Below are 115,343 nucleotides of genomic sequence, written 5' to 3' on the forward strand. Positions count from 1 at the left end.
GTAGTCGATCATGATCAGGCCGATCTCGCCGTGCTCGCGCACCAGACGGCGCGTGCGCGCACGCATTTCCGAAGGGCTGATGCCCGCCGTGTCGTCGATGAACAGCTTGCGATCGTTGAGCAGGTTGACCGCCGAGGTCAGCCGGGGCCAGTCGTCATCGTCCAGACGGCCCGAGCGCACCTTGGTCTGGTCGATACGCCCCAGCGAAGAAAGCATACGCATGATCAGCGAATCGCCTGGCATTTCCAGCGAGTACACCAGAACGGCTTTCTCGCTGCGCAACACCGCGTTTTCCACCAGGTTCATGGCGAAGGTGGTCTTGCCCATGGACGGACGGCCGGCAACGATGATCAGGTCGGCTGGCTGCAGGCCGCTGGTCTTCTCGTCGAGGTCGGTGTAGCCGGTGGACAGGCCGGTGATCGCCGCATCGGTATTGAACAGCGTGTCGATGCGATCGATGGCCTTGGTCAGCAGGTCGTTGACGCTGACAGGGCCGCCGGTCTTGGGCCGCGCCTCGGCGATCTGGAAGATCTGCCGCTCGGCCTCGTCGAGAATCTCGGCGGCGTTGCGACCTTGGGGATTGAACGCACTGTCGGCAATCTCGCTGCTGATGCTGATCAGCTGGCGCAACGTGGCCCGCTCGCGCACGATCTGCGCATAGGCCTTGATGTTGGCCACCGACGGCGTGTTCTTCGCCAGCTCGCCCAGATAGCCCAGGCCACCGACTTGAGTACCCTGCCCTTCCTTGTCCAACTGCTCGTGCAGGGTCACCACGTCGAACGGCGTGTTCTGATCGGCCAGCTTGGCGATGGCACGAAAGATCAGACGGTGGTCATGACGATAGAAATCGCCGTCCGAAACCTGATCCAGCACACGCTCCCAGGCATCGTTGTCCAGCATCAAGCCACCGAGCACGGCCTGTTCGGCCTCGATGGAATGCGGCGGCACCTTGAGGGCAGCGGTTTGCAGATCGTATTGCTCGGGAGCGGATATCTCGTTCATGGCCACTTGAAATTCGGGTTGCAAAAAACAGCTTCTCTACAAAAACAAAGGGCACGGCCTGTAAACAGGTCGTGCCCGATGTTAAACCGCCCGGCACCCGAGGTGCCAGCCGACTTATGCAGCTACTACGACAACACGTACGGTAGCTTCAACGTCGCTGTGCAGGTGCACGGCTACGTCGTATTCGCCAACGTTACGGATGGTGCCGTTCGGCAGACGCACTTCAGCCTTGGCCACTTCAACGCCGGAGGCGGTCAGGGCGTCAGCGATGTCGTGGGTGCCGATCGAACCGAACAGCTTGCCTTCGTCGCCAGCGGTGGCAGTGATGGTCACTTCCAGCTCGGCCAGTTGGGCAGCACGGGTTTCGGCCGAAGCCTTCTTGTCGGCAGCTGCTTTTTCCAGCTCGGCGCGACGCTCTTCGAACGCAGCCAGGTTGGCAGCGGTCGCAGCGGTAGCCTTGCCGAATGGCAGCAGGAAGTTACGACCGTAACCGGCCTTAACATTTACCTTATCGCCCAGGTTGCCCAGGTTGGCGACTTTTTCCAGCAGGATCAGTTCCATTTGGTATAAACCTCTTAACTTTTAACCTTCACCGTTCGCGGAATCGCTATCGGTGCCTTTCGGCCCGATTCGGCCGCGAAAATCAATCAGGCTGTCGACAATGGCCAAGACCACGAGCAACGGATAGATCAGCTGCATGAACAGCACGAGCGTGACGTACATCCCCACGAGCCAGAACCTGCCCAGCTTGCCCGCCTTGACCAGCCCATGCATCAGGGCCAGCCCGGCGAACACCAACGGTACGCTGCACAGCGGCGTTAGCATGGCCATCTGAGGTCCGAAGTTCGGACCGATGAGCATGCACGCCAGCAGCAGTACCGCTGGCCAGAGTGGAATGCGAATGGCGCGAAACTCGCTGCCGAAACCACCCGGGTTGTACAACGCCGCCTGCCAGTAACGCCCCAGCATCAGGGCCGCCACGCTGACGACTTGCAACAAGGCCGCTATCAGGCCATTGAGTACCGGTGCAATGAGGTTGCCAAGGTTTGCCCGCTCTTCTACCGACATCTGCAGGTAGAGACCACCGAGCATCTGCGGCAGGCGTTCGTTCAACGCCTGCGCCAACGCTTCGATGGGTTCGCGAAACACCACACCCAACAACACTCCGTACACCAGCCCCAGCGCTATGCTGGCCAGCAGCACGCGATTCCAGGCCCACCCCGCGCGCAACAGCGCCGCGAGCCCCAGCGCGCCCAGCAACACCATCAAGGTGCGCGGTTCGCCGAAATACCACCAGGCCAAAGCCGGCAGCAGGGCCCAGACGAGGACGCCAAAGGCGTCACTCATGCCGCGCCGCAGGTACACCAGGCACGCTGCGGCAGCACTCAACCAGAACAACAGCGGCAATGCCGCGCATCCGACCACTACCAGAGTGGCCTGCATGCGACCGCGCATGATGAAATCAGCCAGGGCACGCATGCGTATCTATCCTTTTACTACTTGTCGACAACCCGGTCTCAGCGGCCGTGGCTGTCGGTGTAGGCCAGCAGGGCCAGGAAGCGGGCGCGCTTGATAGCGACGGCCAGCTGACGCTGATAACGAGCCTTGGTACCGGTGATACGGCTTGGAACGATCTTGCCGGTTTCGGATACGTAGGCTTTCAGAGTGTTGAGATCCTTGTAATCGATCTCCTTCACATCTTCAGCGGTGAAGCGGCAAAATTTACGACGACGGAAGAAACGTGCCATGTAATAGGCTCCTCAAAAGGTCCGTGGATTACTCGTCAGCGTTATCGCTGTTGTCGCTGTTGTCACTGTCATCGCCATCGGCGCTGTCAGAGTGCTCAGGACGGTCACGACGCTCACGGCGCTCGCTGCGGTTTTCTTCTGCCTTGAGCATCTCGGACTGGTCGGTGACGGCTTCGTCGCGACGGATGACAAGGTTACGGATCACGGCATCGTTGTAGCGGAAGTTGTCTTCCAGCTCGGCCAGGGCCTTGCCGGTGCACTCAACGTTCAGCATCACGTAGTGAGCCTTGTGAACGTTGTTGATGGCGTAGGCCAGTTGACGACGGCCCCAATCTTCCAGACGGTGGATCTTGCCGCCGTCTTCTTCGATCAGCTTGGTGTAACGCTCAACCATGCCGCCGACTTGCTCGCTCTGATCCGGGTGGACCAGAAAGATGATTTCGTAATGACGCATGAATGCTCCTTACGGGTTGTAGCCTGCCGCCAGAGCGGTCAGACAAGGAGTGAATGACACTGTGGGTCTTGCCATGTGAGGTCGATAGATGCGCACGGGTGCGCCAGCCATCACGGCAAGGGGCGCAATTGTAGAGAAGGGGGTGGGGGGAAGCAAGGGGATTGGTGAATATTTGAACAGCGGTGGTGGCGACACCGGCTCGTAGGAACGGTCATCGGCCGCGAAGCTTCCACCGTGACCTTCAAGGTAAACCTGGGTGGGCTCTTCGCGGCCGAGGACCGCTCCTACGAGACATCACATCAGGCTTTTTTGCCGCTCGCCTTCAAGCCACGCTGCCGAACAGCCTCGAACAGACACACCCCGGTCGCCACCGACACGTTCAGGCTGCTCACACTGCCGGCCATCGGCAGTTTCACCAGGTAGTCGCAGTGCTCGCGGGTCAGGCGGCGCATGCCCTTGCCCTCGGCGCCCATGATCAGGATGGTCGGTCCGGTCAGGTCCTGCTGGTAGATCTCGATTTCCGCCTCGCCAGCGGTCCCCACCACCCACAGCCCGCGCTGCTGCAGCTTTTCCAGCGTACGCGCCAAGTTGGTCACGGCCACCAGCGGAATCACTTCCGCCGCGCCGCAAGCCACCTTGCGCACGGCCGGGGTCAGGGTGGCCGACTTGTCCTTGGGCACGATCACCGCCAGCGCACCGGCCGCATCGGCGGTCCGCAGGCAAGCCCCCAGGTTGTGCGGGTCGGTCACGCCGTCCAGGACCAGCAACAGCGGTGGACCTTCGGTGCGATCGAGCAACTCGTCGAGCATCGCTTCGCCCCACACCTGGCTCGGGCTGACCTCGGCCACGACGCCCTGATGCACCCCTTCGACCCAGGCATCCAGCTCACGCCGCTCGGCCTGCCCAACGGCTACGCGGTTCTGCGTGGCCAGCTCGACCAACGTCTGTACCCGTGGCTCGCTGCGGCCATCGGACAACCAGATCTGCTTGACCCGTTTCGGGTGATGGCGCAACAACGCTTCGACGGCGTGTACGCCATAGATCTTTTCCAACTGACTCATGACTTGGCCTTGGGTTTGCGGCTACCCGATTTCGACGGGCCCTTGCGATGCTTGCTCGTCTTGGCGTCGCCGCCGGCAGCACCGCCGCCAGCGCTGCTGCGGTTGTTGCTGGCCTTGGCCGAACCGCCCTTGGACGCATCGGCCAGCAAGGCCTTCTTCATTTCACGGCTCTTGCGCACCTCGGCATTCTTGGCCGCAGCATCGGAGGCGCGATAGACCTCGTCACTTTCGGCCTTGCGCTTGCTCGGAGCAGAGCTGCGCTTGGGCGCGGCAGCGGAGGTCTTGTCGGACGCGGTCTTTTCAACGGCAGGCGTGGTCGGATAGCTCTTGGGCTTGCCGGCCGGTGCGTCGGCCTTGCGGTTCTTGCGACCGATCGGCTGGTTGAGCGTCGCCTCGCCAATGCCGAAATCGATTTTGCGCTCGTCCAGGTCGACACGCATGACCTGCACCTCGACCGTGTCACCGAGACGGAAATTGCGCCCGGTGCGCTCGCCGGCCAGACGGTGGTGGATCGGATCGAAATGGTAGTAGTCGCCCGGCAGCGCGGTGACGTGCACCAGGCCTTCGACGAAGATATCAGTCAGCTCGACGAACAGGCCGAAGCCGGTCACGGCAGTGATCACGCCCGGGAAGGTTTCGCCCACGCGGTCCTTCATGAACTCGCACTTGAGCCAGTTGACCACGTCACGGGTGGCTTCGTCGGCACGGCGCTCGCTCATCGAGCACTCTTCGCCCAACTGTTCCAGCGCGGCTTCGTCGTACGGATAGATCCGCGCCTTGGGAATGGTCGGGGCGCCGGCACGCTTGACGTGCGGGGTGTCCTGCTTGGAGTGGATCACGCTGCGAATCGCCCGGTGCGTGAGCAGGTCGGGGTAGCGGCGGATCGGCGAGGTGAAGTGGGTGTACGCCTCGTAGTTCAGACCGAAGTGGCCATGGTTGTCGGCGCTGTACACCGCCTGGCTCAGGGAGCGCAGCATCACGGTCTGGATCACGTGGAAATCCGGGCGACCCTGGATGGTTTCCAGCAATGCGCGGTAATCCTTGGGCGACGGACCGTCCTTGCCCTTGTTCAACGACAGGCCGAGCTCGCCGAGGAAGGCACGCAGCTTCTCCAGACGCTCAGGCGGCGGACCGTCGTGGACGCGATACAGGGCCGGAATCTCGTGCTTCTTGAGGAATTCGGCGGTGGCCACGTTGGCCGCCAGCATGCATTCCTCGATCAGCTTGTGGGCATCGTTGCGGATCGTCGGCTTGATCTCGGCGATCTTGCGTTCGGAGCCGAAGACGATGCGGGTTTCCTGGGTCTCGAAATCGATGGCGCCACGCACGTGACGGGCCGACAGCAACACCTTGTACAGCGCATACAGCTGCTTGAGATGGGGCAGTACGTCGCCGAACTCGCCACGCAGGGCCTTGGCCTCGCTGGTGCGCGAGTGCTCGAGCATGGTGCTGACCTTGTTGTAGGTCAGGCGCGCGTGGGAATGGATCACCGCTTCATAGAAGCTGTAGTCGGTCATCTCGCCGGTCTTGGAAATGGTCATCTCGCAGACCATGGCCAGGCGGTCGACTTTCGGGTTCAGCGAGCACAGGCCGTTGGACAGCTGCTCGGGCAGCATCGGGATCACGCGCTCGGGGAAATACACCGAGTTGCCGCGCACCTGTGCTTCCACGTCCAGTGCCGAACCCAGTTTCACGTAGCTGGAAACGTCGGCGATGGCCACGTACAGGGTCCAGCCACCATTGAACAGGCGCAGCTTGCTCTTGGCTTCGCAGTAGACCGCATCGTCGAAGTCGCGCGCATCTTCACCGTCGATGGTAACGAACGGCAGATGGCGCAGGTCGATGCGCTTTTCCTTGTCCTTGTCTTCCACCTGGGGCTTGAGCTTGGCGGCTTCCTTGAGCACGGCTTCGGGCCATACGTGAGGAATGTCGTAGGTGCGCAGGGCCACGTCGATTTCCATGCCCGGGGCCATGTAGTTGCCCAGCACTTCGACGATGTCACCCTGGGGCTGGAAGCGCGCGGTAGGCCAGTGGGTGATCTTCACCCCGACGAACTGGCCGATCTTCGCGGCGCCGTGGCGACCAGGGGTGATCAGCACTTCCTGCTGCACCTTGGGGTTGTCCGGGGTCACGAAACCAATGCCGCCTTCTTCGAAGTAACGGCCAACGATGGTTTCATGGGCGCGCGACACCACTTCGACGATCACGCCTTCGCGACGACCGCGACGGTCCAGGCCGGAAACCCGGGCCAGGGCACGGTCGCCGTCGAATACCAGGCGCATCTGCGCCGGGCTCATGAACAGGTCGTCGCTGCCGTCGTCGGGAATCAGGAAGCCGAAACCGTCGCGGTGACCGCTGATGCGACCGGCGATCAGGTCGAGCTTGTCCACCGGGGCATAGGTGCCGCGACGGGTGTATATCAGTTGCGCATCGCGCTCCATGGCTCGCAGGCGGCGGCGCAAGGCTTCCAGCTGGTCCTCGGTGGTGAGGCCGAACTCGTCCACCAGCTCCTCGCGGCTGGCGGGAGAGCCGCGCTCGTCGAGGTGCTTGAGGATCAGCTCACGGCTGGGAATGGGGTTTTCATATTTTTCCGCTTCACGAGCGGCCTCGGGATCGAGGGTCTGCCAATCGGCCATTAGAGAGAATTCACCTTGTCTATATAGGCGTTAGTTTGGCATACGCGTATTGAAACGGGAAATTTCAGGCGCAGCCGACCACTTATAAGCCCTGCCCAGAGGTGGAAAACAGTGTCCGGGACGCCACTGAGGAATTTTAATCGATTTTTCTCACTACAGGGGTTTACAGCGCAAAGAGCGCTCCGTATAGTGCGCGCCATCGACAACGCACAGCGTTGCAGATGTTGCCCAGATGGTGAAATTGGTAGACACGCCAGCTTCAGGTGCTGGTGACCTTACGGTCGTGGAAGTTCGAGTCTTCTTCTGGGCACCAATTCAGGACATGAGATTACATCAATCTTGTGCCACTCACAAAAACCCGCGAAAGCGGGTTTTTGCGTTTTAGGCATCCGTCAGCCCGGTCGATGTTTTGAATTATCAAAATCAAAACAGGGGTTTACAGATCAAAAGGTCCGCCGTATAGTGCGCCCCATCAACGGCGTACAACGCTGCTGATGCTGCCCAGATGGTGAAATTGGTAGACACGCCAGCTTCAGGTGCTGGTGACCTTACGGTCGTGGAAGTTCGAGTCTTCTTCTGGGCACCAATTCTTCACAAGAACCCGCGAAAGCGGGTTTTTGCGTTTCTGGGATTCGTAAATTCGTCCTCTCTCACCGTGGGAGCGGTCCGTGGCCGCGAAACAGGCGACTTGGTGCCGCAGATACTCCACGGCGCACCCTTCGCGGCCGATGACCGCTCCTACGGTGGGCTCGAACGGCGCACGAGCACCTGAGAACCCATATCGTTTACAATTGTTTCAAGATTCCGCTGCCCTGCCGTAAGGAAGTAGTCCATGACGATACTCAATTTCCATTCCCTGCTGCGCGCGCTCGGGGCATGCCTGCTGGGCATCGTCCTGGCGACCCCGCTGGCCCAGGCTGCCGACAAGGTCGAGCTGACGCTCTACAACGGTCAGCACAAGGAAATCGGTGAGGCCATCGCACAGGCCTACGAGGCCAAGACCGGGATTCACATCAACGTCCGCAAGGGCAGCAGCAATCAACTGGCCAGCCAGGTGATGGAGGAAGGCGACCGCTCGCCTGCCGATGTCATCTATACCGAAGAGTCTCCACCGCTCTACAGCCTGGGGCAAAAAGGCTTCCTGGCCAAGATCGACGACACCACCCTGGCCATGCTCCCCAAGGAATACGTTGCCAAGGACGGTACCTGGATGGGCGTCACCGCGCGGGTTCGCGTAGTGGCCTACAACCCCAAGCTGATCGACGAAAAAGACCTGCCCAATGACATCCTCGAATTCGCCCAGCCGCAATGGCAGGGCAAAATCGGTTTCGTACCCACCAGCGGCGCATTTCAGGAGCAAGCCGTGGCTATCATCCAGGTTCATGGCCGGGACGTTGCCGAGGAATGGCTGACCGGGCTGCGCGCCTTCGGCAAGACCTACTCCAACAACATGGTGGCGCTCAAGGCCGTGGAGAACGGAGAAATCGCCGCCGTACTGGTCAACAATTACTACTGGTTCGCATTGCAACGGGAGAAAGGCACCCTGGAATCCCGCCTGCGCTATGCCCAGGAAGGTGATGTCGGGGGCCTGATCACCGTGTCGTCGGCAGCCGCCTTGAAGTCCAGCAAGCACCCTCGGGAAGCGCAGGCGCTGCTGGCCTATATGGCCAGCGAAGAAGGTCAGCGCGTCATCACCCAGGCTACCGCCGAATACCCTTTGCACAAGGGCATGGTCTCGGACCGCGGCTTGAAGCCTTTCCAAGAGTTGCGCGCACCCAACGTGACGCCTGCCGATATCGGCGCCGCCGACGAGGCACTGGACCTGGAACGGGACGTTGGCCTGAATTGATCACCCCCTCCGTCATCCCGGCGGTGCGACGCAAGCGCCCCTCGATCTGGGTGCTCGCACCGGTCCTGCTGCTGGTCGGGCTGAGCCTGCTGCCCTTGCTCTACGTGGGTCTAAAGGCGTGGCAGGCCGGGCTGCACGAAGCGATCAGGCTGCTGTGGCGACCCTACGTCCTGCGCTTGCTGGGCAACACCCTGATGTTGATGGCCGGGGTAACGGCTGCGTGCGTGGTCATTGGCCTGAGCCTGGCCTGGCTGCTCGAGCGCACCGATCTGGCGGGCCGACGCCTGTGGGGCGTGATCCTGTGTTTGCCGTTCGCGGTGCCCGCCTTCGTCAGCAGCTTCACCTGGGTTTCGCTGAGTTCCGGATTCGAAGGGCTGGGCGGCGCCATCCTGGTCATGACGCTGTCGAAATACCCGTTGGTGTTACTTCCGGTCGCGGCTACCTTGCGCCATCTGGATACCTCGCTGGAAGAGTCGGCGCGCACGCTGGGGCTGAACCGCACCGGGGTGTTCTTCAAGGTCACGCTGCCGCTGCTGTGGCCCGCCGTGCTGGGCGGGGCACTGTTGATCGCGCTGCACATGCTGGTGGAGTTCGGTGCGCTGTCGATCCTGGGTTTGCAGACCTTTACCACGGCGATCTACCAACAGTTCGAGCTGGAGTTCAGCAACACCAATGCAGCGATGCTTTCGGCGCTGCTGTTGGTGCTGTGCCTGTTGCTGTTGTGGCTGGAGCTGAAAGTCCGCGGTACCGCGCGCCATGTTCGTACCGGTCAGGGCGCGGCCCGCCGTGCGACGCCGTTGCAGCTGGGTGGCTGGCGCATAGTGGCGCAGTTGTATTGCCTGCTGCTGGTGGTCATCGGCAGCGGTGTACCGCTGGCCATGCTCGGCTATTGGCTGGTGAAGGGCTCGTCGGCCGCTTTCCCCGTGGCGGCCATTGGCGAGGCATTGCTGACCTCGCTGTCATTGGCGTTGGGTGGGGCGGCCCTGTGCCTGGCGCTGGCATTGCCCGTCGGCCTGCTGGTAGTGCGCCATCGCGGTCGCCTGGCGATCTGGGCAGAGCGCTTGCCTTACCTGCTGCATGCCCTGCCAGGGCTGGTGATCGCACTGACCCTGGTGTACTTCGCCCTGCACTATGTGCCGGCGATGTACCAGACCACCGGCTTGCTGTTGCTGGCCTACGCGCTGCTGTTCCTGCCCCTGGCGCAGGCGCCGGTGCGCACCGCTCTGAACAAGGCCGCGCCGCAACTGGAAGAAGCGGCGCGCACCCTGGGTGCTACGCCCTTTTCCGCTTTCTGCCGGGTGACGTTGCCCATCATCTTCCCGGCCATGGCCGCAGCCTTCGCGCTGGTGTTCCTGGACGGCATGAAGGAGCTCACTGCCACTCTGGTTCTGGCCCCTACCGGCATGACCACCCTGGCAACCGAGGTGTGGTCGCACACCTCGAACATGGAATTCGCTGCCGCAGCGCCCTATGCGGCCCTGCTGATTCTGATTTCAGGTGTGCCGGTGTACCTGCTCACGACCCGGATGTATCTGAACCAAACACGTTAGGCCCTCCTGTAGGAGCGGTCCGTGGCCGCGAAAAGGGCAACGCGGTTCGTCAGGTAGACCGCAGTGCGCCTTTCGCGGCCTATGACCGCTCCTACAGGCGGGCATCTAGGCACGGAATTGGCCCAGGCTGGCTTTCAGCTGGGCCGCGAGCTTGTCGAGTTCCCTGCTGCTGGCGGTGGTTTGCTGCACGGCGAACGCCGCTTTCTCCGCCTGCGCATGAATCACCTCCACCCTGCCCTTCACGGCTTGCGCGCCGCGCGCTTGCTGCTCGGCGGCCTGCGTGGCCAGGCCGATCGCCGAATGCACCTGCTCCACAGAGGTCTGCACGGCCTGCTGCAACCGCGCACTGTCGCGCAGCACCGCCAAGCCTTCGTCCGCCTGACGTCCGGCCTGGCCGATGGCAGCCACCGCCTCGCGCGCGCCAGCCTGCAACGCGCCGATGTGCGCCTGGATGTCGCCGGTCGAGCTCTGCGTCTTGCTCGCCAGCGCCCGCACCTCGTCGGCGACCACGGCAAAACCACGTCCGGTTTCTCCGGCCCGCGCGGCTTCGATGGCGGCATTGAGCGCCAGCAGATTGGTCTGCTCGGCGATCCCATGGATCACCGTCAACACCACTTCGATCTGCTGACTCTGCTCGGCCAAGCGTTCGATCACCTTGGAGCCGTTCTGCACCTGCCCAGCCAACGCCTCGATCAAGCCACCGACCTGCTGCGAGGCACGGGTGTTGTCATCCGTGGCCCGACGGATCTGCGCCACCTGCTGCAAGGCCGACTGCATCGCCTGGCTCTCGGCCTGAGCCTCGTCGGCCATCTGCGACAGGTCGTGCAGGCTCTGCGCCACTTCATCGCGCTGCAAGCGGGCAGCGTCGTCGGCACCGGCGTTGCGCTGGGCCATGCTGCCGATCTCGACCCCGGTCTTGTGCGCCACCTCGCCTGCTTCGCGTACGATGGGCTGCAGCTTGTCGACGAAACGGTTGACCGCCGCCGCCATGTCGCCAATCTCGTCGCGGCTGTGGATAGCGACCCGCTTGGTCAGGTCCCCCTCACCCGCCGCCAGGTCGTCCAGCGCACCGACCAGCAAACGCAGCCGGTGCACCACACGCCGCCCCAGGACTGCGGCCAGCACCACCAGCATCACCAGCCCCACCAGGGCCAGGCACAGCCCGATGCGCCAGCGCAACTGCGCCGCAGCGGCCTGCACCGTGCTGTGGGTATTGGCCTGCATGGTCGTCGCCGCCGATTCCGCCGACTGCAGACGCGCTTGCAGGGCCTTGGCACTTTCGGCCGAGGCGCCTTGCAGGCTTTCGCCCACCAATTGCCCGGCATTGGCGATCAGTGCGGCAAAACGCTTGTCCAGCTCAGTCACTTCGGCCTCGACGCCTGCACGCGACACGGCCATCAACACGCGACCGATCTCCACGCCATTGGGGCTGATCGAAGCCTCGACATAGATCACCGACGGATCCGTCTTGGCCGCATCAAGCACCTTGTCCAAGGCTCGCTCGCCTGCACCCTTGGCCAGCAGCGCCTGGTTGATCGGGTTGTCGCGGTTCAGGTAACGGGTCAGGTGCTCGCCCTGAGCATCGTTGTAGATCACGAACAGCACATTGGGATTGCGCTGGGCGCGGCGGGCGAACTCGGAAAGCGTCGGCACATCGTTGTCCCACATCGCCCGCGGCGCGACCGAAGCCAGCAGCTCGGCCATATCGGTGGCCGATTCCTGCAGGTCCTTGTCCAGGGTCGCTCGAATCTGCGCCTGCTCCTGGGTCAGTCGCGCCGACAAACCGGCACTCAGGCGCTGGCGGGTATTACCGGAAAGACTCTCCAGACCGGAGGACACCTCCGCGCTGGCGCTTTGCAGCTCGCCCGTCAGCCGTTGGCTGTCCTGGGCCATGCGCTGGTCCAGATCCGCCTCGAGCGCGGTCACCGTGCTTCGCGTGAGCGCAATGGCCGCCAGTACCTGCACCAAAAGAGCGATACCCAAGGCGATGAAAACCGGACGCAGCAAACGGCTGCGCAGAAGAGAAAGGACAGCGGACATGTGAATCCCCTTTTTATTGACGCCATCGTAATACTGGCACCTGATTCGGAATCACACAGCAAACGCCGTGCCGGACGGATGACCTGTCCCTGAAACGACAAAAGGCCCCGAAGGGCCTTTTGCTGTGATGCACGAACCGCTATCAGCCGAACGGGTGACGCAGCACGATGGTTTCGTTGCGATCCGGACCGGTCGATACGATGTCGATCGGTGCGCCGATCAGCGCTTCGACACGCTTGATGTAGGCGCGAGCGTTGGCGGGCAGCTCTTCCAGGGTCTTGGCGCCCACGGTCGATTCGGTCCAGCCCGGCACTTCTTCGTACACAGGCTGCAGGCCTACGTAGCTGTCGGCGTCGGTGGGGGCAACGTCGTTGCCGTTTGCATCTTTGTAGCCGGTGCAGATGTTGATGGTTTCCAGGCCATCGAGTACGTCCAGCTTGGTCAGGCAGATGCCCGAGATGCTGTTCACATCGATAGCGCGACGCAGGATGACGGCGTCGAACCAGCCACAACGGCGAGCACGGCCGGTGGTCGCGCCAAATTCGTGGCCTTGTTTGGCCAGGTGCGCACCGACTTCGTCGAACAGTTCGGTCGGGAACGGACCCGAACCTACACGGGTGGTATACGCCTTGGTGATGCCCAGGATGTAGTCCAGGAACATCGGGCCGACGCCCGAGCCGGTCGCAACGCCACCTGCGGTGGTGTTGGAACTGGTCACGTAGGGGTAGGTGCCGTGGTCGATGTCCAGCAACGAACCCTGGGCGCCTTCGAACATGATGTCCTTGCCGGCGCGACGCAGGTCGTGCAGCTCGGCAGTCACGTCCAGCATCAGCGGCTTGAGCAGCTCGGCGTATTCCTTGCACTCGGCCAGGGTCTTTTCGAACTCGATGGCCGGCTCTTTGTAGTAGCCCACCAGCATGAAGTTGTGGTAATCCACCAACTCACGCAGCTTTTCTTCGAAGCGCGGCATGTTCAGCAGGTCGCCAACACGCAGGCCGCGACGTGCGACCTTGTCTTCGTACGCCGGGCCGATGCCACGACCGGTGGTACCGATCTTAAGCTCGCCACGGGCTTTTTCGCGGGCCTGATCCAGCGCCACGTGGAAGGACAGGATCAGCGGGCAGGACGGGCTGATACGCAGGCGCTCGCGCACCGGTACGCCTTTCTCTTCCAGCTTGGTGATCTCGCGCAGCAGGGCGTCAGGTGCAACTACCACACCGTTGCCGATCAGGCACTGCACGCCTTCGCGCAGTACGCCCGAGGGGATCAGGTGTAGGACGGTTTTCTCGCCGTCGATCACCAGGGTGTGGCCGGCGTTGTGGCCGCCTTGATAGCGCACTACCGCGGCAGCATGTTCGGTCAGCAGATCAACGATCTTGCCTTTGCCCTCATCACCCCATTGGGTGCCCAGGACTACGACATTCTTACCCATAACACTTGTCCTCATTCGCGCAAACTTGGTGCCGGCAGCGGCCGGCAGGAAAACTCAAGAGGCCAGTGGCAGTACTTGCCATTGTCCGTTCTGCTGAATCAATTGACGGTCGCAATCTGCCTCGCCAGCAGCCTCGATCGTCTGGCCCGGCAGGGCCTGGACCACGCGCTGGCCCTCGCGGCGCAGCTGGCAGACCGCCTGCCACAATGCTGCATCGGTGCTGTCAGGCATCCACACGCCGCCGGACGGCAATTCGATCCGGGCTTGGCCCAAGGTAACCAGGGACTTGAGGTCCGTGGAAAACCCCGTGGCCGGGCGGGCGCGACCGAAGTCCGCACCAATGTCGTCGTAGCGGCCGCCCTGGGCGATGGACTGGCCCATGCCTGGAACGAACACGGCAAACACCACGCCGGTGTGGTAGTGATAACCGCGCAGTTCGCCCAGGTCGAAGTACAGCGGCAATTCTGGAAAACGCAACGACAAGCGCTCGGCGATTGCCAGCAGGTCATCCAGCGCCGTCAGCACTGCCGTCGGTGCATTGGCCAGACGTACCTTGGCCTGGGCCAGCACTTCACGCCCGCCACACAGTCCGACCAGGGCGCGCAGCATCTCGGCCAGGTCGGCTGGCAGCCCTTGGGTAAGGGCAATCACTTCGTCGATGGCCTTGCGCTGCAAGGCATCGAACAACTGTTGCTCGACGTCGCCCGACAGGCCCGCCGCGCGGGCCAGGCCGCGGTAGATACCGACATGCCCCAGATCCATGTGCACGTCTGGTACGTCGGCCATCTCGAGCATGGTCAGCATCAGGCTGATGACTTCCACGTCGCTGCTCGGGCTGGCATCGCCATACAGCTCCGCGCCCAGCTGGATGGGGCTGCGCGAGCTGGACAATGCTCGCGGCTGCGCATGCAGCACGCTGCCGGCATAGCACAGACGATTCGGCCCTTCGCGGCGCAGGGTGTGCGCATCGATACGCGCCACCTGAGGCGTGATGTCGGCACGGAAACCCATCTGCCGGCCCGATTGCGGGTCGATCACCTTGAAGGTGCGCAGATCAAGGTCCTGGCCGGCGCCGGTCAGCAGCGACTCGAGGTATTCGATGTGCGGGGTCACGACGAACTCGTAACCCCAGCTCTGGAACAGGTCCAACACCTGGCGCCGCGCGACTTCGATGCGCGCAGCCTCAGGCGGCAGTACTTCTTCGATGCCATCTGGCAGCAGCCAGCGGTCTACCGTTGCCATTACGCCTTTCCCCTATGATCCGGGTGGCCTGCCGTCGGGCTAGCCTTGAGTGAAGCAGAAATCGCCCACCGCAAGCATGTCGCGGGGCAATGTCCTCATGAACCGGGCCTATGAATCGGCCAATCGATCTTGCAGACGCAAAAAAGCCGGGAATTTCCCGGCTGCCGCATCATACACACGTTTCGCCGATCGTTCACCCCGCCGAACGGTTAAACCGCCCGGCGGGGAAAGCCGATCAGGGCTTGTACTTCTCCATGAAGCGGAAGAAATCGCTCTTGGAGTCCAGCACCATCACGTCGCTCTTGTTGGCGAAGCTCTGGCGGTACGCCTGCAGGCTGCGGAAGAAGGAATAGAATTCCTGATCCTGGCCATAAGCCTGGGCGTAGATGGACGCCGCTTGCGCATCACCGTCACCGCGCGCTTCCTCGGACTCACGATAGGCTTCGGCGAGCAGAACACGACGCTGGCGATCGGCATCGGCACGGATGCCTTCGGCCAGTTCGTTACCCTTGGCACGGTGCTCGCGCGCCTCGCGCTCACGCTCGGTGCTCATGCGCTCGAACACGCTGCGGTTGACTTCCTTGGGCAGGTCGATGGCCTTGACGCGCACGTCGATGACTTCGATCCCCAGCTCCTTGTCTGCCATGCGGTTGAGCGACGTGGTGATGTCGGACATCAACGCGTCACGCTCACCCGATACCACCTCGTGCAGGGTGCGCTTGCCGAACTGGTCGCGCAGGCCCGATTCCAGACGACGCGACAGACGCTCGTCGGCGATCTGCTTCATGCCGGAAGTGGCCGTGTAGTAGCGCTCGGCATCCTTCACGCGCCATTTGGCGTAGGCGTCGACCATCACCGCTTTCTTCTCCAGGGTCAGGAACCGCTGGGTCGGGGCGTCGAGGGTCATCAGCCGTGCGTCGAACTTGCGCACCTGGTTGACGTACGGCAGCTTCACATGCAGGCCAGGCTGGACATCGGCCTGGACCACGCGACCGAATTGCAGCAGGACCGCACGTTCGGTTTGCGCCACGATGTAGAAGCAGTTCCATGCTGCCACCGCCAGGACGACGGCGACGATCAGGGCGATCACAGATTTATTGCCCATCAGCGACTCTCCCTTGAACGCATTTCACGCTGTTGCTGCTGCAGGTCGGCTGCGGCGCGTGCGCCGGCGGCGTCGCTCGCCGATGAAGGCGTGGCAGCGGCGGGCGTGGTGCTGTTGTTGCGGTCACCACCGACCATCTTGTCCAGCGGCAGGTAGATCAGGTTGTTCTGACCTTCCTTGCTGGCCACCAGCACCTTGCTGGTGTTGCTGTAGACGTCCTGCATGGTTTCCAGGTACAGGCGCTGGCGGGTCACGTCGGGCGCCTTGCGGTACTCGGTGACCAGCTTGGTGAAGCGATCGGCCTCACCCTTGGCGCGCGATACGACTTCGTCACGGTAACCGTTGGCATCCTCGATAATGCGCTGGGCCTGACCACGAGCCTCGGGAATCACGCCGTTGGCATAGCCTTCAGCCTGGTTGCGCGAGCGCTGTTCGTCTTCACGGGCACGAATCACGTCGTCGAAGGCTTCCTGCACTTCACGCGGGGCCGCCGCGCTCTGTACGTTGACCTGGGTGACGGTGATACCGGTCTGGTAGGTGTCGAGGAAACGCTGCAGGCGCTCCTTGATCTCGCCGGCCATCTGCTCGCGGCCTTCGGTCAGCACCTGGTCCATGGCGGTGGAGCCCACCACATGGCGCAGCGCACTGTCGGTGGCATGCTGCAGGCTGATTTCAGGCTGGTCGACGCGCAGGACGAAGTCCTGCAGGTTGGTGATCTTGTACTGCACGGTCAGCGGCACCTCGACGATGTTCTCGTCTTCGGTGAGCATCTGGCCCTGCTTGGTATACGAACGCTCGCGCGTGACGTTTTCCAGGTACTTGCGATCGATCGGCGGGAAGTAGATGTTCAGGCCTGGACCCACGGTTTCGTAGTACTTGCCGAAGCGCAACACCACGGCCTGCTCCTGCTCGTCGACCACGTACACCGCGCTGTACAGCCAGATAGCGCCGAGCACGGCAAGGCCGATGCCCAACAGGCCGAGACCACCGCCCTTGGACGTGCCTCCCCCGTCGCCACCGCCACCTGTGCGTTTCTTTCCACCGCCGAACAAACCGTTCAGGCTGTCCTGCAGCTTGCGGAAGGCCTCGTCGAGATCCGGTGGCCCCTTGCGGTCGCCTCCACGGCGTTTACCACCCCAAGGATCTTGATTGTTCGAGTTGCCACCCGGCTCATTCCAAGCCATAGCGCTCTCCATCTGATAAAGCAAAGACGCACCCACGGCGCGCCGACCAATGCTACAGAATGCCCGACATGACAGCACAGCTGCCACGTCAGGCTTTTATTGCAAAGTGTGTTGCTCGATGAATTCAGCGGGCTCCATGCCTTCGCGACTGACCAGGCGATTGAGCTCCGCACGCGGCAGGCGGATTGCCAGCAGACTGCCACCTTGCTCATCATGCGCTTCGCTTTGCACCGCGCCCAGCGAAAACAGCTGGGCACGCAGACGGCCAAGGTTCTGGCCCAACTGCAGCGTCCCGACGAACAGGTCTTCGCCCAGCAATTCGGCGACCGCCTGCTTGATCAGCTCAAGACCGCGGCCATCGCGCGCCGACACCCAGACCCGTACGGGCTTGCCGTCCGCATCGCGCTGTATCTGCGGCTCGACGCCCTCGAGCAGATCGAGTTTGTTATACACCTCGAGGATCGGCAAGCCTTGCGCGCCGATCTCGGTAAGGACCGCCATGACCTGCTCGATCTGCGCCATGCGCTCGGGCTCATGGGCGTCGATCACATGCAGCAGCAGGTCGGAGTTGCTCGATTCCTCGAGGGTGGCACGGAACGCTTCGACCAGCTTGTGCGGCAGGTGCCGAATGAAGCCCACCGTGTCGGCCAGGATCACTGGCCCCAGGTCGTTCAACTCGAGCCGGCGCAAGGTCGGGTCGAGGGTGGCGAACAACTGGTCGGCCGCGTACACCTCGGAACGGGTGACGGCGTTGAACAGGGTCGATTTGCCGGCGTTGGTGTAGCCCACCAGGGACACCGATGGAATATCGGCACGCCGACGTCCGCGACGGGCCTGCTCGCGCTGACTGCGCACTTTTTCCAGGCGCTGCTTGATCTGGCGCAGGCGTACCCGCAGCAGGCGCCGGTCGGTTTCCAGCTGGGTTTCACCCGGACCGCGCAGGCCGATACCACCGCCCTGGCGCTCCAGGTGAGTCCAGCCGCGAACCAGCCGTGTACTCATGTGCTCGAGCTGGGCCAGTTCGACCTGCAGCTTGCCTTCATGGGTACGAGCGCGTTGCGCGAAGATATCCAGGATCAGACCGGTACGGTCCAGCACGCGGCACTCGAAGACCTTCTCGAGGTTGCGTTCCTGGCTGGGTGTGAGGGTGTGATTGAAGATCACCAGATCCGCGTGTTCGGTCTTGACCTGATCACGCAGTTCCTCGACCTTGCCACTGCCGATCAGAAATTTGGCACTGGGCCGATGACGGGCGACATTGACGAATGCAACAGTCTCGGCGCCGGCCGAAATGGCCAGCTCCTGAAACTCCTGCGGGTCTTCACGCGCCTCAGGGTCCTGACCGTCCAGATGAACGAGGATCGCTCGCTCACCACCACCGTGGCGCTCAAAGAACAAGGCAGACTCCTATCAAGCGTTACCTGGGTCGGTGTCGCCCTGCTCGGATTCGGTCGCGCTGGGCAGACGAATCGGACGCACCGGTACAACCGTGGAAATTGCATGTTTGTAGACCATCTGGCTGACAGTGTTCTTCAGCAGGATGACGAACTGGTCGAACGATTCGATCTGGCCCTGCAACTTGATACCGTTCACCAGATAGATCGAGACGCCGACCTTCTCTTTACGCAAGGTGTTCAAGTAAGGGTCTTGTAGCGAATGCCCTTTTGACATGTGCCGCACTCCTTTAAGGATCAATAGTGGAAAAGCTGTAAAAAGATAAAGGCTCTGACCGTCAGACCCCAAGGATAGACGGCAATTGCGGGACTCAGCTCAATATGGAGGCCGAGCCCAGGTATTTCAAGGCGCGAGACAGATTGTCGCCCGCCAGACTGTCGAGCCAGTGCAGATCGGCCCAACCGCGCAACCAGGTGAACTGCCGCTTGGCCAATTGGCGCGTGGCGATGATGCCGCGTTCGCGCATCTGCACCTCGGTCAGCTTGCCATCCAGATGATCCCAGACTTGCCGATAGCCTACCGCTCGTATAGACGCAAGCCCTGCATGCAAGTCACTTCGAGCACGCAAGGCAGTGACCTCATCAACGAAGCCTTGTTCCAGCATTTGTTCGAAACGCAGGGCAATTCGCTCATGCAGCACCGAACGGTCAGTAGGCGCGATGGCCAGGTTGGCCACAGTATAGGGCAATTGCCCGCTTGCCAATGCGCCTGGTTCGGTACTTTGCGCAGATTGTCGCGCACGCAGCTCGGTCATGCTCGACCCGCTCACGCGGTACACCTCGAGTGCCCGGACCAGCCGTTGCGGATCGTTGGGATGAATGCGCGCGGCGGATACCGGGTCGATCGCCGCGAGCTGGTCGTGCAACGCCTGCCAGCCGTCGCGAGCGGCCTGCGCTTCCAGGTCGGCGCGCACCTGCGCATCGGCGCCGGGCATGTCTGCCAGCCCTTCGAGCAGGGCCTTGAAATACAGCATGGTGCCGCCCACCAGCAGCGGAATGTTGCCGCGCGCGGTGATCTGCGCCATGGCCTGCAGCGCGTCGCGGCGAAAGTCGGCGGCGCTGTAGCTTTGCGCCGGGTCAAGGATATCGATCAGAGCATGTGGGTGGGCTTCCAGCACTGCGGGCGACGGCTTGGCCGTGCCGATGTCCATGCCGCGGTAGACCAGCGCCGAGTCGACGCTGATCAGCTCGCACGGCAACACCTTGCTCAGCTCGATAGCGAGATCGGTCTTGCCGGCGGCAGTAGGCCCCATGAGGAAGATCGCCGGAGGTAGGCCACTCATCGATCAACGTCCGCGCAGGAAAAGTTTGTCCAGGTCGTCCAGGCCCATCTGGGTCCAGGTCGGTCGACCATGGTTGCACTGGCCACTGCGCTCGGTGTTTTCCATATCGCGCAGCAGGCCGTTCATCTCCGGGATGGCCAGGCGGCGGTTGGCGCGAATGGCGCCGTGGCAGGCCATGGTGCCCAGCAGTTCGTTGAGGTGGGCCTGGATGCGGTCGCTGGTGCCGTACTCCATGAGGTCGGCCAGCACATCGCCCACCAGGCGATTGGCTTCGGCTTGCTTGAGCAGCGCCGGGATCTGGCGGATGGCCACGGTTTCCGGCCCGAGCCGCTGAAGCTCGAAGCCCAGGCGCTGGAACCAGGCCGCATGCTCTTCGGCACAGTCCGCTTCGCGTTGGCTCATGGCCAGGGACTCGGGCACCAGCAGTGGCTGCCCGCTCAGGCCCTCGTTGGCCATGGCGATCTTCAGGCGCTCGTACATGATGCGCTCGTGCGCTGCATGCATGTCCACCAGGACCAGCCCCTGGGCGTTTTCGGCCAGGATGTAGATGCCTTTGAGCTGCGCCAGCGCGTAGCCCAGCGGGGGAATGTCACCCTGGCTCTGCGGCAGGCTGGGGATCGGCGCAGTGCTGCTGCCTGCAGTGGGCAACGGCGCGAAGAATTCCCGATAGGCGCTTTGCGCCTCGGCCACCGGCAAGGCGGCGGTCGGCCGCGGCGTATACGAGTAACCGCCACCGGAACCACCGTTCGACTGCGGCGCAGCCATGGGCGGCTGCAGCAGGTTCGCCGACAGGCCCATTTCACCCTGAGGACCGAACTCGCCGGCCTGGGCGCCACTGGGTCGCGGCGCCTGCGATTGCGTCGGCGCGGTTGCCAACTGGTCTTCGGGACGCACGTCGGCCAGGGCACGGTGCAAGGTGCCATAGAGAAAGTCGTGCACCATGCGCCCGTCGCGAAAGCGCACTTCATGCTTGGTGGGGTGCACGTTGACGTCGACCACCGCTGGGTCGACTTCCAGGAACAGGACAAACGTCGGATGGCGACCGTTGAACAGCACGTCGCGGTAGGCCTGCCGTACGGCGTGGGCGACCAGCTTGTCGCGCACCGCTCGGCCGTTGACGAAGAAGTACTGCAAGTCGGCCTGGCTGCGGGAAAACGTCGGCAAGCCCACCCAGCCCCACAGGCGCAAGCCGTTGCGATCGACCTCGATCGGCATGGCCTGTTCGAGAAACGCCGGCCCGCAGACTGCGGCGACCCTGCGTGCGCGGGCGGTTTCGTCATGGGCTTCGTGCAGGCCGAGGATGCTCTTGCCATTGTGCCGCAGGTGAAAGCCGACATCGAAACGGGCCAGTGCCAGGCGCTTGATGACTTCCTGCAGATGATCGAACTCGGTCTTCTCGGTCTTGAGAAACTTGCGCCGTGCCGGGGTGTTGAAGAACAGGTCGCGAACCTCGACCGAGGTGCCCACCGGGTGCGCGGCAGGCTGCACGCGGGCATCCATGTCGCGGCCTTCGGTTTCGACCTGCCAGGCCTGGTCGGCCGCCGCGGTGCGGGAGGTCAGGGTCAGGCGCGCCACCGAACTGATCGAAGCCAGCGCTTCGCCGCGAAAGCCCAGGCTCATCACGCGCTCCAGATCTTCCAGGTCGCGAATCTTGCTGGTGGCATGACGCGCCAAAGCCAGCGGCAGATCGTCGGCCGAGATACCGCTGCCATCGTCGCGCACGCGCAGCAACTTGACGCCACCCTGCTCGACTTCGATGTCGATGCGGCGAGCGCCCGAATCCAGGCTGTTTTCCAGCAGTTCCTTGATCACCGAGGCCGGGCGTTCGACCACCTCGCCGGCAGCGATCTGGTTGGCGAGCCGCGGGCTGAGCAGCTCGATACGAGATGATTCAACCATTACTGGGACGCCAGGGCAGTGCTGGGGATGGTGACTTCCTGGCCAATTTTCAGTTCATCGGTTTTCAAGTCATTGGCGCTGCGCAAGGTAGCGATGCCCAGGTCGTAGCGGGCGGCCAGCATGGCCAGGGTTTCGCCGGGACGCACCACGTGGGTGCTGGGGCCGCGAGCGATCTTGCCGGTGTCACGCAGCCAGGCCATGTAGGTCCCTGGCGGCGGGTTCTGCTGGAAGAACTGCTTCACACCGGTGCGGATCGAGCGCGCCAGCGCTTGCTGGTGACCCGAGCTCTGCAGTTTGTTGGCTTCGTTGGAATTGGAAATGAACCCGGTTTCCACCAGAATCGAAGGAATGTCGGGGGATTTCAATACCATGAACCCGGCCTGCTCGACACGGCGCTTGTGCAGCGGCGTCACCTGGCCGATGTTGCTCAACACCTTCTGGCCCACGTTGAGGCTGGAGGTCAGCGAGGCGGTCATCGACAGGTCCAGCAGCACACCAGCGAGCATGCGGTCCTTGTCATCCAGGCTGACGTTGCCGGCGCCACCGATCAAGTCGGAACGGTTTTCGGTGTCGGCCAGCCAGCGCGCGGTTTCAGAGGTGGCGCCACGCTCGGACAAGGCGAACACCGACGCACCGAAAGCCGCCGAGGATGGCGCGGCATCGGCGTGGATGGAAACGAACAGGTCGGCGCCCTTCTTGCGGGCGATTTCAGTGCGCCCGCGCAGCGGAATGAAGTAGTCGCCGGTACGCGTCAGCTCGGCGCGGAAGCCTTGTTCGGCGTTGATCTGGCGTTGCAGCTCCTTGGCGATCTGCAACACCACGTCTTTTTCGTGTTGCCCGCGCGGGCCCGAGGCGCCCGGGTCTTCGCCGCCATGACCAGCATCGATGGCAATGACGATATCGCGCTTGCCATTGGGCACCGGGGTCAACTTGATGGCCGGGCGAGTCGGCGTGACCGGCACCGCCGGCGTGGTAGCGACGACCGGCTGGGACGGCGTAGGCTCGGCATCGGCTGCCGAGTCGAACAAGTCCACCACCAGACGGTTGCCGTATTGCTGGTTGGGCGCCAGGGTGAAGCTCTTGGGGGTAATGGCCTTTTTCAGGTCGACCACGACGCGCAGATCGGTAGGTGTGCGCTGCGCCGAGCGCACACTGGTGACGGGGGAATCGCCAGGGGCCACGCTCAATGGGCCCGCCGCGGTTGCGCCGTTGATGTCGATCACCAGTCGGTCGGGCGACGACAGCGTGAACACGCTGTGCTGGACCGGACCGGTGAGGTCGAAGACCAGCCGGGTGTTGTCCGGCGCTCGCCACAAGCGCACGCTCTTGACTTGTGTAGCGGCCACGGCATTGACGACAAAACCCGTCAACATCAGACCAACGACCGCGACCAGCGCGCGAATGCGCATACCTAACCCCATCAAATTATTTGGATTTCTGTGCCACAGCGGCACACCAGGACGCACCGCGTGGGCCCTGTGGCGATAACTTCAACAGCCTTCCGGCCGCTTGCGGGCTTATGGTAATGGTCAGGTCAGGCTTTGGCAAAAAGCCCGCGCCCTGTTGGGGCCACTCGATCAAGCACAAGGCGTCTTCTTCAAAGTAGTCGCGGATGCCCAGATACTCCAATTCTTCAGGATCAACAAGGCGATAGAGGTCGAAGTGAAAGGCTTTTATAGCCCCGATTTCGTAAGGTTCGACCAGGGTGAAGGTCGGGCTCTTGACCGCCCCTACGTGCCCGAGACCGCGGATCAGGCCCCGGGAAAAGGTGGTTTTGCCAGCGCCCAGATCGCCTTCCAGAAAGATCAGCCCATGGCCCTGGGTGACCTCTGCCATGCGCGCACCGAACGCGACCATCGCATCCTCGCCTTCGATGAAAAGTTCTACTTCAGACACGGATAGTGCTCCTCGAGCAACTGACGAATGGCAGGGATCAGATCGCTGGCCGCCAGGCCGCGGCCGCCCTCGCCCGACCGTTCTCCGGCGCAGGCGTGCAGCCACACGCCCAGGCAGGCCGCATCGTAGCCGTCCAGACCCTGGGCACGCAGCGCACCGATCAGCCCGGCGAGGACATCGCCCAGCCCGCCGGTGGCCATGGCCGGGTGACCGTGCTCGCAAATCGCCAGGCGACCGTCGGGCGCCGCGATCAGGCTGCCGGCGCCCTTGAGCACGCACACCGCCGCGTATTGCCGGGCCAGGCGCTGGGCTGCAGCGGGGCGGTCTTCCTGGACCTGCGCGGTGGAAATGCCGAGCAACCGCGCCGCTTCACCGGGGTGCGGGGTCAGCACCGCATCGGCGGGCAGCGTCACGGCGCCCTGGGCCAACTGGTTCAGCGCATCGGCGTCCCACACCTGGGGCTTGTCCTGGCTGGCTGCGACCGACAGCAGGCTGCGGCCCCAACCGGCCTGGCCCAGGCCGGGTCCGACCACCAGCACGGTAGCGGCCTCGGCCATTGGCAGGAGCTGATTGGCCGAGGCGATATCGGCCACCATCACTTCCGGCAGGCGCGCCAGCGCCGGCGCCACGTGCTCGCCGCGGGTGGCCAGCGAGACCATGCCGGCCCCGCTGCGCAGCGCGCTTTGGGCGCTGAGCAGTGCCGCGCCGCCGGTACCGTGGTCGCCGCCGATCACCAGCACACGGCCGTACATGCCCTTGTGCGCATCCATCGGCCGCGCCGACAGGACCGGCAAGGTGGCCGGGTTGAGGGCCACGGCGGCCGCTGGCTGGCTGTGCACTACGTCGGGTATTTGCGTGTCTGGCGGCATGCTTGAACCTTTGCTGTCGATGTCTGGCAGAATTATACCCACCTCCGCACCGGTTTCCTCGCTCGCATGTCTGCTCCCACCATCGACCTTCCCGCCCTGGCGCTCTCCATCAAGCAATGGGGGCGCGAACTGGGTTTCCAGCAAGTCGGCATCGCCGGCCTGGACCTGGCCGAGCATGAACAACACCTGGAGCGCTGGCTGGAGTCTGGCTACCATGGCGAAATGGACTACATGGCTGCCCATGGCAGCAAGCGTTCACATCCCGAACAGCTGGTGCCCGGCACTTTGCGCGTCGTTTCGCTGCGCATGGACTACCTGCCTGGCGACACGCACATGGCGCAACGCCTGGCCGAGCCGGAAAAAGCCTACGTCTCGCGCTATGCCTTGGGCCGCGACTACCACAAGCTGATCCGCAAGCGGGTGCAGCACCTGGCCGAGCGTATCCAGCAGGACATCGGCCCGTTCGGCTTCCGTGCCTTCGTCGACAGTGCGCCGGTGCTGGAGAAAGCCATCGCGCAGGAGGCGGGGCTAGGCTGGATCGGCAAGAACACGCTGGTCCTCAACCGCAAGGCCGGCAGCTACTTCTTCCTCGCCGAGCTGTTCGTCGACCTGCCGTTGCCGGTCGACGAAGCGCACGCCAGCGAACACTGCGGACGCTGCACGGCCTGCCTGGAGATCTGCCCCACTGCCGCCTTCGTCGGGCCCTATGTACTGGACGCCCGTCGCTGCATCTCCTACCTGACGATCGAGCTCAAGGGTTCCATTCCCACGGAGTTGCGGCCGTTGATCGGCAACCGCGTGTTCGGTTGTGACGATTGCCAGATCGTTTGCCCCTGGAACCGCTTCGCCCGCCCCTCGGGCGAAGGCGATTTCCAGCCGCGGCACCAGCTGGACAACGCCGAATTGGCCCAGCTGTTTCTGTGGGACGAAGCGCACTTCCTGAGCAGCACCGAAGGCTCGCCCCTGCGCCGCGCCGGTTACGAGCGCTTCCTGCGCAACCTGGCAGTCGGTTTGGGCAACGCGCCGTCGAGCATCCCGGTACTCGAAGCCCTGAAGACGCGCCGCGAACACCCCAGCGAGCTGGTCCGCGAACACGTCGAATGGGCCCTGGCGGCCCATGCTCAACGGTCGTCGTAGACGAACTTGGGCATTTCCCAGTGGAAGCGAATAGCCAACAGGCGCAGCAGGAAGCCACCGAACAAGGTGATCGACAGCGCCTGGATTGGCACCAGCTCCAGGTAGGTGCAGCCCAGAAAGCACCAGGCCGAGGCGAATGAAACGCTGGCATACAGCTCACGGCGGAACACCAGGGGAATGTCGTTGCAGAGGATGTCACGCAGAATGCCACCGAAGACCCCGGTAATCATGCCGCTGATGGACGCCACCAGATAATCGTGACCCAGCTCCAGGGCGGTCATGGTGCCGATCAGCGTGAACGCCACCAGCCCCAGCGCATCGAGCACCAGAAACAGCGAGCGCAAGCGGCGCATGAGCGGCGCGATGAAGATCGTGACCAACGCCGCAACACTGGTCAGCACCAGATATTCAGGGTGCTTGACCCACGTCAGCGGGTAGTGCCCCAGCAACACATCGCGCATCGAGCCGCCGCCCAATGCCGTCACACAGGCGATCAGCACCACGCCGAACCAGTCCATCCCGCGCCGTCCTGCAGACAAGGCGCCGGTCATGGCTTCAGCGGTGATGGCGATCAGGTAGAGGGTCAGTAGCATGGGAATCAAGGGCCAAAAGACGAGGGGTGTGATGGGAGCGGTATCGACTCGAGCACGTGCGCCGCGATGAGCTCCCATGATACCGGGCACGCTCTCGCGCTGTCCGCTTCACGATCTCTGGATGCACAGAGTGAGTTCATCGCCCATAGGATAACTGCAGCAGGCCAAAGCGTACCCAGCTGCGTGCTGCTGTGCACTCAAGGCAAAATCCGCCTCGCGACGACATTCCCCTTTCAGAACCTTGATCTTGCAGGCGCCACAGATTCCGGCACGACACTGACTGCGCACTTTCTGGCCTTGGGCTTCCAATTGCTCAAGCAGGGTCAATGAATGGACCGCGTCGAACTCGACCCCTGACGCGGGTATCTTCATGCGTACCGTGCCAGGGTTGCCCTGATCCGAGGGCAGCGGCGAATCGGGCGGGCCGAATGCTTCGATGAAGTAACGGGCAGCACCCTGTCGAACCGTCATGGCCTGGTGCATTTCGCGGACAAATGCCTGGCTACCGCAAATCACCACGCCCTGCGGCGTGTCCAGGGCATCCAGTACGGCTTGGCTTGGACGCCCCCTCCACACGCATCCTTTGTCTTGATACACCGACTGCCGGGTGACATGGATGCGCAAGGTGAACCATTGTTCGCAAAGCTCCAGGGCCATCAATTCGGCAAAGCAAGGCACGGTTTCCAGGGAGGGCGTGCACAACAGCAATGTAGTCCGTGGCACTTGGCGGCCTTGCCGCGCCCACTGCCTGAATTCGCGTATCAATGCCCAAGGCAAGGTAAAACCGATACCACCGGCCAACAGCGCCACGCTATCCAGGCCGGACATCCGTTGCGCCGTGATATCACCTGCAACACCCACGCAACGCACCAAGGCGCCGACCATCAAATGGCTGAACATCGCCTCTGACAACCCCATGGAAGGGACCCGCTGGACGATGATCTCGACTTGCCAGCGGGTAGGACATGCAACTATCGAATAGCAGGCCTTGCGAACTTGACCGGTAGCACCTGCGTATTCAAGTATCAGGTAGCGGCCTGGGACATATTCCTCTGCACGTTGCTCATCGAGTACCGTGAAGACAAACCTTTTAACGTTCTCTGCAACATCGCACACCCCATCACAGCGCAGAAAACCTGACGCGGCCGGTTCCACGGCAGATGAATCGCTGTTGGCCAAAAGTGCCATCTACTGCAGACCTATACGTGCGAGCAGACTGGAAACCGACTCGGTGTAGATTTCTACTTCGCTTGATCGGGAACATTCCAGAAGCATTGCCTCATGCCCCTGGAATCCTGCCAGAGGAAGCGCCTGAGCCCAGGCACCCAGTTCGTTGTCGGCAAACATCTCCACGGTCTTGGCAATGACAGCGTGCAAGTACGCCCGCTCACGAACGCTGAGCGTATGGACGATATCGCAGGCTACAAAGCTGAAAACACTTGAATGACTCCACTCATCTACTGCGTGAGTACGGGTGACCTCATGACACACGCGCTGGATGGCGTCATCTTCGGACAAGGTTTTGAGATAGTCAGTGATCAAGGTTTCACTGGCACAGGCAATACCGAAGCGTGTCAGCCGCCGCTGCCATTCAGCCGTACACGTAGACAGTATCTGCTCTCGCCAGCGGACGAGATTGAAGTCACTGAAATCGAGGTAGGGCAGCTTTCGGTTCAGATAGATGTAATTGCATGCCGTTATCGACATCTTGGTATGAAGCGCTTCGTCGAGCAGGGCTTCGGACATCACCCGCTGCAGGATTTCACGGTTGCGGGACTCGACAGGCGGCCTCTTGATGATGTCCTCACAGGCGGGTGTCACGATGTCGCATTCGATATAGATGGTTTTGAGGTTATAGATAATCCAGCCATAGGACAGGCATCTGGATTTCATTTCAGCTGACGCCGCTTGCCATGTGGGATGGTTTCTAAAAGGCACCAGCGACTCGCTGAAGTCCAACCTGCCTTGTTCGAAGAGCAGTTCACTATAAGGGGTCGCGTCGTTGTTGACTGCCGCCCTCACGTTCCACAACGAAGATAACTTCTCCAGCATGTTCCTGACGCCATCATGGCTTTCCGGACCCATTTCCATATTCACGTGCTGCGTACCTTTTTACCTATGATGTTCAACCAATGACGCCGTTGACGGCATTCAATTCTTTGCAAACATGCCCTGCGCATACAGCAACCGAATCCCGTCGGGTGTGGATTCCAGCAACCGGCGCTCACCCGTCTTGCGTTGCACATCCACGGTGTAGCCCGCGTCTTCAGGGAAGCGGCGGGTTACATCTGCCAATGCATGCTCGGCAGCCGCATGTTCGATATCGATCTGGCACCAATACGCCCGGTGCAAATGAACGGTGACGCGAAAGTGCTGCATGGTTTTCTATTCTCCTGAAGGTGGGCCCAGCACTCGGCTGGCCCAGTTTTCGACCTGACCCGTCGACAGGCGCCGCTCCACGAGCGCGCGCCAGGAAGGTACGAGCGGCAATTGCGCGAATTGGCTCAACTCATCGACGTTCGGCGAGCGCTGGTACAACAGCGCAATGACTCGGCGCAACGACCACTGGGGGATCGGGCGGTCCTGCAGCACGATGGGGTCGCCTGCTTGCAGGACACCGTCCTCCAGAACTCGGTAATACCAGCCCGTCATTGCACTGGCCTGCATGCGCAAGGCCATATCGCTCACTTCGAAGCGATCGTTGAGCTTCCAGCAGGGCTGGCGCGTCTGGCTGACTTCCAGCAGCACGCTGCCACATCGAAAGATGTCACCCAGGCACACCCGGCTTTCGTCCACACCGACAGTCGACAGGTTTTCGCCGAAAGCACCTGGCTGTGCGAGGCGCGGATGATTACCGATGAGCTGCAACCACGCTTGGTAGTGCTCGAACGGATAGTGGTGGATGGCTTTGTCGGGGCCTCCGTGGATGCGTCGATCCCCCTGCTCATCGCCCATGATACCCAGCGCTGCCACGTCAACCGGCCCGGAGACCGACACCTTGTCGATTCCGGTGAAACTGCCTGGGCGAGTGAAGGGGCGAGACGTACCGGCGAGCACCTGCCGCAACTCGATGACGGGCAGCTCTTCGCTCATCGCAGCCGCGCCAGCCAGTCGGTCAGGATCGCGTCGGCCATCTGTATACCTGCACCGCCCGCGGCCTGAGCCTGGGCGCGCAGTTCGCGGGGGTCGATACGCTGCTGATGCAGCTCGTTGGCATGGCCGACCAGCCAGGCTTCGAGCGCCTGGGGTGCCACTTCGAGATGAAATTGCAGTGCAAGGACCTGATCGCCCACGCTGAATGCCTGATGGGGGCAGGCGTCGGTGGCGGCGAGCCGCACGGCCTGGGCAGGAATGTCGAACTGATCGCCGTGCCAGTGCAACACGGGGGTTCCCCGTGCCAAGGGCGCGAGGACAGAGTTGCGTCCGGCGTCGGTCAACGTGATGGGGCCGAAACCGATTTCCTTGTGGCCCATGGCGGCGACGTTGGCGCCCAGGGCGCGGGCGATCAGCTGTGCGCCCAGGCAGATCCCCAACATGGGTTTGCCGCTGTCCAGGCGTTGGCGGATGAGTTCGAGTTCGTCCAGCAGGAAGGGGTACTGCGCCTCGTCGAAAGCACCGATAGGCCCGCCCAGAATGATCAACAGGTCTGCGGATGTCACATCGAGGGACGCCAGCGGGTGCAATGGCGCCTCTATCATTTTGATTTCATATCCTTCGGCTTCCAGCACCGGGGCCAGACTGCCCAGGTCTTCGAAGGCGATATGCCGCAATACCAACGCACTTTTCATTTATGTACCAATACAATAATATGAATGTATGAATACATTATTGACGAATGCGTCCACTGCCGTCGAGATCGCAAACGCTATCGAGCAGCAGATACGCCAAGGTGATTTGCTTCAAAACGCTTCGCTGCCGTCGGTGCGCGACCTGGCCAGGCAGCTTGCTGTCAGCCCCAATACCGTCGCGGGGGCCTACCGAATGCTGCGCGACAGCGGTCTGGTGACGACCGATGGGCGCCGCGGCACGCGAGTCAGCGAGCCTGCGTCGGCTATCGCCGAACACGGTTTCGTGCTTCCCGCGGGACTGGGCGACATGGCCAGCGGTAATCTGGATGCCGCGCTGCTGCCAACGCCCGATCTCGACTGGCTACGGCGCAACGTCAAACAGAATGGTTTCGACCAGTTCGGCGACGATCCGCAGCTGTTGGGCCTGGCAAGCGACTGGCTCGACAGCCAGCAACTGCCCAACGAGCACGTGGGCGTGTATTGCGGTGCGCTGGACGCTGTCGAGAGAGCGCTGCGCGCACGCTGCCGACCGGGCGCCACGGTGCTGATCGAAGATCCGTGCTGGCCGCCGTTGCGCGACCTGCTGGCCGGGCTGCAGCTCAAGCCAGGGGTACTGGGCATGGACGAGCACGGCGCGCTGGTCCCGGCGGCGGAGGTGCTGCGTGGCGCGGCTGCCGTGGTACTGACGCCCCGCGCGCAGAACCCAACCGGCTGCTCGTTCGATACCCCGCGCTGGCAGCAATGGTCGGCAGCGCTGCAGAACGCTCCGCACACTCTGCTGGTGATCGACGATCACTGGGGGCCGTTGAGCCAGGCGCCGACCATCGAGTTGCAACCGCTTCCACAACATTGGCTCTATGTGCTGTCGACCAGCAAGTTCATCGGGCCCGACCTGCGCGTCTCGATTACGGGCGCCAGTGTTTCACTGCACCGCGAGATGCAACGCCAGCAACGAGTCGGCCCGCGCTGGGTCAGCCTGCTGCTGCAGCGGCTGACTGCTCATCTGTGGAGCACGATGTTGCAAGCGGGCCGCTTGACGGAAGTGGGTGCAGCCTATCGAAGCCGTCGACAATCGCTGGTCGAAGCACTCGAACTCATGGGTGTGAGCCTGTCCAGTTCAGGCGAAGGCCTGCACCTGTGGCTGCCGGTCATTGACGAAACATCGACAGTGCAGGCCCTGGCCTCCACTGGCTGGGCGGTCCAGGGTGGCAGTCCGTTCCGCTTGCAGAGTGGGCCGGCGGTGCGGGTCAGCGTTGGTAATCTGGCTCAAGCGGATATCGAGCGACTGGCCGCCGACATCGCCAGTGCCATGCAGGCACCGCGACGGCGGGTTTATTGAGGGGGCAGTCCGCGCTCAGAACTTGATGAAATGCTTGCGGTAGTGTTGCAGCTCGGCGATTGATTCGCGAATGTCGTCCAGGGCCAGGTGGGTACTGCCCTTCTTGAAGCTGTCCTTGACCTCGGGGGCCCAGCGTGCGGCCAGTTCCTTGAGGGTCGAGACGTCGAGGTTGCGGTAGTGGAAGTAGTTTTCCAGCTCACGCATGTGGCGGTAGAGAAAGCGGCGATCCTGGCAGATGCTGTTGCCGCAGATCGGCGACTTGCCCTTGGGCACCCACTGCTCCAGAAAGGCGATGGTCTGTGCTTCGGCCTGGGCCATGCTGACGGTGCTTTCGCGCACTCGCTGGGTCAGGCCCGAACTGCCGTGCTGACGGGTGTTCCACTCGTCCATGCCGGCCAGGATCTCGTCGCTCTGGTGGATGGCGATGACCGGGCCTTCGGCCAGGGTATTGAGGTCGCTGTCGGTGACGATGGTGGCCATTTCGATGATGACGTCGTGGTCCGGGTCCAGACCGGTCATTTCCAGGTCGATCCAGATCAGGTTCTGTGGGTTCTGCATGGGGGTCTCCTCGGCGTAGCTGCACAGTCTAGCGTAGCCGACCGTGCTAGTATCCCGCCTTTGTTCACGCCTGCAATCATCTACACGGAACACACATGGCCAAACGCCAACTGAACCGCCGCCAGAACTGGCGTATCGAAAAAATCCAGGGCGAGCGCGCTGCACGCGCCGCCAAGCGCGAGTCCCAGGCTCTGGAGACCCTCGAAGGCGGCGACCTGGGCCCCGAGCAAACGGGGCTGGTCATCGCCCACTTCGGTGTTCAGGTGGAAGTCGAGGCGCTGGAAGGCGAGCACGCCGGTCAGGTCTGCCGTTGCTATCTGCGAGCCAACCTGCCGGCGCTGGTCACCGGCGACAAGGTAGTCTGGCGGGCCGGCAACCAGGGCATCGGTGTCATCGTTGCGCAGCTGCCGCGCAGCACCGAACTGTGCCGTCCCGACAGCCGCGGGCAGCTCAAGCCGGTCGCGGCCAACGTCGACCTGATCGTCATCGTCTTCGCGCCCATGCCCGAACCCCATGCCAACCTGATCGACCGCTACCTGGTAGCCGCCGAACATGCGGGCATCCATCCCTTGCTGCTGCTCAACAAGGCCGACCTGATCGACGAGCAGAACGCACCTGCGCTCAACGCCCTGCTGGCGGTCTATCGGCAGTTGGGTTATCCGTTGCTGGAAGTGTCGGCGCATCAAGGCGATGGCATGCAGCAGCTGCAGGCACGCCTGGACGGCCACATCAGCGTGTTCGTCGGCCAGTCGGGGGTGGGCAAGTCGTCGCTGGTCAACAGCCTGCTACCCGAAGTGCAGGCGCGAGTCGGTGCGCTATCGGAATGGTCCGGCCAGGGCACGCACACCACGACCACCGCGCGCCTGTTCCACTTCCCGGGCGGCGGTGAGCTGATCGACTCACCGGGCATCCGTGAATTCGGCCTGGGCCACGTCAGTCGGGCAGATGTCGAAGCCGGTTTCATCGAGTTCGCGGACCTGCTCGGCACGTGTCGCTTCCGCGACTGCAAGCATGACCGTGAACCAGGCTGCGCCCTGCTCGGGGCACTGGAAGACGGCCGCGTGCAGCAACAGCGCATGAACAGCTACCGCTCGATCATCGCCAGCCTGACCCAGGACACCTACTGACCGGTCGTATCCTGCGGCCCCAGCGCCTGCACGATGTAGTCCACGAAGGCACGCAGCTTCGGCGAGCGGTAGCGGGCCTGTGGATAAAGCAGGTGCATGGGCCTGCCGGGTAGCGCATAGCGGGCCAGCACCTGGACCAGCTTGCCCCCCTCCAGGTCGCGTCGCACCAATACGTCGGGGAGCATCACCAGGCCCATGCCCGCCAAGGCGGCCTGACGCAACCCGGCGCTGCTGTTGGTCACTAGCCGTCCTCGCACCTCGACGCCGATCGACCCTTGCGGCCCCTGCATGGACCAGCGTTTCTGTGTACCGCGCCATTCGTCGCCCGGGTTGTACATAAACTGTAGGCATTGGTGCGCAGCCAGCTCTTCAGGGTGGCGGGGCGTGCCGTGGCGACGCAAGTAGTGCGGGGAGGCACAGATGCTCAATCGATAATCGTCCAGGGGGCGCGCGATCAAGGTCGAGGGCTCGAGATTGCCCAGGCGCAGGGCCGCGTCGAACTGACCGTCGAGCATGTCGTGCACCTGGTCACTGAGGCTGAGACTGACGCTGATCTGTGGATAACGCTCAAGAAACGCCGCCAATGCAGGGGCCAGGCACTCGGCGCCGAAGGTGGGCGGAGCCGTGATGCGCAACAGACCTTGAGGAGCCCCCTGGGTATGTTCGGCCCAGCGCTCCGAGTCGGCGACCAGGCCCAGTACTTCCAGGCAACGCTGGTAGTAGGCATGGCCTGCGTCGGTCACCTGCTGACGGCGCGTGGTGCGCAGCAACAAGGTCACGCCCAGGCGCTGCTCCAGCGCCTGCAGATGGTTGCTGACCATGGTCGTGGACAAGTCACACGCCTTGGCGGCCGCTGTCATGGTGCCCAGTTCCACCACTTTCACGTACACCTGCATCGCTTGAAACAGATCCATTATCCACCCCAGGTAAAAAGTGCATCCAGCTTAACGCCATTTATCCAGCCATGGTTGAAGCGAATACTGTCAGCTCATTCCTCGCCGAGATGCCCCTGATGAGCGCACATCACCTGATGCCCACCTATCAACCCTTGCCCCTGATGTTCAGCCATGGGCGCGGCACTCGTCTGTGGGATACGGCTGGCCGGGAATACCTGGATGCGCTGGCCGGTGTGGCAGTGACCAGCGTGGGCCACAGCCACCCCGACGTGGTGGCCGCCATCGCCGAGCAGGCCGGGCTGCTGCTGCACACCTCCAACCTGTACGCCATCGACTGGCAACAACGGCTGGGAGCGAAGCTGGCCGAGAAGTCGGGGCTGGCGCTGGCGTTCTTCAACAATTCCGGCGCGGAGGCGAACGAGACTGCGCTGAAACTGGCCCGTTTACATGGCCATAGCCGCGGTATCGCCAAGCCCTTGGTAGTGGTCATGGACAACGCGTTTCACGGGCGCACCCTGGCCACCCTGGCGGCCAGTGACGGCGCACACCTGAGCGCCGGGCTGGGCCAACTGCCGGGCGACTGCATAAAGATTCGCTTCGGCGACCTGGACGCGCTGGCCAATGTCACTCAGGCGTTCGGCCAGCGTATCGCGGCGGTGCTGCTCGAGCCGATCCAGGGCGAAAGCGGCGTGCACGTCGCCTCCACGGCTTACCTGCGCGCCCTACGGGAACACTGCGACAATCATGGCTGGTTGCTAATGCTCGACGAGATCCAGACCGGCATCGGCCGCACCGGCCAGTGGTTCGCCTACCAGCATGCAGGCATCCAGCCCGACGTGGTCACCCTGGCCAAGGCCCTGGGCAACGGCATCCCGATCGGCGCTTGCCTGGCCAGCACGACGGTGGGCCGCCTGTTCACACCCGGCAGCCACGGCAGTACCTTCGGCGGCAATCCACTGGCCTGCCGGGTGGGCTGCACCGTGCTGGACATCATCGAGCGCGAGCAACTGTTGGAGAACGCCACGCGCCAGGGCCATGCGCTGCTCGGGCGCTTGCGCAGCGAGGTCGGCAGCTTGCCTGCGGTCAAGGCCGTACGGGGCATGGGTTTGATGATCGGCGTGGAGCTGGATCGGCCGTGCCGCGAGCTGATGCAGCGAGCGGCACAGGAGCATGGCCTGCTGATCAACGTGACCCGCGGCACTACCATTCGGTTGCTGCCACCGTTGACCCTGGACGACGCGGAAGTGCAGCGCATCGTAGGCACAATACGCGCGCTGCTGCAGGCGCTATAGGCGTCGACTGTAAGAAAAATTACTTACAGAAGTAGGGATTGTCTCTTTTCAGTGACATCCCTTGCCGCTTAAACGGCATTGAACAATCTTTCAGCCTTCAGCACCCACGATGAAGGCTTTCCATGTCCGACTTGCCCGTCGCTTGCCTGCAACCCGCCCGACTCATCGCTGGCGGACGTCGGCAATGAGCGTGTTCATCGGCTACCAGCATGTCGACCATCCTCAGGCCTTGCGGATCAGGAAGCAGCTGCGCAGGGCCGGGATCGAAGTGCGCATGGACGTGATGGACTTCGAGTCGCTGACCACGCTGCACGTCACCGAGACGCTGACCGCGCACATCCGCGACTGTACCCACCTGATTCTGATGATGTCCCACAGCAGCGCACGACGCTGGTGGATACCGTTCTGCATCGGCGAGGCGACGTCATGGGACCGGCGCATCTGCCTGTATCGGCTGGGCGACCAGGCGCTGCCCGAATACCTGGCGCACTGGCCGACCCTGACCCGCACGCAGCAACTGGATTTCCTCATCGAGGCCTACCATCGCGAGGCGGCCATGCGCATGCTGGCAGGACGCTGCGAGACGTCGCTGCCGGTGCGCGCTCGAGATATCCACAGGGGCCTGCGCGAACGCATTGGCCGGGGGTTCTAGCAGGCTTCGTCGTCTCAGGGCGCAGGCTTGCCCGGCTCGACCAGCTTCGCCGAGCCGTCTTCGAACAGGTTCAGACGCTGGCGCAGCTCGCGTGGCTGCACCGGCGCGTTGGGATCGCCGATGGAGGCGCCCGGCGGATTGGCGGCCGGTGCCGCGTCTGGGGCGGAACTCCCAGGGGCCGGTTGGTCACCTTCGATGTCGCGCTGGGCCTTTTTGGTCAGCACCACGATGTCGATGCGACGGTTGATGGAGTTCAACGGATCCTTGCGATCGAACAGCGAGGACGAGCCATAGCCGACCACGCGGGCGACCTGGTCTTCCGGATAGCTGCCGGCCACCAGCGCGCGGCGCGCCGCGTTGGCGCGGTTGGACGACAGCTCCCAGTTGCCAAAGCCGCCCGCCGCGCTGCCGGCGTAGGGCTTGGCGTCGGTGTGGCCGCTGACGCTGATCTTGTTCGGCACCGCCTTGATGGTGTCCGCCATGGCCAGCAGGATGTCCTCGAAATACGGCTTGAGGCGCGCGCTGCCCACATCGAACATCGGCCGGTTCTCGGCATCGGTGATCTGGATGCGCAAGCCGTCCTGGGTGATTTCGAAGAGGATCTGGTCCTTGAATTTCTGCAGCTGTGGATTTTCGTCGACCTTGTTCTGCAGTTCCTGCAGCAACAGTTCGAGGCGTTCCTTTTCAACCTGCGCGGCCACTTGCTCAGCCTGTTCGGCCTGTTCGGCCGCGACCTGGGTCGAGGTCTCGGGCTTGGGCGGTGAGACTTCGACGTCCGGGTTCAGCGTGTGCTCGGGCGACAGCTGGGGCGAGCCTCCCAAGTCGATGACATAGGGCGTGCCGCTTTCGGAGAAGCCGATCGGGTCCTTGAAGTAGCCAGCGATGGCGATTTTCTGTTCGGGCGTGGCTTCGGACAAAAGCCACAATACCAGGAAGAACGCCATCATCGCGGTCGCGAAGTCGGCGAAGGCGATCTTCCAGGCGCCACCGTGGTGGCCGCCGCCAAAGCGCTTGACCCGCTTGACGATGATGGGCTGGTTGTTTTCCATGACTCAGCGACCGCGTACGGCTTGTTCGAGTTCGGCGAAGCTTGGGCGGTGCGCCGGGTACAGCACCTTGCGCCCGAACTCCACGGACAGCGACGGCGGCATGCCCGAAGCCGAAGCCACCAGCGAGGCCTTGATGGCCTCGTAGACGTTGAGTTCTTCCTTGGCATCGTGAGCCAGGCAGGTCGCCAGCGGGCCGAAGAAGCCGTAGGCCGCGAGGATACCCAGGAACGTACCGACCAGGGCCGCGCCGACGTGGGCACCGATAGCGGCCTTGTCGCCGTCGCCCAGGGACGCCATGGTCACCACGATGCCCAGCACTGCCGCGACGATACCGAAACCGGGCAACGCATCGGCGATGCCGGTGACCGCATGGGATGGATGCTCGAGCTCTTCCTTGAGGCTCAGCAGCTCCATGTCGAACAGGCCTTCGAGTTCGTGTGGCGCCATGTTGCCCGAGGACATGATGCGCAGGTAATCGCAGATGAACGCGATCATCTGCTCGTCCTTGAGGATGGTCGGGTACTTGGCGAAGATCGGGCTGGCGGCGACGTCTTCGATATCGGCCTCGATGGACATCATGCCCTCGCGACGACTCTTGTTGAGAATCTCGAACAACAGGCTCAGCACTTCCAGGTAGAAGGCGTGGCTGAAGCGCGACTTGAACATCTTCAGCGACTTCTTCAACACCTGCATGGTGGTGGGGCCGGGGTTGGCCTGCAGGAACGCGCCCAGGGCGGCACCGCCGATGATCAGCACCTCGAAGGGCTGCACCAGGGCCGCCAGTTGACCATGGGAAAGCACGTATCCGCCCAGCACGCTCGCGAACACGACAATGATGCCGATAATTTTAGCCATGGATAAAAAACACTTCAGAAGTCGGGTTCAAGGACGAAAAAGGTGATGTTGAATCTGTTGTTCTCCTTATCGGCAGAACTGCGCCAGACTATAGGCAGCGGTTTTCAAAAGCCAGTTTGGTCCGTTCGTGTAGTCGGCCTGCATTCAGGCATGCATCAGGATAAGCATAGTGTCCAACGCCAAGCCTCAAACCCTCGACACCTGGCTCGCATTGCTCGACGGCGTGCGCCTGCCGATCCCCAGGCTCTACCATGACAAGGTTCGCGCGGCGATCAAGGACAGGCGCCGCTCGCTGCGCGACATTGCCGACCTGATGCAGCACAGTCCGGCGCTGGTGCTGAGCGTGATGCGCGAGGCCAACCGGCATGCCGGCAGCAGTCTGGTGGAACCGGCGGAAAGCCTCGAAGTGGCGCTGAATCGGCTGGGCCTGGCACGCACCGAAGAGCTGTTGATGCGCCTGCCCGCCCAGGAGCCGCAGCAGATGCCCCTGACCCTGCGCCAATTGCAGATGATCAGCCAGCATGCCAGCCAGCAGGCTAACGGCCTGTTCGCGGCACGACTGGCTCGGCTGTGGCAGGAGATCCACTGGGGCAGCCTGCTGTTCCTGTCGCCGCTCTGGCCATTGGCAGCCACCCACCCCGAGCTGCTCGATGAATGGGAGCGCCGCGTCATCGTTCAGGGCGAGGCTGCGGCCAAGGTCGAGCAGGACCTGTTCGGCGTACCGCTGCTGGTGCTGTGCGAGGCCCTGGCACAGAAATGGCGCCTGCCGGCCTGGGTGCTGCACGGCTATCGACTGCTGCTCAAGGAGCGCCGAGCACTGGTGCAGGCGCTGCACATCGCCCGTGACAATCAGCACCGCCTGCGTCAGCAGCAGCAGCTGGACGACGAGCCGGCGTTGCGGCGCTGGCTGAACCAGCCTGCCAATACCATTCTGATGGCCAACGGTCTGGCCCTGGCCGCCCAGCATGGCTGGTTCACCCCCCACCTGCAGCGTTGGGAATACCTGAGCTGCCTGTACCTGCAGGTGCCGCTGGAACAGGTCCAGCAACAGGTTCATCAACAGGCGGTACACAGTGCCCGCGTGCACTGCGCTGCCGACCTGTGGCATCCGGCACGCAGCCTGCTGTGGCCACCGCAGCACAAGGGTCCGGCACACGACAGCGAGCCGGCGCCGGCACCGAGCGAAGAGGCACTGGCGAGCTGGCGGCGACTGTGCACGCAGCTGCTGGCCACGCCAACGCCTTTCAACAATGCCCTGCACCTGACCACTTGCGCCCGCGATGCGCTGCTGGCGTGCGGCATGCAGCGCGTGCTGTTGCTGATGGTCGACCGCAACCATGGCAGCCTGCGCGTGCACCAGAGCGCCGGGCTGCCCAAGGAGGTGGCGGCGCTGAGCCTGGGCATCGAGCACAGCAGCCTGCTGCAGCGGCTGCTCGCGCAGCCGACGCCGTTGCGCATGGGCACCGCCAACAGCGAGCAGTTGCAGGCGCTGTTGCCGGCCACCCTGCGTACGCTGTTCCGCGGCGAGCACCTGCTGCTGCGCTCCCTGGGCGTCGAAGGACGCGTGCATACGTTGCTGGTCGCCGACCAGGGCGGGCGGCCTTTCTCCGAGATCAGCGTGCAGGGCTTCGGCAAGACTGCGCAGTGCATCGAGCGCGCCCTGGACACCTTTACCAACCGCAGCCGTTGAGCCTTGCGCTACAATCGCCGTTCCGTTTCGTCTGGAGACCTGAATGCCTGACTTCTCTGGCCTGCCCCTGGTGATCGAGCCCGATGCGCTGAACGCCCGGCTCGATGCCGCCAACCTGATCGTGGTCGACCTGACCAGTGCCGCGCGCTACGCCGCCGGGCACATCCACGGGGCGCATTTCGTCGATCCCAAGCGTACCCAGCTGGGCCAACTGCCGGCACCCGGGCTGCTGCCCGGTCTGGCGGCACTGGAGCAGCTGTTCGGCGAGCTGGGTCACAACTCCCAGGCGACCTACGTGGTCTACGACGACGAAGGCGGCGGCTGGGCCGGGCGCTTCATCTGGATGCTCGACGTCATCGGTCATTCCCGCTATCACTACCTCGACGGCGGCATCCTGGCGTGGGAAGCCGCCGGCCTGCCGCTGAGCCAGGACACCCCGGCACGGGCCGGCGGCCCGGTGTCGCTCACCCTGCACGACGAGCCGACCGCCACCCGCGAATACTTGCAAAGCCGCCTGGGCGCCGCCGACCTGGCCATCTGGGATGCCCGCGGTCCGCTGGAATACACCGGTGAAAAGGTATTGGCGGCCAAGGCGGGGCACATTCCCGGCGCGATCAACCTGGAATGGACGGCGGCCATGGACCCGGCGCGACAGCTGCGCATCCGCAGCGATGCCGCGCAGCTGCTCGAGGGCCTGGGCATTACCGCCGACAAGGAAATCATCACGCACTGCCAGACGCATCACCGCTCTGGTTTCACCTATCTGGTGGCCAAGGCGCTGGGCTATCCACGCGTCAAGGGCTATGCCGGTTCCTGGGGCGAATGGGGCAACCACCCCGACACCCCCACCGAAGTTTAAGGACACACAATGAAAGATCGCCTGTTCATCATCAGCCAGTACCTGCTGCCCCATCACCTGCTCTCGCGCCTGGCCGGCTGTGTCGCCGAGTGTCGCTCGCGCTGGTTCAAGGATGCGTTCACCCGCTGGTTCGCCAAGCGCTACAACGTCGACATGTCACTGGCCCAGGTCGAGGACCTGAGCGCCTACGAGAACTTCAACGCATTCTTCACCCGTGCTCTGAAGCCCGATGCGCGCCCGCTCGACCCCACGCCCGGCGCAGTGCTGTGCCCGGCCGACGGCGCTATCAGCCAGCTGGGCACCATCGAGCACGGTCGCATCTTCCAGGCCAAGGGCCACAGTTTCAGCGTGCTCGAACTGCTCGGCGGCGACCCTGACAACGCGGCGCCGTTCATGGGCGGCGAGTTCGCCACCATCTATCTGTCGCCGCGTGACTACCACCGGGTTCACATGCCGCTGGCAGGCACGCTGCGCGAAATGATCTACGTGCCGGGACGCATCTTTTCGGTCAACCAGACCACCGCCGAGAACGTGCCCGAACTGTTCGCGCGCAACGAGCGTGTGGTGTGCATCTTCGACACCGAGCGCGGGCCGATGGCCATGGTGCTGGTGGGCGCGATGATCGTCGCCTCGATCGAAACCGTCTGGGCGGGCCTGGTGACACCGCCCAAGCGCGAACTCAAGACCTTTCGCTACGACGCAGCGGCACGTGCGCCGATCCATCTGGAAAAAGGCGCCGAAATGGGCCGTTTCAAGCTGGGCTCGACCGTGGTCATGCTGTTTGGCCCGGAACAGGTCAAGTGGGCTCACCACCTGGCCAACCTGTCGCCGGTGAACATGGGCCAGGGCCTGGGCCGTGCGGCAAGCTCCAGCGACGTGGCACCCGCCACGCCTTCTCCGGTCGTCTGAGCCACTCGCGGCGAGCACGGCGCAGCCTCGGCGACATCAAGGCTGCGACCGTTATCCAATGCTGTTAGAGTCTTTGCATACGGCCAAATGAATGGCCTGTCTTTTTTCATCGCTCAAGCCCTCGAGCGATGACCTGAGTTGAACCAGGAAACGACCGATGTCGCCACGCCCCCATCTGTTGTTGCGCGCCCCGACGCCATCGCAGTTGAGCCTGACCTTCTGCGAAGCGACCCCGCGCGACCTCAAACGCTGGATTGCCACGCTGCCCAAGGCCAATCTGGGGGAAACCGCCCGGTTGCTGTACCAAGGCCTGGGCGAGCTCAACCAGCTGCTCACGCCCAGCGACAATCGCCTGCAGTTGCTCGAACTGCTCAGGCCCGAGGTGTATTTCGTCTGCAAGCACCTGGAACGACACTTCCTCAACCAGTCGATCGTGCTCGATGAACGTTCGCGCAAGGTTGCCAACCTGTGCCAGGCACTGCAGAACCACCTGGCGATCGGCTACAAGCAGATCGTGTTGCGCATTTCCAGTACCTATTCGAAGGATCGTGCTTCAAAGGATCGCGCCAACCTGTTGGCGACCGCGGCGCAGCGTGCCCTGCATTGCCTGAATGGGCCAGTGATGCGCGCCAGCTTGCTGTACTGCCCGGTGCCCGATGGGGTATGGCTGGAGTTGCACCAGCTGTATCAAGCCGCTTCGGCGCATCAGTTGCAGAACGTTGCGATCAACGACCCGCTGGGCGCACCGGGCAGCACCTCGACGGTTCAGCAAAGCTATGCAGCCGCCTTGCTGCTGGGCAGTTCTCGCTGCAACCAGATGCGCCAGCAGGCGATCCTGCGCCTGGCCGAAGTGCTCGAGGCCTGGAGCCCCCTGGTCCGAGTGCAACCTGCCACCTTGGCTTCGAGCCTGTTCGCCATGGCGCCCGATGAAGACAGCCCGCCGCGCTACAAAACCCTGTATGGCGATGATCAGTTGCCGCAGCTGGTCGGCCTGGACCCGGCCGATCTGGTCCAGGCGATCAAGGCGTACCTGGACATGCCGATGGAGCAGCGCGCGCAGTCGCGCCTGATCCCCAGCAACTTCAGTATCGACCTGCTTCAGCATGTGGCGGCCGCGTGGGGCGACGTGGCCGAACGGACCTTCACCCGAACCCCGGGCCAAGGCAACCTGACGGTGTGCATCGGCATGAGCGCGCTGCATTACTACATCGGCGGCGAGCGCTCCTTCAGCGAGATCCTCAAACGCCCGGTGCTTTCGCAGAGCGCGCAATTCGTGCCAGGCGCGGCAACGCAATCATGGAGCAGGCCGACCGAAGGCGACCGGCACGGCGACTACGAGGAAATCCAGTACGACCTGCCCCGGGGCGAAGGCAGCAGCGCCAGTAGTGCATCCAACCACGATCAGCACTTCCCCACCTATGCCCTGCAAATCGTCAACCACAGCCCAGGCGGCTACTGCCTGGCATGGCCGCGGGAGGTTCCGCCGCAATTGCAGGCCGGTGAAATGATCGGCATCCAGGACAGCCAGGCCCAGGGCTGGAGCGTGGCCGTGGTGCGCTGGATCCGCCAGGTGCGCAGTGGCGGCACGCAGATGGGCATCGAGCTGGTGGCGCCCCATGCACAACCCTGCGGCTTGCAGCTGGTGCGCGTCAGCGAACAGAACAGCCAGTTCCTGCGTGGCCTGCTGCTGCCGGAGATCCGCGCCATCGACATTCCCGCCTCCCTGCTGGCCCCGCGCATGCCTTTCCAGGAGGGCAACAAGGTGATCATCAACAACCAGGGTGAAGAACAGCCGGCGGGCCTGGGGGCGCGGATGACGGGCACCGGCAGCTTCAACCAGTTCGAGTACCACTTGCTGGAGGTCGCCAAACCGGCAACGGCCACCGACGATGCTGCGCCGGAAGAAGACTTCGACTCGCTGTGGAAAGACCTCTGAGCAACCCTGTGCTCAGTCGCGACGACCGAGCAGGTACAGCACCGCGTCCAGACCCAATACGCTGATGGCCTGACGTGCCGACTGCCGCACCAGCGGCTTGGCGCGGAAGGCCACGCCCAGACCTGCAATCGCCAGCATGGCCAGGTCATTGGCGCCATCACCCACCGCGATGGTTTCGCTCAACTGGATATCGTGCTCGCGGGCCAGTTGCTGCAGCAGATCAGCCTTGCGCTGGGCGTCGACGATCGGCTCGACCGCCACACCCGTGCATTTGCCATCGACCACCTGCAGTTCGTTGGCGAACACGTAGGTGATGCCCAGGCGCTCCTGCAACTGTTTGGCGAAATACGTGAAGCCGCCAGAAAGAATGGCGGTTTTCACACCCATTCGGTTGAGTTCGGCAAACAGGCGCTCGGTGCCTTCGCTCAGGCGCAGTTGCGCACCGATGTCGTCGAGCACCGCAACGTCGAGGCCGTCGAGCAGTGCCAGGCGGGCCTTGAAGCTGGCGCGAAAGTCGATTTCACCGCGCATGGCCTGCTCGGTGATCGCCGCGACACGCTCGCCGATACCCGCCGCCTTGGCCAGCTCATCGATCACCTCGGCCTCGATCAGCGTCGAATCCATGTCGAACACGGCCAGGCGGGGCTGTCGGCGCTGCACCGACTCGGGCTGGTAGACGATGTCCAGATTCAGCGCGGTGCTGAGCTCGAGCACCTGCGTACGCAACTGCAGTGGCTGCTCCAGCGCACCCAGTAGGCCGAGCTCGAAACAGGCGTTGCCGCCCGCCGCCGCAGACAGACGCTCCAGGCTCGACAGTGCCAGGCCATGCTCGGCCAGCAAACTGACCACCTGCTGCAGGTCCGGGTCGCTGACCTGGCGGCCCATCATGCTGACCACATGGTCCGACGGCTCGGTGCCATCAGCGGTGCTGAAGCGGGTGTCGGCGGCCAGGGCCCCGCGCAGGGCGTCGACAATGCTCGGCTGCTCTTGAGCTGTGATGTTGATCAGGACGATTTCGCGCAAGAGGCACCCCGTTTCATGAAAAAAAACGCATTCTAACCACTTTCAGTGACCATCGGGCACAGGCAGCGCTTTGCCGCTCGGGGGGCGGTCGTTATACTGCGCGCCAACTTCACGGACAAAGAGCCGCGCTCAGTGAACCGGCCTACGCCAGTCAAAACCGACAACTTCTTCCTGCTGATCTTCCGAGCCGTGCGCCACCGTCGAGTGCCCCTGGCTTTGCGCATCGCATTCACCAACATCGTGCTGGTTGCCATTGCCCTGGTGATCTACGCCTGCGTGATGGGTCTGCAGTTCAAGCAGGCCATGCACGAGCAAGCCGATGCGGTAGGCCAGAGCCTGACCACGCAGACGGCCACGTCCGCCACCGAGCTGCTGGTGTCCAACGACATCCTCAGCCTCAATGTGCTGCTCAACAATCTGGCGAAAAACCCGCTGGTGGCGCACGCGGCGATTTTCAGTCCGGACAATCGCATCCTCGCCGAAGCCGGCCAGCGCCCCAAAGGTGGGCTGTTGGGACAAAGCCAGGGGTTGTACGAGACCAAGATCAATTTCCAGGATGCGCTGGCCGGACAGCTGCGCATCAGCCTGGACATGGACCAGTTCCAGCAGCCGCTGACCATCAGCCTGCAAAGCATGGGCGTGCTGGCCGGCATCCTGCTGGTGCTCGCCCTGGCCCTGAGCTTGCGCCTGGGTCGCTACATTTCCACTCCGCTGCTGCAACTGCGGGTCTGGCTGCGCAACCCGGACGAGTTCACCCCGGCCACCCAGCGCACCGACGAAATCGGCGATCTGGCGCGTCAGTTGCACGCGCAACTGGCACCGGAACCGCGCGAGCCCGAGGTCGAACCGGACGCCACCGACGAAGACGACGAGCCGCAAGCTGCGCTGCCCGTGCGCACCACCAAGCCTGGCCCGTTCCCGCCCGTTGCGGCCAAGCCGGCGAAACCGGCCATGCGTCAGATCCAGGCCGACGAAGACGAAGAAGACTTCGGCGACGACCCGTTCGCAGACCTGCGCGAGGCGCCGGTGGCCGTGATCAAGCAACCCACCACCGCCGTGGCCAAGGTGCACACCGACAGCGCCGTGCTGGCCGTGCAGCTGGGCGCCCAGGAGCAACTGCGTCGCCTGCCCAAGGCTCGTCTGGCGGAGTTGCTGGAACGCTACCACGACTGCCTGCAACAGGCCGCCTCGCTCTACGAGAGCGAAGTGCACACGCTCAACGACGGCAGCACGCTGATGCTGTTCCACAGCGAACACAGCGGTGATGACTACCTGACCAACGCCATCTGTTGCGGCGAACTGTTGCGCGCACTGGGCCACGCTTTGCAGATCGAGGTCGCCGACAGCGGTATCACCCTGCAACTGCAACTGGGCCTGGTGCTCAGCAACGAAGTGCATGGCTTGAACTCCATCGACCTGCTGCTGACCGAGTCGGCGCAGGATGCACTGGCGCTCTCGCAGCACAGCCGCAACCTGTTGCTGGTGGTGCGCGAGATCGGCGAAGACCCGCTGATCCGCCAGCGCGCACGCATTCGCTCGATCGCCAGTCCCGAAGGCGCCTGCTGCGTCGAGCGTCTGCTGGAGCCCTACCCGTCGCTGCTGGAACGGCAGCTGGCTCGGATCAGCTGATCGTCTGATCGTCTGATCGTCTGATCAATGCGCAATAAAAAGCCCGCATCCAGTGCGGGCTTTTTATTGGCTGTCGGTCTAGAAGCGGAACACTTCCAAATCGGTACGAATGGGCTTGGCCAGGGGAATCCGCGATTTCTCTTCATCACGGCGTACCTGCGCCGGTGCCGGCTTGCGCTCCTCGACCAGCGCCGGTTGATTGGCCAACGGCTTGAGCGCCGCCGTCAACTGCGCAGCCAGGCGTTGCAGCAATACGCCCTGCGCCTGGACCTGAGCCGCTGTGCCGCCGTCATGCTTTTCTTCCAGATGAACGATGCGGTTGTCGCGCACTTGTCCGCGGCGGTCCAGCACGCGCCACTGGGCATCGAGAATGGCCGGTTGGCGGCTGCCCGAATCCAGACGGGTAATCGACAGCAGTACCTGGGCATCGGGGGTGAAATTGGCCGGCGTAGGCGCCAGCACTACACGCTGGCTGTCCAGACGCCAGGCCACCTGGCGCAGTAACAGCTGGTCGATGTCGGCCGACAGGCTGCCGGCCCAGCGTCCGTCGGTGGACGCGCGCAAGCTGCCATCGGCCTGGCGCTGCAGCAGCGTTTCGCGCTGCAGGTAATCGGCCACGGAAACCGGCCCCAACAGCACGGCTAGACCGCGGCTTTCCTTGGGCAGCCCGGGGTTGCCGCTGTCGAGCTGGTACAGGGCCGCGGGTTGGTGCGTGCTGCATCCAGCCAGCCCCACCAGGCCGCTGAGCAATAAAATCACGGGAAGGCGCAACAGTTTCATCAGTTCATCCAGGCGGCTGCCACATGGCAACCACAGCAATACTTGGCCGAGTCGTCGCGGCGCTGCCGCTAGGCAGCGCCGCGAAAGGGCCTATCATCCGTGAATCCGCGCCCTGACTCCAGTGCTTGTCGGTCGAACGGCAGCAGCGCCGCCGTCCACGCACACAGGGACGATCACGGGTTTTCCACGACCAGGGCGTCGACGCGCTGGAAACCGCGCGGCAGCTTGTTGCCGCGGCGACCTCGCTCGCCACGGTAGTGCTCGAGGTCGTCGGGCTTGAGCGACAACGTGCGCTTGCCTGCCTGCAACACCAACGTCGAGCCTTCGGCAACGACCGCAAGGTCGGTGACGAATTCTTCACGGCTGGCGACTCGATCGCCGGGAATGCCGATGATCTTGTTGCCCTTGCCCTTGCCCAGCTGTGGCAAGTCGCTGATCTTGAACACCAGCAGTCGACCTTCGGTGGTCACCGCGGCCAGCCAGTTCTTCTCCCGGTCCGGCACGGCGCGGGGGTTGATCACCTTGGCGCCTTTGGGCAGGCTGAGCAGCGCCTTGCCGGCCTTGTTCTTGGCCTGCAGGTCTTCGCCCTTGACCACGAATCCGTAGCCGGCGTCCGACGCGATGACATACAGGGCATCGTCGTCGGGCAGCATCACGCACTCGAACGTCGCACCCGGCGGAGGCGTCAGCCGGCCGGTCAGCGGTTCGCCCTGGCCGCGGGCCGAGGGCAAGGTGTGGGCAGCCACCGAGTAGCTGCGCCCGGTCGAGTCGATGAACACGGCGAACTGATTCGAGCGCCCGGTCGCTGCCGTCTTGTAGCCGTCACCGGCCTTGTAGGACAGCCCGGTGGCGTCGATGTCATGCCCTTTACCGCAGCGCACCCAGCCTTTTTCCGACAGCACGACGGTCACCGGCTCGGTGGGCATCAGCTCGTTTTCCGACAGCGCACGGGCTTCGCTGCGCGCCACGATCGGCGAGCGGCGATCGTCGCCATAGGTTTCGGCGTCCTTGATCAGCTCGGCGCGGACCAGCTTCTTCAGCTTGGCCTCGCTGGCCAGCAAGGCCTGCAGCTTGGCGCGTTCCTTGGCCAGCTCTTCCTGCTCGCCACGGATCTTCATTTCTTCCAGGCGTGCCAGCTGGCGCAGGCGCGTGTCGAGGATGTAGTCGGCCTGGGTCTCGGTCAGGGCAAAGCGCTCGATCAAGCGCGCCTTGGGATGATCCTCGGTACGAATGATGTGGATCACTTCGTCCAGGTTGAGGAAGGCGATCAGCAAGCCGTCCAACAGGTGCAGGCGACGCTCGACCTTGTCCAGGCGGAACTGCAGGCGGCGGCGTACGGTGTTGACGCGGAATTCCAACCATTCGACCAGCAACGCGCGCAGGTTCTTCAACTGCGGGCGGCCGTCGAGGCCGATGATGTTGACGTTGACCCGGTAGGTCGACTCCAGATCGGTGGTAGCGAACAGATGCTGCATCAGCTCGTCGACTTCGACCCGGTTGGAGCGCGGAATGATGACGATGCGACATGGATGCTCGTGGTCGGATTCGTCACGCAGGTCGGCCACCATGGGCAGCTTCTTGGCCTGCATCTGTGCGGCGATCTGCTCCAGCACCTTGGCGCCGGAGACCTGATGCGGCAAGGCGGTGACGACCACGTCGCCGTCTTCCAAGCGATACACCGCGCGCATGCGCACCGAACCGCGACCGGTCTGGTAGATCTTCAGCAGCTCGGCGCGCGGGGTGATGATTTCCGCTTCGGTCGGGTAGTCCGGCCCCTGTATGTGCTCGCACAGTTGCTCGAGGGTGGCCTTGGGCTCGTCGAGCAGGCGCACGCAGGCGCTGGCCACTTCACGCAGGTTGTGCGGCGGCACGTCGGTGGCCATGCCCACGGCAATACCGGTGGTGCCGTTGAGCAGAATATTGGGCAGCCGCGCCGGCAGCACCGATGGCTCGTCCAGGGTGCCGTCGAAGTTAGGCACCCAGTCGGCGGTACCCTGGCCCAGTTCGGTGAGCAGCACTTCGGAATAGCGCGACAGGCGCGCTTCGGTGTAGCGCATGGCGGCGAAGGACTTGGGATCGTCCGGCGCACCCCAGTTGCCCTGGCCGTCGACCAGGGTGTAGCGATAGCTGAACGGCTGCGCCATCAGCACCATGGCCTCGTAGCAGGCCGAGTCGCCATGGGGGTGGAACTTGCCGAGCACGTCGCCCACGGTGCGCGCGGACTTCTTGTGCTTGGCGTCGGCATCGAGCCCCAACTCGCTCATGGCATAGACGATGCGTCGCTGGACCGGCTTGAGGCCGTCGCCGATGTGCGGCAAGGCGCGGTCCATGATCACGTACATGGAGTAGTTGAGGTAGGCCTGTTCGGTGAAGTCAGCCAGGGACCGGCGTTCTACGCCGTCGAGACTGAGATCGAGGGAGTCGCTCATGCAAGCCTCATCGTTTCGTGGTCTGGCGCAGCAGCAAGTTGCCGCCGCGCTGAGTGAATTCAAGTTGTTTCAGGGCGCTCATGCCCAACAGCACCTGGTTGCCTTCGAAGCCCGGCACCACCAGGGCGCGGACATTGCTCAGGCGGATGTCGCCCAATTGCAGGCTGGCGATCTCGGTGCGGTAGCCTTGGGTCTTGCCATTGGCGGTGGTGAGCAGCACCGGCGCTCCACGGGTCAGCTCGAGCTTGCGCGCCACGGCTTCGGGCATCGCCACATCGGTGGCGCCGGTGTCGAGCATGAACTGCACCGGCTGGCCGTTGATGAAGCCGCCACTGACGAAGTGTCCCTGGCCATTGCCGGCCAGCTGCACTTCCACATAGCCGTCGCCGTGCTGGGACACCGGCACGGCATTGGGATTTTCCCGACGCTGTTCCCAGTCGCCGAAGAACTGCGTGGCCAGGTACAACGCCGCGGCCCAGGCCAGCAGCATCAGCAGTTTGCCCGCCCGCTTGCCGGGTGCCGCCTGGCTCATGGTGCCGCACTCCAGCCACCGGCCGGGGCTGCGAAGCGCCAGACCACCGGACGGCGTTCGCCATCGGCGCGGGCCCATTGGTTGTTGTCGGTGCCGACCCAGGCGCCGTCGGCGTCCACGCTCAGCGCTTCGGTCAGGCCGTAGGGCGCATCATAGCGGCGCGCGGGCAACAGGGCTTCGGCGGCGAACGACCAGCAACGCTCGCGCTTGGCTGTGTCGGCGTTTCGACGGCAGATCCGGTAGGCATTGCGTTCCAGGGTGAACAGCTTGCCGTCGAAGTAGGCCAGGTCGGCGAAGTCGCGCGGCATGTTTCGCGTCCGCGGGACCTGGACCGGCAAGGTTTCCGCGCCGCCCTCGGCGAGCAGCACGCAACGCCCCTCGCAGCTCCAGCTCACCGGCCGCTTGCGGACAGCCAAGAGTCCACGTTGCTGACGTTCCGCCGCCAGCCACAACCGATCGCCAGCCGGGTTGACGGTCAGCCCTTCGAACAGGGCATTGAAGTGCAACAGCAGGTTGCTTGCGCGTGCCTGGCTGACCAGGGTCGGATCCAGTGGCAACCATTTAGGGTCGCCCGACACGGGAATCTGCAACACCGCGACGTGGGCTTCACTGACCAGGTATTGGTTGCCTTTGGCATCACAGCTGATGCCTTCGAAATCCAGGTCGCCGCCACGCACGAAGGACGCGGCCCAACTGCTCATGCGCAGACGGGTGGGCAGTCCGCTGGGCGGTACCGGCGGTGCCTTGAACGTTACGGCCTCGGCCTGCCAGTCAGGCTTCGTGGTATCGAGCCGATAGACCGTGCCGTCTTCGCGGTCCGAGACCGCCCACAGCGCCTTGCCGCACAGCGCCAGGCCGGACAGGTTGCCGGTGGGCATGCCGTCGACCGCGTGTTCGCCGAGCAAGGTCAGCTCTGCCACGGCGGGCTGCGTCGATGCCTCGGCCAGCACTGGCAACGCCAGGGCGAACAGGGCTGCCAGCAGCGCTGCGATCAAGCCAGCACCTCGGCCAGATTGCCCTTGGACTCGAGCCACGCCTTGCGGTCGCCCGCACGTTTCTTGGCCAGCAGCATGTCCATGATCTCGGTGGTGCCGGCGAAGTCGTCCAGGGTCAGTTGCACCAGGCGGCGGGTGTTGGGGTCCATGGTGGTTTCGCGCAGCTGCGGTGGGTTCATCTCGCCCAGGCCCTTGAAGCGCGTGACCTGCGGCTTGCCGCGTTTCTTTTCGGCCACCAGGCGGTCGAGGATGCCATCGCGCTCGGCTTCGTCCAGGGCGTAGAAAATCTCTTTGCCCAGGTCGATGCGGTACAGCGGCGGCATGGCGACATAGACGTGCCCGGCGTCCACCAGGGGCCGGAAGTGCTGCACGAACAGCGCGCAGAGCAGGGTCGCGATGTGCAGGCCGTCGGAGTCGGCGTCGGCAAGGATGCAGACCTTGCCGTAGCGCAGCTGGCTGATGTCGGCGGCACCGGGATCGACCCCGATGGCCACGGCGATGTTGTGCACTTCCTGGCTGGCCAGGACCTCACTGCCGTCCACTTCCCAAGTGTTGAGGATCTTGCCGCGCAACGGCAGGATCGCCTGGAATTCCTTGTCTCGCGCCTGTTTGGCCGAGCCACCTGCCGAGTCACCTTCGACCAGGAACAGCTCGGAGCGGGCCGGGTCCTGGCCGGCGCAGTCGGCCAGCTTGCCGGGCAATGCCGGGCCCTGGGTGATGCGCTTGCGCTCGACTTTCTTGCTCGCCTTGAGGCGGCGCCCGGCGTTGCTGATCGCCAGCTCGGCCAGCTGCATGCCCAATTCAGGATGCGCGTTGAGCCACAGACTGAAAGCGTCCTTGACCACGCCGGAGACGAAGGCCGCCGCTTCGCGCGAGGACAGGCGTTCCTTGGTCTGGCCGGAGAACTGCGCATCCTGCATCTTCATCGACAGGACGAAGGCGATACGCTCCCAGATGTCTTCGGGCGCCAGCTTCAGCCCGCGCGGCAGCAGGTTGCGGAACTCGCAAAACTCGCGCATGGCATCGAGCAGGCCCTGGCGCAGGCCGTTGACGTGCGTGCCGCCCTGGGCGGTGGGGATCAGGTTGACGTAGCTTTCCTGGACGCTGTCGCCGCCTTCGGGCAACCACAGCAGTGCCCAGTCAACAGCTTCCTTGTTGCCCGCCAGGCTGCCGCAGAACGGTTCGTCCGGCAGGCGGGCGAATTCGGTGACCGCATCGATCAGGTACGAACGCAGGCCGTCTTCATAATGCCATTCGACCTTCTCGCCGCTGCCCTTGTCCTCGAAGCTGACCAGCAAGCCCGGACACAACACCGCCTTGGCCTTGAGCACATGCTTGAGGCGGCTGACGGAAAACTTGGGCGAATCGAAGTATTTCGGGTCCGGGGCGAAGTACACGCTGGTGCCGGTGTTGCGCTTGCCGACCGTACCGATGACTTCCAGGTCGGTGGCCTTGAAGCCATCGGCGAAGGTCATCTGGTACTCGTTGCCGTCGCGTTTGACCCTGACCCGCACCTGATTGGACAGGGCGTTGACCACGGAGATACCGACGCCGTGCAGACCGCCGGAGAACTGGTAGTTCTTGTTGGAGAACTTGCCGCCGGCGTGCAGCTTGGTAAGGATCAGTTCGACGCCGCTGACGCCTTCCTCGGGGTGGATGTCGACCGGCATGCCGCGGCCGTCGTCGGACACTTCCAGGGAGTGATCGGCGTGCAGGATGACCTGGATCGACCGCGCATGGCCCGCCAGGGCTTCGTCGACACTGTTGTCGATGACTTCCTGGGCCAGGTGGTTGGGCCGACTGGTGTCGGTGTACATGCCCGGGCGCTTGCGCACCGGGTCGAGGCCCGAGAGGACTTCGATGGCGTCTGCGTTATAGGAGCTAGCGCTGGGATTGGCCATGGGGTCTCGTCGTCAGTCGTTCGTGAAATGAGTGGTCAAAGCTGGGCAAGGTCGACAGTGTCCAAGCGTTTGGCATCGATGCCAGCGAATGCCAGCAGCGCTGGCAACTTCTGCGCGAAGCCCTGGAAACCATGGTCGCCACCGTTTTCGATGTGCACGCTGCACGCCTGGTAGAACGCTGCAGCCTGGCGATAGTCGAGGGTTTCATCGCCTGTCTGCAGCCACACCTGGAGCCGCTCTGGGTCTGTGGGAGCCGGCACTTCCAGCTCGGCCAGGGCCGTGACGTGATCGCGGGTCAACTGCCAGCGCTCGCCGGTGTAATGATTGGTTTGTTCGCCCAGATAGCCATCGAACAGGCGGTGCGGATTGACCACCGGGTTGATCAGCAACGCCTTGAGGCCAAAGCGTGCGGCCAGGTGGGTCGCATAGTAGCCGCCGAGGGAGCTTCCCACCAGCAATGGTGCGTCGAGCTGCGCCAGTGCTGCTTCAAGTTGCGCGATGGCTTGGCGCGGATGGTGGTGCAGGGCCGGCGCGCGAAGCTGGTCGGCCAGGCCGATGCGTTGCATCAGGGCGCTCAGCTGGCGGGCTTTCTGCGAATCCGGCGAGCTGTTCAGACCATGAATGTAGAGGATCGAACCGGGCATGGGAGCCTCCGGGCATAGAGATGGCGCGCAGTTTACCTTGTCGGGGGGGTGGGCGGGCTATCGGTGTGTTGCTGATCCTGAATCAATACCCCGCCGCGTCCAGGTCCGGGGTGAAGGCAAATCCGGCCAGGCGCGAGACGCCGGTTTCGATCTGTCCGTCCGGCATCAGGCGCAGCCAGCGGTAGCCGGGCGCGCGGTCGTCCAGGGCGAAGTCCTCGCTGTGCGGCAGAAACTGAATGCAGGTCGAGGGCGATGCCAGCAGACGCAAGCCGTGGGCCTGACGGTCGATCGCCTGATGCACGTGCCCCCAGAGCACGCCCCGCGCCTGCGGAAAGCGTGCGAGCAGCTCGAACAGGGCCGGCGAATTGCGCAAGCCGATGGGCTCCATCCATTGGCTGCCGATCGGCACCGGATGATGGTGCAGACACACCAGGTGATGCTTGTGCGGCGCCTCGCCGAGCGACGTCGCGAGCAATTGCAGTTGGTCGTCGGCCAGATAGCCTGCCGCCGAGCCTGAGATGGCGGAGTCGAGCAACGTCACGCGCCAGGCGCCAATGTCCACCACCGGCTCCAGCCACCGCGTGCCCTGGGCGGCCTGCTGCATGACCGCGGGCTCGTCGTGATTGCCGGGTAGCCAGCGCATCGGCGCGGCAATCGCCTGGGCAGCCTGCGCAAAAGCCTGGTACGAGGCCAACGTGCCGTCCTGGGACAAATCACCGGTGGCGATGAGCAAGTCGATGCGTGGCTGTTCCATACGCACTTGGCCAAGCACGCGCGCCAGGCTCTGCCGTGTGTTCAGGCCGAACATAGCGCCGTCGGCCTCGGCCACCAAGTGGCTGTCCGAAAGCTGCACGAGCAGCACCGGGGTGTCGACAGCAGGGTCAGATGGGCTCGGCAAGGCCGTCTCCAGGCAAAGGCAACCGGTGAATCGGGGAAGATCGACGCTCAGCGTACCGCCTCGTACTCGTGCCCGCAGGCCAGGCAATGGCTGAGCCATTCACCGAGGAACAGGTTGAGCTGGGCCTTTTCGTCGGGTTGGTGCATGGCCTCGTTGGGATAGGGGTAGACGCTGCGAAAACGACGGGCATGCTCGGCGCTGATGACTTCGGCCATGCGCGCATCGTGGTACACCTGCACTTCCATCTGCGGCACCGGCAGCCACGGCAGGCTGTGCTCCTGGCGCACGCGCAGGGTGGTGGTGTACGGACAAGCCAGCAACACCTCGAGGGTCAGCACGCCGAGCATCTGGTCGGCCTGGGTCATGGCGATGCGGCGCGACAACTGCTGGCTGCGCATGTCCGGCAACAGGCGCATGAGGCGCGCATAGTTGGCCTCGCAGGCGGCCTGCAGACCGACCAGGTCGACGCGGTAGCGCTCGCGCAACGGACTCACGACCACAGCCCCCTGACTTCGTCGCGGTTCAGGGCCAGCCACTGGATGGCAATGATCGCTGCCGCGTTGATGATCCGACCGTCGCGCACGGCCTGCAGGGCATCGTCGAATGCCCAGACGTTGACGCGGATGTCCTCGCCCTCTTCTTCCAGGCCATGCAAGCCACCGGCGCCTTCGCTGCTGCAGCGGCCCAGGTAGAGATGCACGTACTCGTCGCTGCCGCCGGGTGACGGAAAGTACTTGGTGATGGGCCACAACGCCGCGATCTGCAACCCCGCTTCCTCATCGGCCTCGCGGTGCGCGACTTCTTCGGGGCGCTCGTCCTTGTCGATCAGCCCGGCGACCATTTCGATCAGCCAGGGGTTGTCGACCTTGCCCACCGCGCCGACCCGGAATTGCTCGATCAGGACCACTTCGTCGCGAGCGGCGTCGTAGGGCAATACGCACACGGCGTCGTGGCGCACGAACAACTCGCGGCTGATCTGCTTGCTCATGCCGCCGTTGAACAGCTCGTGGCGCAGGAACAGCTTGTCCAGTTTGTAGAAGCCCTGGAAACACAGTTCGGTCTTGTCGATCTCGACCTTCGCAGGGGTGGATCGGGATGAATCTGGCATGGAAAAAACCTCTTGCTCGTGCGTGCAGCTTGCAGCCATCGTAACCGCGATGCACCGGTATTGCAGCCCCTTTGAGGTGAAGTCGTGCGCCTCGGGATAGGCGGTTGGGCGAGCACGCATTAAGATTGCGCGACCTGCGAACCGACGGTTCGACCGGCAGTCCAACCACGACAATTCAATCACCCGCCAAGGACCATCATGTCGTTTCTCAAGTTTGCCTCCGTGGCCTGCGTCGCCCTGACCCTGGGTGCCTGCGCCAGTGTCTTCCAACCCAATTACCGGGCACCACTGGAGACCAAGCGCGAGGCGTTCGAGCATCTGAAGCCTGGCTGCGACAATCAGGATTGCCCACTGGTGAACATCGACGTGGTGCATTTTCCCGACGAGCCCGGCCTCGATGCCGCCATCGACAAACGCCTGCGTGAAATGACGGTCAACACGCCCGATGCCCGCGTCCCGGCAACCCTGAAGGCCTATGAAGATCAATTCATGCGCGAGGCCCAGCCGCGCTACAGCAGCTACCTGCAAGCCAAGGTACGTGAGCAGCATGACGGTATCGTGGTGGTCGAGCTGTCCAGCTATGCCATGACCGGCGGCGCCCACGGCATGCCGGGGCGCGGCTTCATCAACTGGTCGCGCCGCGAGCATCGCGAACTGACCCTGCAGGACATGCTGGTACCCGGCCAGGAACGTGCGTTCTGGCAGGCTGCCGAAGAAGCCCACCGCGGCTGGCTGGTCGCCAGCAAATTGGACAAGGACGCCGATTTCATTCGCCAGTGGCCCTTCCAGCAGACGCCGAACATTGCCTTGACCTACGGGGGCGTGGTGCTCAAGTACAACGTGTACAGCATCGCCCCCTACGCCATGGGCCACCCGGAAGTGAAGATCGCCTACCCCCGCCTCAACGGCGTGATCAAGCCCGAGCTGTTTCCGGGCCGCGGTTGAGCACACGCTCGATCAGGTAGTACAGCAACCCCGCCACCAGCAAGGCTGGCAGGGTTGCGCCGAGTTGCGGATACAGATTGGCCAACCCGTGGTAGATGCACACGCCGCTTAGCCAGGCCACCAGCGCGCTCCAGCGCACAGCCCGTGGCTCGACCTGGATGGCGCGTTTGCGCAGCACGAAGTGGTCCATCAGGACCACGCCGAACAGCGGCGCGAAGACCGAGCCGATCAGCAACAGGAAGTTCTGGTACTGCGCCAACGGGGCCAGGCAGGCGATCAGGGTGCAGACGACGCCGATGGCCAAGGCCAGATGCTCGACCTTGAAGCCCGACAACAGGCTGGTCGATACCGCAGCCGAATGGATGTCGGCAAAGGCGTTCTCCGACTCGTCCAGGAGGATCAGCAGCAGCGGTATGCCCAGGCCAGCACCGGCCAGCGCCAACAGCAATGCATTGACTTCACCACTGGGCGCGAACGCCAGGGTGTAGGCAACGCCTAAGCTCATCAACCAGAAGTTGCCGATGAAGAAGCCGACGGCGGTCCCGCCGAACACGTTTCGGGCGCGCTTGCCGAACCGGGAATAGTCGGCAATCAGCGGCAGCCACGACAAGGGCATGGCAATCGCGATGTCAAAGCCAGTGGCCAAGTCCATGGAGCCGTCGCCCGCAGTGTTCCACAGAGCTGCCAGGTCGGCCTTGGCGAACAGGTTCCAGGTCAGCCAAACGCATGCCGCCAGTAGCAGCCAGATACCCCATTTGCGCAGCACCTTGCGCACGAAGGTCAGCGGCCCACTGACCGCCAGCAGCGTGACCAATGCGCCGAACAACAGCGTCCACAACCATGGACTGCCGCCCAGGCTGCCTTCGCCGAAAGCGCGGGTGCCCAGCAGGCTGGCGGCATCGCGCATGACGATGATCTCGAACGAGCCCCAGCCGACCAGTTGCAGCAGGTTGAGCAGCGCCGGCACGCTGCCGGCGCCGCGGCCCAGGGTCAGGCGCAGGGTGGCCATGGCGGACAGGCCGGTGTCGCTGCCGATCACGCCAACCGCAGCGAGCAGCAGGACGCCCACCAGGGTGCCCAGGAAAATGGCGGTCAGCGCGCCGGCAAGGCCCAAGCCCGGTGCCAGCAAGGCCCCGGTCTGCAGCACCATGAGGCCGACGCCCAGGGAAAACCACAGGGAGAACAGGTCGCGCCCGCCCAGCACACGTTGGGCGGTGGAGACCGCGATATCGGGGGAGTAGGAGGTTTTCAATGGATGGGCTCGAATAGGGTCGGAGGTTGTGGGGCATCGGCGGTGTGTCAGGTCAGACGCGGTGCGGCTTTCGCGGCCAATGACCGCTCCCACAGGATCGCTTTAATCACTGTGATCTCCGTGGGAGCGGTCAGCGGCCGCGAAGGGCCACCGCCGACACTGCTGACTACACCTTCTGGTACAGCTGGCTGCCTTCCTGCTTGAAGCGTTGCGCCTGTTCGCGCATCCCCTCCTCCACGCTCAGGTCGACGGCCTCGATCTTCTGGTTGGCCGCATACTCGCGCACTTCCTGAGTGATCTTCATGGAGCAGAACTTCGGCCCGCACATCGAGCAGAAATGCGCGACCTTGGCCGAGTCCTTGGGCAGGGTTTCGTCGTGGTAGGCACGCGCGGTGTCCGGGTCCAGCCCGAGGTTGAACTGGTCTTCCCAGCGAAACTCGAAACGCGCCTTGCTCAAGGCGTTGTCGCGGATCTGCGCGCCGGGGTGCCCCTTGGCCAGGTCGGCAGCGTGCGCAGCGATCTTGTAGGTGATGATGCCGGTCTTCACGTCATCCTTGTTCGGCAGGCCCAGGTGCTCCTTGGGCGTCACGTAGCAGAGCATGGCGCAACCGAACCAGCCGATCATCGCCGCACCGATGCCCGAGGTGATGTGGTCGTAACCTGGGGCAATGTCGGTGGTCAGCGGGCCAAGGGTGTAGAACGGCGCTTCGTCGCAGCACTCCAGCTGCTTGTCCATGTTCTCCTTGATCAGTTGCATCGGCACGTGCCCCGGACCTTCGATCATGCACTGCACGTCATGCTTCCAGGCGATCTTGGTCAGCTCGCCGAGGGTTTCCAGCTCCCCGAACTGGGCTTCGTCGTTGGCGTCGGCGATCGACCCCGGACGCAGGCCGTCGCCCAGGGAGAAGCTGACGTCGTAGGCCTTCATGATTTCGCAGATCTCGTCGAAGTGCGTGTACAGGAAGTTTTCCTGGTGGTGCGCCAGGCACCACTTGGCCATGATCGACCCGCCCCGGCTGACGATGCCGGTGACCCGCTTGGCAGTCAGCGGCACGTAGCGCAACAGCACGCCGGCATGGATGGTGAAGTAGTCCACGCCCTGCTCGGCCTGCTCGATGAGGGTGTCGCGGAACAGCTCCCAGGTCAGGTCTTCGGCCACGCCGCCGACTTTTTCCAGGGCCTGATAGATGGGAACGGTGCCGATCGGTACCGGCGAGTTGCGGATGATCCACTCGCGGGTTTCGTGGATGTGCTTGCCGGTGGACAGGTCCATCACCGTGTCCGAGCCCCAGCGGATGCCCCAGGTCAGCTTAGCCACTTCTTCCTCAATGGAAGAACCCAGCGCGCTGTTGCCGATGTTGCCGTTGACCTTCACCAGGAAGTTGCGGCCGATGATCATCGGTTCGAGTTCGGTGTGGTTGATATTGGCCGGAATGATCGCGCGGCCACGGGCGACCTCTTCACGCACGAACTCGGCAGTGATCTCCTTGGGAATGCTGGCGCCGAAGCTGTGGCCCTTGTGCTGATCCTTGAGCAGCCCGGCGGCACGGGCCTCGGCCAGTTTCATGTTTTCGCGGATGGCGACGTATTCCATCTCGGCCGTGACGATGCCCTGGCGCGCGTAGTGCATCTGGCTGACATTGGCACCGGCCTTGGCCCGGCGCGGGTTGCGCACGTGAGCGAAGCGCAGTTTGGTCAGTTCGTCGTCGCCCAGGCGCTGCTGGCCGAAATCGGAGCTCAGGCCGGGCAGCCGCTCGGTGTCGCTGCGGTCGTCGATCCAGGCCGAGCGCACGTCGGCCAGGCCCTTGCGCACATCGATGACGACATTGGGATCGGTGTAAGGGCCGGAGGTGTCGTAGACGGTCACCGGCGGGTTGATCTCACCGCTGCTGTTGCCGGTGGAAAAGTCGGTCGGGGTGACGTCCAGGCTGATTTCACGCATGGGCACACGGATGTCCGCCCGCGAGCCCTGGACGTAGATCTTGCGCGAACGGGTGAAGGGCTGCACGGAGCCGGAATCGACTTGGGCCGATTCGCTCAAATGCACGGTGTTTTTTGCTTTTGTATTCATCACAGGCTCTCCAGACGGCATCCAGCAGGGAATGTCGGAGCGAACCTGAAAGGCACGGATGCACCCTGTGAATGGATGCTGTGCTTGTACGCGAGGTGCTGTGCAGAAAATGCGCGAGACCTCGGACGAAGCACAAGAGGACTCGCCGCAAAGACGAGAAATCTTGTTCCCTACGCAGGCGTTAACCTGATCAGGTTCAACGGGATCCGGATTATCCGATCTCAGCCTCATAGCAAGGCACCCCGACAAGAACGTGCACAGCATAGACGCCCTGCACGTGGAACGCCAACCCCGCCTGCGGGTCTTGATAGTGGCCGTTGCATCGGACCGATTGTTGTGCGGCGCGCCGCGCTCTACACTCGCCCTGCCCCAAGCCTCTTTCCACAGCTGATGTCCAGACCCAGCTTACAGACCAAGGATTGCCCCCATGCTGCGCAGTAGATTTCCCTCGGCAACGGCCCTCGCCCTGGCCGTGTCCGGTGCCATCCCAGGCCTGGCCCTGGCGCAGCAGGCACCGTTGGCGAGTATGACCGATCTGGTCAGCGTCTATCAGGAAGCGGTACTGAACAATGCCGACCTGGCCGCCTCGCGGGCCGACTATGCGGCGCAAAGCGAAATCGTGCCGCAGGCGCGCGCCGGTTTGCTGCCCAACCTGTCGGCCGGTTACGACATCAACGACACGCGCACCTCGCTGGACCAGCCCTCGGCGGTGTACAACCGCAGCGGCAACTCCTACCGCGCGCAGCTCAGCCAGCCGCTGTTTCGCGCCGACCGCTGGTTCCAGCTCAAGGCGGCCAAGGCGGTCGACGAGCAGGCGGCCGTGCAGCTGTCGGCCACCGAGCAGAACCTGATCCTGCAGAGCGCTCAGGCCTACTTTTCGGTGCTGCGCGCCCAGGACAACCTGGCCACTGCGCGCGCCGAGGAGAATGCCTTTCGGCGCCAGCTCGATCAGTCCCAGGAGCGCTTCAACGTCGGCCTTTCCGACAAGACCGACACCCTGCAATCACAGGCCAGCTACGACACCGCACGGGCCAACCGGATCATCGCCCAGCGCCAGGTGGACGACGCTTTCCAGGCCCTGATCACGCTGACCAACCGTGAATACAATTCGCTCCAGGGCATCGTTCACACCTTGCCCGTGCTGGCGCCGATACCCAACGACGCCAGCGCCTGGGTCGATACCGCCTCGCGGCAGAACCTCGATCTGCTGGCCAGCAACTACGCCGTGGAAGCCGCCGAGCAGACCTTGCGCCAGCGCAAGGCCGGGCACGCGCCGACGGTGGATGCGGTCGCGCAATACCAGAAGGGCGACAACGACAACCTGGGTTTCAGCAACCCCTCGACCTTGCCGGGCGTCAGCTATGGCAGCGATGTGTCGCAGCGCAGCATCGGCGTGCAGTTGAACATCCCGATCTACAGCGGCGGGCTGACCAGTTCCCAGGTCCGCGAGGCGTACGCGCGGCTCACCCAAAGCGAGCAGCAACGCGAGAGCCTGCGTCGGCAGGTGGTGGAGAACACGCGCAACCTGCACCGTGCGGTCAACACCGATGTCGAGCAGGTGCAGGCGCGCAAGCAGTCGATCATTTCCAACCAGAGTTCGGTGCTGGCCACCGAAATCGGCTATCAGGTGGGGACACGCAACATCGTCGACGTGCTCGACGCCCAGCGTCAGCTGTACAGCTCGGTGCGCGACTACAACAACACCCGCTATGACTACATTCTGGACAACCTGCGCCTCAAGCAGGCGGCAGGCATTTTGAGCCCGGGCGATCTGCAGGACCTGACGCGCTTCCTCAAGGCCGACTACAACCCGGACAAGGATTTCCTGCCACCGGACCTGGCCAAAGCCGCCGAGGCGCTGCTCAAGCCGCCGGCAAAACCCTGACCTGACGCGCCGCTGCTACACGGCTTGCGCAACCCTGTAGCAGCGGCGCAAGCCGCGTCCGGCGTCGATGCGGGGTGTCAGGCGTATCGCGTCGCCAGTGACGCGGCTTGCGCCGCTGCTACAGGGGGGGTGTGAGCAGCGTCGGGCGTTGATGCGGGGAACATTCGGGGGCGGAAAAAAGAAAACCCCGCCGAAGCGGGGTTTGCAGACTGTTTCCCATGACATCCATTTCCGTCCGCCGTCCTGGCAGAAATCCTACGTGTCCCTGTTATATCTAGGCGCATCCTGCGCAACGTCCTTGGAAAGAAGATTAACCGTGGATCCAATCTGCGGATATAGCCTAAAGACACTACGTAACGTAAGCCAAAGCTTACATCGTCAGAACTGCGCTTCATCCAGTAGAAACAGCGACGCACTGCCAGCCTCGACGGCGGCCGCCAGCGAATGAACCCGCGGCAACAAACGCGCGAAATAAAACCGCGCCGTGCCCAGCTTGCTGGCGTAGAACACGTCGTCCTGCCTGCCCAGCGCAGCGCCGGCCATCCTTGCCCACATGTAGGCATAGGCGGTGTAGCCGAAGGCCTGCAGGTACTCGACGGACGCCGCGCCAATCTCGCGCGGATCGTTCCCGGCCCGGTCCAGAACCCCGGCCGTCAGCGCATCCAGACGGTCCAACGCCTGGATCAGCGGCTGGGTGAACTCCTGCAATGCGGCATCAGCCTGGGTCGCATAGGCGCGCACTTCATCGGAAAACAGCTGGTAGAACGCGCCACCGTTGCCCACGACTTTGCGGCCCATCAGGTCCAACGCCTGGATGCCGTTGGTGCCCTCGTAGATCTGGGTAATGCGCACATCGCGCACCAACTGCTCCTGGCCCCACTCGCGGATATACCCGTGGCCACCCAACACCTGCTGGCCATGCACCGTGGTTTCCAGGCCCAGGTCGGTCAGGAACGCCTTGGCCACCGGCGTCAGCAAAGCGACCATATCTTCGGCGCGCTTGCGTGTGATCGGATCCTCGCTGTACTTGGCCGTATCCAACTGCAACGCAACGTAGGTGGAAAAGGCACGCCCGCCTTCGTTGCAGGCCTTCATGGTCAGCAGCATGCGCCGCACGTCCGGGTGGACGATGATCGGGTCGGCCATCTTGTCGGGCTGGGCAGCACCAGCAGGTGAGCGACTTTGCAGCCGGTCGCGGGCATATTCCACGGCGTTCTGGTAGGAGCGCTCGGCCGACGCCAGACCCTGGATACCCACACCCAGCCGCTCGTAATTCATCATGGTGAACATGGCTGCCAAACCCTTGTTCGCCTCGCCGACCAGGTAGCCGGTGGCGCCGTCGAAATTCATCACACAGGTGGCCGACGCCTGGATACCCATCTTGTGCTCGATGGACCCGCACGACACGGCATTGCGCGCGCCCAGGTTGCCGTCGGCATCGACCATGAACTTGGGCACCAGCAGCAACGAGATACCTTTGGGCCCCGGCGGTGCATCGGGCAGCTTGGCCAACACCAGGTGAATGATGTTCTCGGTCAGGTCGTGTTCGCCGCCGGTGATGAAGATCTTCGTCCCGCTGACCTTGTAGCTGCCGTCGGCCTGCGGTTCGGCGCGGGTGCGGATCAGGCCGAGGTCGGTGCCTGCATGGGCTTCGGTCAGGCACATGGAGCCGGCCCAGGTGCCCGCATACATCTTGGGCAGGTAGGTCTGCTTCAGCTCGTCGCTGGCGTGAGCGTTGATGGACAGGCAGGCACCGGCCGTCAGCATCGGGTACAGGCCGAACGCCAGGCTGGCCGAGTTGACCATCTCCTCGACCTGCGCCGAAATCACCTTGGGCATGCCCATGCCACCGTGAGCGGGCTCGCCGCCGACGCCGACCCAGCCGCCCTCGGCATAGGTCTGGTAGGCCTGGAGGAATCCAGCCGGGGTGGTGACCACGGTATCGCGCCAGTGACAGCCCTCTTCGTCGGCCGCACGGCTCAACGGTGCGATCGCCTGGGCCGTGACCTTGCCGGCCTCTTCGAGGATCGCCTCCATGGTTTCCACGTCGACGCTGTCGGCCAGGCCCGGCAATTGCGCCCAGTGACTGGCGACGTCGAATACTTCATTCAGAACAAAGCGCATATCGCGCAAGGGAGCTTTGTAGTCCGCCATGGCTAACTCGCAGGAATTCGAGGGCTGAAGTTCGAAAGCCGGGCGGCGCGCTCGGGTCGACGCGCGCCGCAGGCTGGTTGGCCTGTCAGTAGGAAAGGCCGAAGTGCGCTTCGTCCATGGCCATCAGGTTGCCTGCGCCGGACAGCATGGCGGCAACGTGAGTGCGGGTGCGCGGCAGGATGCGCTGGAAGTAGAAGCGCGCAGTCTGCAGCTTGGCCGTGTAGAACGCCGCATCGCCATGACCTTCGGCCAGTTTCTGCGCCGCTACGCGAGCCATGTCGGCCCAGAAGTAGGCCAGGCAGGCGTAGCCGGAATACATCACGTAGTCGACCGAGGCCGCGCCGACTTCCTCGCGGTCCTTCATGGCGGCCATGCCGACCTTCATGGTCAGCTCGCCCCACTCCTTGTTCAGTTGCGCCAGCGGCGTGACGAACTCGGCCACCGCCTCGTTGCCTTCGTTGGCCTGGCAGAACTTGTGCACGATGCGGGTGAAGCCCTTGAGCGCCTCGCCCTGGGTCATGAGCACCTTGCGGCCCAGCAGGTCGAGCGCCTGGATGCCGGTGGTGCCTTCGTACAGCATGGAAATGCGGCTGTCGCGTACGTTCTGCTCCATGCCCCACTCGGCGATGAAGCCGTGCCCACCGTAGATCTGCACGCCGTGGTTGGCGGCTTCGAAACCCACCTCGGTCATGAACGCCTTGGCGATCGGCGTCATGAACGCCAGCAGGGCATCGGCGCGCTTGCGCTCTTCTTCGTCCTGGCTGAACTTGAGCACGTCCACCAGCTTGGCGGTGAAATAGACCATGGCACGCGTGCCTTCGGCGAAGGCTTTGATGGTCAGCAGCATGCGGCGCACGTCCGGGTGCACGATGATCGGGTCGGCGGCCTTTTCAGGTGCCTTGGGGCCGGTGAGCGAGCGCATCTGCAAGCGGTCGCGGGCATAGCGCAGACCACCCTGGAACGCCACTTCGGCGTGTGCCAGCCCCTGCAGGGCGGTGCCCAAACGTGCGGTGTTCATGAAGGTGAACATGCAGTTGAGGCCCTTGTTGGCAGGGCCGATGAGGTAGCCGGTAGCCCCGTCGAAGTTCATCACGCAGGTGGCGTTGCCGTGAATGCCCATCTTGTGTTCCAGCGAGCCACAGGTCACGGCATTGCGCGCGCCGATCGAGCCATCGCCGTTGGACATGAACTTGGGCACGATGAACAACGAGATGCCTTTGGTGCCAGCCGGGGCATCGGGCAGGCGTGCCAGCACGATATGCACGATGTTGTCGGCCATGTCGTGTTCGCCAGCGGAAATGAAGATCTTCGTGCCGCTGACCGCATAGCTGCCGTCGGCCTGAGGTTCGGCCTTGGTGCGCAACATGCCCAGGTCGGTGCCGCAGTGCGGCTCGGTCAGGCACATGGTGCCGGTCCACTCGCCGGACACCAACTTGGTCAGGTAGGCCTCCTGCTGCTCGGGGGTGCCGTGGGCGGAAATGGTGTTCATGGCGCCGTGCGACAGGCCGGGGTACATGCCCCAGGACCAGTTGGCGCTGCCGATCATCTCGCTGACCGCAAGCCCGAGGGATTCGGGCAAGCCCTGGCCGCCGTGGTCGACGTCATGGGCCAGGCTCGGCCAGCCACCTTCGACGAATTGCTTGTAGGCTTCCTTGAAGCCGGTCGGCGTCTTCACGCCGTCCTCGCTCCAGGTGCAGCCTTCGATGTCACCCACGCGGTTCAGCGGTGCCAGTACCTGTTCACAGAACTTGGCACCTTCTTCAAGGATGGCATCGACCATGTCCGGCGTTGCGTCCTGGCAACCGGGCAGGCTTTGATAGTGCGCTTCGTAGCCGAGCAGCTCGTCGCGGACGAAGCGAATATCACGCAAGGGGGCCTTGTAATCAGACATAGCGATAAACCTCTGCTGAACTCCGGGGGGTTCGACCTGCGACAGGTTGTCGCTATCAAACGGGTGTTTGAAACATACGTTTACGCCTGGGCAAAGTCAATACCCGCCCGGCGCCGGATGAGGGTCACTGCGCACCGTGGCAGCAGCCTTCATCCGGCGTGTGGGAAAGGAACTCGAGAGGTATCGGGCGGGCTAAAGTGGCGTGCCGAGCAGCACGCTGGCAGGGTCGAGCCAGACATTGACCGGTTCACCTACATTGACCGGACAGCGCGGGGATAACGCACACAATGTCTGCCCGTTCGCCAAGCCGATGCGCATTTCACAAGGCCCTTGCGCCTCTGGCAGGATCTGCTCGAGGACCCCTCGCAGGCAGTCATGACCGGGCGTGCCCGCAACATCCACTGGCAACACGCTCAGCCAACCGGCCTTGATCAACGCCACCACCACGGCACCCGGCGCCAGCGTCAGGGTTTGCGTGCTGTCGTGGGTGATCTGGGCGCGCAGGCTCAGCCCTGCCCCCAGGTCCAGGGTGATCTGGTCGTTGCGGCCCTGGGTGTCGATGGCGGTCACGCGGCCATGCAACTGGTTGCGTGCGCTGGTGCGCAGCATCAGTCGGCCAAGCAGGTCCAGGTCGTTGGCGTCCTCGGCAGCTTCGAGCACCTGCGCCTGCAGCGCCTGCAGTTTCTGGTAGAGGCGCAGCAGGCGCTGGCCTTCGGCGGACAGTCGCGCGCCACCGCCGCCCTTGCCGCCCACGACCCGCTCGACCAACGGCGTGTGGGCCAGGTTGTTGAGTTCGTCGATGGCGTCCCAGGCACCTTTGTAGCTCAGGCCGGCGGCCTTGGCGGCGCGGGTGATCGAACCCTGTTCGGCAATATGGCGCAGCAACTCGATGCGTTGCGGACGACGTGCGATGTGTTGGGCCAGCAAGGGGGACAAGGTCATGGTTCAAGGCTACTCGGCCTTGGCCGTGCGCGCCAGACAGTAGACGTCCACGCGCGCGGCGCCCGCCTTGCGCAGCAGCACCGCCAGGGCCTGGGCCGTGGCGCCGGTGGTCATCACGTCGTCGACCAGGGCCACGTGCAGCCCTTCCAGTCCTGCTCCAGGCATCACGGAAAAAGCGTGTTGCAGATTGTGCAGCCGCGCCTTGGCACCCAGTTCCTGCTGGGCCCGTGTTTCGAGCGTGCGCTGAACGACGGTCGAATCGCAGTCGATATGCAGCGCCCTGGACAGCCAGCCAGCGAGCATTTCAGCCTGGTTGAAGCCGCGTTTGCGCAGGCGTTTGCGGCCCATGGGCACCGGAATCAGCAATTGCGGGCGTGGCAGATCCTCGTTGAAACGATGGTCGAGCCAGTGGCTGGTCAATTCTGCCAGCAGGCGTCCGTATGGCCACTGGCTGTTGTGCTTGAAGCGCGTGATCAGGCTGTCGATGGGGAAACCGTAATACCACGGAGTTTCCACCTTCTCGAAGGCGGGCGGGCGGCGCCGACACGGGGCGCAGGTGAATCCACTCATGGCAAGCGGCAGCGCACACACCGTGCATTGCTCATCCAGCCAAGGCAGATCGCATTCACAGGCCTCGCAGAGGGCGTAGGGGTTACCCGAGGCGCCGTCACACAACAAGCAAACCTGATCACTTTTTACCCACTTGTAAACCGAGGTATTTGCAGCAGGTTGACAGTGCATTACGCTTCCTTAATCATGCCCGCATTCGACTCAATAGCCACGTTGTGCCCATGGACAATCCTGCGTCCGTGCGCCTGACCGAGCATAAACAAGGAATCGCCGATGAGCGCCAGTACAACTGCAACCGTTCGTCACGACTGGAACCTGGCCGAGGTCAAGGCGCTGTTCGTGCAGCCTTTCAATGACCTGCTGTTTCAGGCGCAAAGCGTGCATCGCGCGCATTTCGACCCCAATCGGGTTCAGGTCTCGACCCTGCTGTCGATCAAGACCGGCGCCTGCCCCGAAGACTGCAAGTACTGTCCGCAGTCGGGGCACTACAACACCGGGCTGGAAAAAGAAAAGCTGATGGAAGTGCAGAAGGTGCTCGAGGAGGCCGCCCGCGCCAAGGCGATCGGTTCGACGCGCTTCTGCATGGGTGCGGCCTGGAAGCACCCCTCGGCCAAGGACATGCCGTATGTGTTGCAGATGGTTGCCGGGGTCAAGGCCATGGGCCTGGAAACCTGCATGACCCTGGGCCGGCTGGACGAAGACCAGACCAAGGCCCTGGCGCAGGCCGGGCTGGACTACTACAACCACAACCTGGACACCTCGCCGGAGTTCTACGGCAGCATCATCACCACCCGCACCTACAGCGAGCGCTTGCAGACGCTGGCCCACGTGCGCGACGCCGGCATGAAGATCTGTTCGGGCGGCATCCTGGGCATGGGCGAGTCGCTGGACGACCGCGCCGGGCTGCTGATCCAGTTGGCCAACCTGCCGGAGCATCCCGAATCGGTGCCGATCAACATGCTGGTGAAGGTCGCCGGCACCCCGCTCGAGAACGCCGAGGATGTCGATCCGTTCGACTTCATCCGCATGCTGGCCGTGGCGCGCATTCTCATGCCGCAATCCCACGTGCGTCTTTCCGCCGGGCGTGAGGCGATGAACGAGCAGATGCAGGCACTGGCCTTCCTGGCCGGGGCCAATTCGATCTTCTACGGCGACAAGCTGCTGACCACCGCCAACCCGCAGGCGGACAAGGACATGCAGTTGTTCGCCCGCCTGGGAATCGCCCCCGAAGCGCGCGAAGAACACGCTGACGAAGTCCATCAAGCGGCCATCGAACAGGCCCTGGTCGAACAGAAGAGCAGCGACCTGTTCTACGACGCCGCCTCCGCCTGACCCTGCGCCGGCCCACGCGGCCGGCGTTCACCCACTGCCATTTGAGGCCTGCATGCCTTTCGACCTCAGCGCGCGCCTGGCCGAGCGCCGCGCCGCCGACCTCTATCGCCAGCGTCCATTGCTGCAAAGCCCGCAAGGGCCGCGCGTGGTGGTCGATGGCCAACCGCTGCTGGCCTTCTGCAGCAACGACTACCTGGGTCTGGCCAACCACCCCGACGTGATCAAGGCCTGGCGCGAGGGCGCCGAGCGCTGGGGCATAGGCGGTGGCGCGTCCCATCTGGTGGTTGGCCACAGTAGCCCTCACCATGCGTTGGAAGAGGCCCTGGCCGAATTCACCGGGCGTCCACGGGCACTGCTGTTCTCCACCGGCTACATGGCCAACCTGGGCGCGGTCACTGCCTTGGTAGGGCAAGGCGATAGCGTGCTGCAGGACCGTCTCAACCACGCCTCGCTGCTGGACGCCGGCCTGCTCAGCGGCGCGCGCTTCAGCCGTTACCTGCACAACGATGCAGCCAGCCTGGAAACACGCCTGGCCAAAGCCGTCGGCAACACGCTGGTGGTGACCGACGGCGTGTTCAGCATGGACGGCGACCTCGCCGAGCTGCCACAACTGGCGGCGGTCGCGCGGGCCAAGGGCGCCTGGCTGCTGGTCGACGACGCCCACGGATTCGGTGCCTTGGGCGCTACCGGCGGCGGTATCGTCGAGCATTTCGGGCTAGGGATGGACGATGTGCAAGTGTTGGTCGGTACCCTGGGCAAGGGTTTTGGCACCGCAGGCGCCTTCGTGGCGGGCAGCGAGGAACTGATCGAGACCCTGGTGCAGTTCGCTCGGCCCTACATCTACACGACCAGCCAGCCACCGGCGCTGGCCTGCGCCACCTTGCGCAGCCTGCAACTGCTGCGCAGCGAACACTGGCGGCGCGAGCACTTGGCGAGTTTGATCGCTCAGTTCCGCCACGGCGCCGCTCAGTTGGGCCTGACCTTGATGGACAGCTTCACGCCCATTCAGCCGATTCTGGTCGGCGATGCCGGACGTGCCTTGCACTTGTCACAGTTGTTGCGCGAACGTGGGGTGCTGGTGACGGCCATACGTCCGCCGACCGTGCCTGCCGGCAGTGCGCGGTTGCGGGTGACGCTTTCGGCAGCGCACAGCAGTGCCCAGGTCCAGCAATTGCTCGATGCGCTGGCTGAATGCTACCCGTTGCTGGGAGCCGAACATGTCTGAGCGCCTGATCCTGCTGCCCGGCTGGGGCCTTGGCAGCGGTGCTTTGGACCCTCTGGTCACCGCCTTGCGAGGGCTCGCTGAACCCGTGCAGGTGCAGACCGAAGCCTTGCCCGAGCCTGGCTCCATCCAGCTTTCCGACTGGCTCGACGCGCTCGACGAACGCTTGCCGAACGATGTCTGGCTGGGCGGCTGGTCGCTGGGCGGCATGCTCGCCGCCGAGCTCGCGGCGCGTCGGGGTGAACGCTGCCCTGGCCTGTTGACCCTGGCCAGCAACCCCTGTTTCGTGGCCCGCGCCGACTGGCCGGATGCAATGCCCGCTGAGACGTTCGAAGCGTTTCTGGCCGCTTGCAAGGCGGATCCGAAAACCCTGCTGAAGCGCTTCGCATCGCTCTGTGCGCAAGGCGCTGCTGATCCGCGCGGGCTTTCTCGGCGACTGGCGGTTGCTGAGCCGGCTGCGACACAGACGTTGGTCGAGGGCTTGCGCGTGCTGGCGGCGCTCGACACTCGCGCGGCCTTACAGGCTTTCGGCGGGCGGCAATTGCACCTGTTCGCGGCGGGTGATTCGCTGGTGCCTGTTGGGGCAGTGAGCGCATTGCGAGAGCTGGTGCCGGTGGCTGAGATCGGCGTGGTCGAGCGGGCCAGCCATGGGTTCATGCTGGAGGACCCGCATAGGGTTGCTGGTGCAATTGGGGCCTTTGTGCATGAGTGAGAGGAACGGGATTGTGTTTGGCGCAGGGTCTGGGGTGGTTGATGACGCGGCTTGCGCCGCTGCTACAGGGGTTGAGGTGGGGCGGGAGACGGCGTTTGGGTTGCCGGACAAGCGGCTGGTGGCGGCGTCGTTCTCCAGGGCGGCGGCGAGTTATGACAGCGTTGCGCAATTGCAGCGGGACGTGGGTCACTCATTGCTCACTCGACTGCCAGACGGCCTGCAACCGTCGCAATGGCTCGACCTGGGCAGCGGCACCGGCTACTTCAGCCGTGTTCTGGCCCAGCGTTTTCCGAACGGTGTCGGTGTGGCACTGGACATTGCCGAAGGCATGCTCAGCCACGCGCGGGTACAGGGTGGTGCCACCTGGCATGTGGCTGGCGATGCCGAGCAACTGCCGCTGCGCGACGGCAGCTGTGGTCTGATCTATTCCAGCCTGGCGGTGCAATGGTGCAGCGACTTCGCCGCCGTGCTCGCCGAGGCTCGCAGAACCTTGCAACCCGGCGGCGTGCTGGCCTTTGCCAGCCTGTGCGCGGGCACACTGCACGAGCTGCGGCAAAGCTGGCGAGCGGTGGATGGCCGAGTGCACGTCAACCGCTTCCGCGCATTCGCCGAATACCAGCGCCTGTGCGCCGACAGCGGCCTGGAGGTACTGAACCTGGATAACGTGCCCCATGTGCTGCACTACGCCGACGTGCGTGGCTTGACCCACGAGCTCAAAGCCTTGGGCGCGCACAACCTCAACCCCGGTCGCCCCGACGGCCTGACCGGCCGCGCGCGCATGCTCGGTCTGCTGCAAGCCTATGAAGCCTTTCGTGCACCCCAGGGGCTGCCAGCCACCTACCAGGTGGTCTACGCTGTGCTGCGCAAACCCGTCGAGCAAGGACAATCCTGATGAGCGCCTATTTCATCGCCGGTACCGACACGGACATCGGCAAGACCACCGTGGCCGCCGGCCTGCTGCACGCTGCCAGCCTCAAGGGCCTGAGCACGCTGGGCGCGAAGCCTGTTGCCTCGGGTTGCGAGGTGACCTCCAAGGGCCTGCGCAACAGCGACGCGTTGGCCTTGATGGCCCAGAGCTCGCTCAAGCTTGAGTACGCGCAGATCAACCCGGTCGCCTTCGAACCTGCAATCGCCCCCCACATCGCCGCCCGCGAGGCTGGCGTGGCCCTGACCGTCGGCTCGCTGTTGGCACCCATGCGTGAGGTGCTGGCCCGGCAGGCCGACTTCACCCTGATCGAAGGCGCTGGTGGCTGGCGCGTGCCGCTGTCCGACCAGGCCAATCTGTCGGACCTGGCCATTGCCTTGAAGCTGCCGGTGATTCTGGTGGTGGGCGTGCGCCTCGGCGCTATCAGCCATGCCCTGCTGAGCGCGGAAGCCATCGCCCGCGACGGCCTGCAACTGGCCGGTTGGGTGGCCAATATCATCGAACCGAAAACCTCACGCCTGGAAGACAACCTCGCCACCCTGGCCGAACGCCTGCCGGCCCCTTGCCTGGGTCGCGTGCCCTACCTGAAGAACGCCAGCGCACAGAGCGTGGCCGAATATCTGCATATCGAGCTTCTTGGGTAGCAAGGCTCAAACCTGCAACGCGGGTGCGCCGTATTGACTTAATAGTGCGTCGGCCGTCAGTAGCTGCATACTGTCGAAGAGATTGGCGACCTCATTGTCGAGCTCATCAAAGTCTTCCGGAACCACAAGATCAAGCATGAAACCGATACGCTTTGCTTCGCGCGGCTCTGGCGCATCATAGGCCACCAGCTTGGCAATGGGCTTGCCGGCCTTGGCGATGACCACCACTTCACCGGCTGCGGCTTGTTCGAGCAAGCGCGACAGATTGCTCTTAGCGTCGTGAATGTTGTGGATGGCCATTGGTGGCGACTCCCTTGGCAGGACAAACGATCTGTGCAAGGCAAAACCATGCGATGCATGTCAAGTCTAGCCTAGCCCGACGTGTTAGCTAATGCATTCTTGTGTGTCATTTTCAAACGCAGGTGCGAAGTCGAAGGCCGCTTTGCGTATCAACTGCTCTCCCGCGCCACCAGTTCGCATTCGAGCAGCTCCAGATGCGGCGGCTCGCCCTCGATGATGCCCAGGCTTTGCAGGACACGGGTTGCTGCCAGAACGCCAATCTGCAGCGCAGGCGGCCTGATGGTGGTCAAGCTGGGCAGGAGCATTTCGGCGAAGGGGTAGTCGCCGAAGCCCATCACCGCGCAATCCTGTGGAATGCGCAGCCCGGCGCGCTGGGCCGCCAGCAAGCCGCCGGCGGCCAGGTTGTCGTTGGCGAAGATGATCGCATCCGGTGGTTGCTCGCTGGCCATCAGGGCATGCAACGCCTGTTTGCCGGCTTCGAAAGGCGCGAGGGAGGGATCGGGAGCGAACACCTGGGGTTCCAGGCCCAGCTCGGCCAGCGTCGCGGCATAGCCGTCTCGACGCTCGAGAGCACTCAAGTCGCCCGCTGCGCTGTTCTGGACGAAGGCGATGCGCCGGTAGCCTTCGCCGTAGAGATAGCGCACCGAAGTGACGCCCACCTGAGCATGCGAGAAGCCGATCTGCATCGGCGCGCGTTCGGGTTGATAGTCCCAGGTTTCCACCAACGGTATCTGCGCTTGGGCCAGCATCTTCTCGGTGCCGACGCTGTGGAAGTGGCTGGTCAGCACCAGGGCCGCAGGCGACCAGCCAAGGAAGGCACGCACAGCGTTCTCCTCCTGCTCGGCGCTGAAATAGCTGGACGCCAGCAGGACTTGGTAGCCATGCCTGCTCAAGGTATCGCTGAAGCCTTGAATGGTATGGGCGAAGATCGGCCCGGAGATGTTCGGGATGACCATGCCGACGATCTTGCCCCGCGCCGACGCCAGCCCTCCGGCAACCAGATTGGGAACATAACCCAGCTCCGTCACCGCCTGGGCGATGCGCTGCCGATGCTCGTCCGACACCAGGTCCGGTCGATTGAAATACCTCGACACGGTCATGGCAGAGACCCCCGCGTGGGTGGCCACGGTGGCCAGTGTCACGCGGCCAGCACCACGGCGCTTGCGCTGATGCTTGGGATCGGTCATCTACCCGCCTCTAATAACTAAAAACCATAAACAGTAGAAATTACGGTATTTGACCGTATAAGCATTCATCGCCACTATTCGCCATGTTAGCGCTAACCAGCTGACCTGTCTGCTACTCGCTCGAGCGAATGCTGCGCCTATCAAAACAATGTCCAGCCCCTGTTCGAGCGAACCGCCATGCCACAGCGTCAATCTTTCGCGATCAAGACTTCCGTATTGTCCCAGGCCGTCGCTGCGGCCATCGCCTTGGGCGCGACGCCCGCCTTTGCCGCCCAAGGCGATGAAGAGTCGGTCAGCCTGCAGGCCGTCACGGTCACGGCCACGCGGCGCGCCGAGTCGCTGCAGAAAGTGCCCGTGGCGGTGTCGGTGGTCGACGGCGAACAACTGGAACGGGACAACCGCAACGGCGTTGCGAGCATCGTGCAACAGGTGCCCAGCCTGAATTTCCGCACCGGCGCCTCGAACAAGGACACCTCGCTGTTCATCCGTGGGGTGGGTACCATTTCCACCTCCCCCGGCGTGGAGCCCACCGTGGCCACGGTCATCGATGGCGTGGTGTACGGGCGCCCTGGCCAGGCCACCCTGGACCTGTTGGATCTGGAACGCATCGAAGTGCTGCGCGGCCCCCAAGGCACGCTGTTCGGCAAGAACGCCTCGGCCGGCGTGCTGAACATCGTGACCAAGGCGCCCACCGAAGAGCCCCACGGTTACATCGACCAGTCGTACTACAGCGGCAACGAAAGCCGCACCCGCTTCGGCATCGGTGGCAGCCTGATCCCCGACACCCTCAAGGGCTCGCTGACCACGCTGTTCGGCAGCTACGACGGCAACGTCGACAACCGCGCCAATGGCCACGAAGTCAACGGCTACAACCGCAAGGGCGTACGTGGGAAGCTCGAGTTCACCCCCAGTGACGACCTGACCCTGACCTTGGCCGCTGACTACATGCAGAGCCACGACGACGCGCCCAATGGCGTCGTCAGCAAGGCACTGACTCCCGCGTTCGCGGGCGCCCTGGCGCCAGTCTCGGCCAGCGGCCACAGCCGTGATATCGCCAGCGACTACCGCAGCCATGTCGAGGACATCAACAAGGGTCTGTCGGCCCAGTTGGACTGGAACCTGGGCGACTACACCCTGACCTCGATCACCGCCTGGCGCGGCTGGAACAACACCCAATGGCAGGACGGCGACCGCCTGGCGACCATCACTAGCGCCTTCCCCGGCACGGAAGACAAAGGCGACCTGAGCTACGACCAGTACTCCCAGGAAGTGCGCCTGGCCTCGCCCAAGGGAGAGTTCGTGGAGTACGTCGGCGGGCTGTTCTACATGCACGGCAAGGACGACGAAACCTACCGCCGCACCTTGGTGACACCGACCGGCAGCCAGCGCGGCGTGGCCGACTACACCACCACCAGCGACAGCTACTCGGCGTTCGGTGAGACCACCCTCAACTTCACTTCACGGCTGCGCGGCATCGCTGGCCTGCGCTGGACCCACGACGACCTGGAATACGATCACCGTCGCGTGTCGACCTCGGCCACCACCGTCAGCGGCATCCAGCCGGGCACCCGCAGCTCAGGCTCGGTGGATGAGGATGGCTGGTCCGGACGACTGGGTGTGCAGTACGACCTCAGTGACGACGTCATGGCTTATGTCACCTATTCACGCGGGTACAAAGGCCCCGCCTACAACGTGTTCTTCAACATGCAGCCGCGCGACACCGACGCGCTCAAACCGGAAACCTCCAACACCTGGGAAGCGGGGATCAAGGCCAGTGCCTGGGACAATCGCCTGACCACCAACCTGGCGGTCTTTCACAGCGAGTACGACAACTACCAGGCGAACTTCTTCGACACCGTGGCCAACCAGGTGGTGACCCGTCTGATCAACGCCGGCAGCGTCAGCACCGAAGGCGTCGAGCTGGACTACGCCCTGCAGGCCACGCAGAACCTCAAGCTGTCCGGCGCACTGGCCTACACCCGTGCGCGCATCGATCAGTTCAGTTGCCCGGCCGGCGCGGCGGCTTCCTGCAACGTCGACGGCAAGACCCTGCCCTACAGCCCCGACTGGAAGAGCTACGTGCGCGCCGACTACAGCATTCCATTGGCCAATGGCCTGGATGTGGAGCTGGGGACCGATTACAGCTGGCAGAGCGAGGTGCAGTACGACATCAGCCAGAACCCGGACACCACGCAAGGTGCCTATGGCATCTGGAATGCCAGCATCGCCTTGGCCGACTACACCAATGGCTGGCGTGTCGCGCTGCTGGGCAAGAACCTGGCCGACAAGTCCTACTCGCCGATGCTGGCCAGTGGCAGCGGCTATATCTACCGCGCCGTGCCTCGTGATGACGAGCGCTACTTCGGCGTGCAACTGCGCAAGGATTTCTGACATGAGCGCCAGACAGATGAAACTAGGCGCCTTTCTGATGGCCACCGGGCACCACGTGGCTGCCTGGCGCCACCCCCAGGTGCCGGCCGATGCCGGGCTCGATTTCCAGCATTACCGGCACCTGGCGCAGGTAGCCGAAGCGGCCTGCTTCGACACCCTGTTCCTGGCCGACAGCGTAGCGGCTGCCACTGGTGACAGCGCCAGTCAGATGGCCCGCTCCGACCATTTCGAGCCGTTGACCCTGCTCTCGGCCCTGAGCGTGGTCACCGAACGCATCGGCCTGATCAGCACGGTCACCACCAGCTACAACGAGCCCTATCACCTGGCGCGCAAGTTCGCCTCGCTGGATCATCTGTCCGGTGGCCGCGCCGGCTGGAACCTGGTGACCTCGGACGCCGCGGCCGAGGCCGGCAACTTCGGCCGAGACGAACACATCGGCCACGCCGAGCGCTACAGCCGGGCGCGGGAGTTTCATCAGGTGGTCACGGGGCTCTGGGACAGCTGGAGCGCCGATGCCTTCGTGCGCGACAAGGCCAGCGGCCAATACTACGACCCGGCCGGGCGCCGCGAGCTGAACCATGTGGGCGAGCACTTCAAGGTCAAGGGCCCTCTCAACGTCGCCCGCTCACCGCAGGGGCGACCGGTGGTGGTGCAGGCCGGTTCGTCCGAAGCGGGTCGCGAGCTGGCAGCGCGGACTGCCGATGTGATCTTCACCGCGCAGCCTTCATTGGCCGCCGCGCAAGCGTTCTACGCCGACCTCAAAAACCGCGCGGCCACGTTCGGCCGCAGCGCCGATGAATTGAAGATCATGCCTGGGGTATTCGTCGTGGTCGGCGAAACCCAAGCACTGGCGCAGGCCAAGTTCGAAGCATTCCAGGACCTGGTCCAGCCCGAGGTCGGGGTGGCGTTGCTGGGCCGCATGCTGGGCAACTTCGACTTGTCCGGCTACCCGCTGGACGGACCGCTGCCCGAGCTGCCCCTGACCGACAGCGGCCAGCGCAGCCGTCAGCAACTGCTCAGCAAACTGGCCGAGCGCGAGCAGCTCAACCTGGCGCAACTGGGCCGGCGCATCGCCGGTGGGCGCGGGCATTTCAGCCTGATCGGCACCCCGGCGCAGATCGCCGACCAATTGCAGCTATGGTTCCAGAACGGCGCCGCCGATGGTTTCAACGTGTTGGTGCCGCACCTGCCCGGCGGGCTCGAGGATTTCGCGCGCCAGGTGGTGCCTGAACTGCAACGTCGCGGCCTGTTCCGCACCCACTACACAGGCACCACGTTGCGCGAGCATCTGGGCCTGCCCGAGATCGACGAGCGCTGAGAATGGCGTTCTTCGAAACACCCTGAAGCGAGGCTTTCCATGACCTACATCGCTGCCGAAAATCGCTACCAGCGCCTGCCCTACCGCCGTGTCGGCCGCAGTGGCCTGGTGTTGCCAGCACTGTCCCTGGGCTTGTGGCACAACTTTGGCGACAGCACCCCGATCGACACCCAGCGCAGCCTGTTGCGCACCGCCTTCGATCTGGGCATCAACCATTTCGACCTGGCCAACAACTATGGCCCGCCCTATGGCAGCGCCGAGATCAATTTCGGGCGTCTGCTACGCGAGGACTTCAAGCACTACCGTGACGAGCTGATCATCTCCAGCAAGGCCGGTTGGGACATGTGGCCCGGCCCGTACGGCCAGGGCGGCGGCTCGCGCAAGTACATCCTGGCCAGCCTGGACCAGAGCCTGCAACGGCTGGGCCTGGACTATGTGGATATCTTCTACTCGCACCGCTTCGACCCCGACACGCCGCTGGAAGAAACTGCCAGCGCCCTGGCCACGGCGGTGCAACAGGGCAAGGCGCTGTACATCGGTATTTCCTCGTACTCCGGGGTCAAGACCCGTGAGATCGCCGCCCTGCTCAAGGAGTGGAAGGTGCCGCTGCTGATCCACCAGCCCGCCTACAACCTGCTCAACCGCTGGGTGGAGAACGACCTGCTGCAGGTCACCGACGAACTGGGCGCCGGCGTCATCGCCTTCACGCCGCTGGCGCAAGGGCTGCTCACCGACAAGTACCTGCAAGGCGTGCCGGCCGATGCGCGGGTCAACCGTCCAGGCGGCGGCTCGTTGCTGCCTGGGCATTTGAGCGAGGCCAACCTGACCCACGTTCGCGCGCTCAACGAAATCGCCCGTCGCCGCGGCCAGAGCCTGGCGCAATTGGCCTTGGCCTGGACCCTGCGCGACAGCCGCGTGACCAGCGCCCTGATCGGCGCCAGCCGTCCCGAGCAGATCATCGAAAACGTCGGCGCATTGGACAACCTCAGCTTCAGCGCCGACGAACTGGCCGAGATCGACCGCCATGCGGTGGAAGGCGGCATCAACCTCTGGGAAAAACCCTCGACTGCGCAATAAGGGATCGATCACATGAAGACACTCGCTCGCGTGAGCGCCGTGCTGGCCTTGCTGGGCCTGGCCGGCGCCGCTCTGGCCGATCCGGCGGCGCTGCGCATCGGCTATCAGAAGGGCTCGATTGCCCTGGTCCTGGCCAAGCAGCATGGCCTGCTGGAAAAACGCTTCGGGCAGACCCAGGTCCAGTGGATCGAATTTCCTGCTGGCCCGCAGATGCTCGAAGCCTTGAACATCGGCAGTCTCGATGTGGCGGCCACGGGTGATATCCCGCCGCTTTTTGCACAAGCCGCGGGCGCGGACCTGGTGTACATCGGCGCCGAACCGGCCAAACCCCAGGCCGAGACCTTGCTGGTCAAGGACACCAGTACGCTCGCTCAGGTCGCCGACCTCAAAGGCAAGAAGGTCGCCTTTCAGAAAGGCTCCAGTTCGCACAACCTGATCCTGCGGGCGCTGAACAAGGCTGGCCTGAGCTATCGGGATATCCAGCCGGTGTACCTGAGCCCGGCCGATGCCCGTGCCGCCTTCGAACAGGGCAGCGTCGACGCCTGGGCGATCTGGGAGCCCTACTCGTCACTGGCCCTGAGCCAGGGCCATGCGCGGCTGTTGGCCGATGGCGGCGGCCTGGGTCTGGGCGGGCCGATCTACACCGCGCGGCGTGCCTATTCCCAGGCCAACGGCGAATTTATCGACAGCCTGCTCGAGCAGCTCAGCAGTGCAGAGGCGCTGACCCGCATCGAGCATGCACAGAGCATCGCGCTGTTGGCTCAGTCCATGGGGCTGCCGGAGGCGGTGGTCGAGCGTTATGTGGACAACCGACCACCCTCCCCCGTGCGGCCTGTGGATAACGCCGTGATTCAGACCCAGCAGGCGACCGCCGACCTGTTCTACCAGAACAAGCTGCTGCCCAAGGCGCTAGATGTCGGCCAAGTGGCGCAGTGAAAAGCCTGTTCGAGTATAAAGCCACGGTCTGCAACCTGTTCGTCATAATCCCTCCTTAAGGTACTCGCTGACCTGAAGGGAGATCACCATGAGCCTATTAGAAGAACACCAAGCCACCGACCTGGAAAAGATCACCGGCCTGAGCCGTCGCCGCTTCATCGGCGCCGGCGCCTTGTGCGGTGCGGCGATGTTCCTGGGCGGCAACCTGCTGACCCGCACGGCCATGGCCAGCGCGGTCAGCGCCGGCAACGGCGCGCTGCTGGGTTTCACCAGCATTGCGACCGCCACCAGCGACACCATCAGCCTGCCGCCTGGCTACCAGGCCAGCGTGCTGATCAGTTGGGGGCAGCCGCTGCAAGCCGGTGGCCCGGCCTTCGACCCCAGCGGCAATGGCAGCGCCGAGGCCCAGGAGGTGCAGTTCGGTGACAACAACGACGGCATGAGTCTGTTCCCCTTCCCCAACGACGCCAACCGCGCGTTGATGGCGATCAACAACGAATACACCAACTACCGGTACCTGTACGCCCACGGCGGCAGCCCGCAGTCGGCCGAAGAAGTGCGCAAGGCGCTGGCCTGCGAAGGCCTGTCGGTGATCGAGATCCAGCGCAAAAGCGGCCACTGGCACTTCGTTCAGGGCTCGCAGTACAACCGGCGCGTCCACGGCAACACGCCGATCCGCGTCAGTGGGCCGGCTGCAGGCGATGCCCTGCTCAAGACCGCCGCCGACAGCACCGGGCAACTGGTGCATGGCACGTTCCAGAACTGCGCCAATGGCAAGACGCCTTGGGGCACCTACCTGACGTGCGAAGAAAACTTCACCGACTGCTTCGGCAGCACCGACGCCGCGCTGGCGTTCACCCCTGCGCAGAAACGCTACGGCGTGGTCGCGGCGAGCAAGGAAATCAACTGGCACCCCCACGATCCACGCTTCGACATGGCGCGCAATCCCAACGAGCTCAACCGTCATGGCTGGGTCGTGGAGGTGGATCCGTTCGACCCGACCGCCATGCCGGTCAAGCGCACCGCGCTGGGCCGCTTCAAGCATGAGAACGCAGCCTTGGCCGAAACCGGCGATGGACGTGCGGTGGTGTACATGGGCGATGACGAGCGTGGCGAGTTCATCTACAAGTTCATCAGCCGCGACCGCATCGACCACCACAACCCCAAGGCCAACCGTGACCTGCTCGACCACGGCACCCTGTACGTCGCCCGTTTCGACAACGGCGACGGCAACCCCGATCGTCCCAAGGGACATGGCCAGTGGGTGGAGCTGACCCATGGCAAGAACGGTCTGGACGCCAGCAAAGGCTTCGCCAGTCAGGCCGAAGTGTTGATTCACGCACGTCTCGCCGCCACGGCGATGCAGGCCACGCGTATGGACCGCCCCGAGTGGATCGTGGTCAGCCCCAAGGATGGCCAGGTCTATTGCACCCTGACCAACAACATCAAGCGCGGCGACGACGGTCAACCGGTCGGCGGCCCCAACTCGCGCGAGAAGAACGTCTACGGCCAGATCCTGCGCTGGCGCGAGAGCGGCGACGAGCACGGTGCCATGTCGTTCGAGTGGGACCTGTTCCTGGTGGCCGGCAACCCCAGTGTGCATCCTGGCCAGGCCAAGGGCGGTTCGTCCAACATCAACCCGCAGAACATGTTCAACAGCCCCGATGGCCTGGCCTTCGACGATGCTGGCCGGCTCTGGGTGCAGACCGATGGCGACACCAGCAATGCGGGTGACTTCGCCGGCATGGGCAACAATCAGATGCTCTGCGCCGACCCGGCCAGCGGCGAGATCCGTCGCTTCATGGTCGGCCCGGTCGGCTGCGAAGTCACCGGCGTCAGCTTCGCCCCCGATCAGCGCACCCTGTTCATCGGCATCCAGCATCCGGGTGAAAACGGTGGTTCGACCTTCCCCGAGCACTTGCCCAACGGCAAGCCGCGCTCTTCGGTGATTGCCATCAGCCGCGAGGATGGCGGGGTGATCGGCGCGTAACGCGCCACCGCTGCCGCCGCGTCTGCGCTACCATGGCGAGCCGGACGCGGCAGCCTGCCGCGCGCAGGAGTACGCATGGCCCACCCTTTTGAAACACTGACCCCAGACCTGGTGCTCGACGCCGTGGAAAGCATCGGCTTTCTCAGCGATGCCCGGGTGCTGGCGCTCAACAGCTACGAGAACCGCGTCTACCAGGTGGGCATCGAAGATGGCCAACCGCTGATTGCCAAGTTCTACCGTCCCGATCGCTGGACCAACGCGGCCATCCTCGAAGAACACGCCTTCACCGCCGAGCTGGCCGATTGCGAAGTGCCCGTGGTCGCACCCATGGTGCATGAAGGCGAAACCCTGTTCGAGCATGCCGGCTTTCGCTTTACCCTGTTTCCTCGTCGCGGTGGCCGGGCGCCGGAGCCGGGCAACCTCGACCAACTCTATCGCCTGGGCCAGTTGCTGGGGCGTCTGCACGCCGTGGGTGCGACCCGCCCGTTCGAGCACCGCGAGGCGTTGGGCGTACAGAATTTCGGCCACGATTCTTTGCAGACCCTGCTCGAGGGCAACCATGTTCCCCGCAGCCTGCTGCCCGCCTACGAGTCGGTGGCCCGCGACCTGCTCAAGCGCGTGGAAGAGGTGTACAAGGCCACGCCGCACCAGAACATCCGCATGCACGGCGACTGCCACCCCGGCAACATGATGTGCCGGGACGAGGTGTTCCACATCGTCGACCTCGACGACTGCCGCATGGGTCCGGCGGTTCAGGACCTGTGGATGATGCTTGCCGGGGATCGCCAGGAATGCCTTGGTCAGCTGTCCGAACTCATGGACGGCTACAGCGAATTCCACGACTTCAACCCCCGCGAGCTGGCGCTGATCGAGCCCCTGCGCGCGTTGCGCCTGATGCATTACAGCGCCTGGCTGGCGCGACGCTGGGAAGACCCGGCCTTCCCGCGCAGCTTTCCCTGGTTCGGCAGCGAGCGGTACTGGGGTGACCAAGTGCTGGCGTTGCGCGAACAGTTGGCGGCGCTCAACGAAGAGCCATTGAAACTGTTTTAAGTGCACATCGTGGCTTTGTGTCCCATGGCCCGATGTGTAAAGTTACCGACCGCTTCGATAACGAAACCATGCACGCAGGGAGCTCCATGCAAGCCGCCAATCCCCGCCGGGGGTACATCCTGGGCCTGAGCGCCTACATCTGCTGGGGGTTCATCCCCCTGTACTTCAAGACCCTCTCGCACTACCCGGCCGTGGAGATCATCGCCCAGCGCGTGCTCTGGTCGGCGCTGCTCGGCTCGTTACTGCTGCTGGTGTGGAAACACCCCGGCTGGCTTCGCGAACTGCGCGACAACCCTGTACGGCTGGCGATACTGGTCGGCAGCGGCAGCCTGATCGCCGCCAACTGGCTGGTCTATGTCTGGGCAGTGACCCACGGAAGAGTGCTCGAGGCCAGCCTGGGCTACTACATCAATCCGCTGCTCAACGTCGTGCTCGGGCTGTTGATCCTGCGTGAGCGGCTGCGCCCGCTGCAATGGGTCGCGGTAGCGCTGGCGGCGATCGGCGTGGCGCAGCAGGTCTGGCAAGTGGGCAGTCTGCCATGGGTGTCTCTGGCGCTGGCCCTGACCTTCGGTTTCTACGGCCTGATTCGCAAGCGTGCGCCGGTGGCGGCACTGCCGGGCCTGGTGATCGAAACCTGGCTCCTGGTGCCACTGGCCGCAGGCTGGCTGCTTTGGCATGGCGATGCCGCCAGCGTCCAGCCAGCGTTCTGGACCACAAGCGAGGCCCTCTGGTTGATGGCCGCGGGCCCGATCACCCTGGTGCCGCTGCTGTGCTTCAACGCCGCCGCGCGTCACCTGCCCTACACCACCTTGGGCTTCCTGCAGTACATCGCACCCACTCTGGTGCTGCTGTTGGCCGTTCAGGTCTTCGGGGAACACCTGGCGCCCGCAACTCTGGTCACGTTCATCTTCATCTGGGCAGGACTGCTTATCTACAGTGTGGATATCTGGTGGAACCGCCGTCAGCGCGGCTGATCAAAAAACGCTCACCTCCCTGCACGTCACGCCGGCTGTGGCGTGCAGCAAGTTACACCGAGGTTATCCACAGGCAGGTCCACCCGGATTGTGCACAACCTCGCCAAAGCTGAGTGTTTTTTGATCAAAACCTGCAACGCCTTAGACAGCACGGGCTGCAGGGCTATCGCCACAGGTTATCCACAGGCAGGCTCAAGATATCCTTGGATAACATGTGCGACCGTTTCAGCCCAGACCCAGCTCTTCGCGAGCCAGTTTTACCAACGTGCTCGTGTCGATCGGCTTGAGCAGAAAATCGACCACGCTGAAGTGCATCGCGGCGATTGCATCCTTGACGCTGGCATCGCCTGAAATAATGATGATCGGCAGCGCCGCGCGCTCCGAATCGCGTATCTCGCGGATAAGGTCCAGGCCCGACTCGGGTCCCATGCGCAGGTCGGTGATCAACAGACCGATGCGCCGATTGGCACGCAGTTGCAGCATGGCGCCCATCGCGCTGTCGGCCTGCACACAGGAAATGCCGTGCAGCTCCAGGATCTGCGCGAGCACCTCGCGGGTGTCGCTGTCGTCATCGACCACCAGCGCCAATTGCGGCGGTGTATCTGGCACCTGGGCCAATTCGCTGAGCGCTTCACGCTCGGCATCACTCAACAATAATTCGTGATCGGACATACGCTTCCCGTCATCCACAACCTATCCATCGGCCTGTTGCACGTCGTCCCGCCTTTTAGACTTACGTCCAATGGGCACGTTCGCTCATGCAGTCGACCATGGCCGGACGATAAAGCCAAATTCTTAATAACAACAATTTCCGATTCGACCCATCGGGCGGTAATGGCCATGAGCAAAACCGACGCCTTCACCCAGGCGGGCAAGACTGCGGTGCTGCAGAACATTCACGGCACCGTGCAGTTCCTGCAACGCTTCCCGCCCTTCAACCAGATGGAGAACGCCCATCTGGCCTATCTGGTCGAGCAGTGCCAATTGCGCTTCTATGCCAGCGGTGAAAGCATCATCAAACCGGCCGATGGCGCTGTCGAGCATTTCTATATCGTCAAGCAGGGTCAGGTGGTGGGCGAACGGCCACACAGTGCGCGCCGCGGCACCGAGACCACGTTCGAGATCACGGCTGGCGAGTGCTTTCCGCTCGCCGCCCTGCTCGGCGAGCGCGCCACCCGCACCGAGCACCTGGCCGCCGAAGACACCTTCTGCCTGCAGTTGAACAAGCCGGCCTTCATCAAGCTGTTCGCGCTCTCCACGGTGTTCCGCGACTTCGCCCTGCGCGGGGTGAGCAGCCTGCTCGATCTGGTCAACCAGCAAGTGCAACGCCAGGCCGTGGAGACCTTGGGCACGCAGTATTCGCTGAACACCCGCCTGGGTGATCTCGCCATGCGTCATCCGGTGACCTGCGAGGCCTCCTTGCCGCTGCGCGATGCCGTGCGGCTGATGCACGAGCAGCAGGTCGGCAGCATCGTCATCGTCGATGACCTCAAGGCCCCCCAGGGCATCTTTACCCTGCGCGACCTGCGTCAGGCTGTGGCCGACGCGGCCACCGACTTCGGCGCGGGCATCGAGCGCTACATGATTCCCCGGCCCTTCCACCTCAGCCCGGAAGCCAGTGCCTTCGATGCCGCCGTGGCCATGACCGAACGGCACATTGCCCACGTGTGCCTGGTGAAGGATCAGCGCCTGTGCGGCGTGGTGTCCGAGCGCGACCTGTTTTCATTGCAGCGGGTGGACCTGGTGCACCTGGCCCGCACCATTCGCCATGCTTCGCGGCTTGAACAGTTGATCGCCTTGCGCGGAGAAATCAGCGCGCTGGTCGAGCGCATGCTGGCTCATGGCGCATCGTCGACGCAGATCACTCAGCTCATCACCCTGCTCAACGATCACACCGTCTGCCGGGTGATCGAACTGGTGCTGCAGGAGCGCGGTGATCCGGGTGTGCCCTTCAGCTGGCTGTGTTTCGGCAGTGAAGGCCGCCGCGAGCAGACCCTGCACACCGACCAGGACAACGGCATCGTTTTCGAAGCCCGTGACGCCGCCCACGCCGCCGAGATCCGCGGCAAGCTGCTGCCTCTGGCGCATCAGATCAACCTGGCGCTGGCGCAGTGCGGCTTCAGCCTGTGCACGGGCAACGTCATGGCGAGCAATCCCGAGCTGTGCCTGTCGCGCCTGGAATGGGCGCGGCGCTTTGCCGGTTTCATCCGCGAGGCGAGCCCGGAAAACCTGCTCAACTCGAGCATCTATTTTGACCTGCGCACGGTATGGGGCGATGACTCGGCCTGTGCACAACTGCGCCGCAGCGTGCTGGAACAGGTCGCGGACAACAGCTTGTTCCAGCGCATGCTGGCGCAGAACGCCTTGCGCCAGCGCCCGCCGGTTGGGCGCTTTCGCGACTTCGTGCTGACCCGTCAAGGCAGCGACAAGGCCCCCACCCTGGACCTCAAGGTGCAGGGCCTGACGCCCTTCGTCGACGGCGCACGTCTGCTGGCACTGGCCAACGGCATCGACACCGGCAATACCCTGGAGCGTCTGCGCCAACTGGTGGCCCAGGAAGTCATCGACGCCCAGGACGGCGCCGCCTATGAAGAGGCCTACCATTTCATCCAGCAGACACGCATGCAGCAACATCAGGCCCAAGCCCGACAACACCTGCCCTACTCCAATCGCATCGACCCGGCCGAGCTCAACCACCTGGACCGGCGCATCCTGCGCGAATCGCTGCGCCAGGCTCAGCGCCTGCAGGCCAGCCTGAGCCTGAGGTACCAGCTGTGAGCCTGTTCGATTGGCTACGGGCCAAGCCCACCTGCGTACTGGACGCCACTTTGCAGCAACGTGTGGCAGCACTGCCCACAGCCCAGCCCTGGCAAACCTGCAGCCTGCGCGAGCAGCGCTGGGTGGTGCTGGACCTGGAAACCAGCGGTTTGAACCTGAACAAGGACGAGGTGCTGTCGATCGGCGCAGTGGTCATCGAAGACGGCGCGGTGGATTTCTCCCAGCAGTTCGAACGCACGCTGCTGCGCGAACAACCGCGGCTGGGCGCCAGTGTATTGATCCATGGCCTAGGCCCGGAAGCGATCGCGGCCGGCCAGGCGCCCGCCCACGCCCTGCTGGATTTCATGACCTTCGTCGGTGACAGCCCACTGCTGGCGTTCCATGCGCCGTTCGACGAACACATGCTGACACGCGCACTCAAGGCCAGCCTGGGCTATACGCTGCAACATCCCTTCATCGATGTCGCTGCGTTGGCGCCCATGCTGTGTCCGGATGCAGCTCTGCGCGAAGCCGGACTCGACGACTGGACCGCGCATTTCGGCCTGCAGGTCGGCGAACGGCATCATGCCAGCGCCGATGCGTTGGTTACAGCGGAGTTGGCCATGCTGCTGTTCAGCCGTGCTCGCCGCCAAGGCCTGGACAGCCCCTGTGCCTTGGTCGAGAAAGTGAGCCAGTGGCGGCGTCGCCAGCAGACTCAGGCTTTTTGACTGGCGCGAAAGTGTAAGCGGACATGATGGCCATCCCCAGGACGTCATTGCGGTGCTCGAACGTTGTCGGGCTTGGATGCGATGGACTATGCGCAACGGCTTTGACGTCATGTTTTGTTCAACTTTATTATTTAACCCTCTGACGCGTCAAAGTCCTACACAACGAACCGCTCCAAATCAGATAGTTGAAGATTGTTTCCTACTTTACGGTGATTTTTTCCGCCGCCCCCCGGTAAAACATCCCACAGCTTTTTAAGTAGCAGGGCTGCGTGCAAGCGTTGTATAGAACGTGAACCAATGCTATCTCTCAAGAAATTCGATAAAGGCTGCGCGCCCCCCTTAAATAAGGCCCTATATAGATGAGGCATTTCCTGGCACGGGCAATAAAGGAAAGGCCAGCGCTATTCGGGGCCACCTTGATCACGGTATTCGTCCTCAAGCTTTCACTGTTCGCCCCTCCACTCTTGCTCGGCTCCATCATTGACAATCTGTCACTCGACAAAGGCGCTGAACACCTGACGATTCCGTATCTTCTCGGTGGTTATGCGTTGATCATACTGGTGACAGCAGCGGTTGCTCCCATCCAGACGTATTTTCTTACGCGACTGGTACAGCAGACGGTCAAGGATCGATCCATCAGCTGGATATCAGAGATCTTCAAGAAAGAGTTCTACATCTTCAAAAATTTGCGAATTGGCCATTTGATCAAAGCGACGGATCGGGGTATTACCGCTCATGAGCAGATACTGAATTTCTTCATCACCGCGGGGCTTCCGTTGATCATCGAGATCCTCGTTGTCAGCGCACTTTTCATGCACTTTGGCGGGGCCCAACTCTTTGCACTGCTGTTGATGGCTTCGTGCATCTATCTATTTGTGTGCCACAAGATCATTCAGCGGCGCACGCGGCATATCAATGATGTCAACGACAGCGAAGACGAGGTCTCTGAACGTCTGTTCAGCACATTGCACGCAGCGCGTTCAATCAAGCTGGAAGGCGCAGCGGAACAAACGCTATCACCGCTGAACATGGCATTCGAGCGCTACGCGCGTTGCGCCACCACCGTCGCCATTTCCGCCGCGGCGCTGGGGTCCGTGAAAATGCTCTTCATCGGGCTCTCCACGTGTGGACTTCTGGTGTGGGGCGTTCGGAACCAGGGGATGACAAACCCGACGTTGACCATCGGCGAGTTGGTTGCCCTGTGCTCGATTGCAGGTGGGTTTCTAACCAACATATCGGGCATTGCGGAAGCCTATCGTTCGGCCCATCAGTTCATGGCTGACAAAGTCAGACTGCAGCAAACCCTCAATCTTCCGCGATTCGATGGACCGAACCGATCCCTGGAGCTTCCGGCATCACCGATCTCCACTTTGGAGCTGGCAGCGTGCGAGGTGTCGGGCCGAAATCTGACGCTGGATACCTCGTTGCGATTCGAGTCCTGCGAGAGCGTGGCCATCACGGGACCCAGTGGCGCGGGCAAATCAACATTGCTCGAGTTGCTGGCGGGTATGGACGATGCCTATCGAGAATATCTCTATATCAATGGTATCTGCGTTCAACGAATCTGTGGCGCCTCACAACTGCGCGCGCTGCGCTATTGCCCGCAGAGTCCAGTCTTCCTGCCGGGCGATCTGAAATCGGGCGTGCTGTATGGTCATGCCGCTGGACCTGAACTGCTGGAGCTGGCTCGGCAGCTGTCATTGGACGCACTCCTGAGCCAACTGAATCTCAACGACAGCGCATCCAACCTCTCCGGCGGACAGGCCAAGCGACTCAGCCTGCTTCGTCTGCTCAACAGACCTGGATGCTTCAATCTCTTCGACGAGCCAACCGCTTCACTCGACCACGAGCTGGCCATTGCAACGTGGGACACCCTGATGCATGCATTCAAGGGCAAAGGGTTGATCTGCGTCACTCACGATATCGAAGCGTTGGCGCGTTTTGACAGGGTTCTGATTGTTCAGCAGGGCAAAATCGTGGCCGACGGACCATGGGATCTGTTGCAAAAGGAGGCAGGTCTGCTCGAAGGGCTTCGCGCTGACGGCGGTTGACTGTGCCCAAGATTTGACAGGAGTGAGGGGCTCACGCGACCTCGCACCAGTCCTGTATTTCAAGCCCCTCGACCAAGCGAAACGCCTTGTCGCTGGTGACCAGCGTCATCCCGAGGGAAAGGCTATGGGCGGCGATAAGGCCGTCCAACGCGCCCAGACAGTGCCCACGACTCTCGCCCGTGGCCCGGCTCGAACCATAGGCCTGGGCCGCCTGGCTGCCCCAAGGAAGAATATCGATGGTTTTCAGGAACGCGGTGACAATCCCTGCCAACCGCTGCGCAGATGGCCGCTTGGCCAAGCCATAAAGCAATTCTGCCTCGGTGATGGAGGAGATGCACACCGATGTCATCGGCACAGCGCTTAGGTTCTTGATGACACCCGGATGCCCCTTGAGCAGGTGGCTCACGGTATTGGTGTCCAGCATCAATTGCTTCATTCGGGAATACCGTCGAGTGGATCGCGGTTTCCGCGAGCCATCTGCGCGCGATCGGCGGCGTCGAGGAAATTGTCTGGAACGCCGCCTTGCGCGACGAGTGCCAGAAACTCATTCCATGAGTCCGGCTTTCTGGACAAGATCACATCGCCGGTCTCGGGATCACGCCGTATGAAGACTTCATCGGTGTCGAATCGGAAAGCGGCAGGCAATCTCACGGCCTGGCTTCGGCCGTTTACGAAGACTTTTGCTGTCTGTGACATGTCCATCTCCTGACACTGGTATACATCACAATATATACCAGCGTTTGAGAATGAGATATGAGAGATCTCCGCTTGGCTTGTAAGCCCTGTGATCACGATCACTGCAAATTCGATGCGTAATGTGAACAGTACCGCCTGCCAGAGCAGAATCAGCAGTCAGGCTTGTCTGCCACGTAGCGTTTGGCCGGGTTTATCGCAGCCTTGAACTCGCGCAGGCCTTTGGCGCCGATCAGCAGGGGGTAGTTGAAGCTGCTGCGGTCCACCAGGTTGACCTCGATGGTGCGCTTGACGTCGCCCAGGCAGAGTTCCAGTTCGACCACCGGGCGCTTGGCCACATCCGTGGTTTCGCCTTCGTCATCGGCTTCGTCGGCGCGGCTCTTGATCTTGCTGACGCGCGAGACCTTGTGTTCATAGACCTTGCTGTCGGCATCCTTGGTGGCCAGACGGAAACGGACCCAGTCGTCGCCGTCCCGGCTGAAGGTCTGGATGTCCTTGGCCGACAGTGACGCGGTCAGTGCGCCGGTGTCCATCTTGGCCTTGAGGGTCTGCCCGCCGATCTCGGGCAGTTTGATGTATTCGTAGCGCCCGTACAGGGTCGGCTCCGCCGCCAGCGCGGGCAGGGCCAGAATGGACAACAGGGCGAGGACGTTCTTCACCTGGGATTCCTTTGGGGCAATGAGCAATGCGCGCAGCATACCCCGATAAAAGTGAAACATTTGTTGACCAAACACCCCGGCCGAATTGGTTACGCGCACGGCTGTGTTTATCATTGCCTGCTTCATGACGCCAGAGTAGCCCTATGCGCCGCCTTCTCACCGGCTGTTTCGCAACCGCCCTGTTATTGCTCAACACATTGGTATTCATCGGTCCGCTGTTGTTGTTCGCACTGGTCAAACTGGCAGTACGTGGGCGCCATCGCGATCGCGCCTCGGCGGCGGTGATGTGGGTAGCCGAGACCTGGTCGGAGGTCGACAAACTGATCTTCAGGCTGTGCACCCGCACCGAGTGGGACATCCGCGGCGCCCGCGACCTGCGCAAGGGCACCTCCTATCTGGTGGTGAGCAATCACCAGTCGTGGATCGACATCGCCGCGCTGATCCAGGCACTCAATGGTCGGGCACCGTTCTTCAAGTTCTTCCTGAAGAAGGAGCTGATCTGGGTGCCGTTTCTGGGACTGGCCTGGTGGGCGTTGGACTACCCGTTCATGAAGCGCTACAGCAAGGCGTTCCTGGAGAAGCATCCCCATCTCAAGGGCCAGGACCTGGAAATCACCAAGGTTGCTTGCGAGCTGTACAAGCGCCAACCGGTGACCATCGTCAATTACCTGGAAGGCACTCGCTTTACCCAGGCCAAACGCGAGCAGCAGGCTTCGCCCTTTCGCCATCTGCTCAAGCCCAAGGCGGGCGGGGTGGCGTTCGTGCTGGCCGCCATGGGGCCGCAACTGGAGCGCTTGCTGGATGTGACGGTGGTGTATCCGGGCGAACGCATTCCAGGTTTCTGGAACCTGCTGTGCGGGGATGTGCGAAAGGTGATCGTGGATATCAGGTCGCACAGCATCGATCCGGGGCTGATCGATGGCGATTATGAAAACGATGCGGCGTTTCGGCTCAAGGTCCAGAACTGGGTCAACCAGCTCTGGACCGAGAAGGACCAGTTGATCGGCACCTTGCGGGCCGAGATCAATCGCTGATCACTTGCCGGTGGCACCCCAGATGCTGCTCAGGCTCTGCAACAGCGGACCGCCAACGCCCTGCTGACCCAGGTACTGGAGGATCACCGGGGTGAACTGGCTGACCATGCTGCTGTTCATGCCCAGGGCGCTGAAGGCGCTGTTCATGTCGCTGGTGGTTTTCACATCGCCCAGGGCGTTGTTCAGGGCGCTGATGTTCTTCTGGTCGGACTTGCCGAGCAGGCCGCTCAGACCGCCCAAGCCACCCAGGGCATTGTTGCCCGAGAGCTTGTCGATGCCGGGTACGGATTTGCTCAGCTGCGTGTAGTCGGCAGTGCTGAGTTGATTCTTGGCCAGACCAAGCATGGCCCCGGTGCCGCCGATCGCTTGGGTCGGGGTGATGTTCAGGGTCGAACCCAGGGTGTTGAGCAAGCCTGCGGCCTCCGGTGCTGCAGCCACGGCGGCATTGTTGCCTTGCTTGCCGTTTTGCAGGGTGGTGGCGGCGTTGACCGCGTCGTTCAGGTTGAAAGCGAAGGCCGGACTGGTGGCAACGGCCATCAGGGAAGCCAGGGCCATGGCGCGAGTGATGTTCATTGTGCAGCAACCTCGGGGACAGATAGGCGGACCGTCGTCAAACGGCAGTTCGGTCCCATTATGTTCCTTGAGGGTGAAAATTGTGTAATGGCGGGGGGTTGCGGGACATGTCTTGTGTAGGATCGGTCCGTGGCCGCGAAAGCAGCACGCGGTTATTCAGAAACACCGCAGCGTTTTTTCGCGGCCGATGACCGCTCCCACAGGTGGGACAGTAGGAGCGGTCCGTGGCCGCGAAGGGAGCGGCGCGGTCGTTCAGGTAAACCGCGGTGCGCTTTTCGCGGCCGATGACCGCTCCCACAGGGTGGATGTGGGAGCGGTTGTGATCAGGCGGCGCTGAACAGTTTGTGGGGGTCGATGACGAATTTCTTCGGTACGCCCGCGTCGAATTCGCCGTAGCCGCGCGGGGCGTCGTCCAGCGAGATGACTTCCACGCCGACGATGTCGGCGATCTTGATGCGGTCCCACATGATGGCCTGCATCAACTGCCGGTTGTACTTCATCACCGGCGTCTGGCCCGTGTGGAAGCTATGCGACTTGGCCCAACCCAGCCCGAAACGGATGCTCAGGCTGCCCATCTTCGCTGCCGCGTCCACCGCGCCTGGATCTTCGGTGACATACAGCCCGGGAATGCCGATCTTGCCGGCCACGCGCACCACGCCCATCAACGAGTTGAGCACGGTCGCCGGGGCTTCCGCCTTGGCGCCGCTGTGACCATGACCGCGCGCCTCGAAGCCGACTGCGTCGACCGCGCAATCCACTTCCGGCTCGCCCAGCAAGGCGGCGATCTGCTCGTGCAGCGGCGTGTCCTGGGACAGGTCGGCGATCTCGAAGCCCTGGGCCTTGGCATGGGCCAGGCGCGTTGGGTTGACGTCACCGACGATGACCACGGCTGCGCCCAGCAGGCGCGCGGAGGCCGCGGCGGCAAGCCCGACCGGCCCTGCGCCGGCGACGTACACCGTGCTGCCGGGGCCAACGCCTGCGGTCACGGCACCGTGGTAACCGGTTGGCAGAATGTCGGACAGGCAGGTCAGGTCGCGGATCTTCTCCATGGCCGCATCGCGGTCCGGCAGTTTGAGCAGGTTGAAGTCGGCATACGGCACCAGCACGAACTCGGCCTGGCCGCCGACCCAGTCACCCATGTCGACGTAGCCATAGGCGCCGCCCGGACGCGCTGGGTTGACGGTCAGGCAGACGCCGGTGTGCTGCTCCTTGCAGGAACGGCAACGACCGCAGGCGACGTTGAAGGGTACGGACACCAGATCACCGACCTTGAGGTGCTCGACGTCGCGACCGGCCTCGATCACCTCGCCGGTGATCTCGTGGCCCAGTACCAGGCCGACCTGAGCGGTGGTACGGCCGCGGACCATGTGCTGGTCGGAGCCGCAGATGTTGGTCGAGACCACGCGCAGGATCACACCGTGTTCGATGCGCTTGCCACGTGGATCCTGCATTTTGGGAAAATCGATGTTCTGCACTTCGACTTTGCCGGAGCCCAGATACACCACTCCACGATTACCAGACATGCTTTCACCTCGCTGTTTGTTGTTTTTGAGCTTGGGTTTTGCGTGCTGCGGTCATGCGTTGATTCGGGTGCTGCCCTGACGCGGCTTGCGCCGCTGCTACAGAGGGTGTGTCTGTAGCAGCGGCGCAAGCCGCGTCAATGACGGCGCGGTACACCTGACACATCACATCAGGGCCAGACGCGGCTCGCGCCGCTGCTACAGCACCACCGTGCGGTTGGCGTTGAGGAACACGCGGCGCTCGATGTGGTAGCCGATGGCTCGGGCCAGGGTCAGGCATTCGATGTCGCGGCCCTTGGCGATGAGGTCTTCGGGGTAGTGACTGTGATCGACCACTTCTACACCTTGGGTGATGATCGGCCCTTCGTCCAGGTCGTTGTTGATGTAGTGCGCGGTCGCCCCGACCAGCTTGACGCCTTTGTTGTAAGCCTGGTGGTACGGTTTGGCGCCCTTGAAACCGGGCAGCAACGAGTGGTGGATGTTGATCGCCCAGCCGTCCAGGCGGCGGCACAGCTCCGGTGACAACACCTGCATGTAGCGGGCAAGGATCACCAGCTCGGCGCCGGCCTGTTCGATGACCTGCAACACCTTGCGCTCCTGCGACGGCTTGTCCTTGGGGTCGAGAGGGAAATGGTAGTAGGGAATGTCGTGCCAGCGCGCCAGCGGCTCGAGGTCCGGATGGTTGGAGATCACCGCGACCACGTCCATGGGCAACTGGCCGATGCGCTGGCGGTAGAGCAGATCGTTGAGGCAGTGGTCGGCCTTGGACACCATGATCACCACCTTGGGCCGATACTGCGGTGCGGTCAGCTCGAAGATCATGCCGAAGCTGGCACCGCGTTCGGCCAGGCCGGCGCGAAAGGCGGCCTCGTCGAAACCGTCGGGCTGCCGAAACTCTACTCGGATGAAGAAGCGCGACGACAGCCGGTCGTCGAACGAATGGTGCTCGGTAACATAGCAGCCCTGCTCGAACAGGTAGCGCGTGACCGCGTCCACCGTGCCCAAAACGCTTGGGCAATCGGCGGTGAGGATCCAGGTATCAGGGGCACGGCTCATGGGTAGTCCTTTGGTGTCGAGGTCAAGACAACTGTTGGAGCGGTCAGGCCTGGATGCTCAGCCCGTACTCGGCCGAAGCATCCTGCAGCCACAGCCACCAGTAGTCGGCGAAGCTGCGGCGGATCAGCAGCTCCCAGGTTTCCTCGCCCGTGCGGCGGATCACCAGTTGGGACTTGGCGAACACTGTCCCGACCGCCTTGCCCACCGGGAAATTGCTCGGGTGCACGTCGTAGCTGGTGGACTTCATCAGCACGTCGCGCACGTTCGGCCCGCTCAGCTCGATCAGCGACTGACCGCCGCTGACGTTGACCACCGCCACATGCAGCCCGGCCAATGCTTCACGCAACCGCTGCTCGGCGGCCAATTCCTCGCCACTGGGGACGATCAGCAGCCACTCGTCCGGGCCAAGCCACTGCAGCGACGTCTCGCCGTCGCTGACCAGGCTCAGGGCGCTTGGCAATTCCAGGCCGGTTGCCTTGTGCACCGCGCCGGCGAAGGTTGCGTCATGGCCGTCGCCACGCAGGGTCAGGTGACCCAGCAGCTTTTTCTCGCGCAGGGTCACGCCGGCACCCTGGCGGCCCTTGCCGACCAGGCTGGCGAGGTCGGCGTGATGAAGCGGGTCTTCGGCCTTGGCGCCCGAGCTCGGGCGTTGCTGGTATACGTTGACTGTGGTCATTTTGCTGCACCTGTCAGTGAATGCTGTTGAGGCTATCTGGAAGCGGGGCTTAGATGTTCTGCCGCTCGCCCTTCGGATCGAAGAACACCGAAGAAACGATTTCAGCTTCGATCACGCTGCCATCGGCCTGGGGCGAGAACACCCGCTCGCCCATGCGCTTGAGGCCGCCCTTGACCACGCCCATGGCGAACGAGTAACCCAGCGAGTTGCTGGCGTAGCTCGACGTCACGTGGCCGACCATGCTCATGGGGATCGCCTGCTTGGGGTCGAACACCAACTGGGCACCTTCGGGCAGCCATTTGTTCGGATCGATCGGCTTGAGGCCCACCAACTGCTTGCGTTCCTCGCGCACGGTGTCTTCGCGGTTCATGCCGCGCCAGCCGATCCACGAGAACGGCTTGGTTCGGCCGACGCACCAGCCCATGTTCAGGTCGTCGGGAGTCATCGACCCATCGGTGTCCTGGCCGACGATGATGAAACCCTTCTCGGCGCGCAGCACGTGCATGGTTTCGGTGCCGTACGGCGTCAGGTTGTACTGCTTGCCCGCCTCGATGATCTTTTCCAGCACGCCCATGGCGTAGTCGGCCTGGATGTTGACCTCGTACGACAGCTCGCCGGTGAAGGAGATGCGGAACACCCGTGCCGGCACACCCGCTACCTGCCCTTCCTTCCAGGTCATGAACGGGAAAGCGTCCTTGTCCAGGTCGATATTGGTCACTTCAGCGAGCAGTTTGCGGCTGTTGGGGCCCGACAGGGTCAAGGTCGCCCAATGGTCGGTGACCGAGGTGAAGTACACCTTCAGGTCCGGCCACTCGGTTTGCTGGTAGATCTCCAACCATTGCAGAACACGGGCGGCACCGCCGGTGGTGGTGGTCATCAGGAAGTGATTGTCGGCCAGACAGGCGGTGACGCCGTCGTCGAAGACCATCCCGTCTTCCTTGCACATCAGGCCGTAGCGTGCCTTGCCCACGTCCAGTTTGGTCCAGGCGTTGGTGTAGATGCGGTTGAGGAATTCGCGCGCGTCCGGACCCTGGATGTCGATCTTGCCCAGGGTCGAGGCGTCCAGCAGGCCGACGCTGTCGCGCACCGCCTTGCATTCGCGGGCAACGGCGGAATGGATGTCCTCGCCACGCTTGGGGAAGTACCAGGGGCGCTTCCATTGGCCGACGTCTTCGAACTCGGCACCGTTCTTCACATGCCAGGCATGCAGCGCGGTGAAACGTACCGGCTCGAACAGGTGACCACAGTGGCGGCCGGCTACTGCACCGAAGGTGATCGGCGTGTAGTTGGGGCGGAACATGGTGGTGCCCATTTCCGGAATGGTGACGTTCAGCGAACGGGCGGCAATGGCCAGGCCGTTGACGTTGCCCAGCTTGCCCTGGTCGGTACCGAAGCCCAGCGCGGTGTAGCGCTTGACGTGCTCGACCGACTCGAAGCCCTCGCGGGTGGCCAGTTCGATGGCAGCCGCGGTGACGTCATTCTGCAGGTCGACGAACTGCTTGGGCGCACGCGCCGTGTCCTTGTCGTGGGGGACCTGGAACAACGCCAGGGTCGGTTCTTCGGCACGGTTCAAGACCTTGGGCAGGGTGCCTTCGACGATGCCGAAACCGGTCTCGGACGCTGCCCGGGCACCGCCTTCGAAACCGTCGGCCATGGCGTCGGCCAAGGCATACACGCCGTTCACGCCGCCCACGCACACGCGTTTCTGCGGGGCTTCGCCAGGCACGAAGCCGAGGATGTCTTCACGCCAGATCGGTTTGCCGCCCAGGTGCGAGGCCAGGTGGACCACCGGGCTGTAGCCGCCCGAGCTGCCGATCAGGTCGCAGTCGAGCCACTCGCCGGGGCTGGCCACCTTGTGTGCCCTGACGTCGATGGCGGCGACGCGCGCTGCCGTGACGTGCTTGCTGCCACGGGCTTCGATCACCGCGCTGGACGTCAGGATACGGATGCCCTTGGCGCGGGCTTCCTCGACCAGCGCACCACGCGGGTTGTGCCGGGCATCGGCCACGGCGACGACCTTGAGGCCGGCGTCGTACCAGTCCAGGGCCACGCGGTAGGCGTGGTCGTTGTTGGTCGACAGCACCAGCTTCTTGCCCGGTGCCACGCCGTAGCGGCGCACGTAGGTGGAAATGGCGCCGGCCAGCATGTTGCCCGGCACGTCGTTGTTGCCGTACACCAGGGGCCGCTCGTGGGTGCCGGTGGCCAGCACCACGCGCCCGGCGCGAACCCGGTGCATGCGCTGGCGCACCTGGCCCATCGGTGCACGGTCGCCGAGGTGGTCGGTGAGGCGCTGATGAATGGTCAGGAAATTGTGGTCGTGATAGCCGTTGACCGTGGCACGGGGCAGCAAGGTTACGTCCGGCAAACCTTGCAGCTCAGCGATGACCGCTTTCACCCATTCACCGGCCGGCTGGCCATCCAGGCTCTCGCGGGTATCGAGCAGCGAGCCGCCGAACTCTTCCTGCTCGTCGGCCAGGATCACTCGCGCACCGCTGCGCGCCGCGGCCAGGGCGGCAGACAGCCCGGCCGGGCCAGCGCCGACCACCAGCACATCGCAGGTGCGGCTCATGTAGTCGTAGGAATCGGGGTCGACTTCGGTCGGCGAACGGCCCAGCCCGGCGGCCTTGCGGATGTACTTCTCGTAGGTCATCCAGAAGGACTGCGGGTACATGAAGGTCTTGTAGTAGAAGCCGGGCGGCATCAGTTTGCCGCCGACCTTGCCCAGGATGCCCATCATGTCGGTGTTGACGTTCGGCCAGCCGTTGGTGCTGGTCGCGACCAGGCCCTGGTACAGCGCCTGCTGCGTGGCGCGCACGTTGGGAATCTGGGTGGCCTCGGTAGCGCCGATCTGCAGCACCGCATTGGGCTCTTCGGCGCCAGCGGCAACGATGCCGCGCGGACGCGAATACTTGAAGCTGCGACCAATCACGTCGACGCCGTTGGCGAGCAATGCCGAGGCCAGGGTGTCGCCTTCATAGCCGACGTAGGTCGTACCGTTGAAGGTGAAGGTCAGCTTCTTGCTGCGGTCCAGACGTCCGCCGTTGGACAGGCGATTGACCTGGCTCATGGCTGATCTCCCGAGGCGATTTGAGGGGTTTCGTCGATGGTCTTCTCGACGAACTGGGGCTGGCTGCCGATGCGATAGGTTTCCAGGATTTCGTAGGTGACCGTGTTGCGGGTCGCATTGAAATACTGGCGGCAACCGGCGGCGTGGATCCACAGCTCGTGCTGCAGGCCACGCGGGTTGTTGCGGAAGAACATGTACTCGCCCCATTGCGCGTCGGTGCAGGCGCCGGGGTCCAGTGGGCGGGCGATGTGCGCCTGGCCCGAGCAGTGGAATTCTTCTTCGCTGCGAAGCTCGCCACAGTGTGGACAGAAGATGTTCAGCATGATCGTTTCTCCTGTTAGTGGGCGACGGCGGCAGCGCCGTGTTCGTCGATCAGCGCGCCGTTGTGGAAGCGCTCGATGGAAAACGGCTTGGCCAGCGGGTGCATTTCACCGGTGGCCAGGCTGGCGGCGAACACATGGCCCGAGCCCGGCGTGGCTTTGAAGCCACCGGTACCCCAGCCGCAGTTGAAGAACATGTTCGGCACCGGGGTCTTGGAGATGATCGGGCAGGCGTCCGGGGTGGTGTCGACGATGCCGCCCCACTGACGGTTCATGCGCACGCGCGAGAGCACCGGGAACATCTCGACGATGGCTTGCAGGGTGTGCTCGATGATCGGGTACGAGCCGCGCTGGCCGTAGCCGACCCAGCTGTCGATACCGGCGCCGATGACCAGATCGCCCTTGTCCGACTGGCTGATGTAACCGTGCACGGCGTTGGACATGATCACGCTGTCGATGATGGGCTTGATCGGCTCCGACACCAACGCCTGCAATGGGTGGGATTCCACCGGCAGGCGGAAACCGGCCAGCTTGGCCATGTGCCCGGAGTTGCCGGCGGTGACCACACCGACGCGCTTGGCGCCGATGAAACCCTTGTTGGTTTCAACGCCGATGCACACGCCGTTTTCCTTGCGGAAACCGGTCACTTCGGTCTGCTGGATCAGGTCCACGCCCAGGGCGTCGGCGGCACGCGCGTAGCCCCAGGCCACGGCGTCGTGACGGGCCACGCCGCCACGGCGTTGGACCGTGGCGCCGATGATCGGGTAACGGGTGTTCTTGCTGCAGTCCAGGTAGGGAATCTCTTCGGCCACCTGCTTGCCGTTCAACAGCTCGCCGTCCACGCCGTTGAGGCGGTTGGCACTGACGCGGCGCTCGGAGTCGCGCATGTCCTGCAGGGTGTGGCACAGGTTGTACACGCCGCGCTGGGAAAACATCACGTTGTAGTTGATGTCCTGGGACAGGCCTTCCCAGAGTTTCATGGCGTGTTCGTACAGATGCGCCGATTCATCCCACAGGTAGTTGGAACGCACGATGGTGGTGTTGCGCGCGGTGTTGCCACCGCCCAGCCAGCCCTTCTCGACCACGGCCACGTTAGTGATGCCGTGGACCTTGGCCAGATAGTAGGCGGTTGCCAGGCCATGCCCGCCGCCGCCGACGATGACCACGTCGTAGACCTTTTTCGGGGTCGGCGTGCGCCACATGCGCTGCCAGTTTTCGTGGTGGCTGAGCGAGTGCTTGAAAAGGCCGAAGCCAGAATAACGTTGCATGGTGTTCACTCCACTCTCAGCGGTAGACCGGGAAGTCGCTGCACAGGGCCGTCACGTGGCGGGCCACGTTGGCCTCGACGTCGGCATCGCCCAGGTTGTCGAGGATGTCGCAGATCCAGCCGGCCAGCTCCGTGCATTGGGCCACCTTGAAACCACGGCTGGTGACCGCCGGGGTGCCGATGCGCAGGCCCGAGGTCACGAACGGCGATTGCGGATCGTTGGGCACCGCGTTCTTGTTCACGGTGATGTGCGCACGACCCAGGGCGGCGTCGGCATCCTTGCCGGTCAGGCCCTGGCGGATCAGGCTGACCAGGAACAGGTGGTTGTCGGTACCGCCGGAGACCACGTCGTAGCCGCGCTCGACGAACACCCCTGCCATGGCCTGGGCGTTGTCGATGACCTGCTGCTGGTAGGTCTTGAATTCAGGCTCCAGCGCTTCCTTGAAGCACACCGCCTTGGCGGCGATCACGTGCATCAGCGGGCCACCCTGACCGCCGGGGAACACGGCGGCGTTGAATTTCTTTTCCAGGGCTTCGTTGGCACGGGCCAGGATCAGGCCGCCACGTGGGCCACGCAGGGTCTTGTGGGTGGTGGTGGTGACCACGTCGGCGAACGGAATCGGGTTGGGGTACAGGCCGGCGGCAACCAACCCGGCCACGTGGGCCATGTCGACGAACAGGTAGGCGCCGACCTTGTCGGCGATCTCGCGGAACCGGGCGAAATTCAAGGTCTTGGAGTAGGCCGAGAAGCCGGCGATGATCATCTTCGGCTGATGCTCGACCGCCATGCGCTCGACCTCGTCGTAGTCGATCAGGCCGGTGTCGGTGTCGATGCCGTACTGCACGGCGTTGTAGAGTTTGCCGGAAAAGCTGACCTTGGCGCCGTGGGTCAGGTGGCCGCCGTGGGCCAGGCTCATGCCCAGCACGGTGTCGCCGGCCTGCAGCAGCGCCAGGTAGACGGCGGCGTTGGCCTGGGAACCGGAGTGAGGCTGAACGTTGGCATAGTCGGCGCCGAACAGCTGCTTGGCGCGGTCGATGGCCAGTTGCTCGACCTTGTCCACGTGCTCGCAACCGCCGTAGTAGCGCTTGCCCGGATAGCCTTCGGCGTACTTGTTGGTGAGGCCGCTGCCCTGGGCTTCCATCACGCGCTTGCTGGTGTAGTTTTCCGAGGCGATCAGTTCGATGTGGTCTTCCTGACGCTGGTCCTCGGCGTTCATGGCTGCCAGCAGGACATCGTCATAACCTTGGATCTGATCTTGTTTGCTGAACATCGCGGTCTCCCCAGCGGCGGCGCGGCGCCTGGCTTGTTGGACAGAGGCGACCGTCTGCGGCTGCCCCCTTTGAGAGCGATGGTAGGGCCGGCGCGATTAGACCAAATGCCTGCGCGCGCCTTGCAGAGGTTCGTTTACGACATGGCGCGATCAGGCCAGCTTCACAGGGCGCGCAACAGCAGGCGCAGGCCCAGCAGGGCAAGGAAATGCAGGGGGTAGATGGCGTAGGCCCAGCGGCGCATGGGGACAACTGCCTGGCGCACGCCGGCACGCAGCACAAGCAGGCCCAGCCCCGGAGCCAGCAGGCAGGCGACGATGCCGCCGATGGCCGGCCAGTAGAAATGGCGTGCCGATTCGAACAGATTGCTCCAGGCGTTCGCGGCCAGGCACAGCACGCCCAGCGGCAGTGCCCAGTACAGCGGGCGCTGCCAGGCAAGCACGAAGCCCAACGGCAGCAGCACGCCGGCCAGGCCGAACATCAAGTGGTGATCGAAGACAGCGCCAGCCACGAGTACCGCGCAGCCGAGCACTGCCATTGCTGGCTGTCGACGTTGCTGCCAGGCCTTGGCCAGGATCAGACCCAGGGCCAGGGTCGGCAGGACGTTTAGGGTGTCGGCCGGGTAGACGAACAGGCGGTAAGGGATTTCCGAAAGCGCAGCGAAGGTCAGCAACCAGGCCAGGTAGCGGCCACCCAGGGGGGCGTCGGGGCGGCGCATCAGGTTGGCGGCGATGGCCAGGCAGAACCAGGGGAACGCCAGACGGCCCGGTACATAGAGGAAGTCCAGCGGCCAGCCGACATAGCGCAGATGGTCGAGCACCATGCACAGCATGGCCAGCCATTTGAGCAGGTCCAGTGAGCGGTTGCGGGTCATCTGTGGATAGCCTCAAGTTTTTGGGTTGCTCATGCCGGTCTCTTCGCGGGCAGAGCCCGCTCCCACAGGTGTGATGCCTACGTGGCCGCGAAGAGGGCCGTCCAGACGACACATGTCTCTAAGTTGGTTTACAGTGCCCCCATAACTAACACCAAGGACCGCCCATGAACGACCAAACCCAACAGTTCGCCAGCGACAACTATTCGGGTATCTGCTCCGAGGCCTGGGCGGCTATGGAACAGGCCAATCAGGGCCATCAGCGCGCCTATGGCGACGACCAGTGGACCGCACGCGCCGCCGATGAATTCCGCCGTCTATTCGAAACCGACTGTGAAGTCTTCTTCGCCTTCAATGGCACCGCGGCCAACTCCCTGGCCCTGTCGTCGCTGTGCCAGAGCTACCACAGCGTCATCTGCTCGGAAACCGCTCACGTCGAAACCGATGAATGCGGTGCGCCCGAGTTCTTTTCCAACGGCTCCAAACTGCTCACGGCGCGCACGGAAATGGGCAAGCTGACACCGCAGGCCATTCGCGAAGTCGCGCTCAAGCGCCAGGACATTCACTACCCCAAGCCGCGCGTGGTGACCCTGACCCAGGCCACCGAAGTGGGCAGCGTGTACCGCCCCGAAGAACTCAAGGCCATCAGCGCCACCTGCAAGGAGCTGGGCTTGAACCTGCACATGGACGGCGCGCGTTTTGCCAACGCCTGTGCGTTCCTCGGCTGCTCGCCTGCCGAGCTGACCTGGAAAGCAGGCGTGGATGTGCTGTGCTTCGGTGGCACCAAGAACGGCATGGCAGTGGGCGAGGCGATTCTGTTCTTCAACCATGATCTGGCCGAAGATTTCGATTATCGCTGCAAGCAGGCGGGGCAACTGGCTTCGAAGATGCGTTTTCTGTCGGCACCCTGGGTGGGTTTGCTGGAGAACGATGCCTGGCTCAAGCATGCGGGGCACGCCAACCACTGTGCGCAGTTGCTCAAGACGCTGGTCGAGGGAATACCGGGGGTGGAGTTGATGTTTCCGGTGGAAGCCAACGGCGTGTTCCTGCAGATGCCGGAAGCGGCTTTGGAAGCCCTGCGCGCCAAGGGCTGGCGCTTCTACACCTTCATCGGCAGCGGCGGCGCCCGTTTCATGTGCTCATGGGACACCGAAGAAGCCCGCGTGCGCGAGTTGGCTCACGACATCAAGGCTGTCATGAGCGCCTGATCCTGTGGGAACGGGGCAGGCGGCGAGCCACTCTGCCCGCGAAGAAGCCACCGCGGTGTACCTCAAATACCGCAGCAACCTTGTGGGAGCGGGTCTCTGCCCGCGAAGAATTCAGCGCGGTATACCTGAAGTACTGCAGTGGCCTTGTAGGAACGGGGCAGGCGGCGAGCTACTCTGCCCGCGAAGAAGCCACCGCGGTATACCTGAAGTACTGCAGTGGCCCTTTCGCGGGCAGAGACCCGCTCCCACAAAGGGGGGGTGAGGTGTATCAGACTTCCAGATAATCCAGGATCCCTTCGGCGGCGTTGCGGCCTTCGAAGATGGCGGTGACCACCAGGTCCGAGCCGCGGACCATGTCGCCGCCAGCGAAGATCTTCGGATTGCTGGTCTGGTGCTTGAACTGACCCTGCTCCGGCGCCACCACGCGGCCCTGGCTGTCGGTCTGGATGCTGTGATCCTGGAACCACGCAGCCGGGCTTGGGCGGAAACCGAAGGCGATCACCACGGCATCGGCCGGGATGATCTCCTCGGAACCCGGAATCGGCTCGGGGCTGCGACGGCCACGGGCATCGGGCTCGCCGAGACGGGTCTCGACCACCTTCACGCCTTCGACCTTGTCTTCACCCACGATGGCGATTGGCTGCCGGTTATAGAGGAATCTCACACCCTCTTCCTTGGCGTTTTTCACCTCTTTGCGAGAGCCCGGCATGTTCGCCTCGTCGCGACGATAGGCACAGGTCACCGCCTTGGCGCCTTGGCGAATGGACGTACGGTTGCAGTCCATCGCCGTATCGCCACCCCCCAACACCACGACCTTCTTGCCTTTCATGTCGACGAAATCTTCCGGCGACTTTTCAAAGCCCAGGTTGCGGTTGACGTTGGCGATCAGGAAATCCAGGGCGTCATGCACGCCAGGCAGGTCTTCACCGGGGAAACCGCCCTTCATGTAGGTATAGGTGCCCATGCCCATGAACACCGCGTCGTATTCTTCCAGCAACTGCTCGACGCTGATGTCCTTGCCCACCTCGGTGTTCAGGCGAAACTCGATGCCCATGCCGGTGAAGACTTCGCGGCGATTGCTCAACACGCTCTTTTCCAGCTTGAACTCGGGAATGCCGAAGGTCAGCAGGCCACCGATTTCCGGGTTCTTGTCGAACACCACCGGGGTCACACCACCGCGCACCAGCACATCGGCGCAGCCCAGACCGGCCGGGCCGGCGCCGATGATGGCGACACGCTTGCCGGTCGGCTTGACCTTGGACATGTCCGGACGCCAACCCATGGCGAACGCGGTGTCGGTGATGTACTTCTCCACCGAACCGATGGTCACTGCGCCAAAACCGTCGTTGAGGGTGCAGGCACCCTCGCACAGACGATCCTGCGGGCACACCCGGCCGCACACTTCGGGCAGGGTGTTGGTCTGGTGCGACAGCTCGGCTGCGGCGAGAATGTTGCCCTCGGCGACCAGCTTCAACCAGTTGGGAATGAAGTTGTGCACCGGGCACTTCCACTCGCAGTACGGGTTGCCACAGCCCAGGCAGCGGTGGGCCTGGTCGGCCGACTGCGCGGGTTTGAAGGGCTCGTAGATCTCCACGAACTCTTTCTTGCGTTGACGCAACAGTTTCTTCTTCGGATCTTTGCGCCCGACCTCGATGAACTGGAAGTCATTACTCAGACGTTCAGCCATTGTTAAAACCTCATCAAACTCTTCAGGCGCATATCACTGCGGGTTGGCACGGGTGCTGGACAGCAGCGATTTCAGGTTGGCGGCCTTGGGCTTGACCAACCAGAAACGACGCAGGTAGTCGTCCAGGTTTTCCCAAAGGTTGCGGCCCCATTCGCTGTCGGTCTCGGCGACGTATTCGGCCAGCACGCGTTCCAGGTGAGTACGGTAGGCTTCCATGGCTTCGCCACTGATGCGCTGGATTTCCACCAGCTCGTGGTTGACCCGGTCGACGAAGCTGTTGTCCTGGTCGAGCACGTAGGCGAAACCGCCGGTCATGCCCGAACCGAAGTTGTAGCCAGTCTTGCCGAGCACGCAGACGAAACCGCCGGTCATGTATTCGCAGCAGTGATCACCCGTGCCTTCCACGACCGTGTGCGCCCCGGAGTTGCGCACCGCGAAACGCTCGCCCGCAGTACCGGCGGCGAACAGCTTGCCGCCCGTGGCACCGTACAGGCAGGTGTTGCCGATGATGGCGCTGTCCTGGGTCTTGAACGGGCTGCCCTTGGGCGGCACGATCACCAACTTGCCGGCGGTCATGCCCTTGCCGACGTAGTCGTTGGCGTCGCCTTCCAGGTACATGTTCAGGCCACCGGCGTTCCACACGCCGAAGCTCTGGCCCGCGGTACCCTTGAAGCGGAAGGTCAGCGGGCTGGCGTTCATCCCCTGGTTACCGTGCAACTTGGCGATCTCGCCGGAGATGCGCGCACCGATCGAACGGTCGCAGTTGCAAATGTTCATTTCGTATTCGCCACCGGTCTTGCCCTGAATCGCCGGCAAGGCCATTTCCACCATCTGCTCGGCCAGCAGGCCCTTGTCGAACGGCGGGTTGCGATCCACTTCGCAGAACTGCGGCTTGTCCGCTGGAATCTGGTCGCTGCCCAGCAACGGGGTCAGGTCCAGGTGCTGCTGCTTGGCGGTTTCACCGGGCAGCATTTCCAGCAGGTCGGTGCGCCCGATCAGCTCGCCCAGGCTGCGCACGCCCAGCTTGGCCAGCCATTCGCGGGTTTCTTCGGCCACATAGGTGAAGAAGTTGATCACCATGTCGACCGTGCCGATGTAGTGGTCCTTGCGCAGCTTCTCGTTCTGCGTGGCCACGCCGGTGGCGCAGTTGTTCAGGTGGCAGATACGCAGGTACTTGCAGCCCAGGGCGATCATTGGCGCGGTGCCGAAACCGAAGCTTTCGGCGCCCAGAATCGCCGCCTTGATCACATCCAGGCCAGTCTTCAGGCCGCCGTCGGTCTGTACCCGCACCTTGCCGCGCAGGTCGTTGCCGCGCAGGGTCTGGTGAGTTTCGGCCAGGCCTAGTTCCCACGGCGCGCCGGCGTACTTGATCGAGCTCAGGGGCGAGGCCCCGGTGCCGCCGTCGTAACCGGAAATGGTGATCAGGTCGGCATAGGCCTTGGCCACACCGGCGGCGATGGTGCCCACGCCCGCCTCGGCCACCAGCTTCACCGACACCAGCGCGGCCGGGTTGACCTGCTTGAGGTCGAAGATCAGCTGCGACAAGTCCTCGATGGAGTAGATGTCGTGGTGCGGCGGTGGCGAAATCAGGGTCACGCCAGGTACGGCATAACGCAGCTTGGCAATCAGGCCGTTGACCTTGCCGCCGGGCAGTTGACCGCCCTCCCCGGGCTTGGCGCCCTGGGCCACCTTGATCTGCAGCACTTCGGCGTTGACGAGGTACTCGGGAGTTACGCCGAACCGGCCAGTGGCGATCTGCTTGATCTTCGAGCTGCGCACGGTGCCGTAGCGCGAAGGGTCTTCGCCGCCTTCACCGGAGTTGGAACGCGCGCCCAGGCGGTTCATCGCCTCGGCCAGCGCTTCGTGAGCCTCGGGCGACAGCGCACCCAGGGAAATCCCGGCCGAATCGAAACGCTTGAGAATCGCTTCCAAGGGTTCGATCTGGTCCATGCCCAGCGGCTGGTCGAGGGTCTTGACCTTGAGCAGGTCGCGGATCATCGACACCGGACGGTTGTCGACGATCGCGGTGTATTCCTTGAACTTGCTGTAGTCGCCCTGCTGCACGGCGGCTTGCAGGGTATTGACCACGTCCGGGTTGTAGGCGTGGTACTCGCCGCCGTACACGAACTTCAACAGGCCGCCCTGCTGGATCGGCTTGCGCGGGCTCCAGGCTTCGGCGGCGAGGGCTTTCTGTTCGGCTTCCAGGTCGACGAAACGCGCGCCCTTGATGCGGCTCGGCACGCCGCGGAAGCTCAGCTCGCAGACTTCCTCGGACAGGCCGATGGCCTCGAACAACTGGGCGCCGCGGTACGAGGCCACGGTGGAGATGCCCATCTTCGAAAGAATCTTGAGCAGGCCCTTGGTGATGCCTTTGCGGTAGTTCTTGAACACCTCGTAGAGGTCGCCCAGCACTTCACCGGTCCGGATCAGGTCGCCCAGCACTTCATAGGCCAGGAACGGATAGACCGCCGAAGCACCGAAACCGATCAGCACGGCAAAGTGGTGCGGATCGCGAGCGGTAGCGGTTTCGACGAGGATGTTGCTGTCGCAACGCAAACCCTTTTCGGTCAGGCGGTGGTGCACGGCACCGGTCGCCAGCGACGCATGCACCGGCAGCTTGCCCGGCGCGATGTTGCGGTCGCTGAGCACCAGCAGGGTGCGTCCGGCGCGAACGGCTTCCTCGGCCTGGTCGGCGATGTTGCGCACGGCGGCCTCGAGGCCCATGGCTTCATCGTAGTTCAGCTCGATGACCTGGCGATCGAAGCCAGAGCGGTCCAGATTCATCAGCGAGCGCCACTTGGCGGGCGAGATGACCGGCGAGCTCAGAATAACCCGCGAGGCGTGCTCCGGGGATTCCTGGAAAATGTTGCGCTCGGCGCCCAGGCAGATTTCCAGAGACATCACTATCGCTTCGCGCAGCGGGTCGATCGGCGGATTGGTCACCTGCGCGAACTGCTGGCGGAAATAGTCGTAAGGCGTACGGACTCGATGGGACAGCACGGCCATCGGCGTGTCGTCGCCCATCGAACCCACGGCTTCCTGACCCTGCTCGCCCAGCGGACGCAACACCTGGTCGCGCTCCTCGAAGGTCACCTGGTACATCTTCATGTACTGCTTGAGCTGGTCGCTGCTGTAGAAGGCCGAGCCGTGGTCGTTGTCTTCCATGGTCGACTGGATACGCAGCGCGCTCTTGCGCAGCCACTGCTTGTAGGGGTGGCGCGATTTCAGGCGGTTGTCGATGTCATCGGTGTGCAGGACCTGGCCGGTTTCGGTATCGACCGCGAGGATCTGCCCAGGGCCGACGCGGCCCTTGGCAATGACGTCCTCGGGCTGGTAGTTCCACACGCCGATTTCCGACGCCAGGGTGATGTAGCCATTCTTGGTAGTCACCCAGCGCGCCGGGCGCAGGCCGTTGCGGTCGAGCAGGCACACGGCATGACGGCCGTCGGTCATGACCACGCCAGCCGGGCCGTCCCACGGCTCCATGTGCATCGAGTTGTACTCGTAGAACGCCCGCAGGTCCGGGTCCATGGTCTCGACGTTCTGCCAGGCCGGCGGAATCAGCATGCGCACGCCACGGAACAGGTCGATGCCACCGGTGACCATCAGCTCGAGCATGTTGTCCATGCTGGAAGAGTCGGAACCCACGCGGTTGACCAGCGGGCCGAGCTCTTCCAGGTCCGGGATCAGATCGTTGGCGAACTTGGCGCGACGGGCCAGGGCCCAGTTGCGGTTGCCGGTGATGGTGTTGATCTCGCCGTTGTGCGCCAGAAAGCGGAAGGGCTGGGCCAGCGGCCACTTCGGCAGGGTATTGGTCGAGAAGCGCTGGTGGAACACGCAAATGGCGGTCTGCAGACGCTCGTCGCTCAGGTCTGGGTAGAAGGCCGTGAGGTCGGCCGGCATCATCAGGCCTTTGTAGATGATGGTCTTGTGCGAAAAGCTGCAGATGTAGTGGTCGGTGTCCGCGGCGTTGGCTACGGAGGAACGACGACGGGCGCTGAACAGCTTGATCGCGAACTGCTGATCGCTCAGGCCTTCCCCACCGACGAACACTTGCTGGATCTTGGGCAGGCGCTCCAGGGCCAGGCGGCCGAGCACGCTGGTATCGATGGGCACGTCGCGCCAGCCGATTAGCTGCAGGCCGGCGGCTTCGATCTCGCGGTTCATGTTGTCACGAGCCGCTTGGGCGCGAACCGGGTCTTGGTTGAAGAAGACCATGCCCACGGCGTACTGCTTGGGCAGTTCGCTGCCGAAATGTTCGTTGGCAATGGCGCGCAGGAACAGGTCGGGCTTCTGGATCAGCAAGCCGCACCCGTCGCCGGTCTTGCCGTCGGCGTTGATCCCACCGCGGTGGGTCATGCAGGTCAGGGCCTCGATGGCCGTTTGCAACAGGTTATGGCTGGGTTCACCCGACATATGGGCAATCAGGCCAAAACCGCAGTTATCCTTGAATTCATCCGGACGATACAGACCTGTTTTCATAGACACATTCTCACCAGGCTGCCTCTTTTTCGAGGCAATTTCTTTTCGATTCAACTAGTTACCAAACGCGCCGAACGGATGCCGGCTTTGCGGAGGCAAAAGGGAGGTCATTGTACACAGCGCAACGGACGGTCACAAATTCAGCGACGAAATCAATAACTCATTTGTCGCAAATGTGAACGTTTTTCAGCAGGCTATTGTGATAGCGACTTAGGCTGGATTCTGAATCCCGCAGCTCGACAGCGCAAGCCCGCATGTCTACGAGGCCCGTGCTTGAGCCTTCGACGGCAGACGATGGGACAGAGACAGCGAAGCCTGCTACGGACTACGTAGCAGGCTCAAGATTCAGATGACGCCGTAGGGTGGGGCGGCGGGGATAGGTGCCGCCCGACAATCAGCGAGCTGTCGCGAGGTCCTGTTGGACGCTGGCGACAGTGCGAGGCCAAGGTTTACCAGCCTGGACCTTGGCTGGCAAGTTCTTGATGGCGGCAACCGCAGCGTCACGGCTGGCGAAGCTGCCATAAGTGATCACGTACAGCGGCTTGCCTTGCAGGGTTTTCTTGAAGTAGCGGAAGTCGCCACCCTGCTCCTTGACGTAGGCCTGTGCCGCGCCTTCGTTGCTGGTCCCCAGAATCTGCACTACGTAGTTGCTGGGCGACTGCCCGGCATACCAGGTTCCACCGGCAGCAGGTTTGGCGGCGGCAGCAGCAGGAGCCGGTGCCGGCTTGGCCGCCACGGTTGGCGCAGGCGCTGGCTTGACGGCGGTGGTAGGTGCCGGCTTGGTGGTCGCGACCGGAGCACTCTGGCGCGCGGGTGCGGGCGTTGGCGCAACCGTGGCCGGCGAACCCGCTGCCACACCCTCAGGCGGCGAGATAGTGGTGACGGTCGGAGGCTGTGGCGAGGTGTTCACGGCAGCGCCGGTTTCGTCGCCATCGCCCATGCCGGTGGATTCGGCCAGCGGGCCGCGCATCACCGGCTGTTGCCCGTTCATCGGCAACGACTGGGTGCTGCCATTGAATTCGACCGATGGATTGCCGTTGTTGGACTGGACTGCGCTTGGCTGCCCCTGCCCCATCGGCAACTGGGCCTGTTCTGTGCTGCTCGGCGCCTTGCCGTCACGGCTGGGTATCAGCCAGGCGGCAGCCACGGCGACGACGACAACGGCGGAAATCGCCAATACGTGTTTCTTAGGCATCTTAAACCCCATAGCAGGACGCTTCACCGACGAGCGGCTAGCGATCATGGCCTCGATCAACGTATCACGGGCAACCTGGTTGATGGCTCCAGGCCAACCATCCGAGTTCTCGTGAATGTCGGCAATCTGGTCATTGGTGAGCAACTGGATACCCTTCCCGGCACCTTCCAGACGCAGCGCCAGGTATTCGCGGGTTTCCTCGAGGCTGTACGGTTGCAGCTCGATCACGTGGAACAATTCCTGCCCGGCGCTGAACTGCTCCAGGCCTGCGATCAAGGAAGGCTCACCGAACAGGAACACATGAGGGCGCCCGTCCGAGGTGCCCGCCGCCAACGCCAGCAGGGCTTCGAGTGCGGATTCGTCGAGTTGTTCCGCGTCGTCCACCAGCAGGTAGACTTCCTGCCCGGTCAGCCCCAGCTGGACGATCTGCGCCAGCATGGCCGGCACTTCCAGGGTGTTGAGGTTGAGCGACTGGGCGATCTGGGTCAGCACGCTCGCGGCATCGCCGGCACCGCGCGCCGACACCACGATGCTTTGCACCGATTGCTTGTTGGTACTGGCGACCAAGGCCTGGCGCAGCAAGGTCTTGCCGCTGCCGTGCGGGCCGGTGACTACCAGCAACAGCTGGCTGTAGCGCGCCAGATGGTGCAATTGACCCAGCACCGGCTTGCGCTGGGCCGGGAAGAATTTGAAGCCAGGCACCCTTGCGGCGAAGGGGTCATGATCCAATTGGTAGTGGCCGAGAAAGGCCTCATCGGCATGCAGACTTGTCATCGAACTCTCGTAGAACAAAGGTGAATCGTTGATGGATTGCTGGAAACACGTCCTGCTAGACCTCCAGCCCGGCGACGATGGCGCGGTAATCCGCTTCCAGCGTTGCCTGAAGCACGTCGTGCGGGTAGTCGGCGGTGATCACCGCTTCGCCCATGCTGCGCAGCAGCACCAGGCGCAGACTGCCATCCAGCACTTTCTTGTCGATTGCCATGTGCTCGAGGAAATCGGCCGGCGTCATTTCCGCAGGCGGCACCACCGGCAAACCGGCGCGCTGCAGCAGGCGAATGCCGCGGTCGCGCTCGGCCTGGGTGATCCAGCCCAGGCGCATGGACATCTCCAGCGCCATCACCGTACCGGCCCCGACGGCCTCACCGTGAAGCCATACACCATACCCCATATGGGTCTCGATGGCGTGGCCGAAAGTATGCCCCAGGTTCAGCGTGGCGCGCACACCCGACTCACGTTCGTCCGCACCGACCACGCGCGCCTTGGCCTCGCAGGAACGGGCGATGGCCACGGTCAGGGCAGCTTGGTCGACGGCCCTGAGAGCATCGACGTTGTCTTCCAGCCAGCCCAGGAACGGCTCATCGCAGATGAAACCGTACTTGATCACTTCTGCCAGCCCCGCCGACAGCTCGCGCGGCGGCAAGGTGGCCAGGGTAGTGGTATCGATCAGCACCGCTTGCGGCTGATAGAACGCACCGACCATGTTCTTGCCCAGCGGATGGTTGATGCCCGTCTTGCCGCCCACCGACGAATCGACCTGGGACAGCAGCGTGGTGGGCACCTGGATGAAGTCGACACCGCGCTGGTAACACGCGGCGGCGAACCCGGCCATGTCGCCGATGACACCGCCACCCAGGGCGATCACCGTAACGCGCCGATCCAGCCGCGCGGTGAGCATGGCATCGAAGATGGTCTGCAGGGTTTCCCAGTTCTTGAAGGCTTCGCCGTCCGGAAGCACCACGGGCACCACTGAATAGGCGCCCAGGGTCTGGGTCAGGCGATCCAGGTAGAGCGGCGCCACCGTGGCGTTGGAGACGACCGCCACTTTTCGCCCGGCAATGTGCGGGGCCAGCAATGAGGTCTGGTCGAGCAGCCCTTCACCGATGTAGATCGGATAGCTGCGCTCGCCGAGGTCAACCTTGAGTGTCTGCATCTGTCCCTACTATTGTTTTATGAAGCGAGTTCGGTGAAACAGGCTTTGCGGCACAGGGTCAGATCCGCTGCCCCTGCAAGCACATCGCATGCGTTCAGCGCGGCGGCAGGCGTTGCAGCCGCTCGAGGATATCAAGTACCACCATGCGCGGCGGACGCTCGTCGGTCTGCACCACCAGGTCGGCGATCTCACGGTACAGCGGATCGCGGATCGCCAGCAGGGCTCGCAGCGTGGCCTCGGGATTGGCGGTGCGCAATAGCGGCCGATTGCGATCACGCGCCGTACGACCGACCTGCTGTTCGACCGAGGCGTGCAGGTACACCACGCGCCCACCGGCGTGCAGCGCCTGGCGGTTTTCATCGCGCATGACCGCGCCGCCGCCGGTGGCCAGCACCAGGCCGTCGAATTCACACAGCTCGGCCAGCATGGCCTGCTCGCGATCGCGAAAACCGGCCTCGCCTTCCTGATCGAAGATCCACGGGATATTCGCCCCGGTACGGGTCTCGATTTCCTTGTCGGAATCTTTGAACGGCAACCGAAGCTCTTTGGCCAGCAGACGGCCAATGGTGCTCTTGCCTGCACCCATTGGCCCAACAAGTATCAAATTTCGCACAGAATCAACGACTCACAGCAATCGCCTGGTTATTCATGATACGCGGTGTCAAGAATACCAGCAGCTCGGATTTGGCTTCCGACACGACATCCCGACGGAAAAGGCGCCCAACATACGGCACGTCGCCCAAAAAGGGCACCTTGTCCACGGTTTTACTTTGCGTGTTGGAGAAAACCCCACCGATGACGATGGTTTCGCCGTCGTTGACCAGCACCTTGGCGTTGACCTCGTTCTTGCTGATGGGCGGCACGCCGAGCACCGCGTTCAGGTAGTCGGGCTCATCCTTGGTGACCTTCACTTCCATGATGATGCGGCTGTCCGGGGTGATCTGCGGCGTCACCTCGAGCGACAGCGACGCCTCCTTGAACGATACCGTGGTGGCACCGCTGGAGCTGGCCTCCTGGTACGGCACCTCGGTGCCCTTGAGGATCTTCGCGGTTTCCTTGTCGGAGGTCACCACCTTGGGCTGCGAGACGATCTCGCCGTTGCCGGTGCTTTCCATGGCACTGAGCTCGAGGTCGAGCAGGACGTTGTTGGTCACGAAGCCCAGGCCGATGCCGGAGGTCGCATCGGCGGCGCCCAGGTCGATGAAGGGTGTGTTGCTGCCCACGTCGGCACCGGTGTTGCCGGCTTCGTCGCCATTGTTGTCCAAGCCATAGGCGGTCCAGTTGTTCTTGCCGCGCAAGTTGGTGGAACCGCCCCAGCGCACGCCGAGCGCCTTGTTGTAGCCCACGTTGGCCTCGACGATGCGCGCCTCGATCATCACCTGACGCACCGGGATGTCCAGCTGGGTGACGATGCGCCGCAGCTCGTCCAGTCGGTCCTGGGTCTGGTAGGCAATGATGTTGTTGGTGCGTTCGTCGACGGTGATCGAGCCGCGCTCGGTCTCGACATTTTCACCGCGGGTCACCGACTGGAACAGCTTGGCGATGTCGGCGGCCTTGGCATAGTTGACCTGCATCAGCTCGCGGCGCAGGGGCGCAAGCTCCTGGATCTGCCGCTGCGACTCCAGCTCCTGGCGCTCGCGGGCGGCGATCTCGTCGGCCGGGGCCACCAGCAGCACGTTGCCGACCTTGCGCTTGTCCAGGCCCTTGGTCTTGAGTACCAGGTCAAGCGCCTGGTCCCAGGGGACGTTCTGCAGGCGCAGGGTAATCCCGCCCTGCACCGTGTCGCTGGCCACCAGGTTCAGGTTGGTGAAATCGGCGATCAACTGCAGCACCGAACGCACGTCGATGTCCTGGAAATTCAGCGAGAGCTTGTCGCCGGTATAGACGTTGCGCTCGACATTGCGCCGCGCCACGTCCTCGTTGGTCAGTGGCCGCACGCTGATGGTCAGGCGATTCTCGGTCTGGTACGAGGAGTAGTCGAAGGTGCCACTAGGTTCGATGGTGACCGTCGCGCCCGTAGCGCTGACCGACGAGTTGACGAACTGCACCGGGGTCGCGAAATCCTTGACGTCCAGGCGCACGCGCAAGGGATCGGGCAGTTGGGTCTTGGCGAAATTGAGCAGGATCTTGCCGCCCTGCTCCTGAATGTCGGGGCTGATGGTCGGGTCGCTGAGATCGATGATCACATTGCCCTCGCCCAGCTCGCCGCGCTGGAAATCGACATTGCGAATGGCGCGTCCCGCCGGCACCGCCGCCCGCGCGGGAGTTGGCGCGGCTGCAGGTCGCGGCGCCGGTCGGGCCGCAGTCGGCGCCGGTATGGCAGTGCCTTGCAGGGAGGCTGCACCTTCGCCCACCAGCACGAACAGGTCGTTGCCCTGCACACGGGTGCTGTAGGGCGCCAGCTTGGTCAGGTTGACGATGATCCGCGTGCGGTCGGTGGCCTCGACCACCACCACGCTGCGGGCATTGCCCACGCCCAGGTCGCGGCTGCGCGCGCCCAGCTGGCTGGTGACACCCGGCAGGTCGAGGGCGATGCGTGCCGGTTGCTCGGTGGTGTACCCGCGCGGTGCGGTAACCGGACCGTCGAACGACAACTTGAGCTCGACGCGATCACCGGGCAGGGAGGCAACGTCGAGCGTCTTCAAGTTCGCGGCCATGACGATCGGTGAAAGCATCGCTATCCCTAGCGAAATACCGAAGGCTGAGAGAATCCTGTTCATTTTCGAGTTCCACTAGACATGCTTGACCCAAGCCCTTTACGAGCGCTCTTTGAGCGGGATGGTGCGAGGCCGCTCCAACCAACCACCATCCCCATCGGGAACGATTTCAACGACATCGACCTGAGCATCGCTGATGGCGATGATCCGCCCGTCGTTGCGACCCAGGTAATCGCCTACCTTCAGGCGATGCACGCCACCGGCGCCGCGCATCAAGGCAAACCGGCCACCGGCGTTGCCCAGGGTGCCGACCATTTCGAAATCCTCGATGTTGAAACCCTCCAGGAACTGCTTGACCCGCGTCGTGTCCGGCTTGATGAGCCTGGAGCCCTTCTGCCTGTTGACCAGTTCGATCTTGATCGGTGGCTGGAACGGGCTGCGCAACGACGCGGCCTCGTAGCTGAACGCCTGATAGGGCGCAAAGCGCGGTATCGGTTCGATCTTGCCCTTGGGCCGCGCCTTGACCTCGGCCATGAAGGCATCGAGGTC

General features: G+C 63.5%; 97 protein-coding genes, 2 tRNA genes, 1 pseudogene and 1 riboswitch (2 of these 101 cut by a window edge). Of the genes and pseudogenes, 33 read left to right on the top strand and 67 right to left on the bottom strand.

The window, feature by feature from the left end:
* From dnaB to rnr, 7 genes are all read right to left on the bottom strand, one after another.
* On the bottom strand, positions 1-1,002 hold the 5' portion of the coding sequence (dnaB, locus tag LT40_RS13725; RefSeq protein WP_043193679.1) for a replicative DNA helicase. It extends 396 nt beyond the left edge of the window; only the first 1,002 of its 1,398 coding nucleotides appear in the window; it begins with the start codon at positions 1,000-1,002; its stop codon lies beyond the left edge, outside the window.
* Positions 1,003-1,116: 114 nt separating this feature from the next.
* Positions 1,117-1,563 (bottom strand): 50S ribosomal protein L9, encoded by a 447-nt coding sequence (gene rplI / locus LT40_RS13730; protein WP_043191123.1) that lies wholly within the window; start codon positions 1,561-1,563, stop codon positions 1,117-1,119.
* 21 nt (positions 1,564-1,584) lie between these two features.
* A complete protein-coding gene (locus tag LT40_RS13735) occupies positions 1,585-2,481 on the bottom strand; it encodes a YybS family protein (RefSeq protein ID WP_043191125.1) in 897 nt (298 codons plus the stop codon).
* A gap of 38 nt (positions 2,482-2,519) precedes the next feature.
* Complete coding sequence (gene rpsR, locus LT40_RS13740) at positions 2,520-2,750, bottom strand: 30S ribosomal protein S18 (RefSeq protein ID WP_008368574.1); 231 nt, start codon at positions 2,748-2,750, stop codon at positions 2,520-2,522.
* A 28-nt stretch (positions 2,751-2,778) separates the two neighbouring features.
* Positions 2,779-3,204, bottom strand: coding sequence for a 30S ribosomal protein S6 (gene rpsF, locus LT40_RS13745; RefSeq protein WP_043191126.1), 426 nt, complete (start codon positions 3,202-3,204; stop codon positions 2,779-2,781).
* A 299-nt stretch (positions 3,205-3,503) separates the two neighbouring features.
* Entirely contained in the window at positions 3,504-4,265 is a 762-nt protein-coding gene (gene rlmB, locus LT40_RS13750; protein WP_043191128.1) for a 23S rRNA (guanosine(2251)-2'-O)-methyltransferase RlmB, read from the bottom strand.
* Positions 4,262-6,901, bottom strand: a complete 2,640-nt coding sequence (gene rnr, locus LT40_RS13755; protein WP_043191130.1) for a ribonuclease R — start codon at positions 6,899-6,901, stop codon at positions 4,262-4,264. Before rnr ends, rlmB begins: the two co-directional genes overlap by 4 nt.
* 226 nt (positions 6,902-7,127) lie before the next feature.
* Between rnr and LT40_RS13760 the strand changes: the two genes are divergently transcribed.
* The 4 genes from LT40_RS13760 (at position 7,128) to LT40_RS13775 (ending at position 10,300) form a co-directional block, all read left to right on the top strand.
* Positions 7,128-7,214: transfer RNA gene (locus LT40_RS13760), tRNA-Leu, on the top strand.
* A gap of 186 nt (positions 7,215-7,400) precedes the next feature.
* Positions 7,401-7,487: transfer RNA gene (locus tag LT40_RS13765), tRNA-Leu, on the top strand.
* 246 nt (positions 7,488-7,733) lie between these two features.
* Entirely contained in the window at positions 7,734-8,750 is a 1,017-nt protein-coding gene (locus tag LT40_RS13770; protein ID WP_043191132.1) for an extracellular solute-binding protein, read from the top strand.
* Entirely contained in the window at positions 8,747-10,300 is a 1,554-nt protein-coding gene (locus LT40_RS13775) for an ABC transporter permease (protein ID WP_148308562.1), read from the top strand. The genes LT40_RS13770 and LT40_RS13775 overlap by 4 nt, the downstream gene beginning before the upstream one ends.
* Before the next feature lie 105 nt (positions 10,301-10,405).
* Here LT40_RS13775 and LT40_RS13780 read toward each other — a convergent pair whose 3' ends face one another.
* From LT40_RS13780 to LT40_RS13835, 12 genes and pseudogenes are all read right to left on the bottom strand, one after another.
* Complete coding sequence (locus LT40_RS13780) at positions 10,406-12,340, bottom strand: methyl-accepting chemotaxis protein (RefSeq protein WP_043191134.1); 1,935 nt, start codon at positions 12,338-12,340, stop codon at positions 10,406-10,408.
* Between the two features lie 142 nt (positions 12,341-12,482).
* A complete protein-coding gene (locus LT40_RS13785) occupies positions 12,483-13,772 on the bottom strand; it encodes an adenylosuccinate synthase (RefSeq protein ID WP_043191136.1) in 1,290 nt (429 codons plus the stop codon).
* Between the two features lie 54 nt (positions 13,773-13,826).
* Complete coding sequence (locus LT40_RS13790) at positions 13,827-15,014, bottom strand: ATP phosphoribosyltransferase regulatory subunit (RefSeq protein ID WP_043191138.1); 1,188 nt, start codon at positions 15,012-15,014, stop codon at positions 13,827-13,829.
* Between the two features lie 235 nt (positions 15,015-15,249).
* Entirely contained in the window at positions 15,250-16,119 is an 870-nt protein-coding gene (gene hflC, locus LT40_RS13795) for a protease modulator HflC (protein ID WP_043191139.1), read from the bottom strand.
* Positions 16,119-17,303, bottom strand: coding sequence for an FtsH protease activity modulator HflK (hflK, locus tag LT40_RS13800; RefSeq protein ID WP_043191141.1), 1,185 nt, complete (start codon positions 17,301-17,303; stop codon positions 16,119-16,121). Before hflK ends, hflC begins: the two co-directional genes overlap by 1 nt.
* Positions 17,304-17,399: 96 nt before the next feature.
* The gene (gene hflX / locus LT40_RS13805; protein ID WP_043191142.1) at positions 17,400-18,701 is read right to left on the bottom strand and encodes a ribosome rescue GTPase HflX; all 1,302 of its coding nucleotides are present in this window, start codon (positions 18,699-18,701) and stop codon (positions 17,400-17,402) included.
* Between the two features lie 12 nt (positions 18,702-18,713).
* Positions 18,714-18,974, bottom strand: a complete 261-nt coding sequence (gene hfq, locus LT40_RS13810) for an RNA chaperone Hfq (RefSeq protein ID WP_043191144.1) — start codon at positions 18,972-18,974, stop codon at positions 18,714-18,716.
* 94 nt (positions 18,975-19,068) lie between these two features.
* Positions 19,069-20,040 (bottom strand): tRNA (adenosine(37)-N6)-dimethylallyltransferase MiaA, encoded by a 972-nt coding sequence (gene miaA, locus LT40_RS13815; RefSeq protein WP_043191147.1) that lies wholly within the window; start codon positions 20,038-20,040, stop codon positions 19,069-19,071.
* A gap of 3 nt (positions 20,041-20,043) precedes the next feature.
* A complete protein-coding gene (mutL, locus tag LT40_RS13820) occupies positions 20,044-21,939 on the bottom strand; it encodes a DNA mismatch repair endonuclease MutL (RefSeq protein ID WP_043191150.1) in 1,896 nt (631 codons plus the stop codon).
* Positions 21,939-23,348, bottom strand: a complete 1,410-nt coding sequence (locus tag LT40_RS13825; RefSeq protein WP_043191153.1) for an N-acetylmuramoyl-L-alanine amidase — start codon at positions 23,346-23,348, stop codon at positions 21,939-21,941. Before LT40_RS13825 ends, mutL begins: the two co-directional genes overlap by 1 nt.
* Positions 23,349-23,364: 16 nt before the next feature.
* The gene (tsaE, locus tag LT40_RS13830; protein ID WP_043191156.1) at positions 23,365-23,835 is read right to left on the bottom strand and encodes a tRNA (adenosine(37)-N6)-threonylcarbamoyltransferase complex ATPase subunit type 1 TsaE; all 471 of its coding nucleotides are present in this window, start codon (positions 23,833-23,835) and stop codon (positions 23,365-23,367) included.
* Positions 23,823-24,629 (bottom strand): annotated as a pseudogene (locus LT40_RS13835) (NAD(P)H-hydrate dehydratase); the annotation flags it as partial. The pseudogene LT40_RS13835 and the gene tsaE, both read right to left, overlap by 13 nt.
* Positions 24,630-24,770: 141 nt before the next feature.
* Between LT40_RS13835 and queG the strand changes: the two are divergent.
* Entirely contained in the window at positions 24,771-25,841 is a 1,071-nt protein-coding gene (gene queG, locus LT40_RS13840) for a tRNA epoxyqueuosine(34) reductase QueG (protein ID WP_043191157.1), read from the top strand.
* Here queG and LT40_RS13845 read toward each other — a convergent pair.
* The 6 genes from LT40_RS13845 to LT40_RS13870 all read right to left on the bottom strand — a co-directional run bounded on the left by LT40_RS13845 (position 25,826) and on the right by LT40_RS13870 (position 30,222).
* Positions 25,826-26,434 carry a trimeric intracellular cation channel family protein gene (locus tag LT40_RS13845; RefSeq protein ID WP_043191159.1) on the bottom strand — a complete coding sequence of 203 codons (609 nt, stop codon included), beginning with the start codon at positions 26,432-26,434 and terminating at the stop codon, positions 25,826-25,828. The two genes, queG and LT40_RS13845, sit on opposite strands and share 16 nt — an antisense overlap.
* Before the next feature lie 108 nt (positions 26,435-26,542).
* Entirely contained in the window at positions 26,543-27,622 is a 1,080-nt protein-coding gene (locus LT40_RS13850; protein ID WP_052393432.1) for a 2Fe-2S iron-sulfur cluster-binding protein, read from the bottom strand.
* The gene (locus LT40_RS13855) at positions 27,623-28,525 is read right to left on the bottom strand and encodes a diiron oxygenase (protein ID WP_043191162.1); all 903 of its coding nucleotides are present in this window, start codon (positions 28,523-28,525) and stop codon (positions 27,623-27,625) included. It abuts the gene before it with no gap.
* A gap of 60 nt (positions 28,526-28,585) precedes the next feature.
* Positions 28,586-28,813 carry a hypothetical protein gene (locus LT40_RS13860; RefSeq protein WP_043191165.1) on the bottom strand — a complete coding sequence of 76 codons (228 nt, stop codon included), beginning with the start codon at positions 28,811-28,813 and terminating at the stop codon, positions 28,586-28,588.
* Positions 28,814-28,819: 6 nt separating this feature from the next.
* A complete protein-coding gene (locus tag LT40_RS13865; protein ID WP_197982678.1) occupies positions 28,820-29,527 on the bottom strand; it encodes an MOSC domain-containing protein in 708 nt (235 codons plus the stop codon).
* Complete coding sequence (locus tag LT40_RS13870) at positions 29,524-30,222, bottom strand: glutamine amidotransferase (protein ID WP_043191168.1); 699 nt, start codon at positions 30,220-30,222, stop codon at positions 29,524-29,526. The genes LT40_RS13865 and LT40_RS13870 overlap by 4 nt, the downstream gene beginning before the upstream one ends.
* A 28-nt stretch (positions 30,223-30,250) precedes the next feature.
* Between LT40_RS13870 and LT40_RS13875 the strand changes: the two genes are divergently transcribed.
* A complete protein-coding gene (locus tag LT40_RS13875) occupies positions 30,251-31,561 on the top strand; it encodes an aminotransferase class I/II-fold pyridoxal phosphate-dependent enzyme (RefSeq protein ID WP_043191170.1) in 1,311 nt (436 codons plus the stop codon).
* A 15-nt stretch (positions 31,562-31,576) separates the two neighbouring features.
* Here LT40_RS13875 and orn read toward each other — a convergent pair whose 3' ends face one another.
* The gene (orn, locus tag LT40_RS13880; protein WP_043191172.1) at positions 31,577-32,119 is read right to left on the bottom strand and encodes an oligoribonuclease; all 543 of its coding nucleotides are present in this window, start codon (positions 32,117-32,119) and stop codon (positions 31,577-31,579) included.
* Positions 32,120-32,214: 95 nt separating this feature from the next.
* Here orn and rsgA point away from each other — a divergent pair, with 95 nt between their 5' ends.
* On the top strand, positions 32,215-33,246 hold the full coding sequence (gene rsgA, locus LT40_RS13885; protein ID WP_043191176.1) for a small ribosomal subunit biogenesis GTPase RsgA: 1,032 nt from the start codon (positions 32,215-32,217) through the stop codon (positions 33,244-33,246).
* On the opposite strand, the gene LT40_RS13890 is transcribed toward rsgA, so the two are convergent.
* Entirely contained in the window at positions 33,240-34,160 is a 921-nt protein-coding gene (locus LT40_RS13890) for a LysR family transcriptional regulator (protein ID WP_043191179.1), read from the bottom strand. The genes rsgA and LT40_RS13890 overlap by 7 nt on opposite strands.
* Positions 34,161-34,258: 98 nt before the next feature.
* On the opposite strand from LT40_RS13890, the gene LT40_RS13895 reads away from it, so the two are divergent.
* Positions 34,259-35,434: an aspartate aminotransferase family protein gene (locus LT40_RS13895; RefSeq protein ID WP_043193687.1), complete on the top strand. Its 1,176-nt coding sequence runs from the start codon at positions 34,259-34,261 to the stop codon at positions 35,432-35,434.
* A 184-nt stretch (positions 35,435-35,618) separates the two neighbouring features.
* Positions 35,619-36,086 carry a toll/interleukin-1 receptor domain-containing protein gene (locus tag LT40_RS13900; RefSeq protein WP_043191181.1) on the top strand — a complete coding sequence of 156 codons (468 nt, stop codon included), beginning with the start codon at positions 35,619-35,621 and terminating at the stop codon, positions 36,084-36,086.
* Between the two features lie 14 nt (positions 36,087-36,100).
* Here LT40_RS13900 and motB read toward each other — a convergent pair whose 3' ends face one another.
* A complete protein-coding gene (gene motB, locus LT40_RS13905; protein ID WP_043191183.1) occupies positions 36,101-37,135 on the bottom strand; it encodes a flagellar motor protein MotB in 1,035 nt (344 codons plus the stop codon).
* 3 nt (positions 37,136-37,138) lie between these two features.
* The gene (gene motA / locus LT40_RS13910) at positions 37,139-37,990 is read right to left on the bottom strand and encodes a flagellar motor stator protein MotA (RefSeq protein WP_043191185.1); all 852 of its coding nucleotides are present in this window, start codon (positions 37,988-37,990) and stop codon (positions 37,139-37,141) included.
* Between the two features lie 169 nt (positions 37,991-38,159).
* Between motA and LT40_RS13915 the strand changes: the two genes are divergently transcribed.
* The 4 genes from LT40_RS13915 (at position 38,160) to LT40_RS13930 (ending at position 43,384) form a co-directional block, all read left to right on the top strand.
* Positions 38,160-39,680 carry an HDOD domain-containing protein gene (locus LT40_RS13915; RefSeq protein ID WP_237749263.1) on the top strand — a complete coding sequence of 507 codons (1,521 nt, stop codon included), beginning with the start codon at positions 38,160-38,162 and terminating at the stop codon, positions 39,678-39,680.
* A 43-nt stretch (positions 39,681-39,723) separates the two neighbouring features.
* A complete protein-coding gene (locus tag LT40_RS13920; protein WP_043191189.1) occupies positions 39,724-40,539 on the top strand; it encodes a rhodanese-like domain-containing protein in 816 nt (271 codons plus the stop codon).
* Between the two features lie 9 nt (positions 40,540-40,548).
* Positions 40,549-41,448: an archaetidylserine decarboxylase gene (gene asd, locus LT40_RS13925; protein ID WP_052393433.1), complete on the top strand. Its 900-nt coding sequence runs from the start codon at positions 40,549-40,551 to the stop codon at positions 41,446-41,448.
* A gap of 157 nt (positions 41,449-41,605) precedes the next feature.
* A complete protein-coding gene (locus tag LT40_RS13930) occupies positions 41,606-43,384 on the top strand; it encodes a hypothetical protein (protein ID WP_043191192.1) in 1,779 nt (592 codons plus the stop codon).
* A 12-nt stretch (positions 43,385-43,396) separates the two neighbouring features.
* On the opposite strand, the gene serB is transcribed toward LT40_RS13930, so the two are convergent.
* Positions 43,397-44,407, bottom strand: coding sequence for a phosphoserine phosphatase SerB (serB, locus tag LT40_RS13935; protein ID WP_043191194.1), 1,011 nt, complete (start codon positions 44,405-44,407; stop codon positions 43,397-43,399).
* Between the two features lie 132 nt (positions 44,408-44,539).
* Between serB and LT40_RS13940 the strand changes: the two genes are divergently transcribed.
* Positions 44,540-46,036 carry an AhpA/YtjB family protein gene (locus LT40_RS13940; protein ID WP_043191196.1) on the top strand — a complete coding sequence of 499 codons (1,497 nt, stop codon included), beginning with the start codon at positions 44,540-44,542 and terminating at the stop codon, positions 46,034-46,036.
* 78 nt (positions 46,037-46,114) lie between these two features.
* On the opposite strand, the gene LT40_RS13945 is transcribed toward LT40_RS13940, so the two are convergent.
* From LT40_RS13945 to LT40_RS13985, 9 genes are all read right to left on the bottom strand, one after another.
* A complete protein-coding gene (locus tag LT40_RS13945; protein WP_043191198.1) occupies positions 46,115-46,816 on the bottom strand; it encodes a PqiC family protein in 702 nt (233 codons plus the stop codon).
* 173 nt (positions 46,817-46,989) lie between these two features.
* Positions 46,990-49,245: a DNA topoisomerase IV subunit A gene (gene parC, locus LT40_RS13950; protein ID WP_043191200.1), complete on the bottom strand. Its 2,256-nt coding sequence runs from the start codon at positions 49,243-49,245 to the stop codon at positions 46,990-46,992.
* A 7-nt stretch (positions 49,246-49,252) separates the two neighbouring features.
* Positions 49,253-49,777 carry a retropepsin-like aspartic protease family protein gene (locus tag LT40_RS13955; RefSeq protein ID WP_043191202.1) on the bottom strand — a complete coding sequence of 175 codons (525 nt, stop codon included), beginning with the start codon at positions 49,775-49,777 and terminating at the stop codon, positions 49,253-49,255.
* A complete protein-coding gene (locus LT40_RS13960) occupies positions 49,774-50,769 on the bottom strand; it encodes an esterase-like activity of phytase family protein (RefSeq protein WP_420329691.1) in 996 nt (331 codons plus the stop codon). Before LT40_RS13960 ends, LT40_RS13955 begins: the two co-directional genes overlap by 4 nt.
* A complete protein-coding gene (parE, locus tag LT40_RS13965) occupies positions 50,769-52,673 on the bottom strand; it encodes a DNA topoisomerase IV subunit B (RefSeq protein WP_043191207.1) in 1,905 nt (634 codons plus the stop codon). Before parE ends, LT40_RS13960 begins: the two co-directional genes overlap by 1 nt.
* Before the next feature lie 35 nt (positions 52,674-52,708).
* Positions 52,709-53,317, bottom strand: coding sequence for a YqiA/YcfP family alpha/beta fold hydrolase (locus LT40_RS13970; protein WP_043191208.1), 609 nt, complete (start codon positions 53,315-53,317; stop codon positions 52,709-52,711).
* A gap of 82 nt (positions 53,318-53,399) precedes the next feature.
* Positions 53,400-54,215, bottom strand: a complete 816-nt coding sequence (cpdA, locus tag LT40_RS13975) for a 3',5'-cyclic-AMP phosphodiesterase (RefSeq protein WP_043191212.1) — start codon at positions 54,213-54,215, stop codon at positions 53,400-53,402.
* Positions 54,216-54,262: 47 nt separating this feature from the next.
* Complete coding sequence (locus tag LT40_RS13980; RefSeq protein ID WP_043191214.1) at positions 54,263-54,715, bottom strand: DUF1249 domain-containing protein; 453 nt, start codon at positions 54,713-54,715, stop codon at positions 54,263-54,265.
* Positions 54,706-55,323 carry an NUDIX domain-containing protein gene (locus tag LT40_RS13985; RefSeq protein ID WP_043191215.1) on the bottom strand — a complete coding sequence of 206 codons (618 nt, stop codon included), beginning with the start codon at positions 55,321-55,323 and terminating at the stop codon, positions 54,706-54,708. Before LT40_RS13985 ends, LT40_RS13980 begins: the two co-directional genes overlap by 10 nt.
* A gap of 198 nt (positions 55,324-55,521) precedes the next feature.
* Here LT40_RS13985 and LT40_RS13990 point away from each other — a divergent pair, with 198 nt between their 5' ends.
* Complete coding sequence (locus LT40_RS13990; RefSeq protein WP_043191217.1) at positions 55,522-56,268, top strand: RsiV family protein; 747 nt, start codon at positions 55,522-55,524, stop codon at positions 56,266-56,268.
* On the opposite strand, the gene cytX is transcribed toward LT40_RS13990, so the two are convergent.
* Both cytX and thiC read right to left on the bottom strand, forming a co-directional pair.
* Entirely contained in the window at positions 56,237-57,520 is a 1,284-nt protein-coding gene (gene cytX, locus LT40_RS13995) for a putative hydroxymethylpyrimidine transporter CytX (RefSeq protein WP_043191219.1), read from the bottom strand. The genes LT40_RS13990 and cytX overlap by 32 nt on opposite strands.
* 166 nt (positions 57,521-57,686) lie before the next feature.
* The gene (gene thiC, locus LT40_RS14000; RefSeq protein ID WP_043191222.1) at positions 57,687-59,591 is read right to left on the bottom strand and encodes a phosphomethylpyrimidine synthase ThiC; all 1,905 of its coding nucleotides are present in this window, start codon (positions 59,589-59,591) and stop codon (positions 57,687-57,689) included.
* A gap of 150 nt (positions 59,592-59,741) precedes the next feature.
* Positions 59,742-59,846, bottom strand: a riboswitch (TPP riboswitch).
* Positions 59,847-60,018: 172 nt separating this feature from the next.
* Between thiC and LT40_RS14005 the strand changes: the two genes are divergently transcribed.
* Positions 60,019-61,476: a TolC family outer membrane protein gene (locus tag LT40_RS14005; RefSeq protein WP_043191224.1), complete on the top strand. Its 1,458-nt coding sequence runs from the start codon at positions 60,019-60,021 to the stop codon at positions 61,474-61,476.
* Positions 61,477-61,854: 378 nt separating this feature from the next.
* Here the strand turns inward: LT40_RS14005 and LT40_RS14010 are convergent, their stop codons facing one another.
* The 4 genes from LT40_RS14010 to LT40_RS14025 all read right to left on the bottom strand — a co-directional run bounded on the left by LT40_RS14010 (position 61,855) and on the right by LT40_RS14025 (position 67,204).
* Entirely contained in the window at positions 61,855-63,630 is a 1,776-nt protein-coding gene (locus LT40_RS14010; protein WP_043191227.1) for an acyl-CoA dehydrogenase C-terminal domain-containing protein, read from the bottom strand.
* Positions 63,631-63,715: 85 nt separating this feature from the next.
* Positions 63,716-65,521, bottom strand: coding sequence for a phenylacyl-CoA dehydrogenase (locus LT40_RS14015; RefSeq protein ID WP_043191229.1), 1,806 nt, complete (start codon positions 65,519-65,521; stop codon positions 63,716-63,718).
* A gap of 192 nt (positions 65,522-65,713) precedes the next feature.
* On the bottom strand, positions 65,714-66,463 hold the full coding sequence (locus tag LT40_RS14020) for a TOBE domain-containing protein (protein WP_043191231.1): 750 nt from the start codon (positions 66,461-66,463) through the stop codon (positions 65,714-65,716).
* A gap of 9 nt (positions 66,464-66,472) precedes the next feature.
* Positions 66,473-67,204: a ComF family protein gene (locus LT40_RS14025; protein ID WP_043191235.1), complete on the bottom strand. Its 732-nt coding sequence runs from the start codon at positions 67,202-67,204 to the stop codon at positions 66,473-66,475.
* 102 nt (positions 67,205-67,306) lie between these two features.
* Between LT40_RS14025 and bioB the strand changes: the two genes are divergently transcribed.
* The 5 genes from bioB to bioD all read left to right on the top strand — a co-directional run bounded on the left by bioB (position 67,307) and on the right by bioD (position 71,868).
* Positions 67,307-68,365 (top strand): biotin synthase BioB, encoded by a 1,059-nt coding sequence (bioB, locus tag LT40_RS14030; protein WP_043191238.1) that lies wholly within the window; start codon positions 67,307-67,309, stop codon positions 68,363-68,365.
* A 52-nt stretch (positions 68,366-68,417) separates the two neighbouring features.
* Positions 68,418-69,590 carry an 8-amino-7-oxononanoate synthase gene (gene bioF, locus LT40_RS14035; protein ID WP_043191240.1) on the top strand — a complete coding sequence of 391 codons (1,173 nt, stop codon included), beginning with the start codon at positions 68,418-68,420 and terminating at the stop codon, positions 69,588-69,590.
* Positions 69,583-70,299, top strand: coding sequence for an alpha/beta fold hydrolase (locus tag LT40_RS14040; protein ID WP_043191243.1), 717 nt, complete (start codon positions 69,583-69,585; stop codon positions 70,297-70,299). Before bioF ends, LT40_RS14040 begins: the two co-directional genes overlap by 8 nt.
* 76 nt (positions 70,300-70,375) lie before the next feature.
* Entirely contained in the window at positions 70,376-71,191 is an 816-nt protein-coding gene (gene bioC, locus LT40_RS14045) for a malonyl-ACP O-methyltransferase BioC (RefSeq protein ID WP_043191246.1), read from the top strand.
* Positions 71,188-71,868, top strand: a complete 681-nt coding sequence (bioD, locus tag LT40_RS14050; protein ID WP_043191249.1) for a dethiobiotin synthase — start codon at positions 71,188-71,190, stop codon at positions 71,866-71,868. The genes bioC and bioD overlap by 4 nt, the downstream gene beginning before the upstream one ends.
* A 6-nt stretch (positions 71,869-71,874) precedes the next feature.
* Here the strand turns inward: bioD and LT40_RS14055 are convergent, their stop codons facing one another.
* Positions 71,875-72,168, bottom strand: coding sequence for a type II toxin-antitoxin system Phd/YefM family antitoxin (locus tag LT40_RS14055; protein ID WP_052393434.1), 294 nt, complete (start codon positions 72,166-72,168; stop codon positions 71,875-71,877).
* 149 nt (positions 72,169-72,317) lie between these two features.
* Positions 72,318-73,355 carry a LacI family DNA-binding transcriptional regulator gene (locus tag LT40_RS14060; RefSeq protein WP_043191252.1) on the bottom strand — a complete coding sequence of 346 codons (1,038 nt, stop codon included), beginning with the start codon at positions 73,353-73,355 and terminating at the stop codon, positions 72,318-72,320.
* A gap of 177 nt (positions 73,356-73,532) precedes the next feature.
* Between LT40_RS14060 and LT40_RS14065 the strand changes: the two genes are divergently transcribed.
* From LT40_RS14065 to rarD, 7 genes are all read left to right on the top strand, one after another.
* Complete coding sequence (locus tag LT40_RS14065) at positions 73,533-75,746, top strand: TonB-dependent receptor (RefSeq protein WP_052393435.1); 2,214 nt, start codon at positions 73,533-73,535, stop codon at positions 75,744-75,746.
* Between the two features lies 1 nt (position 75,747).
* Complete coding sequence (locus LT40_RS14070; protein ID WP_043191254.1) at positions 75,748-77,064, top strand: LLM class flavin-dependent oxidoreductase; 1,317 nt, start codon at positions 75,748-75,750, stop codon at positions 77,062-77,064.
* 39 nt (positions 77,065-77,103) lie between these two features.
* Positions 77,104-78,141, top strand: coding sequence for an L-glyceraldehyde 3-phosphate reductase (gene mgrA / locus LT40_RS14075; RefSeq protein ID WP_043191257.1), 1,038 nt, complete (start codon positions 77,104-77,106; stop codon positions 78,139-78,141).
* Positions 78,142-78,153: 12 nt separating this feature from the next.
* Positions 78,154-79,077 (top strand): aliphatic sulfonate ABC transporter substrate-binding protein, encoded by a 924-nt coding sequence (locus LT40_RS14080; RefSeq protein ID WP_043191259.1) that lies wholly within the window; start codon positions 78,154-78,156, stop codon positions 79,075-79,077.
* An 88-nt stretch (positions 79,078-79,165) separates the two neighbouring features.
* Positions 79,166-81,067, top strand: coding sequence for a PhoX family protein (locus tag LT40_RS14085; RefSeq protein ID WP_043191269.1), 1,902 nt, complete (start codon positions 79,166-79,168; stop codon positions 81,065-81,067).
* A 75-nt stretch (positions 81,068-81,142) separates the two neighbouring features.
* On the top strand, positions 81,143-82,117 hold the full coding sequence (locus tag LT40_RS14090) for a serine/threonine protein kinase (RefSeq protein ID WP_043191280.1): 975 nt from the start codon (positions 81,143-81,145) through the stop codon (positions 82,115-82,117).
* An 86-nt stretch (positions 82,118-82,203) separates the two neighbouring features.
* Positions 82,204-83,091, top strand: a complete 888-nt coding sequence (rarD, locus tag LT40_RS14095; RefSeq protein WP_043191282.1) for an EamA family transporter RarD — start codon at positions 82,204-82,206, stop codon at positions 83,089-83,091.
* Between the two features lie 225 nt (positions 83,092-83,316).
* Here the strand turns inward: rarD and LT40_RS14100 are convergent, their stop codons facing one another.
* Positions 83,317-83,763: a response regulator gene (locus LT40_RS14100; RefSeq protein ID WP_043191285.1), complete on the bottom strand. Its 447-nt coding sequence runs from the start codon at positions 83,761-83,763 to the stop codon at positions 83,317-83,319.
* Between the two features lie 162 nt (positions 83,764-83,925).
* On the opposite strand from LT40_RS14100, the gene LT40_RS14105 reads away from it, so the two are divergent.
* From LT40_RS14105 to LT40_RS14115, 3 genes are all read left to right on the top strand, one after another.
* The gene (locus LT40_RS14105) at positions 83,926-85,869 is read left to right on the top strand and encodes a putative nucleotidyltransferase substrate binding domain-containing protein (RefSeq protein ID WP_043191287.1); all 1,944 of its coding nucleotides are present in this window, start codon (positions 83,926-83,928) and stop codon (positions 85,867-85,869) included.
* Positions 85,866-86,576 (top strand): 3'-5' exonuclease, encoded by a 711-nt coding sequence (locus tag LT40_RS14110; RefSeq protein ID WP_043191290.1) that lies wholly within the window; start codon positions 85,866-85,868, stop codon positions 86,574-86,576. The genes LT40_RS14105 and LT40_RS14110 overlap by 4 nt, the downstream gene beginning before the upstream one ends.
* Before the next feature lie 359 nt (positions 86,577-86,935).
* On the top strand, positions 86,936-88,627 hold the full coding sequence (locus LT40_RS14115) for an ATP-binding cassette domain-containing protein (protein ID WP_043191293.1): 1,692 nt from the start codon (positions 86,936-86,938) through the stop codon (positions 88,625-88,627).
* Positions 88,628-88,658: 31 nt separating this feature from the next.
* Here the strand turns inward: LT40_RS14115 and LT40_RS14120 are convergent, their stop codons facing one another.
* The 3 genes from LT40_RS14120 to rloA2 all read right to left on the bottom strand — a co-directional run bounded on the left by LT40_RS14120 (position 88,659) and on the right by rloA2 (position 89,979).
* Positions 88,659-89,063, bottom strand: a complete 405-nt coding sequence (locus LT40_RS14120; protein ID WP_043191296.1) for a type II toxin-antitoxin system VapC family toxin — start codon at positions 89,061-89,063, stop codon at positions 88,659-88,661.
* The gene (locus LT40_RS14125) at positions 89,060-89,323 is read right to left on the bottom strand and encodes an antitoxin (protein ID WP_043191304.1); all 264 of its coding nucleotides are present in this window, start codon (positions 89,321-89,323) and stop codon (positions 89,060-89,062) included. Before LT40_RS14125 ends, LT40_RS14120 begins: the two co-directional genes overlap by 4 nt.
* A 149-nt stretch (positions 89,324-89,472) precedes the next feature.
* On the bottom strand, positions 89,473-89,979 hold the full coding sequence (rloA2, locus tag LT40_RS14130) for a retropepsin-like aspartic peptidase RloA2 (protein WP_043193694.1): 507 nt from the start codon (positions 89,977-89,979) through the stop codon (positions 89,473-89,475).
* A 143-nt stretch (positions 89,980-90,122) separates the two neighbouring features.
* Between rloA2 and LT40_RS14135 the strand changes: the two genes are divergently transcribed.
* On the top strand, positions 90,123-91,013 hold the full coding sequence (locus LT40_RS14135; protein WP_043191305.1) for an acyltransferase: 891 nt from the start codon (positions 90,123-90,125) through the stop codon (positions 91,011-91,013).
* Here the strand turns inward: LT40_RS14135 and LT40_RS14140 are convergent, their stop codons facing one another.
* The 9 genes from LT40_RS14140 to LT40_RS14180 form a co-directional block, all read right to left on the bottom strand.
* Positions 91,014-91,586 carry a DUF2780 domain-containing protein gene (locus LT40_RS14140; RefSeq protein WP_043191306.1) on the bottom strand — a complete coding sequence of 191 codons (573 nt, stop codon included), beginning with the start codon at positions 91,584-91,586 and terminating at the stop codon, positions 91,014-91,016.
* Between the two features lie 323 nt (positions 91,587-91,909).
* Positions 91,910-93,109: a formaldehyde dehydrogenase, glutathione-independent gene (gene fdhA, locus LT40_RS14145; protein ID WP_043191307.1), complete on the bottom strand. Its 1,200-nt coding sequence runs from the start codon at positions 93,107-93,109 to the stop codon at positions 91,910-91,912.
* A gap of 195 nt (positions 93,110-93,304) precedes the next feature.
* Positions 93,305-94,162, bottom strand: a complete 858-nt coding sequence (purU, locus tag LT40_RS14150; protein ID WP_043191308.1) for a formyltetrahydrofolate deformylase — start codon at positions 94,160-94,162, stop codon at positions 93,305-93,307.
* Positions 94,163-94,205: 43 nt separating this feature from the next.
* Positions 94,206-94,838 (bottom strand): sarcosine oxidase subunit gamma, encoded by a 633-nt coding sequence (locus LT40_RS14155; protein ID WP_043191311.1) that lies wholly within the window; start codon positions 94,836-94,838, stop codon positions 94,206-94,208.
* 49 nt (positions 94,839-94,887) lie between these two features.
* Positions 94,888-97,905 carry a sarcosine oxidase subunit alpha gene (locus LT40_RS14160; RefSeq protein WP_043191314.1) on the bottom strand — a complete coding sequence of 1,006 codons (3,018 nt, stop codon included), beginning with the start codon at positions 97,903-97,905 and terminating at the stop codon, positions 94,888-94,890.
* On the bottom strand, positions 97,902-98,228 hold the full coding sequence (locus LT40_RS14165; RefSeq protein WP_043191317.1) for a sarcosine oxidase subunit delta: 327 nt from the start codon (positions 98,226-98,228) through the stop codon (positions 97,902-97,904). The genes LT40_RS14160 and LT40_RS14165 overlap by 4 nt, the downstream gene beginning before the upstream one ends.
* Before the next feature lie 14 nt (positions 98,229-98,242).
* Entirely contained in the window at positions 98,243-99,493 is a 1,251-nt protein-coding gene (locus LT40_RS14170; protein WP_043191319.1) for a sarcosine oxidase subunit beta family protein, read from the bottom strand.
* 16 nt (positions 99,494-99,509) lie between these two features.
* Entirely contained in the window at positions 99,510-100,763 is a 1,254-nt protein-coding gene (gene glyA, locus LT40_RS14175; protein WP_043191321.1) for a serine hydroxymethyltransferase, read from the bottom strand.
* A gap of 161 nt (positions 100,764-100,924) precedes the next feature.
* Entirely contained in the window at positions 100,925-101,635 is a 711-nt protein-coding gene (locus tag LT40_RS14180; RefSeq protein ID WP_148308564.1) for a TraX family protein, read from the bottom strand.
* Between the two features lie 164 nt (positions 101,636-101,799).
* Here LT40_RS14180 and LT40_RS14185 point away from each other — a divergent pair, with 164 nt between their 5' ends.
* Positions 101,800-102,840, top strand: coding sequence for a threonine aldolase family protein (locus LT40_RS14185; RefSeq protein ID WP_043191322.1), 1,041 nt, complete (start codon positions 101,800-101,802; stop codon positions 102,838-102,840).
* Positions 102,841-103,108: 268 nt separating this feature from the next.
* Here LT40_RS14185 and LT40_RS14190 read toward each other — a convergent pair whose 3' ends face one another.
* From LT40_RS14190 to LT40_RS14220, 7 genes are all read right to left on the bottom strand, one after another.
* Positions 103,109-104,527, bottom strand: a complete 1,419-nt coding sequence (locus LT40_RS14190) for an FAD-dependent oxidoreductase (RefSeq protein WP_043191325.1) — start codon at positions 104,525-104,527, stop codon at positions 103,109-103,111.
* A gap of 33 nt (positions 104,528-104,560) precedes the next feature.
* Positions 104,561-109,009, bottom strand: a complete 4,449-nt coding sequence (gene gltB, locus LT40_RS14195) for a glutamate synthase large subunit (RefSeq protein ID WP_043191327.1) — start codon at positions 109,007-109,009, stop codon at positions 104,561-104,563.
* 394 nt (positions 109,010-109,403) lie between these two features.
* Complete coding sequence (locus LT40_RS14200) at positions 109,404-110,978, bottom strand: SPOR domain-containing protein (RefSeq protein WP_043191329.1); 1,575 nt, start codon at positions 110,976-110,978, stop codon at positions 109,404-109,406.
* A 55-nt stretch (positions 110,979-111,033) separates the two neighbouring features.
* A complete protein-coding gene (gene aroB / locus LT40_RS14205) occupies positions 111,034-112,137 on the bottom strand; it encodes a 3-dehydroquinate synthase (RefSeq protein ID WP_043191340.1) in 1,104 nt (367 codons plus the stop codon).
* A 94-nt stretch (positions 112,138-112,231) separates the two neighbouring features.
* Entirely contained in the window at positions 112,232-112,750 is a 519-nt protein-coding gene (gene aroK / locus LT40_RS14210) for a shikimate kinase AroK (protein WP_043191342.1), read from the bottom strand.
* A 4-nt stretch (positions 112,751-112,754) separates the two neighbouring features.
* Positions 112,755-114,857, bottom strand: a complete 2,103-nt coding sequence (locus LT40_RS14215) for a type IV pilus secretin PilQ (RefSeq protein WP_043191344.1) — start codon at positions 114,855-114,857, stop codon at positions 112,755-112,757.
* Between the two features lie 36 nt (positions 114,858-114,893).
* A protein-coding gene (locus LT40_RS14220) for a pilus assembly protein PilP (RefSeq protein ID WP_043191346.1) crosses the window boundary here: on the bottom strand, positions 114,894-115,343 show its 3' portion. 78 nt of this gene lie beyond the right edge of the window; 450 of the gene's 528 nt are visible here — the last part of the coding sequence; its start codon lies off the right edge, out of view; its stop codon occupies positions 114,894-114,896.

Origin of the sequence: Pseudomonas rhizosphaerae (assembly GCF_000761155.1) — a bacterium.
In the GTDB taxonomy this organism is placed as follows: Bacteria; Pseudomonadota; Gammaproteobacteria; order Pseudomonadales; family Pseudomonadaceae; genus Aquipseudomonas; species Aquipseudomonas rhizosphaerae.

What these genes read in the sequence shown, in the direction of transcription:
- LT40_RS14170 (WP_043191319.1), bottom strand. Translation starts at nt 99,493, where the DNA reads ATGCAACGTTATTCTGGCTTCGGCCTTTTCAAGCACTCGCTCAGCCAC.
- LT40_RS13845 (WP_043191159.1), bottom strand. Translation starts at nt 26,434, where the DNA reads ATGCTACTGACCCTCTACCTGATCGCCATCACCGCTGAAGCCATGACC.
- LT40_RS13945 (WP_043191198.1), bottom strand. Translation starts at nt 46,816, where the DNA reads ATGAAACTGTTGCGCCTTCCCGTGATTTTATTGCTCAGCGGCCTGGTG.
- queG (WP_043191157.1), top strand. Translation starts at nt 24,771, where the DNA reads ATGTCTGCTCCCACCATCGACCTTCCCGCCCTGGCGCTCTCCATCAAG.
- bioF (WP_043191240.1), top strand. Translation starts at nt 68,418, where the DNA reads ATGCCTTTCGACCTCAGCGCGCGCCTGGCCGAGCGCCGCGCCGCCGAC.
- LT40_RS14165 (WP_043191317.1), bottom strand. Translation starts at nt 98,228, where the DNA reads ATGCTGAACATCTTCTGTCCACACTGTGGCGAGCTTCGCAGCGAAGAA.
- LT40_RS14115 (WP_043191293.1), top strand. Translation starts at nt 86,936, where the DNA reads ATGAGGCATTTCCTGGCACGGGCAATAAAGGAAAGGCCAGCGCTATTC.
- miaA (WP_043191147.1), bottom strand. Translation starts at nt 20,040, where the DNA reads ATGAGTGGCCTACCTCCGGCGATCTTCCTCATGGGGCCTACTGCCGCC.
- LT40_RS14190 (WP_043191325.1), bottom strand. Translation starts at nt 104,527, where the DNA reads ATGGCTGAACGTCTGAGTAATGACTTCCAGTTCATCGAGGTCGGGCGC.
- LT40_RS13970 (WP_043191208.1), bottom strand. Translation starts at nt 53,317, where the DNA reads ATGCCCGGTTCGATCCTCTACATTCATGGTCTGAACAGCTCGCCGGAT.
- parC (WP_043191200.1), bottom strand. Translation starts at nt 49,245, where the DNA reads ATGAGCGACTCCCTCGATCTCAGTCTCGACGGCGTAGAACGCCGGTCC.
- rpsR (WP_008368574.1), bottom strand. Translation starts at nt 2,750, where the DNA reads ATGGCACGTTTCTTCCGTCGTCGTAAATTTTGCCGCTTCACCGCTGAA.
- LT40_RS13825 (WP_043191153.1), bottom strand. Translation starts at nt 23,348, where the DNA reads ATGCGCATTCGCGCGCTGGTCGCGGTCGTTGGTCTGATGTTGACGGGT.
- motA (WP_043191185.1), bottom strand. Translation starts at nt 37,990, where the DNA reads ATGGCTAAAATTATCGGCATCATTGTCGTGTTCGCGAGCGTGCTGGGC.
- parE (WP_043191207.1), bottom strand. Translation starts at nt 52,673, where the DNA reads ATGGCCAATCCCAGCGCTAGCTCCTATAACGCAGACGCCATCGAAGTC.
- LT40_RS13735 (WP_043191125.1), bottom strand. Translation starts at nt 2,481, where the DNA reads ATGCGTGCCCTGGCTGATTTCATCATGCGCGGTCGCATGCAGGCCACT.
- LT40_RS14185 (WP_043191322.1), top strand. Translation starts at nt 101,800, where the DNA reads ATGAACGACCAAACCCAACAGTTCGCCAGCGACAACTATTCGGGTATC.
- LT40_RS14015 (WP_043191229.1), bottom strand. Translation starts at nt 65,521, where the DNA reads ATGTCTGATTACAAGGCCCCCTTGCGTGATATTCGCTTCGTCCGCGAC.
- LT40_RS13785 (WP_043191136.1), bottom strand. Translation starts at nt 13,772, where the DNA reads ATGGGTAAGAATGTCGTAGTCCTGGGCACCCAATGGGGTGATGAGGGC.
- purU (WP_043191308.1), bottom strand. Translation starts at nt 94,162, where the DNA reads ATGAGCCGTGCCCCTGATACCTGGATCCTCACCGCCGATTGCCCAAGC.
- rnr (WP_043191130.1), bottom strand. Translation starts at nt 6,901, where the DNA reads ATGGCCGATTGGCAGACCCTCGATCCCGAGGCCGCTCGTGAAGCGGAA.
- aroB (WP_043191340.1), bottom strand. Translation starts at nt 112,137, where the DNA reads ATGCAGACACTCAAGGTTGACCTCGGCGAGCGCAGCTATCCGATCTAC.
- hflK (WP_043191141.1), bottom strand. Translation starts at nt 17,303, where the DNA reads ATGGCTTGGAATGAGCCGGGTGGCAACTCGAACAATCAAGATCCTTGG.
- LT40_RS13990 (WP_043191217.1), top strand. Translation starts at nt 55,522, where the DNA reads ATGTCGTTTCTCAAGTTTGCCTCCGTGGCCTGCGTCGCCCTGACCCTG.
- LT40_RS13770 (WP_043191132.1), top strand. Translation starts at nt 7,734, where the DNA reads ATGACGATACTCAATTTCCATTCCCTGCTGCGCGCGCTCGGGGCATGC.
- mutL (WP_043191150.1), bottom strand. Translation starts at nt 21,939, where the DNA reads ATGGTTGAATCATCTCGTATCGAGCTGCTCAGCCCGCGGCTCGCCAAC.
- LT40_RS14160 (WP_043191314.1), bottom strand. Translation starts at nt 97,905, where the DNA reads ATGAGCCAGGTCAATCGCCTGTCCAACGGCGGACGTCTGGACCGCAGC.
- LT40_RS14180 (WP_148308564.1), bottom strand. Translation starts at nt 101,635, where the DNA reads ATGACCCGCAACCGCTCACTGGACCTGCTCAAATGGCTGGCCATGCTG.
- LT40_RS13890 (WP_043191179.1), bottom strand. Translation starts at nt 34,160, where the DNA reads ATGGATCTGTTTCAAGCGATGCAGGTGTACGTGAAAGTGGTGGAACTG.
- LT40_RS14085 (WP_043191269.1), top strand. Translation starts at nt 79,166, where the DNA reads ATGAGCCTATTAGAAGAACACCAAGCCACCGACCTGGAAAAGATCACC.
- rplI (WP_043191123.1), bottom strand. Translation starts at nt 1,563, where the DNA reads ATGGAACTGATCCTGCTGGAAAAAGTCGCCAACCTGGGCAACCTGGGC.
- LT40_RS14065 (WP_052393435.1), top strand. Translation starts at nt 73,533, where the DNA reads ATGCCACAGCGTCAATCTTTCGCGATCAAGACTTCCGTATTGTCCCAG.
- rlmB (WP_043191128.1), bottom strand. Translation starts at nt 4,265, where the DNA reads ATGAGTCAGTTGGAAAAGATCTATGGCGTACACGCCGTCGAAGCGTTG.
- LT40_RS13900 (WP_043191181.1), top strand. Translation starts at nt 35,619, where the DNA reads ATGAGCGTGTTCATCGGCTACCAGCATGTCGACCATCCTCAGGCCTTG.
- LT40_RS13790 (WP_043191138.1), bottom strand. Translation starts at nt 15,014, where the DNA reads ATGGCAACGGTAGACCGCTGGCTGCTGCCAGATGGCATCGAAGAAGTA.
- mgrA (WP_043191257.1), top strand. Translation starts at nt 77,104, where the DNA reads ATGACCTACATCGCTGCCGAAAATCGCTACCAGCGCCTGCCCTACCGC.
- hflC (WP_043191139.1), bottom strand. Translation starts at nt 16,119, where the DNA reads ATGGGCAATAAATCTGTGATCGCCCTGATCGTCGCCGTCGTCCTGGCG.
- LT40_RS14020 (WP_043191231.1), bottom strand. Translation starts at nt 66,463, where the DNA reads ATGACCTTGTCCCCCTTGCTGGCCCAACACATCGCACGTCGTCCGCAA.
- LT40_RS13930 (WP_043191192.1), top strand. Translation starts at nt 41,606, where the DNA reads ATGTCGCCACGCCCCCATCTGTTGTTGCGCGCCCCGACGCCATCGCAG.
- LT40_RS13780 (WP_043191134.1), bottom strand. Translation starts at nt 12,340, where the DNA reads ATGTCCGCTGTCCTTTCTCTTCTGCGCAGCCGTTTGCTGCGTCCGGTT.
- LT40_RS14060 (WP_043191252.1), bottom strand. Translation starts at nt 73,355, where the DNA reads ATGACCGATCCCAAGCATCAGCGCAAGCGCCGTGGTGCTGGCCGCGTG.
- LT40_RS14135 (WP_043191305.1), top strand. Translation starts at nt 90,123, where the DNA reads ATGCGCCGCCTTCTCACCGGCTGTTTCGCAACCGCCCTGTTATTGCTC.
- glyA (WP_043191321.1), bottom strand. Translation starts at nt 100,763, where the DNA reads ATGTTCAGCAAACAAGATCAGATCCAAGGTTATGACGATGTCCTGCTG.
- LT40_RS14055 (WP_052393434.1), bottom strand. Translation starts at nt 72,168, where the DNA reads ATGGCCATCCACAACATTCACGACGCTAAGAGCAATCTGTCGCGCTTG.
- LT40_RS14090 (WP_043191280.1), top strand. Translation starts at nt 81,143, where the DNA reads ATGGCCCACCCTTTTGAAACACTGACCCCAGACCTGGTGCTCGACGCC.
- rarD (WP_043191282.1), top strand. Translation starts at nt 82,204, where the DNA reads ATGCAAGCCGCCAATCCCCGCCGGGGGTACATCCTGGGCCTGAGCGCC.
- gltB (WP_043191327.1), bottom strand. Translation starts at nt 109,009, where the DNA reads ATGAAAACAGGTCTGTATCGTCCGGATGAATTCAAGGATAACTGCGGT.
- LT40_RS13955 (WP_043191202.1), bottom strand. Translation starts at nt 49,777, where the DNA reads ATGAGCCAGGCGGCACCCGGCAAGCGGGCGGGCAAACTGCTGATGCTG.
- LT40_RS13920 (WP_043191189.1), top strand. Translation starts at nt 39,724, where the DNA reads ATGCCTGACTTCTCTGGCCTGCCCCTGGTGATCGAGCCCGATGCGCTG.
- LT40_RS14070 (WP_043191254.1), top strand. Translation starts at nt 75,748, where the DNA reads ATGAGCGCCAGACAGATGAAACTAGGCGCCTTTCTGATGGCCACCGGG.
- LT40_RS13870 (WP_043191168.1), bottom strand. Translation starts at nt 30,222, where the DNA reads ATGAAAAGTGCGTTGGTATTGCGGCATATCGCCTTCGAAGACCTGGGC.
- LT40_RS13865 (WP_197982678.1), bottom strand. Translation starts at nt 29,527, where the DNA reads ATGAGCGAAGAGCTGCCCGTCATCGAGTTGCGGCAGGTGCTCGCCGGT.
- LT40_RS14005 (WP_043191224.1), top strand. Translation starts at nt 60,019, where the DNA reads ATGCTGCGCAGTAGATTTCCCTCGGCAACGGCCCTCGCCCTGGCCGTG.
- LT40_RS13895 (WP_043193687.1), top strand. Translation starts at nt 34,259, where the DNA reads ATGAGCGCACATCACCTGATGCCCACCTATCAACCCTTGCCCCTGATG.
- LT40_RS13855 (WP_043191162.1), bottom strand. Translation starts at nt 28,525, where the DNA reads ATGGAAATGGGTCCGGAAAGCCATGATGGCGTCAGGAACATGCTGGAG.
- asd (WP_052393433.1), top strand. Translation starts at nt 40,549, where the DNA reads ATGAAAGATCGCCTGTTCATCATCAGCCAGTACCTGCTGCCCCATCAC.
- LT40_RS14100 (WP_043191285.1), bottom strand. Translation starts at nt 83,763, where the DNA reads ATGTCCGATCACGAATTATTGTTGAGTGATGCCGAGCGTGAAGCGCTC.
- thiC (WP_043191222.1), bottom strand. Translation starts at nt 59,591, where the DNA reads ATGAATACAAAAGCAAAAAACACCGTGCATTTGAGCGAATCGGCCCAA.
- rpsF (WP_043191126.1), bottom strand. Translation starts at nt 3,204, where the DNA reads ATGCGTCATTACGAAATCATCTTTCTGGTCCACCCGGATCAGAGCGAG.
- orn (WP_043191172.1), bottom strand. Translation starts at nt 32,119, where the DNA reads ATGCAGAACCCACAGAACCTGATCTGGATCGACCTGGAAATGACCGGT.
- LT40_RS14010 (WP_043191227.1), bottom strand. Translation starts at nt 63,630, where the DNA reads ATGGCGGACTACAAAGCTCCCTTGCGCGATATGCGCTTTGTTCTGAAT.
- LT40_RS14025 (WP_043191235.1), bottom strand. Translation starts at nt 67,204, where the DNA reads ATGCACTGTCAACCTGCTGCAAATACCTCGGTTTACAAGTGGGTAAAA.
- LT40_RS14125 (WP_043191304.1), bottom strand. Translation starts at nt 89,323, where the DNA reads ATGTCACAGACAGCAAAAGTCTTCGTAAACGGCCGAAGCCAGGCCGTG.
- hfq (WP_043191144.1), bottom strand. Translation starts at nt 18,974, where the DNA reads ATGTCAAAAGGGCATTCGCTACAAGACCCTTACTTGAACACCTTGCGT.
- LT40_RS13875 (WP_043191170.1), top strand. Translation starts at nt 30,251, where the DNA reads ATGAATACATTATTGACGAATGCGTCCACTGCCGTCGAGATCGCAAAC.
- motB (WP_043191183.1), bottom strand. Translation starts at nt 37,135, where the DNA reads ATGGAAAACAACCAGCCCATCATCGTCAAGCGGGTCAAGCGCTTTGGC.
- LT40_RS14215 (WP_043191344.1), bottom strand. Translation starts at nt 114,857, where the DNA reads ATGAACAGGATTCTCTCAGCCTTCGGTATTTCGCTAGGGATAGCGATG.
- bioB (WP_043191238.1), top strand. Translation starts at nt 67,307, where the DNA reads ATGAGCGCCAGTACAACTGCAACCGTTCGTCACGACTGGAACCTGGCC.
- LT40_RS13985 (WP_043191215.1), bottom strand. Translation starts at nt 55,323, where the DNA reads ATGCCAGATTCATCCCGATCCACCCCTGCGAAGGTCGAGATCGACAAG.
- LT40_RS14200 (WP_043191329.1), bottom strand. Translation starts at nt 110,978, where the DNA reads ATGACAAGTCTGCATGCCGATGAGGCCTTTCTCGGCCACTACCAATTG.
- LT40_RS14120 (WP_043191296.1), bottom strand. Translation starts at nt 89,063, where the DNA reads ATGAAGCAATTGATGCTGGACACCAATACCGTGAGCCACCTGCTCAAG.
- LT40_RS14140 (WP_043191306.1), bottom strand. Translation starts at nt 91,586, where the DNA reads ATGAACATCACTCGCGCCATGGCCCTGGCTTCCCTGATGGCCGTTGCC.
- rsgA (WP_043191176.1), top strand. Translation starts at nt 32,215, where the DNA reads ATGGCCAAACGCCAACTGAACCGCCGCCAGAACTGGCGTATCGAAAAA.
- LT40_RS14155 (WP_043191311.1), bottom strand. Translation starts at nt 94,838, where the DNA reads ATGACCACAGTCAACGTATACCAGCAACGCCCGAGCTCGGGCGCCAAG.
- fdhA (WP_043191307.1), bottom strand. Translation starts at nt 93,109, where the DNA reads ATGTCTGGTAATCGTGGAGTGGTGTATCTGGGCTCCGGCAAAGTCGAA.
- LT40_RS13860 (WP_043191165.1), bottom strand. Translation starts at nt 28,813, where the DNA reads ATGCAGCACTTTCGCGTCACCGTTCATTTGCACCGGGCGTATTGGTGC.
- LT40_RS14105 (WP_043191287.1), top strand. Translation starts at nt 83,926, where the DNA reads ATGGCCATGAGCAAAACCGACGCCTTCACCCAGGCGGGCAAGACTGCG.
- LT40_RS13850 (WP_052393432.1), bottom strand. Translation starts at nt 27,622, where the DNA reads ATGGCACTTTTGGCCAACAGCGATTCATCTGCCGTGGAACCGGCCGCG.
- LT40_RS14040 (WP_043191243.1), top strand. Translation starts at nt 69,583, where the DNA reads ATGTCTGAGCGCCTGATCCTGCTGCCCGGCTGGGGCCTTGGCAGCGGT.
- LT40_RS14080 (WP_043191259.1), top strand. Translation starts at nt 78,154, where the DNA reads ATGAAGACACTCGCTCGCGTGAGCGCCGTGCTGGCCTTGCTGGGCCTG.